The organism is Planomonospora sp. ID82291, from assembly GCF_015711645.1.
Taxonomy (GTDB): domain Bacteria; phylum Actinomycetota; class Actinomycetes; order Streptosporangiales; family Streptosporangiaceae; genus Planomonospora.
The window spans coordinates 682,677-796,945 of record NZ_JABTEX010000002.1; the positions used below are offsets into that span (position 1 = coordinate 682,677).

A 114,269-nucleotide genomic window follows, 5' to 3' on the forward strand; every position below is an offset into this window, starting at 1 on the left:
CTTGACAAGGCCGGTCGGCCGTAGGCGAGGTTGAGATGGTTTCCGCAACGGGTCTCCCGGAACGGCGCGGCGCGCTGCGCATCGTGATGGTCGCGCCGCCCTGGTACGAGGTGCCGCCCCGCGGTTACGGGGGGATCGAGTCGGTGCTGGCCGAGCTGATCGCCGGGCTGTCCCGGCGCGGGCACGAGGTCACGCTGGTGGCGGCGGGCAGGCCGGGGACGTCCGCGCGGTTCCTGCGCACCTACGCCTCGCCCCCCTCCGGGCGGATCGGCCAGGCGCTGCCCGAGGTGCTGCACGCGGCCCGGGCGCACGACCTGCTCTCCGGGATCGACGCCGACGTCGTCCACGACCACTCGCTGGCCGGGCCGCTGACCGCCGCCGCACGCACCGCCCCGACCGTGGTCACCTGCCACCACGAGGTGGACGGCGAGTTCGGCGAGTACTACCGGGCGCTCGGCGGTGAGGTCTCCATGGTCGGCATCTCCGCCGCCCAGCGACGGCTCGCCCCCGACCTGAACTGGGCGGGAGTGGTCCACAACGCCGTCGAGACCGGCTCGTTCCCCTTCCGCGAGCGGAAGGAGGACTGGGTGCTGTGGCTGGGCCGGTTCAACGAGGACAAGGGGGCGCACCTGGCCGTCGAGGCGGCCCGCGCGGCGGGGCGGCGGATCCTGCTCGCCGGGCGGATCACCGAGCCGGGGGAGCGGGAGTACTTCGACCGGGAGGTCGGCCCCCGGCTGGGACCCGACGCGGTGTACGTCGGCGAGGCCGACGCCGTCCGCAAGCGCGAGCTGCTGGCGGGCGCCCGCTGCCTGCTCTTCCCGATCCTCTGGGAGGAGCCGTTCGGGATGGTGATGATCGAGGCCATGGCCTGCGGCACCCCGGTGGTGGCCCTCGCCCGGGGGGCGGTACCGGAGGTGGTGGCCGACGGCCTCACCGGATTCGTCCGCGACCGCCCGGAGGAACTCGCCGAGGCGGTGGAGGCGGCCGGCGGGATCGACCCGCGGGCCTGCCGGTCCCGGGTCAGGCGCCGCTTCGACGTCGCGGTGATGGCCGAGGGCTACGAGAGGGTCTACCGGGCGGCGGCGGCCGGACCCGACGGTCCCCCCGGCGTCGCCGACGGGACGGGGGAGGCGGCGTTATCCACGCGCTGACGCCTCCCGTCCGCTCCCGCCGTACGCCGTCCGTTCCCGCCGTACGGCCTCCGCCCGCTCCCGCCGTACGGCCCCGCCGGATCGGGAGCGGGCGGGCGCGGCTCTATGGTGGGGGGCGACACGGTGGGACGACGGCGTTTCCATGGAGGGACGGCGATGGGTGAGTTCGTACGGGTCGAGTCCGCCGGCGGGGTCGCGACGATCAGGCTCGATCGGCCGAAGATGAACGCGCTCAACGGGCAGGTCCAGCGGGAGATCGCGGAGTGCGCCCGGCAGGTGGACGCCGACCCCGGCGTGCACGCGGTGGTCCTCTACGGCGGTGAGCGGGTCTTCGCGGCGGGAGCCGACGTCAAGGAGATGGCGGACATGCCGTACGCGGAGATGTCGGCGCACTCGTCGGTGCTCCAGGACTGCTTCACCGCGGTGGCGGAGATCGGCAAGCCCGTCATCGCGGCGATCACCGGGTACGCGCTCGGCGGCGGCTGCGAGCTCGCGCTGTGCGCGGACATCCGCATCGCCGGCGAGTCCGCCAAGCTGGGCCAGCCGGAGATCCTGCTGGGCATCATCCCGGGCGCGGGCGGCACCCAGCGCCTGCCCCGGCTGGTCGGCCCGGCCAAGGCCAAGGACCTCATCTTCACCGGCCGCCACGTGACCGCCGCCGAGGCGCTGGAGATCGGGCTGGTCGACCGGGTCGTCCCCGACGCCGACGTCCACGCCGAGGCCCTCGCCTACGCCGCCCGGTTCGCCGGCGGCCCGGCCGCGGCCCTGCGCGCCGCCAAGCGGGCGATCGACCACGGCCTGGAGACCGACCTCGGCACGGGCCTGGAGATCGAGCGGCTGGCGTTCTCCGGGCTGTTCGCCACCGACGACGCGCGGATCGGCATGCGCGCGTTCGCCGGGAAGACCCGGGCGGAGTTCACCGGACGCTGACCGCCGCGGGCTCCCGGGGAGCCGGTCCGCGTCCCGAGCCGGTCCGCGTCCGGGGGACGACGACCCGGGGGACGACGACCCGGGGGACGATCCGGCGGGATGAGACCAAGGTGATATCGGTTCATCCGGTTAGATCATTCTTTGCAGGTAATCTCCCGGACTATGGCGCGGTTGGTGAAACACGTTCTGATGCCCGCACGCCTGCGGCGGGTGGTCCGCGACTGGTTCGACTCCCGCTACATCTCGCGGGCCGACCACCGGCGGGACGTCAGGGACGCCCTGTGGGAGGTCCAGACCCTGGGACGGGAGGTCGCCGCGCTCCGGGCGGAGACCGACGGGCTCCGCAGGGAGGTCGGCCGTCTCCGGGAGCAGCCGGCCGGGACGAGGATCGACCCGGCACGGGCCGACCGGTGGGACGACGCCCACCGGCTGGCGCAGGAGACGGCGGCGGCGCTGGAGCGGGTGCTCCAGAACGAGGTCCTGCTCTGGCAGGCGGTGGACCGCGTCTCCGGAGGACGGGAGGCCGGGGAGGGCGCGCCGGCCGGGAGGACGGTGTGAGGGTCGCCTGGACGGCCGGGAACGCCGGGAACGCCGGAGACGCCGGGAACGCCGGGAGCACGGGAGGCGCGGTCCGGCACCTGGCCTTCCGGCTGGACGCCGAGGACGGCATCACCGGCCGGTGCACCGACGGCGAGCCCCTGAAGATGGCCACCAACTCCTGCCGGATCGAGCTGCCGTACGAGCCGGGGGAGGTCCACCCCGATCTGCTCGCGCTGGCCGCGTGGACGGTCGTCGCGCCGTGGACGCGGCGGCGGGTCGTCTTCGACCGGCCGGTCTCCCCGGAGTTCGCCGCGGCGATCGAGGAGGGCTGGGGGATCGCGGCCGGGCCGGTGGGCGGTTCCCCCCGGCCCGGCGGGCGCGGGCTGGCGATCTCCTACAGCGGCGGGGCGGACTCGGCGGCCGTCGCCGCGATGCTGCCCGACGTCCCGTTCGTGCACTTCCAGCGGGTCCCGCACCCCCGGGTGCCCAACCGCTGGACCCACTACCGGTCGGACACCCTGGCCCGGCTGGCCGCCGGGACCGGCCGCGAGTCGGTGACGGTCCGCTCCGACCTCGAGTTCGTCCTGGCCGAACCCCGTCCCGGCTATCCCGAGCACCACGCCGTGACCGCCGGGGCGCTGCTGCTGGCCGACGCGCTCGGCCTGGGCGGGATCGCCCTGGGCTACGAGATGGGCTCGCGCTGGCTGGGCGGGGGCCGCTATCTGCACCGGTACACCCCCGACAACCCGATGTGGGCCCCGCACGGCGCCTGGGGACGGGCGTTCGCCGCGGCGGGGGTGCGCCTCGTGCTCCCGGTCGGCGGGGTCAGCGAGGCGGTCACCATGCGGCTCGCCCTGGCCTCGCCCCTGCGCGAGCACGTCCGCTGGTGCCTGCGCGGGACCGGCGGACCCTGCGGGACGTGCGGCAAGTGCCTGTACAAGGAGCTCATCCAGGCCGCGATCGAGCGCCGCCCGCTGCGCACCTCGATCACCGCGGACCGCGGGGTCGCCCGCAAGTGGCAGCGGCCCCCGCCGTACGGCGGGCAGGAGATGATCGAGTACGGCTGCGCCCGGGTGCCCGGCATCGAGGACACGCCCTTCGCGAAGGCCGCGGCGTTCCTGGGCGCCACCGAGGAGTCGACCGCCTGGCTGGACCGCTGCTACCCGCCCGCGGTCGAGGAGGTCCCCGCGCCGTGGCGGGAGCGGATCCGCGCGTTCATGGCCGCCGAGGTCGGGTTCATGAGCCAGGATGAGGCGCGCCGGGTCGAGACGTGGGGGCTGTGAGGGGGCCGTGGTGAAGGTGTACGTGTCGGTGGACATGGAGGGCGTCACCGGGCTGACCGACCCGGAGGAGATGCGGGCGGGGGGACGGGGCTACGAGCGCGGCTGCGAGCTGATGACCGCCGACGCCAACGCGGTGGTGCAGGGCGCCTTCGACGCCGGGGCGCGGGCCGTACGGGTCAACGACGCCCACGGGTCGACCAAGAACCTCAGGATCGACCTGCTGGACCCGCGGGCCACGCTCGTGCGGGGACCGGGCAAGCCGCTGCGGATGGGCCAGGGGCTCGACGGGACCTACGCGGCGGCCTGCTTCGCGGGCTACCACGCGCGGGCCGGGGTGCGGCACGGCGTGCTCAACCACACCTGGATGGGCAAGGAGATCCAGAACGTCCGCCTCAACGGGGAGGTCTGCGGGGAGACGCGCCTGGTCGCGGCGTTCGCCGGCTCGCTCGGCGTGCCGGTGGCGCTGGTGACCGGGGACGAGGCCGCCTGCGAGGAGGCGCGCGAGCTGCTCGGCGACGTCGAGACGGTCGCGGTGAAGACGGGCGTCGACCGGTTCTCCGCCGAGCTCCTGCCGCCGGTCGTCGCCCAGGCCCGGATCCGGGGGGCCGCCGCCCGCGCGCTCGGCCGTCTGGGCGACTTCCGTCCGTACGCGGTCGAGCCGCCCTACACGCTGGGGGTGGAGTGGAACTCCACCGCGATCGCGGCCGGGTGCGCGCTCATCCCCGGGGTGCGGGCCACGGGACCCCGGGAGACCGAGTTCACCACCGGCGACTTCGGGCAGATCATGTCCCTGTTCGGCGTCTTCGCCATGGTCGGCGGCCAGATCGCCTGCGGCAGCGGGATCTATGGCTGAGCCGGACGGGCCCGCCGGGAGCGGGCCGCAGGGAGAGCCGTCCGGGGCGGGGCGCGCGGCGGCGTCCGGGCCGGTGCCCGAAGCGGCGTCCGGGTCGGGGTCCGGGGCGGGGCGCGCGGCGGCGTCCGGGCCGGGACCCGGGCCGGGGGTTCCCACGCCGGACGGCCGGTCCGGGGCGGGAGCGCCGGGCGCGCTGACGCGGCGGGCGCTGCTCGTCGGCGTCGGCGCGGCGGGCGGCGCGGGGGCGATGTTCGCCGCGATGGGCGCGCTCGGGCTGGCCCCCGACTCCCAGGACCGGGCGTTCGCCCCGCCGCAGCGCTCCGACTTCTCCCTCACCGGCAGGGGCGCGGCGAAGGTCGTGGTGCTCGGTGCCGGGGTGGCGGGGCTGACCTGCGCCTACGAGCTGGGCAAGGCCGGGTACGACTGCACGGTCCTGGAGGCCGCCGACCGGGTGGGCGGCAGGAACCTCACGGTCCGGGGCGGGGACCGGCTGACGGAGCTGGGCGGGGAGACGCAGACGGCGGAGTTCGGGCCGGACGTCTACTTCAACGCCGGTCCCGGCCGGATCGCGCAGTGGATGGTCACCATGGACTACTGCCGCGAACTGGGCGTGCCCCTGGAGGTCTTCGTCAACGGCAACGCCTCGGGCTACGTCCGCACCCACGCGATGGACGCCCCGGTCCGCGTCCGCACGGCCCGCGCGGACATGTACGGCTACATCGCCGAGCTGCTGGCCAAGGCCGCCGGCGCGGGCGCGCTGGACCGGAGGCTGACGAAGGAGGACCGCGAGCGGCTGACGGAGTTCCTGCGCCGCTTCGGCGACCTCGGCCCGGACCTGACCTACCGGGGCTCCGCGCGCCGGGGGTTCACCGTCCATCCGGGGACCGGGAGCGGCGAGCCCCTGCCCGGGCCGCCGTCGCTGAGCGAGGTGCTCGCCGCGGGGACCGGGCGGGCCCTCACCGCGGACTTCGGCTTCGAGCAGGCCATGCCGATGTTCCAGCCGGTCGGCGGGATGGACGCGATCGTGCGGGCCCTGGCGCGGGAGGTCGGCGAGGCGCGGATCCTGACCGGGGCCCCGGTCACCGGCGTGCGGAACCTGCCCGACGGCGTCGAGGTGACGTACTCCGGGGGTCCCGGCGGCTCCGGCGGCGCGGTCCGCGCCGACTACTGCGTGGCCACCCTCCCGCCCCACGTGCTCGCGCGCGTCCCGCACAACCTGGGCGCCGCGATCACCGCCGCGCTGCGGACCCCCACGCCGGTCGCCGCGGGCAAACTGGGGCTGGAGTACGGCAGGCGCTGGTGGGAGACCGACGACCGGATCTACGGCGGCATCACCGAGACCGACCTGGACATCACCCACATCTGGTACCCCTCGCACGGCTACCACGGCAGGACCGGCCTGCTCGTCGGCTACTACAACACCGGGGCGGAGGCCCAGCTGTACGGGAGCCTGACGCACCCCGAGAGGCAGGCCCGCGCGCTCACCCAGGGCAAGAAGATCCACGGCGAGAAGTACCGCGCCGAGCTGCGCTCCAGCGTCTCGGTCGCCTGGCACCGCCGTCCGCACGTCGAGGGCGGGTGGGCCGTGTGGCCGTCCTACGGCGGGGAGTTCACCGTCCTGCAGCAGCCCGCCGGCCGGGTCCACTTCGCCGGAGACTGGCTCACCCACCTGGTCGCCTGGCAGGCCGGCGCCATGGAGTCGGCGCGCAAGGCCGTGACCGCCCTGCACCAGCGGGTCCTGGCGACCTCCTAAGGGGCGTCGATTCTGATCATCATGATCTCCGGGCGGACTTTGGCGATGGCGGCGAAGTCCTGGTCAGCGTGGATCAGCGTGAGGCCGTTCGCCTGAGCGGTCAGGGCGATCATGATGTCCATCGGAGACGGACCCCGATGGTGGCCGATCTTGATGAGATCCCTCTGGACGGCGAGGACCTGCCGCCAGGGGGCGTCCACCGCCGGGCACCACCCGAAGACCCGGCTGAGCATGGCGAAGAAGGGTTCGTGGTCCCGGTCGGCGCGGACGCCCACCATGAGTTCCGCTTCGACCGGCGGGCACAGCGCCACCAGGCCTCGCGCGATGTTGTGCGGCCAGGGCTCGCCGATCTGCCTGCGCAGAATCCGCCAGACGGCCGACGTGTCGGCGAGGTACGTCACCGGTGCGGCCGCTCCTGCTCCGCGAGTGCGTCGAAGTCGATGAAGCACTCCGCGTTGTCCTGGAGCCAGGCCAGGCCGCGGCTGCGGTCGTCCGCACTGGTACCGGCCGCGACGGCGAGGGCGCGATTGATCGTCTCGCGCTTCGTCTTGGTCCCCAACTGCTGCTGGGCGAGGGTGAGCATTCCCTCATCCAGGTCGATCACGGTTCTCGCCATGAGCCCTCCTCGTCTTCTATGCATGCTTTGATATAAGGATATCACTATGTATATACGCGGAGGATCGTCGGAGGCGGTGCCGCCTGCCGCCTCGCCGCTGATCCCGCCGGGTCGGCCGGGCCTGCGCGCAGGGAGGGGTCCGCACCTGGCAAACTGACGCCGAAATGAGATTGCGCGTTACCTCCGCTTGGGAAACCGTTGAGGCGTGCCAGACGTTGTTCGAACGGGGAATGTGGCCTGATGGTTCATCTCGTAGGCGGGGTTTAAGCCGGTATGGTGCTTCATGCCATGAATCAGGACGATCGACTGGGCCCGTACCGGCTGCTGCGGCGGCTCGGCGAAGGCGGCATGGGCGTGGTGCACCTCGCCGTCGACCCCCAGGGGCGGCAGGTCGCGGTGAAGGTCCTGCGCTCGGAGGTGGCGGGCGACGACGTCGCGCGCCGCCGCCTCTCCCGCGAGGTGGAGACCATGCGGCGGGTGCGCAGCGAGTACATCGCGGAGGTGCTCGACGCCGACGTGACCGGCCGTCGCCCCTACATCGTCACCCGGTACGTCGCCGGCGACCCGCTGGACGAGGTCGTCAAGCAGGAGGGCCCGCTCGACCTGCCCGCGCTGCTCCAGGTCGGCCACGGCGTCGCCTCCGCGCTGGCCTCCGTGCACTCCGTCGGGGTGATCCACCGCGACCTCAAGCCCGGCAACGTGCTCATCCTGAACGGCCGGCCGGTCCTCATCGACTTCGGCATCGCCCAGGCCGTGGACGCCACCCGGCTCACCCAGACGGGCATGTTCATCGGCACGCCCGGCTACCTGGCCCCCGAGATCATCGAGGGGCACGAGGCGGGGCCGGAGGTGGACGTGCACGCCTGGGCGGGCACGCTCGTCTTCGCCGCCACCGGCCAGCCGCCCTTCGGCAAGGGCACGCTGGAAATGATCTTCTACAACATCACCGCGGGCCGGGCGAACGTGGACGGCGCGCCGCCGGAGCTGCAGCCCGTGCTGCGCGCCGCGCTCCAGCGCGACCCGGCCAAGCGGCCCCCGGCGGCGGAGCTGGCCGCCGAGACGGCGCGCCTGCTGGCCAGGACGGGCCGGGGTCGCCCCCGCGTCCCCGACGAGGTCACCACCGTCCCGAGCTTCGACGACCCGGTCCCGGGCGGGCGCGGAGGCGCCGGCGGGCACGCGGGCCCGGACGGAGGCGCCGGCGGGCGGGGCACCGGCGGCCCGGGGGCGCCGACCGGGGCCGCGGCCTTCGCCACGGGCTCGCTCCTGCCCGCCGATCCGGGGGACGTGCCGACGCCGGTGTCCTCCCGGCCGACGGGTTCCGCCCCGTCCACGCCCTGGCCCCCGGCTCCGGCGGCCGGGTCGGGCGAGTACTCCTCGCTGCTCGACGCCGACCGGCCCGACCCGTGGCCGACCCGCAGGGTCACGTCCGAGGAACTGCGCCAGGCGGTGCCCCCGGCGCCCCCGGGGGCACCGCCGTCTGGGTCGTCTGCGCCGTCTGCGCGGCCGCCGGCCCCGCGGCCCTCGCACGACCTGCCCACCGGGCTGCTCGGCCAGGAGGACGTCCCCACCAGCAGGGTCCCGGGCCGCGACCGGACGGGGCCTGCGGCCCAGCCGGGGCAGGACGGACCGGGACGGCCCGGCCCGGCGGGGCGGGGCGGGCCGGAGCACGGCGGACCGGGCCGGACGGGACCGCACGGGTCCGGCGCGGCCGGACTGCTCGGCCCCACGGCACCGGTGCCCGACGGGGACATCCCGACCCAGCGGGTCCGCCCCCAGGACCTGCCGGAGCACCTGCGCGGCCCCGGCTCGCCCCCGCAGTCGTACCGGCAGCCGCAGCAGCCGTCCTCGCGGTCCTACCAGCAGCCGCAGCCGTATCCGCCGCACGCCTCGTTCGAGCAGCCGCCCTCCTCGTTCGAGCGGACGCCGCACGTCCGCCCGTCCGCGTCGCCCCCGTACCCGTACCCCCCGGCGGACCGGCACCACGAGGCCGCCTCCGGCCCGTTCCACCCGGACGGACGGCGGTCCCGGAACCCGGAGCACCAGGGGCACCAGGGACACCAGGGACACCAGGGACACCAGGGACAGCAGGGGCAGGGCCGCGCGCCGCAGCACTCGGGGGCGCACGGCGTGGCGAGCGTGCTGCTGCTGGTCGTCATGACGGTCGCGGCGGCCATGCTGCCGGCCCTCGTCACGCTCGCCGCACTCCCGGTCGTCGTCCTGCTGCGCGCCGCCGACATCGCCCAGCCGCGGCTCAACGCGCGCCGTCCGGCCGGTGCGGCGGCGGCCGACGTGCTGCGGGTGCTCGCCCTGCCGGGCGCGCTGCTGAGGTCGGCCGGCGTCACGGTCGCGCTCGTGCCGTACGGACTCATCCTCGGCCTGCCGGTGACGCTGCTGCTCGCCGTGCTGGTCCCGGGGATGCCCGCGGCCAACGCGCTCGGCTGGGGGGCGGCGGTCGCCCTGGCGACGATCTGCGCCGGTCCCGGAGTCGAAGGCCCCGGCCGCCAGATGCGACGTACGCTGGCATCACTGGTGCCGTCGCGGAACGGGGCCGTGGCCGTGGCCGCCGCCCTGGGCGTGGTGGCCGCGTTCCTGGTCTACCTCGTGGGCGACACCGTGGGGACCGGTGCGAGGAAGGCGGAGTGGAGGCCCGCGGACGTCGGGGCGGTGGTGAAGGAACTGAACGGGCTACGAAAGAAGGCGCGATGACGGGGGACACGCAGGCGCCCGAACGGCTGGGGCCGTACCGGCTGCTGAGGAAGATCGGCGAGGGCGGCATGGGGGCCGTCCACCTGGGGCTCGACGAGGACGGGCGCGAGGTGGCCGTCAAGGTCCTGCACCCGCACGTGGCGGCCGACCTCAAGGCGCGCGACCGGCTGACCCGCGAGGTGGAGACCATGCGGCGGGTGCGCAGCCCGCACGTGGCGGAGGTGCTGGACGCCCGGCTGACCGGCGCGCAGCCGTACATCGTGACCCGTTTCGCGCCCGGCCGGACGCTGGAGGAGACGGTCCTGGCGGACGGCCCGCTCCCCGACGACCAGGTGATCCGGCTGGCGCGGGGCCTGTGCGCCGCGCTGGTGGCCATCCACGCCGCCGACGTGGTCCACCGCGACCTCAAGCCGGCCAACGTGATGCTCATCGACGGCGATCCGCTGGTCATCGACTTCGGCATCGCGCACCTGGTCAACGCGACCCGGCTGACCCAGACGGGCATGTTCGTCGGCACGCCCGGATACCTCGCTCCGGAGATCATCCGGGACTCCGAGATCACCCAGGCGGCCGACGTGCACGCGCTGGCCTCCACGGTCTTCTTCGCCGCGACCGGCAGGCCGCCGTTCGGCACGGGCAGCTTCGAGGTCGTCTGCTTCAACATCATGGAGGGCCGGGCCAGCCTCGACCTGGCCCCCGCCTGGCTGCGCGGCTGGCTCCGGCGGGCGCTGGACGTCGACGCCGCGGCCCGGCCGGGCGCCCAGGAGCTCTACCGGACGGCGCGCTCCCTCGACCCCGCGGTGGCGGCGTTCCACTCCGAGCCGCACACCGGCTCCCCCGCGGGGTCCCGCACCGCCGTGCTCGGCGGCACGCGGGTGCCGGCCGGAGAGTCCCCGCCGGACGGCACGAAGATCATTCCGCAGGCCCCGCCGGACGGGACCGAGGTGATCGACCGGGTCCCGCCGGACGGGACGAAGATCATCGATCCGGTCCCGCCGGACGGGACGAAGATCATCGATCCGGTGCCGGCCGCGCCCGCGAACGGCACCCGGGCCCTGGCGCAGGACGAGACGTTCTCCGACCTGCTCCCCCCGGTGGAGTACGCCAAGCCCGACCGGCGCGACCGCAGGGGCCGTGACGCCGGCGATCCCCGCGAGCCCCGCGACGGCCGGGGCCGTTCCGCCGCGGCGCCGCCGCCCTACGTCCCGGCCGGTCCGCCGCCGCCGTACGTCCCCGCGCCGCCCGCCGCGCGGCGGGGCGGGCTCGCCCCGCCGCCCTACCCCGACCAGCGGGTCGCCGGCTATCCGGCGCCACCGCCGACGGGGCCGGCGCAGCCGTACCCGGCCCCGGACACCCGGCCCCGGGGCCACACCCCGCCCGCGCCGCCGCGCCACACCCCGCCGGCTCCGGAGCGGCAGGCCCGCCCGCCGTACCGCACCGGTCAGCCGCTGGCCGCGCTGCTGCTGCTGGTGATCGCGGTGGCGCTGGCCTGCGTGCTGCCCGTCGCGGTGAGCGTGATCGCGCTGGTGGCGGTGCTCTGCCTGCGGGTCGGCGAGAACCTCTTCGGCGGCCTGGCCGAGCGTCGCTCGGTGCGGGGCAGCAGCGCCTCCGACCCGCTGATCGTGCTGGTCGGCACGCCGTGGGCGCTGCTGAAGGCCGCGACGGCGACGCTGCTCACCGGCCCGCTGGCCGCGATGTTCGGCATGTGCGTCTGGGGGGCGCTGGTCTACATCGGCCAGATGGGCACCGACCGGGCCGCCTCCTACGCGGCGGGCGCCTTCGTGGCCGGGCTGTTCGTGCTGCCCGGCGGGGGCAAGCCCCGCAAGGCGGTCTCCCGTGCGCTGACCGGGGTGATCCGCAGTCCGGGCGCCGCCATGGTGACCACGCTCGTCCTGGGCACGCTGGCCTTCTTCGCGGTGATGGCGGCGCTGGGGATGAGCCCGTCGTTCGAGCCGTGGCGGCCGCCGTCCGTGGTGGTCCGTGAGCTGACCGAGAGCTGGAAGGCCCAGGCGAACGAGACCGCGATGGGCACGCTGGACCTCATCGGGGGCCTGGTGGACGACCTGCTCAAGAGCGTCGGCCTCGGCTTCCTGTCCTTCTGGAACTGACCGCCCCTCCCCGGCGGGAGGGGGTCGTCGGCGCAGGCCGCCTCCGGGAGCGGCACTCCCGGAGGTCTCCGCGCCCGGCGGGCCCGATGACCGTCCCTTGTGCCGGGTGCGGCGGGCGGGTGCCGTTCGGCCCGGGTTCCATGTCCGGAGATGGGGGGTTTCTTGCCCGGGCCCCGTGCGATCCCGCGATCCCTGGGGGACGATGAGGGGGAAGCCGCCGGAGGGAGTCGCATGGGAGCGCCGGACGACGGGCACTGCGGGCCGTACCGACTGCTCTCGCCGCTGGGGGCGGGAGGCTTCGGAGCGGTCCACCTCGCGCTGGACCCCGAAGGGCGCACGGTGGCGGTCAAGGTCCTGCACCCGCACGTGGCGGCCGACGGCACGGCCCTGGCCCGGCTGGCCCGCGAGGTGGAGGCCATGCGCCGGGTGCGCAGCCCGCACGTCGCCGAACTCCTCGACGCCTCGCTGGACGGCGACCGCCCCTACCTGGCCACCCGCTACGTTCAGGGCCGCCCGCTCGGCGCGGTGGTCGCCGCCGACGGCCCGGTCGCCGGGGACGACCTCGTCCGGCTGGCGCGCGGCCTGGCCGAGGCGCTGGCCGCGATCCACGCCGCGGGGGTGGTCCACCGCGACCTGAAGCCCGCCAACGTCATCTGCGAGGGCGGCGAGCCGGTCGTGATCGACTTCGGCATCGCGTGCCTGCTCGACTCCGCGGCGGTCACCGCCTCCGGCGCGGTCCTCGGCACGCCGGGCTACCTCGCGCCGGAGGTCCTGGAGGGCGGCGGGGCGGGGCCGGAGGCCGACGTCTTCGCCTTCGCGGCCACGCTGGCCCACGCGGCGACCGGCCGCCACCCGTACGGCACCGGCCCGGCCTCGGCGGTCGGCTACCGGGTCGTGCACCACGATCCCGACCTCGACGACGTGCCGTCCTGGCTGGAGCCGCTGCTGCGGGAGTGCCTGGCCCGCGATCCGGCCGACCGGCCGACCGCGGCTCTGCTGCCGCTGCGGCTCGGCGCCCCGGAGCCGGGGGTCCGTGCGGTCCGTGCGGGTGGCGGTGTTCCGGAGGCGGAGGTCCGTGCGGTCCGTGCGGGTGGCGGTGTTCCGGAGCCGGGGGTCCGTGCGGTCCGTGCGGGCGGCGGCGCCCCCGAAGCGGCGGTCCATGAGGCCTCGGCCGCCGGTGTGCAGGGGCTGAGCACCCGGGAGTGGCGTCCGGGCCGCCGCGTCCGGCCCGCGACCTTCCCGTCGGAGGCCCGCGAGCGCCGCCGGGCCGTGCTCCACCGGCGCTGGGTCGTCGGGACCGGCCTGTTCACGGCGCTGGCGGCCGCGACGGCCAAGCATCCGCTGCCCGAGGTCTCGCTGCTGCTGCTGACCCTCTACGGCTCGGCGATGCTCGTCGACGGGGGCGTGGCCCTGTTCGCGCGGCGGAACCGCGGTCGCGCGATCCTCGACCTGTCCTGCGCCGCCGGCGTCGTCGCGCTCTGGGTCGCGCTGGCGGCGTTCTTCAGCCCGCTCACCCTGGGCCTGGCGCTGGGCACCGTCGTCCTCGTGCTGGTGGTCATCCTGCTGAGCAGTTGAGCCCCGCCCGCCCACCGGTTCCGGAATATAGTTCGGTATGGTGGAGGGGGTGATTCGCCGGGTAGGAGCCCACCGGGCGGTGGAAGCCGTGCGGGGCGGCGGTTTGCGCCTAAGCTACCGATGGGTAACATGAGGGCGGGGGACCAGGCTCGGGCGTGTCCCGGCCGGGCCACCCGCTGTCACAACGCCCTCGGGCACCTGGCAGTCTTGGCATCCGCGTGCACGTGCCCCGCGTGCGCGTACCGAGCATCCGGCGTCAGCCGCGGCGACGCGGCGGCGCACGCGAACACGGGAGGTCGGCCACCGGCCATGAACATCGTCGTCTGCGTGAAGCAGGTCCCCGACACGGCGACCGAGCGCAAGCTGAGGTCCGATGACAAGACGCTCGACCGCGATGCCGCCGACGGCGTCATCAACGAGCTGTGTGAGTACGCGGTCGAGGAGGCGCTGCTGCTGAAGGAGGCCCACGGCGGTGAGGTGACCGTCCTCACCATGGGTCCCGACAAGGCCAGCGACACCATCCGCAAGGCGCTGGCCATGGGCGCCGACAAGGCCGTCCACCTGGTCGACGACGCACTGCACGGCTCGGACGCGCTGGGCACCTCCCACGCCATGGCCCAGGCGCTGAAGAAGATCGGTTTCGACCTGGTCATCCTCGGCTCCGAGTCCACCGACGCCCGCACCGGCGTGCTCGCCGCCATGCTGGCCGAGCGCCTGGGCGTGCCGCAGCTCACCTTCGCCAAGAAGGTCGAGGTGGGCAAGGGGACGATCACCGTCCAGCGCGTCACCGACTACGGCTACGACAAGGTCGAGGCCTCGCTGCCGGCCGTCGTCTCCGTGGTCGAGAAGATCAACGAGCCGCGCTACCCGTCCTTCAAGGGCATCATGGCGGCCAAGAAGAAGCCGGTCGAGAAGCTCGGCGTCGCCGACGCCGGGATCGACGCCTCCCAGGTCGGCCTGGCCAACTCCTGGAGCGAGGTCGTCGACTTCGCCGCGGCCCCGCCGCGCGCGGCCGGCACGATCGTCAAGGACGAGGGCGACGGCGGCGCGAAGGCCGCCGAGTTCCTCGCGTCGAAGAAGTTCGTCTGAGGACGGGGGAATAGCTGACATGTCCGAAGTTCTCGTTCTCGTCGAGCACGTCGAAGGCCAGATCAAGAAGGTCACGCTGGAACTGCTGACGCTCGCCCGCAGGCTGGGCGCCCCGTCGGCCGTCTGGACCGGACCGGGCTACTCCGCCGAGGCCAGGGCCAAGCTGGCCGAGCACGGCGCCGAGAAGATCTACGTCGCCGACTCCGCCGACATCACCGACTACGTGGTCGCGCCCAAGGTGGACCTGCTGGCCCAGCTCGTCTCCTCGGCCTCCCCGGCCGCGGTGCTCGTCGCCGCCACGGCGGAGGCGAAGGAGATCGCCGGCCGGCTCGCCGTACGGACCGACTCCGGGGTGCTGACCGACGTCGTCGGGATCGAGGAGGGCCTGGTCGCCGACCAGTCCATCTTCGGCGGCGGCGTCAACGTCCGCGCGCGCGTCACCAAGGGCCTGCCGATCATCGCGGTCCGCCCGAACGCGAGCCCGGTCGAGGCCGCCGCGGGCGCGGGCGCCGAGGAGCAGGTCAGCGTGGCCGTCTCCGACGCGTCCAAGACCGCCAGGGTCGTGGAGCGGGTCAAGGAGGAGAAGGGCGCCCGTCCGGAGCTCACCGAGGCCGCCATCGTGGTCTCCGGCGGGCGGGGCGTGGGCTCGGCCGAGAACTTCTCGATCATCGAGAAGCTGGCCGACTCGCTCGGCGCGGCCGTCGGCGCCTCCCGCGCCGCCACCGACGCCGGCTGGTACCCGCACCAGTTCCAGGTCGGCCAGACCGGCAAGACCGTCTCGCCGCAGCTCTACATCGCGGCGGGCATCTCCGGGGCCATCCAGCACCGGGCCGGCATGCAGACCGCCAAGACGATCGTCGCCATCAACAAGGACCCCGAGGCGCCGATCTTCGAGCTCGCCGACTTCGGCGTCGTGGGCGACCTCAACCAGGTCGTCCCGCAGCTGACCGAGGAGATCGCCAAGCGCACGTAGGCCCACGCGGGCGGCGCGGAGGGGGCGGAGAGCACCTGCTCTCCGCCCCCTCCTCCGTTCCGCGCCGGCCCTCCGGGGCGGACCCGGAGAACCGCCGGCCTTCCCGCGTCCGGCCCTCCGCGGGGACGGGCCGGTGGGCCGTCAGCCGGCCAGGGTGAGCTCGGAGGACCGGGCCGGGGCGGCGGAGGCCGTACCCGCGCCGCTCCGGGGCAGCAGACGGGCGGTCACGGCGATCAGGACGCCGAGCGCGACGGCGCTGCCGAGCGCGGTCCGCAGCGACGACAGGTCCGACAGGAAGCCGATGACCACCGGGCCGAGCAGCAGGCCGGCGTAGCCCATCGCACCCGTCTGGGCGATGGCCGGGCCGGGGTTGCGGGTCGCCTCGCCGGCCATGGACAGGGCCACCGGGGAGACCGTCGCCACGGCCAGGCCCACGAGGAACATGGCCGCCAGGGCGACCGCCGCCGAGGGGACGGTGATGACCACGGCGAAGGTGGCGGCGGTGGCCAGTCCGGAGAAGGCGACCATGGTCCGGGGGCCGAACCTGGCCCGGACGCGGTCGCCGGCGAGGCGGGCCAGCAGCATGCCGACCTCGAAGACCGGGTAGCCGAGGGCGGCGACGGCCTCCGGGGCGCCCAGGGTGTCGCGCAGGTACAGGCCGTTCCAGTCGGCGATCGTGCCCTCGACCATGAACGCGCAGAACGCGATCACGCCGAGCAGGTAGACCACCGGGGGCATGCGGCGGCGCGTTCCGGTCCGGCCGGCCGGCTCCGGGGCGGGGTCGGGAAGGTAGGAGCGGCTGACGGCGACCAGCACGGGCAGGGCGGCCAGCGCGACGAGGACCAGGTGGACCGTGACGGACAGGCCCGCCGCGATGGCCGCGGTGCCGACCACGCCGGCGGTGATCGCGCCGACGCACCAGCCGGCGTGCATGCCGTTCATCAGCGGGCGGCCGTGGGCGCGCTCGACGGTCGAGCCCTGCGCGTTCATCGCGACGTCCACCGCGCCGAACGCCAGGCCGAACAGCGCGGCGGCGGCCAGCAGCAGCGGGAAGGTCGGCGCGAACGCCAGCAGGACCAGAGCCGCGGCGCACAGGGGGGCGCCGACCCGCAGGACGCTCCGGCTGCCGACGCGCGTCATCACGCCGCGCATCGACTGCATGGTCACCAGCGCGCCCAGGCCCCACACGAGCAGGGTGACGCCGATCGACGACTCGGACAGGCCGAGCTTGTCGGACAGCGCGGGCAGGCGCACGGTCATCGATCCACACAGCAGGCCGCCGAGGACGAAAGTGAGGATTGCCCCGTTACGGGCCCTCCTCAGGTCGCGGGTCATGAATCGATCCCTTCATCAGAGGTTTGCAGGTGATGGCTATCGGGCAGACACAAGCCGGTCGCTTCCGCCGCGCGCGGGAGCGACCACCAACGCGTCGCGTGCGGGCGGAGCCGTCCACGGCCGGAGCGGGCGGGCGCGATCCCGCCCGCCGGGCGGGGGCCGCGGACCGGTGAGGGCGGGTCGGCGGCGGGGCGGTCAGCCGCCGAGCAGGTCCAGCAGCCGCCGTTTCAGCTCGGCGTAGTGCCGCTCGTCGTAGAGCCCGGGGTCGTGGGTGGCCACGTCCCACACGCCCTCGCAGGCCAGCCGCACGATCTGCGCGGCCACCGGGTCGGGCTCGCTCTCCAGCCCCTCGCGGTGCCAGCGGGCCATCGCCTCGCGCAGCGGGGTGAGGAGATGGAGGGTGCCGGAGGCCCCGCTGACCACCGCCCAGCGGCGCAGCCTGCCGCTCTGGACGGCGGCGAACGTGGCGGCCAGGTAGTTCTCGGTGTAGGTGCCGTGGCCCTGGGCGGCGACGAGTTCGTCGAACTCCTCGATCAGCCGCTCGACCATGCCCTTGATCAGGGCCTCCTTGGTGGCGAAGTGATAGAGCAGGCCGCCCTTGCTGCAGCCGGCCCGCTCGGCGACGGCCGCCAGGGTGAGCGCCGAGGAGCCCTGGTCGGACAGCAGGCCCTCGGCCGCGTCCAGCAGCTCGTCGCGTCTCATGGCGAGCACTGTACCGTCCGGACGGTACAGCAGCAAGCGGGGGCGGCGCCCGTCACGGACGCGGATACGCTTGGAGGGCTGAGAAGAATCGCGGAGGGGGAGTGCGGCTGTGGAGTCCGCCTATCTCGACCATGCGGCGACCACGCCGATGCTTCCCGAGGCGATCGAGGCGATGACCGCCCACCTCGGCAGGGTGGGGAACGCCTCCTCCCTGCACACGGCGGGCCGCCGCGTCCGCCGGGTGGTGGAGGAGTCGCGCGAGTCCATCGCGGACGCGCTCGGCGCCCGGCCCAGCGAGGTCGTCTTCACCGCGGGGGGCACCGAGGCCGACAACCTGGCGATCAAGGGCCTCTACTGGTCGCGGCGGGCCGCCGGGGCGACCCGCATCCTGGTCAGCGCGGTCGAGCACCACGCCGCGCTCGACCCCGCGCACTGGCTGGCCGACCACCAGGGCGCCACCGTCGAGCCGCTCGACGTCGACGAGTTCGGCCGGGTGCACCCGCAGACGCTCCGCGAGGCCGTCGAGCGCGACCCGGACGGCGTCGCCCTGGTGAGCGTGATGTGGGCCAACAACGAGGTCGGCACCGTCCAGCCCGTCCGGGTGCTCGCCGCCATCGCCCGCGACCACGGCATCCCGTTCCACACCGACGCGGTCCAGGCCGTCGGCCAGCTCCCGGTGGTCTTCGCCGACTCCGGGGTGGACGCGCTGACGCTCTCGGGGCACAAGGTCGGCGGCCCGATGGGCGTCGGCGCGCTGCTGCTGGCCCGCGGCGTCGAGCCGGTGCCGGTGCTGCACGGCGGCGGCCAGGAGCGCGACGTGCGTTCGGGCACCCTCGACGCCCCGGCGATCGCCGGGCTCGCCGCGGCCGTCCGGACCGCGGTCGCCCGGCAGGCCGAGACCGCCGCCCGGCTGGCGGAGCTCCGCGACGACCTCGTCCGCCGCGTACGGCGGGCCGTCCCCGACGTGGTCCTCAACGGGGATCCGGTGAACCGCCTGCCCGGCAACGCGCACTTCTCCTTCCCCGGGTGCGAGGGCGACGCCCTGCTCATGCTGCTGGACGCCAAGGGCGTGGAGTGCTCCACCGGCTCGGCCTGCTCGGCCGGGGTCGCCCAGCCCTCCCACGTGCTGCTCGCCATGGGCGCGGACGGGGTCAGGGCCCGGGGCTCGCTGCGCTTCTCCCTCGGCCACACCTCCACCGGGGCCGACGTCGACCGCGTCGCCGACGTCATCGGCGCGGTCGTGGAGCGCGCCCGCCGCGCCGGCCTGACCTGACCGGTCCGGGAGCCGCCCGGTCCCGCCCGCCGCGGGCGGCCGGTGACCGCACCGGGCCGGGCCGGTTCACCCGTCGAGCCGGTACAGGCGCAGGAAGTCGTTGTCGACCGGCAGCACGGTGCAGCGCCGGAAACCGGCCTCGGCCGCGTACCCGCGCAGGACGCCGGAGCGCAGCACCGTGCCGGTGGCCGCCGACGGCCGCTCGACCAGCTGGGTGGGCAGGCAGTGCGTGACGCTCCAGCCGTACATCATCCGCTCGACCCGGTCGCCGGGCGCGGTGAACCGGTCGGCCACCCGCTCGTCGGCGACCAGCACCGCGCCGCCGGGGGCGAGGGCGGCGCGGACGGCCCGCAGCGCCTCCACCGGCCGGGCGAAGTCGTGCAGCGCCTCCAGGACGAGCACCAGGTCGTAGGGTCCGGAACCGGCCATCGAGGCCGCGTCGCCGCAGGTCAGACGGGTACGGTCGCCGAGGCCGGCCCGTTCCGCCTGGTCGCGCGCGTCGGCGATCGAGGCCTCGTCCAGGTCGACGCCCTCCACCAGGGCGTGCGGGAAGGCCCGGGCCAGTGCCAGGACCGCCCAGCCCTGCCCGCACCCCACGTCGGCGACGCGCGGTCGCCGGCCCGTCCCCGGGGCCGCCTCCAGGCGGGCGACCACGTCGGGCAGGGCGGCCAGCCAGGCGGTGGGCAGCTCGCGGGTGAAGGCCGGCCGGTTGATGCGCCCCTGGCCGTGCCGGAACGCCGCGCCGTACGCCTCGTAGGGCACGCCCTCGCCGGTGCGGTAGGCCGCGGCCACCTGCGGCAGGACGCCGCCGATCCCGGCGAGCAGGTGGGCGAACGGCGCGACGTGCGCGGGGTCGTCGGCGTGCAGCAGCACCCGGGCGTGCGCGGGGTCCAGCCGGTAGCGGCGCTCGTCGGCGGACTCCTCGCCGCCCGCCTCCAGCAGCCCGGCGACGGCCTGCTGCTCCAGCCACTCGCGGGCGTAGCGCGGCGCGATCCCGGCCCGCCCGGCCAGCCCGGCCGGGGTCAGCGGGCCGTGCCGTTCGAGGGCCCGGTAGAGGCCGAGCTCGGTGCCGAGGTAGACCGAGAAGAGCTCCAGGGCGCCGACGGCGCCGTCGGACAGCCGCTGGGCGAGCAGTTCCCCGCGGTCGGTCCCCGGCTGCGGGGAGAGGTCGGTGTCCGGCGCGGTCACGGCCGATCCTTCCTGGTGGACGACGGTGTCCCCCCAGGATTTCCGGGACGGGCGCGCGGCGGTATGCCGGAATGCGCACAACGCGGTACGGATGCGGCATGGATACGGCATGGATTCGGTCAGGCGGCGGACGCCCGGCACCGGAGCGGGGGCCACGCGGATCCGGTCCGGTCTGTCAGCGGTCCGTCCGCCGTCGGCCCGGCATGGTCCGCGTCGGCCTGATCCGCGCCGGCGTGTTCAGCTCAGGAAGGGGGAGACCGCGATCCAGCCGGGGTCGGTGACGACGTCCACCCGGGGCAGGCCCTCCTCCCAGCTCACCACGAGCTCCTTGGCGTGGATCGCCGCGTCCCCCGCCGGGTCGGCGTAGACGTGCAGCACCCGCTGGCCCTCGGCGCTGGTGTGCGCGGCGAGCACGGCGGCGCCGTGCAACCGGCTGATCCGCCCGGCCAGGCGCTCCTCGAAGTCGCGCAGCGCGTCCAGGGAGGGCCCGGCGGGCAGGCCGTCGGCGTCGCGGTGCAGGTAGGGCAGGGTGATCGCGATGTGCTGGTCGAGCAGCGGGTGGTCGACCGGGCGGAGCGGGTAGCGGGCGGTGGCGATCAGGCGGGCGCCGCCGGCGGTCTCGCCCTCCAGCAGCGCCCACTGCTCCTCCCGGAAGCCGGAGGCCAGGTCGGCCACCACCGCGGGCAGGTGCACGGCGGGCACGGCGTCGATCGGCGGGAACCGGGAGGCGGAGACGTCGCCGACCCAGCGGGCCACGTCGTCCTCGCCGAGCAGCCAGTCGAGGGCGAGCAGCGTCGCCTCGGTCCGGGTCTCCTCGTCGACGAGGTCGAAGATCGGGTGGTGGGCGACCACGTCGACGCGGGGGGCGCCGAGCGGGGCGCGCAGCCCCAGGACGAGCCCGTCCAGCCCGAATCCGTGGCCCGCCACGTCGAGGGTGAGGGTCATGGCCTCCGGGTTGGCCTGCCGGGACGGGTGGAACTCCCACCGGGCGTCGGCGGGCGGTGCGGCGGCGGCCCAGCGGTGCGCGACGGGACGCAGCTCGGGATCCCCGGCGGCGGTGACCACCAGGGCCTGGTCGGCGGCCAGGCCGGGGGCGATCTCCCACACCAGGGAGGGGTGGACCGCCTGCACGGCGGGCGCGATCCACTCGGCCAGCCGGTCGGCCTCCCCGGCGGCGACCATCGCGTCCAGCTCCGGTCGCGCGCCCGCCCACCACGACCAGAATCCGGCGATGCCGTCGGCGGGTTCTCCGGAGGGCTCGCTCTTGCGCCCGAACAGTCGCATGGTCCCGGATTCTCCCAGCACGGCGGGGCACCTGCCAACGCGGGTAGGCTCAGGGGGTTATGGCTCTCCGTGTGCTTGCCGCCATGTCGGGCGGCGTCGACTCAGCCGTGGCCGCCGCTCGCATCGCCGAGGCGGGCCACGACGTCACGGGCGTGCACCTGGCGCTCTCGGCCAACCCGCGGTCCTACCGGACCGGCGCCCGGGGATGCTGCACGATCGAGGACTCGCGCGACGCCCGCCGGGCCGCCGACGTGATCGGCATCCCCTTCTACATCTGGGACATGGCCGAGCGGTTCCACCGGGACGTGGTCGAGGACTTCGTCAGCGAGTACGCCGCCGGGCGCACGCCCAACCCGTGCCTGCGCTGCAACGAGAAGATCAAGTTCGAGGCGGTGCTCGACCGGGCCCTGGCCCTCGGCTTCGACGCCGTCGCCACCGGGCACCACGCCCGGATCGTCGACGGCGTGCTGCGCCGCAGCCCCGACGAGGGCAAGGACCAGTCTTACGTGCTCGGCGTGCTCACCCGCGAGCAGCTCGGCCGCGCGGTCTTCCCGCTCGGCGACTCGACCAAGGCCGAGGTCCGCGCGGAGGCCGCGCGCCGCGGGCTCATGGTGGCCGACAAGCCCGACAGCCACGACATCTGCTTCATCGCCGACGGCGACACCCGGGGCTTCCTGGCCGACCGCCTCGGCGCGGCCGAGGGCCCGATCGTGGACGAGGCGGGCGAGGTCGTGGGCAGCCACGGGGGCGCCTACGGGTTCACCGTGGGCCAGCGCAAGGGCCTGCGCATCGACCGCCCGGCCGCCGACGGCAGGCCGCGCTACGTGCTGTCCATCGAGCCGGTCTCCAACACGGTCACGGTCGGCCCGCGCTCGTCCCTGGAGGTCAGGGCCATCGAGGCCGTCCGCCCGGTCTGGAACGGCCCGGTGGACGCGCCCCGCGAGCCGCTGGACTGCGTCGTCCAGCTCCGCGCGCACGGCGAGGTGTACGGCTGCCGCGCCCGGGTCTCCGGCGACGGGGAGCGGGTCCACCTGGAGCTGGACTCCCCGGCGACGGGGGTGGCGGCGGGCCAGGCGGCGGTGTTCTACCTCGGGGACGCCGTGATCGGCTCGGCCACCATCGCGTCGGCGGCCTGACCGGCGGTCAGGTCACCACCGCGTCGGCGGCCTGACCGGCGCGGCTCCCGGCGGCGGTCCAGCCGCCCCGCCGTGCGGTGCGGAGGCCGGCGCCGCCTACGGCAGGGTGACCGACTCGCCGGGCTTGAGACGGCGCATGTCGGCCCGCTGCTTCTCCGACTCCAGCTCCAGCCACCGGTCGACGATGCCCAGGCCGATCTCGTTGAGCAGCCCGTCATGGGTGGAGAAGGCCCGCGCGGGGCGCACCTCGCGCAGGTAGGCGATCAGCTCCGCGCCCTTCAGCCACGGCGCGTTGGTCGGCGCCAGCAGCGTGGGCACCTCGACGCCCGGCAGGGTGAGCGCGTCGCCGGGGTAGAAGACCTCCTCGTCGATCAGGAAGCCGACGTTCTGCACGATCGGCTGGTCGGGGTGGTTCGGCGCGTGCCACTCGCCGACGGCCTTCACCTGGAACCCGGCCGTGCCGAACGCGTCGCCGTCCCGCACCACGTGGATCTCGGCCGGGACGCCGGCCAGCGCGGCGGCCACGCCCTCGCAGGTCCAGATCTCCAAAGACGGGTCGGCCTCGGCGGCCCGGCGCAGCCGCTCGGGCTCGACGTGGTCGACGTGCTCGTGGGTGATGAGCACGGCCCGGGCGCCGTCGAGCGCGGACTCCTCGCTGAAGGACCCCGGGTCGATCACCAGTGCCGAATCGCCTTTCTCCAGGCGCACGCACGCATGTCCGAACTTCGTGAGCTTCATGGTCGCACCCTACAGAGACGCGGCCCGGGGCCCGGGGAGCCCTCCCGGCGGGGTGGGAGCCGGAGCACGGCCGTCGCGGCGGGACCGGAGCGCTCCCGGCGGGACGGAGGACCGGGTCCCGGCCCGGCGGACGCCGGCGGATCCGGGGCGGGGATCACCGGGATCGTCCGGACGGTCAGTAGCCGACGTAGCCGGTGCCGTTCTTCGTGCCGACCACTCCGGGCACCGCCGAGACGGATCCGTAGCGTTCGATGGCGTACCGGACCCCGGCGATGATGTTGTCCACCGGCGCGTAGATGTCCTTGTGGCCGGGGAGCGACCAGCGGTCGAAGGTCGGGTCGATGGTCTGCATCAGCCCCTTGGACGGGATGCCCGCCGCCGCGTTGGAGTCCCAGTTGTTGATCGCGTGCGGGTTCCCGCCGGACTCGTGCTGGATGATCATCCAGATGTCGCTGGGGTTCATCTTCTCGGCGGGGTACCCCTGGGCCTTGAGGATCTCGATCGCCTGCTCGATCCACTGCTTGACCTGACCGGTCGGCGCGGGCCCGCCGCCGGGCGGGGGCGGCCCGCTCGACCCGTAGCCGCCGAAGCCGCCGCCGCCGTTCCCGCCGGTGCCGTCGCCGCCGGTGCCGTCGCCGCCGTTCCCGGATCCGCCCTGCGGCCGGTAGCCCGCGGTCCGCTCCCAGTCGACGGTACGGCCCGGCGCGGGCACGAACCGCTCGTCGCCCGGCGCCGCGATGCCCTCGAAGGTCGCGGGCCGCCCGGCCAGGTGCCCGGTGACCGCGTCCTTGGCCGCGGTCACGGCCTTGCCCGCGGTCTCGACGTGCGGACGGGCGTCCGAGACGGCCCGGCCGACCAGCGACCTGATGCCCGGCTCCAGGTCCTTGTCGGATTTCCCGGGGTTCCTGCCGCGGTGGGCGGCCACCTGGTCCAGGAGCGTGCCCATGAGGGAACCGATTCTGGCCTCGGCGCTCTCCAGGGCCCCGGCCGCCGTGTCGAGGGCGGTCGCGCAGTCGGTCAGCGCGTCGTGCAGGGCGTCGCCGGCGCGGCCGTACCGGCGCATGTAGACGGCGAAGGCGTCGGCGGAGCCGCCCTGCCAGGCCGCGTCCACGTCGGAGACCGCGCCGCCGAGGCCGCCGGTGTACTCGCTCACCCGGCCCGCCGCGCTCCGCCAGCGGGCGGCGACGGCGCGGACGGCGGCCGGGTCGCCGTCGACCTTGCCCGCGAGTTCGGACAGCTCGGCGCCGCCCGGCAGCCGGGCCACCTCGTCCCTGAGGCTCACGCCGCCCCCGCCCCGCCGGCCCGGTTCGCGCCGCGGACGTTGTCCTGCACGAGGTCCAGCGCGCGCTCGACGCCCTTCAGCCTGCTCGCGGCGTGTCCGAGCTCGCCGTCGACCGCGGTCTCGACCCGGTCGACGGCGGTGGCCAGCGCCGCGGAGTCGGCGAGTCTCCCGAAGACGGACGAGTCGGTGCCCTGGGCGGGGTATCCGGCGCCGAGGTCGGCGAACTTCCCCGCCAGGGTCCTGGCCGCGGTGCGGCAGCGTTCGAGTGCCTCGTAGTGGAGGTCGACACCCGCCATCCGGCTGTCTCCTTCCGGCCGCTACGGAGTCGGACCCGGTCGAGCATAGTAGATCCGGATCTTCCGGGAAGAGGCCGTCCTCCCCGCGCCGCCGGACGTCTCACCCGGCGGCGGGGAGCACGCCGACGCTACCCGGTCCCGGTCTCGGTGGCGGTCCCGGTCTCGGTGGCGGTTCCGGTCCCGGTCTCGGTGGCGGTTCCGGGCGGCGGCGGGGGGGCGAGGAAGGCCGTCTGCACCAGGCGCGCGCCGTGCCGGCGGTCGGTGTGGTAGCCCCGGCCGGGCGGGAGCGGGTGCGGGCGCACGTTGCCGAACAGGGTGCCCTCGTCCTTGTTGCCGGACAGGATGACGGCCGGGGAGGCCATGTCCTTGATCCGCTGGATGACCGGGTCGAACATCGCCCGGCCGACGCCGCCCATCGCCCGCGACACGACCAGGTGCAGTCCGATGTCGCGGGCCTGCGGGATCAGGTCGACCAGGGGCAGCAGCGGGTTGGACGAGGTCGCCACCAGGTCGTAGTCCTCGACCACGATGTACAGGTCCGATCCCTGCCACCAGCTCCTGGAGCGCAGCTCCTCGGCGGTGAGGTTCGCCGGGGGCAGCCGCTTGAGCAGGGCGGCGCGCGCGTCGTTGACCAGTTCGAGCGCGGCCGCTCCGGAGGCGGCGTAGCCGATGCGGTGCTCGGTGGCGGCCGAGTCCAGCAGCGACCGCCGGTAGTCGATCACGATCATCATGGCCTCCTGCGGCGTGCGCCGGGCGACCAGTCCCTCGGTGACGAGCCGGAGCAGGTTGGACTTGCCGCTCTCGGTGTCGCCCACCACGATGAAGTGCGGGTCGGCGTCGAAGTCCACCAGGACGGGGGAGAGGGACGCCTCGTCGATGCCGATGGGGATCCGGCTCCCGGTCTGCTCGGTTCCCGGCAGCGTCTCGGCGGGCAGCACCGCCGGCAGCAGCCGCACCCGCGGGGCCGCGGGGCCCTGCCAGGCGTCCCTGACCGCCTGGACGAGCGCGCGCACCCCGGCCGGCAGGTCCTCGGCGCTGCGGACGCCGTCGATCCGGGGGACCGCCGACAGGAAGTGCAGCCCCTCCTTGGTGAGGCCGCGGCCCGGCACGCCCTCGGGCACGGCGAGCGAGGCCTTGCGGTTGACCTCCGACTCGTAGGCGTCGCCGAGCTTGAGCTCGATCCGGGTGCCGAACAGGTCGCGGATGCCGGGGCGGAACTCCGACCACTTGTTGGTGGCGGCCACCACATGGATGCCGTACCCGAGGCCGCGCGCGGCCAGGTCGGTGATGACGGGTTCGAGCGTCTCGAACTCCTGCCGGACGGTCAGCCAGCCGTCGACCACCAGGAAGACGTCGCCCCAGCCGTCGCCCTGAATCGCGCCGTCGGCGAGCTGCCGCCGGTAGGCGGCGATCGACTCGATGCCCTGCGCGGCGAAGTCCCGCTCGCGCCGCTGCAGGAGGGCGGCGATCTCGGCCACCGTACGGCGCACGCGGTCGGCGTCCAGACGGGTGGCGATCCCGCCCACGTGCGGCAGGGCCTCCAGCGAGGCGAGCGAGCCGCCGCCGAAGTCCAGGCAGTAGAACTGGACCTCGCGCGGCGTGTGGGTGAGCGCCATGCCGGTGATGAGCGTGCGCAGCACCGTGCTCTTGCCGCTCTGCGTCCCGCCGGCGACGCCGACGTGGCCGGCCGCGCCCGACAGGTCGAGCCAGAACGGATCGCTGCGCTGCTCGAACGGCCGGTCGACGACGCCGGCGACGGCGTGCAGCCGGCCACGGCCGGCCCAGCCGGCCGTGGTGAGGCCGAGCTGCGGCGTGACGGACAGCGGCGGGAGCAGGTCGGCGAGGGTGGGGGGATCGCCCAGCGGGGGCAGCCAGATGCGGTGGGCGGGAGGGCCCTGGCCGCGCAGCCGGCCGACCACGACGTCGAGCAGGCTGGCGGCGTCCCTGCCGCCGTCCCCGCCGGTCCCGCCGTCCCCGCCGCCGGCCCGGTCCGGCGGCCCGTCCTGCGCCTCCGGCCGGCCGGCGGGCTCCTCGACGACGGGGAACGGGACGAACGCCGGGCCGTACGGCACGACCTGGCGGACGGGCCCGTGCGCGCCCGCCGCCCCCTGGTGCGGGTCCGCCTGGTAGGGGCCGGAGACGTAGGCGGCCTTGAACCGGGTCATCCCGGTGGTGTCGAACTTGAGGTAGCCGTTGCCGGGAGCGGGCGGCAGCTCGTAGGCGTCGGCGACGCCCAGCACGACCCGGCTCTCCATCGCCGAGAAGGTGCGCAGGCCGACCCGGTAGGACAGGTGGGTGTCCAGGCCGCGCAGCCGGCCCTCCTCCAGCCGCTGGGAGGCCAGCAGCAGGTGGACGCCGAGCGACCGGCCCAGCCGGCCGATCATCACGAACAGCTCGATGAACTCGGGCTTGGCCGCGAGCAGCTCGCTGAACTCGTCGATGACGACGAACAGGGTGGGCAGCGGCTGCAGCGGGACGCCCTGCTCGCGGGCGCGCTCGTAGTCGCGCAGCGAGGCGTAGTTGCCCGCGGCGCGCAGCAGCTCCTGGCGGCGGACCATCTCGCCGTGCAGCGCGTCGTGCATGCGGTCGACGAGGGGGAGCTCGTCCTCCAGGTTGGTGATGACCGCGGAGACGTGGGAGAGGGAGTCCAGGCCGAGGAAGGTGGCGCCGCCCTTGAAGTCGACCAGGACGAAGTTCAGGATCTCCGACGAGTGGGTCATGGCCAGGCCGAGGACCAGGGTCCGCAGCAGCTCGCTCTTGCCCGAGCCGGTGGCGCCGATGACCAGGCCGTGCGGGCCCATGCCGCCCTGCGCCGACTCCTTGATGTCGAGTTCGACCACCCGGCCGTCCCCGCCGAGGCCGATCGGCACCCGCAGCCGGTTGCGCCCGGCCCGGGGCCGCCAGACCACCGCCGGGTCGAGGAGGGCCGGGTCGCCCACCCCGAGCAGGTCGGTCAGCGAGGTGTTCGCCGTGAGCACGTCCTGCTCCTCGCCGCCCCGGGCGGTCGAGGCGCGCAGCGGGGCGAGCTGCCGGGCCAGGCCCTCGGCCCGCAGGAAGTCCAGCCGGTCGGGGTCGCCCAGCCGGGTCGAGCTCTCCTTGCCCGCGTGGTCGACCTTGATCATGAAGAAGCCGTCCGGCCGGACGTCCAGCCGGAGCGTGCTCTTCTCCTCCACGGCGCCGGCGGTCCCGGACAGGTCGATGACGGTCACGCCCTGGATGGCGTCGGCGCCGAGCTGGGAGTCGTGCGGGATGTGCCCGCCGTCGACGATCAGCACGTGGTACGGCAGGGCGTCGGCGGAGGCGCCGGGCCGGAAGCGGGCGCGCTCCTTCAGGTCCTCGCCGACCAGCCGGTCGAGGTCGGCCAGGGTGCCGGACATGAGCCGGGCCTGGCCCGCGGCGTCGGCCTCCTCGGGGTGCAGCGCGTGCGGCAGCCACTTGACCCAGTCCCACTGCGCCATCCACTCGTCGCCCGCGCAGATCATGATCCGCAGGTCGTCGGGGGAGTGGAACACGGCCATCTGGGCGACCATCGCCCGGACCAGCGCGCGGACGGCCACCGGGTCGCCGGTCAGCCGGATCCGGGCGAAGGAGTGCAGGGCCACGGCGACCGGGAGGTGCGGGACGGTCGAGTGCGTCCGGACGAACCTGCGCAGCGCGCCGGCCGAGAGGGCGTCGAGGTCCTCGACCGGCTTGGAGTCCGGGGGGATCAGCTGCACGGCGAGCTTCTGCACGCCGGTGCCGAGCCGTACGGTGCCGAAGTCGTCGTCGCGGGGCCGCCGCTCCCACAGGCGCGGTCCCATGGCGATCCACCACAGGGAGTCGGGGGCGGGGCTGCTCCATTCGAGCGCTTCCCGCTGCTGCACGGCGGCGCGCCGTACCCGCTTGCGGACCTGGGACAGGTAGCGGAAGTAGTCGCGGCGCAGGCCGTTGAGGCGGGACTTGCGCTCCCCGGACTGGCGGCCGAGCTGGCCGACGGTCATGCCGACCATGGACAGCGCGAACAGGCCGCTGGCGACGTACATGACCGGGTTGGCGTTGCCCCCGGCGGTGAACATCAGGCCCATGGCGGCGCCGCCCGCCAGCATGGGCAGGTAGGTCATCACCCCGGCGAAGCCCTGCGACTGGACCTCGGGGATCTCCGGAGGGGATTCGAGGAGGATCTCGCCCCGCGGCGGCTTGGGCGGGGGACGGCGCTCGGGACGCCGCACGACGACGATGCTCACCCTGGAAATGCCCTCCTGTGCCCGGACGTCTTTCCCGCCGCCGGCGGACGCGTCCACCGGCGCGGCCCGGCGGCGCCTGACGGCCGACCGCCGCGCGTGATCCACATTGTGCCGCTACCGTATCGGCCATATCCGAGATATCCCCTATGTCGGTGATATTCGTGATGCCCACGGGAGAGGGAAACGGCTGTGCTACCGCTGAGTCAACCACCCGTCCAGGGACCGGGACCGCAGGGGGTGGCGGTCCGGTCCGCCGCGCCGCTGCCGCCGCTGTGCCACGTCACGATCGTGGCCCCCCGCGTGAAGGCCGACCTGGCGCTGCCCGCGGACATCCCGCTGCCGCACATCCTGCCGGGCCTGCTGCAGGCGGTGGGCGAGACGGGCGGCGGCGCCGCCGCGGTCCCCGTCTGGGTGCTCCAGCGGATCGGGGGCGCCCCCCTCGACCTCGGACAGAGCCTGGGCGCCCTGGGGGTGCTCGACGGCGAGGTGCTCTACCTGCGCCCCCGCGACGCGGTGCTGCCCCCGGCGGTCTTCGACGACGTGGCCGACGTGGTCGCCACCAGCGTCAAGGAGGGGCCGAGCAACTGGGAGAAGCGGCACACCCGGCTGACCGGGCTGGGGGCCGCGATGGCGCTCCTGCTGACCGGGACGGTGGCGCTGGTGGCCGCCGGGCCTCCCTGGACGGTCCCCGCGGTGCTCGCCGGGGTGCTGGCGCTCCTGCTGGTCGGCGCCGGCGGCGCGGTCTCGCGGGCGCTGGGCGACTCCGCGGCGGGCGCGCTGATCGGCTACGCGGCCCTGCCGTACGGCTTCCTCGCCGGACTGCTGGCCCCGGCCGGCCTGGCGGACTCCCCGGGCGGGTTCGGCGCGCCGCACCTGCTGTCGGCGTTCGCCGTCACCGTCTTCACGGCCACCGCCGGCGGGATCGCGATCGCCGACGGCGTGCCGGGCTTCATGGGGACCGGCGTGGCCGCGGCGGCCGGGGCGGCGGCGGCCGGGATCGTGATGCTCTCGGACGCCTCCCCCGCCGGGGTGGCGGCGGTGACGGCCTCGATCCTGCTGGCGCTCGGCTCCGCGGTCCCGATGCTGGCGTTCCGGATCGCCCGGCTGCCGATGCCGGCGATGCCGACCAACGCCGAGGAACTGCGCGCCGACAACCAGCGGGTCGACGGCGAGGCCATCCGGGAGCGCACCGGCCGGGCGCAGCGCTACGCGACCGGGATGGTGGCCGGGATCGCGCTGGCGGCGCTGGTCACCCAGGCGTACCTGCTGCTGGACGGCCGCTGGATCGCGATCGCCACGGCGCTGGTGCTGGCGGCGGCGCTCGTCATGCGGGCCCGCGTCTTCCAGGGACTCGGCCAGCGGCTCTGGCTGACGCTCGCCGCGGTCGCCGGGCTCGCGGCGTTCGCGGTCGGGCAGGCGGTCACCGGCGGCGGCGGTGCGGCGATCGCCGTGGTGGTGGCGCTGCTGTGGGCCGCCGCGGTCCCCGCGGGCCTGGGGTTGTGGCTCCCGTCGGGCCGGCCGTCGCCGTTCTGGGGGCGGGCCGGCGACATCATCGAGGTCCTGCTCGTGGTCGCGCTGTTCCCGCTCGCCCTCGGCGTGCTGGACGTCTACGCCTGGGTGCGCGGCCTGGCGGGGTGAGGACGGCCCGCGCCCGCGGACGTGCCGCGGCGCGGGGAGGAGAATCCGGCGTGCCGCCGGACCGGGGCCCCGGCCCGCGGGACGCGGCGGCGTCCACGAGGAGGGATGAGCGATGACGGCCGAGTTCGGGGATTTCGCGAACATCGATGTCGACAAACTGCTGAACATGCGGTTCGACCAGGTGCAGGGCGTGCAGAAGGCCGTGGCCGAGCTGGTCGGGCGGGCCGAGGACGAGAGCGGCCTGGTCGCGGTGGAGTACGGCAGCCAGGGACTGAGCGAGCTGGAGCTCCACCCCAAGGCGATGCGGCTGAGCGCGGGCGAGCTGGCGGAGATGATCAAGGCGACGGTCCGCGCCGCCGCCGGGGACTTCAACACGCGGTTCGAGGACCTGATGGACGAGGCCTTCGGCGGGCCGGGCGGCCTGTCACGGGAGGCCCGCGACCCGGAGGCGCTGCAGGACCGGGTCAAGGAGATGGAGGCGGCCTACGACCGCACCATCAACGATGTTATGGGCGAACTTGACCGTATTCGTCACCGTTTGGGGCTGTAACGACAGCTAAGAGGAGAAGCTAACGCTATTGCACTGTTTTTACAGATATATGCCACAAGTGTGACATTTGCCGCAATAGACGGCAAAGTTATCTGTCCGTAATATGCATTCTTGTTATCCAGGGCCGGAGAGATCACTAGCATGCCTGGTGATGATGTTCGCGGAAGCAGTCCGTCGTGTCGGTGATGCGGCATCGGGTCACCCGACCGGCACGGAGGCTGGGCCGCGACCGGCAAGCAGGTCCTATGTCACGGAGGTGACCGGTGGCGGATTTCTTCGGTGCCAGTCCGGCACAGATCAAGCAGGCGTCGGAGCTCGTCGTCGACACCGCGCAGTACATCGAGGGTCTCCGCAAGGGCGTGCAGACCACTGCGCAGGAGCTGACCGCCACGGGGTGGCTGGGCACCGCGTCGGCCAGGTTCCTGCAGGCCATGACCAAGTGGGACGAGCAGATGATGATCGTCCGGCGTGACCTGGAGTCCATCGCGCAGAAGATGGGCGACAACTCCATCACCTACAGCGCGGCCGACCAGGACGTGCAGAGCGGCATGAACAGGGTGGACGCCCTCATCAACACCGGCGCCCGGTGACCTGAGGCCCGCTCACCCCCGCATTCCCCTCACGATCCCTCCACGGCAAGGACGGAGAGCACAGTGTCCGACTATACGAAGGTCAACTTCGTGCAGATGGAGCAGGCCCAGGTGGGACTCCTCCAGGTCGTCACCAACATGGACAAGGCCACCGACGACCTCATCACCAAGCTCAAGACGGTTCTGGGCGACAGCTGGGCCGGCGACGCCGCGGACTTCTTCGAGGAGCACCGCAAGATCTGGGACGCCGCCGAGCAGGAGATGGGGCGCCAGCTCAACGAGGCCGCCGTCGCCCTCGGCACCGCCAACGAGAACTACAAGGCGGCCGAGGCGCGCAACCGGGCGATCTGGTCCGACAGCTGACCCGGGCGGCGCACCGGCCGGGCTCCGCACGGCCGCCGCGGGACGCGGCGGTCGCGCCCGGCCGGTGCGTTCCGCGGGCCGCCACGGCGGGGGTCGGCCGAGGAGTCTTCGGAGTCTTCACGGAAGTCTTCAAGGAGAACGATGGGTAACGAGCTCTCCCCGGATCCGAACTGGCCCGGCGTGCACAACTACGTGACGGGGACCGAGTTCGACGTCGCGCGGATGCGGAAGGTCGCCGAGGACCTGGAGCGCTGCGCCGGCGAGATGAAGAGCGGGGCCGGGTCGGCGACCGGCCTCTGGCAGGACTCCGCCCTGACCGAGGTCCAGGTGGGGACCTGGCCGGCGGCCAGCGCGTTCGCCCGGAGCGTCGGCCGCAACCACTCCCCCGAGGGCGTCGCGGGCATGTACGTCGGACCGGTGTCGAACACGCTGGCCTACGTCTACGGGATGTTCGCCGTCCGGCTGGAGGACGCCGCCAAGGCGATCCGGGCCAACGCCGACGAGTACGACAGGGTCCGCCGCGCCAACGGTGGCTGACGGCGGGCGGAAGCGATCACAGGAGGGTCGTCGTGGGCAGTGAGAGCGGGAGCCTGGACGTCCGGTCCGCCAGCGCGGTCCCCAGCGCGGGCCAGGTGTCCGCGTCGAAGGAGGAGATCGAGCGGTGGCTGCGCGCCACGGCGCCGGAGAAGGTGACGGCCGCCGCGGCCTCCTACCAGGCCGGCGTGGCCGTCCTCGGCTCCGTCCGCGAGGCCCTGGCCCGCAACGCCAAGGAGCTCGCCGGGGCGTGGAGCGGGCCCGCGTCCGTCGAGGTCCAGCGGGCGCTGCAGATGCTGCACGCCACCGGCGCGGAGCTGGGCGAGAAGATGGGGCAGATGGCCTCCGTCCTGCAGACGTACGGCGGGACCGCCCTGCCCCAGGCGCTGGACGAACTGGAGCGGCTGAAGGTCGATCCCAACCCGCAGCCGCACCCCTCACCAGGGCCGGCGCCGTCGCCGTCGGCCACCGCCTCGCCGTCGCCGTCCGCCTCGGCCTCCCCCTCCACCGCGCCGTCCACGATCGGGCCGCTGAACGAACCCGCTCCGGGCCTGACGCCTTCGGCGCAGGCCGCCATGAACGGCGACCACGCGGCCCGGGAGGTGCTCCGCAAGCTGGACACGAGGATCGTCCAGCTCTACCAGAGCGTTCCGGCGAACGTGACGTACAACCTGCCGACCGTGACCATCCCGGAGGGGTCCGGCGGCTACACGCCCGTGGAGTACCCGCCGGGCGGCAGCCCCTACGAGGGCGGCTCGCCCCCCGGGGGGAACGGCGGATCGGTCCCGGCCTACTCCGGTGACCCCGGCGGCACCGGCGGCTCGGGCCGGCCGGGCGCGGGGGGCGGTCCCGGCTCCGGCGGCGGTCCCGGTTCGGGCGGCGGTCCCGGCGGGGCCGACCCCGTACCGGGCGGCCCGGGCTCCGGCCCCGGCGGCCCCGGCTCCGGAGGCGGGACCGATCCCGGTGGAACCGATCCCGGCGGGAACGGGCCAGGCAACGGGAACGGGCCCGGCGGCGGGAACGGCGGGAACGGCGGGAACGGCGCGTCCACGGGCGCGGGCGTCACGGATGACGGTACGGTCCCCCCCGTGCTCGGGCAGGAGGGGAACCCGGCCGGGAACCCCCGGACCACCGAGGTCGCGGCCTTCACCCCGAACGACCCGGCCACGTCCCTGGCGCCCGTGCAGAATCCGACGGCCACCGCCACGCAGCCCGGTGCGGGATTCGGCCCGGGGCCCGGTGCGGGGTCCGGTGCGGTGTTCCGGCCGAACCCGCTCGGGATCGGCGGGCCGACGACCAGTGTGCCCCCGGTCCTGGGCGGTCCCGGCGCCGGTGGCGGGACGTCCCTGCCCGCGCTGCGCGGCGCCGCGGCGGGCGGCATGCCGATGATGCCGTTCATGCCGATGTCCGGCGCAGCCGGCGGCGAGGACTCCCAGGGCCAGGAGCGGACGAGCTGGCTGACCGAGGAGCACGACGTCTGGAACACCGGCCACGAGGTGATCCCTCCGATCATCACCTGACCCCCGCCCGGCTCCTGGAAGGCACGGCATGGCGTTTCAACTGGATGCAGACTGGCCCGGCCTGACGGAGGCCGACCGCAAGCACGGCGCCGAGGTGGACCGCACGCAGGTGAAGCGGATCGCGGGCCTGCTGGAGGAGGAGCTGAAGACGCTGACCACGGGCGGCGCGGAGCCCGCGGCGGCGGGCGAGCACAAGCCCGGTGACGCGTTCTCGGCGCCTCCGCCCCCTCCGCCGGGCGCGGGGGCGCTGCCCGACCTGCAGCGCCACTGCGCGCTGAGCGAGACCCAGCTCGGCCAGTGGCAGACCGCGCAGCAGTTCTCCATGGGGATCGTCTCGGCCTACGCCGTCCTCGTCGGGGATCCGGGCAGTCCGGGCGGCGGCCTGTACGCCGCGCTGGTCCGGCAGTACGGGGAGTCCGTCAACGCGCTGCTGGAGTCGGCCAGGTCCTACGACGGCGCGGAACAGGCCTACGGTCAGCCGGGCGACCGGCGCTGAGTGCGGAGCGGACGGTCATGGCGGACGTGCAGAAGATCAGGGTCAAGCCCACGGACGGGCCGCTGGCCACCGAGGAGACGGAGATCTTCTACTTCGACTACCTGGAGAAGCGGATCCAGGAGTGGATCGACGGCGCCGACCCGGTCGCGGTGCGGCGGGCGGGCGACTACTACGCCGCCGGTCACGGGGCGCTGGAGGCCGGCGCGGCGGCGCTCAAGGCGCGGGCCGCGGAGCTGGCCGGGTTCCTGAAGGGTCCGGCGGGCGTCGAGGTGCAGAAGCAGCTGCAGTTCCTGCACGCGACCATGCGCGAGCTCGCCGAGAAGCTGAACGCCACCGGCACGGTGCTGCGGAAGTACGCCGACACGATCGCCTGGGCGCAGCGCGAGGTGGTCGTCCAGCAGGGCCGCGACTCGCGGACGGACCGGGACATCGACTGGGCCGACCTCACCCCGTTCTACGGGGTCTACCGGGTCCAGCGCCGGGCCAGGGACCACTTCTACGCGGTGAACGAGAAGATCCGCGAGCTCTACGCGGAGCTGCCCTCCGAGGTCCAGCAGGCGCTGCCCACCCCCACGGAGGTGGACCTGCCCGAGTTCACGCCGACCGACCTCCCCGGCGGACCGTCCCCGAAGCTCCCCTCCGGCCTCCTGGGCGGAGGGCCGTCCGGGGCCGGCGCCTCCGTGCCCGGTCTGGACGGTGATCCGTACGGGCTCGGAGGGCTCCCCGGAGACGGGGGGGCGGTGCCGGGCGGTCTGGACCCGTCGGGGCTGGTCCACCCGCTCCCGGAGGGGACGGCGGGGCCGCCGGGTCCTGCGGGGACGGGTGCGGGCGGGGCGGTGAACACGGGCGACGCCGCCGCGCGCCTCCCCGGGGCGCCGGACGCCGGCGTCCCGGCGCCGGGATCGTCCGCGACGACGCTCGCCGGCCTGCGTGACCCCTCGATGCCCGGATCGCCTTCCCTGCCGGGGACGGCCCAGTTCCCCGGCGGCCCCTCCGGAGCGGCCGGGCCCGGGGCCGGACCGGGAGGCGGGGCCTTCCCCGGCGGGGCCTTCGGCGCCGCGGGCGGACCCGGGGGAGCCGCAAGCGCCGGAAGCGCCGGGGGAGCCGGGAACAGGGTGAAGGCGGGCGGCGGCGCGCCGATGACGCCGTTCATGCCGATGGGCGCCGCCGCGAAGGGCGGCGCGGGGGGCGGCGAGGAGCGGGACCCGGAGAACGGCACCTGGCTGCTGGAGGACGACGACGTCTGGGGCGGCGGCGGCGACACGATCCCGCCGGTGATCGGCTGACGGCCGGGGGAGCGGCCGTCGGCCGGTCCTTCCTGCCGGTCCGCCCGGTCCGCCCGGCCGTCCGCCGGGGACGCCGGCGGACGGCCGCACCGGGGGCCGGTGCCGCGGGTCACTTCTTGGGCGGGTCCGCCTGGTACGGCTCCGGCAGCTCGCGCTTGGGGGCCACCCGCAGCGAGGGCGGCTCGGTGGAGATGACCGCCCGCTTGAAGTCGATCGCGACGCCGTCGGTCGGCTTGATGTTGAACATCTGGCCCAGGGACTGGGTGGCGGTGCCGAAGGTGGTCCCCGCCACGCCGAGGAAGGCGACGAGGATCTTCGTGTTCTGGGCGACGAGCCAGTTGGTGAGGGCGACCAGTTTCTGGAGCCACACCTCGGAGGCGAATCTCAGGTGCGGGAGGGCCTTCATGGCCTGGGCGGCCGTCACGTAGCCGAGGACGGTGGCCGCGAGGGCCGCCGCCTCCAGCCAGTAGTAGTTGAAGGCGTCACGGACCTGGTCGACCTGGCCCTCCAGGTTGTAGCAGAGACCGCTCAACTTCTGCAGGTCGCCGCCGAACACCGCCACCGCGTTCAGGAACGCCTCGCGGTCGTCGGCGATCCAGTCGGCCCGGGACAGGAAGACGGCGTTGCCGATCAGGTTCGGGTACTCCACCTCCAGGACCTTGGCCAGGGCGTTCCAGTTGGCCTTGGCGTCGCCCATGCCGGGGACGTTGGCGACGGCGGTGAGCAGGATGCCCACGGCCACCGCCAGGCCCGGAGCCCGGGGGACCGCTTTCTTGAACGCGTCCATGGCCTGGGTGGAGGCCGCTGCGGCGTTGCCGGCTGTCACACGCATGTTCCGGTGCTCCTCGGGGTTGTCACCTGTAGACGACGGTGCTGTTCTCCTCGGCCGCGCGCCAGTTCCGCTTGATGGTCTCCAGCGCGGCGACCCACGCCTCGACGGTGCTGACGGCCTCGTCGGTCATCTTCCGGACGTCCTCCTGCACGCCGTCGTACTTGCCGCCGAACACCATGCCGAGGAGACCGAACCCGGGGAGACCGACGCCGGTGCTGTCGATGTCCTTCCTGAGGTCGCGGAGCGCGGGCAGGACCTTGTCATCGAGATTCCGTTGAATGTTGGAGATGCAGGTGGAAGTGACGTATTTGTCCTGACTCATACGAAAATCTCCCTACGCTACAAATGTCCGCCTTTGACTGATGGCTTCTCAGTCTTAGGGAAGAATTCATCTGGCGGGATAGTATCTTGCGATACGTCCGATATGAGAGAGATCTGGGCGGTCAATGATCGCTCGGTGCCGGGAGGGTACGCGTGTCCGAACCCCGTTTCGATCCCTCCGGTTTCGATCCGGAGAACTTCGACCCCGATGACCTGGACCGCGTCATCCGGGATGCTGAGCAGGCGATGAGCCGTCTGGCGGACGTGCAGGAGGAGCTCGCCGGGATCCGGGGGCGGGGCACCGGGGCCGGGGACCTGATCGACGTGGTCACCGACGCGACCGGGCGGGTGGAGCGGATCGACCTCAACCCGCGGGTGATGCGGATGGACAGCCGTACCCTCGCCGAGGAGCTGATGAGCACGATCCGCTCGGCCCAGGAGGACGGCGAGCGCCGGGCGCGCGAGCTGCTCGCCGGAGCGGGCCTGTCGGTTCCCGGTTCCGGCTCCGACTTCGGCGAGGTGGAGAAGCGGATGACGCGGAACCACGAGTCGTTCGCCCGCGAGATGAACCGGCGCATGGCGGGAGGGCCGGGGCGGCCCGCCGACGGCTGAGAACCGGCCGGGACGGCCGCTCCGGGGGCGGGGGCCGGACGCCCTTCCCGGACGGGGCCGGCCGCCGTCCGTTCCACGGTGATCTGTACGGCGGTGCGCCGCGACAGTAGCCTGAACGGGTGACATGATCACGGACCTCGCGGGCCGGGACGGCCCGCGGAGGCTGCGGAGGGGGGGACGATGGGCGGATCATCCGGCGGCGGACAGACGCTCGGAGACTACGGGCTGAACGGGCCGGGGGTCTCCTTCAGCGACGAGAAGCTGAAGGCGCTCGGGAAGGACTACGACACCCACGCCGGAACGATCGAGAACGTCTCCGACCGGACGAAGACGATCGGCGTCCCGTTCCCCGGGTTCGGCGTGGTCGGTTTCGGGCTGCACACGGCGCACGACCAGGTCCGGGAGAACGCCGCCTCCTCCCTCGACGCGGCCAAGGAGGTGCTGGCGTCGTGGCGGACGGCTCTCGAATCGGCCAGCAGCACCTACAAGGCCGCCGAGGACTACAGCACGCTGCCGAAGCCGGACCTCCCCGGCGGTCTACCGGGCGGTCTGCCGGGCGGTCTGCCGGGCGGGGGCCTGCCGGGTGGCGGTCTGCCCGGTTCGGATCTACCGGGCGGTCTGCCGGGCGGGGGCCTGCCGGGCGGCGGTCTGCCGGGAGGCGGCGCGCCGGGTTCGGATCTGCCGGGTGGCGGTCTGCCCGGTTCGGATCTGCCGGGTGGCGGTCTGCCGGGCGGCGGCGCGCCGGGTTCGGATCTGCCGGGAGGGGGCCTGCCGGGTGGCGGTCTGCCGGGAACCGGCGGCCTCCCCGGAGGCGGAGGGCTCGACGGCCAGGTCCCCGGGCTGCCCGGCCAGACGGCGACCGGGCTGCCCGGGCAGGATCTCGGCGCGATCGACCCGCGCCGGACGGACCTGTCCGCTTATACGCCCGCCGGGCCGTCCGTGCCGCGGTTCACGGTTCCGGAGACCGTGACCTGGACGGGCGACCAGAGCGGGCCGGGCACGGCGGGCCGGGGAAGCGGGGCGTTCCCCGCGGGGACGGGAAGCGGCCTCCCGGGCGGGCCGGGCGGCCTGCAGGCGGGCGTGCGCGGGGCCGGTGCGAACGGCGGCATGCCGATGATGCCGATGATGCCGATGGGCGGCGCCGGGGCGGGCGAGCAGGAGCGCGACCGCGACCAGACCACCTGGCTCTCGGAGGACGAGGGGGTCTGGGGCGGAGACCAGGACGTCGCCCCCTCGGTGATCGGGCAGGAGCCGTGATCCGGGCGGGACACGGCGGGACGGGAGGCTGACGGCATGGCGTACGAGAACGACAAGCAGATGTACTACGCGGCGGTGGCGCTGGCGGTCATCGCGGCCGGAGTCCTCAGGCGCCCCTTGGCGTACTCCGTCGTCGCGACGCTCGGTCTGCTGGTCTCCGACCCGGGCGCCATGAGCACGGCGGCCAAGGAGTGGGACCAGGCCGATCTCGACGGGCTCAAGCGGGAGATCACCGCGCTGAAGGAGCGGCTGAAGAAGGACGGCAAGTGGGAGGGCGAGGCCTTCAAGGCGTTCGACGAGGCCGTCATGAAGTTCAACGAGGAACTGGGCAACGCGCAGAACCTCCGCAGGGGCATGAGCGACGCCCTGGAGCAGACCGCCCTCGTCTACCACGTGGGCGCGATCATCGCGATGTCCGTCGCGGTCATCCTGCAGTCGTTGGCGGCGCTCTCCATCGTCTTCCTCGCCAACCCCGGCGGGAAGGTGGCCTTCGAGATCGCGCTCAACGGCGTGCTCAACACGATCGACAAGGCGCTCAAGTCGATGGTCGGCAAGAAGCGGCTGACCGTCGGCAAGGTCGCGGCGATCCTCTACGGCGTGGCCGTCCTCCACGCCAACATGGGCAAGCTGTTCGTCGGGATGAAGGCCATGCCCGAGGGGACGCCGGACTTCAGCCAGGCCGGCCTGACCTACGACCCGGCCGCCGGGCTGAAGAAGTCCGAGCTGCCCAACATGAACCCGAATCCGGGAGGGCTCGTCTTCCCCGGCATGCCCTCCTGACCACCCGGGACCGCGGCGGCCGGGGCCCCGCCCGGGCCCCGGTCCCGGCCCGCTCCGGCTACGGCCCCGCTCCGGCTACGGCCGGGCCGGGGCCGCCGCCGGCTGCTCGACCCGCACCGGCACCCGAGCGGCGGCCGGGTCGAGCGCCGGTCCCTCCGGGATCAGGTGCACCAGGTGGGCCGGGAGCGGGGCGACGTCCCCGTCGGCGTAGCCGAGGCTCTGCAGCGCCTCCGGTGAGGGGATCGCGTGCCGCCGCCCCTGGTCGCCGATCAGGTAGAGCGAGCGCACCGCGTCCAGCCGGCCGTCCCCCGGCAGCAGTCCCACGAGCGCGCCGGAGCCGGGCGGGAGCACCACCTGGTCGACCGTGGCCTGGTCGAAGCGCTCGTTCGGGGGCGCGGGGATCCGTACCGTGCTCTCGACGGTCAGCGTCGCCTGCGCCGATCCGCGCGCCGTGCCGGAGTAGACGGCGCAGAGCGGGTCCGCCGGGTCCGGCTCGATGACCTTCGGCATGGTCTCGGGGAGCCCGGTGGCGTCCAGGCGGGTCTTGGAGACCCGCGTCGCGTTCGCGGTCGCGGCGTCCAGCGTGATCGCCCGGACCGGCGCGCGGCCGTACGCCTTCTTGGTGGCGGGGTTCTGCAGGAGCAGGTCCGCCTGGACGGGGGTGAGGCTCGCCAGCCCGTCGGGGAGCAGCACGTACCACTTGGCGGGGCCGCCGACGGCCGGCGGCACGGTGTACACCCGGCCCGCCGCGGCCGTGCGGCCGTCCGGCCCGCGCATCGCGCGGCCCAGCCCCGGGATCCACGGGCTGCGCAGGTCGGGCCCGGCGGGCAGCGCGTTGAGCCAGGCGGCCGGGACCTGCCGGCGCCCTCCCTCCGGCATCGCCCGCACGCTGTCGGACGCCACCCGCATCCGCCGGTTCGACCAGAGCATCCAGGTCTGTCCGCCCTCCTCGACCACCATGGCGGAGTCCTGCCCGATCGGGCGCCCCCCGACCTCGAAGCCGCCGATCAGGGACGTGTACGGCCTGCGCGCGCCGGCGGCGTCGGTGCCCTCCACCACGCAGGCCGACCACGGGGAGCGGACCAGGCGGCCGGGCGCGGGCAGCGACTCCGGCGCGCCCGGGATGCCCACCAGCGTGCCCCGGGTGAAGCGGGCGAGCGAGGCCGAGGTCACCGTCCGGACCTTCGCGTCCTGCGTGCCCAGGAGCAGCCGGGCGGAGGCCACGTTGGCGACGGGGATCATCCGCCGCTGCGGGGCGCTGTAGACGAACGTCGCGCCCGACTCCTCCTCGACGAGGACCGTGCCGGGTTCGGTGAGCGCGGTCGCGCCGCCCGGGCGCAGCAGTCCCAGCACGCCGAAGACGACCGCCACCAGGACGGCGGCCAGGACGGCGCAGAACATCGCCACGTTGTACCGGCGCATCGGCGACTCGGGTAGATCCGGCTCGCCCTGCAGCAGAGCCGTGCCCAGCCGCTGGGTCATCAGCCGGTAGGCCTGGTAGAGATCGCGACGGGTCTGCATTCCACCTCCGTCTCGCCGGACACGCGATAGCCGACAGCATAGAAGCGCGATCAAGGAGTTGCCCCGTCCGAGACGGAAAAGGGATCTTCTTCCCTTCCCGGGCCGGCGCCGGACCGGCGGAAGGGGGCCGCCGGGCCGCGGGGACGGGAGCGGTCGCAGGGCTCGGGGAAGCGGCCGGAAAGCCCGCGGACATCCGCAGGTCGCCGGGCGTTCACACGGGCCTCGTAGTCTCGGGGCCGTTGCCGGGCCGTTGCCGGGCCGTACGCGCCGCGATGCGCGGCCCGGCCGGTCCGGGGACGGCCAGACGGTGCGGAGACGATGTCGGAGGCGGGTCGATTGGCTCCTCAGCAGCCCGGATACGAGGTGGCCGCCGGGCACCTGGAGAAGTTCGCGGGAATCACGGGGGCGGCGGCCACCGAGGTGCAGGGCACGGTGGACGGCACCCCGCGCTTCGAGGGGTGGAACCTCGTCCCGCTCGCGGGCGTCCCCCTCGTCGGCCTGCTCTTCGTCAACCGGCTCAACGCCGTCGCCGACACCTGGGCGGACGGCGCGAAGATCCTGCGGGAGACCCTCGGCTCGGACGCCGAGCGGCTGATGCGGGTGGCCGCCACGTACGTGCAGGTGGAGCGGGCGAACGAGGCGAGAGGGAATCGGTGAGCGAGAGTCCGTTGCTCCCGGACAGGCCGAAGTCCGGAGGCACGCTGTACGTCACGAACAGCAGCGGCGCGGTCCAGCGGACCGTGCAGGTGGCGCCGGCCGCGCCGGTCGGGCAGGCCCGGACAGACCCGGGCTTCTTCCGCAAGCTGGTGGGATCGCTGAACGTGCTGCGGCAGCCGACCCGGACCGCCATGGTGATGTCGGGCGTGGGCGCCGCCGCCCTGGCCCTGGACGTCGCCGCGACCGCGAACATCGGCAACCCCTTCCTCTTCGCGAACCGCAGGGACACCTGGAAGGAGATCTCCCAGCGGCTGGAGGGCGGCCGGGCGGACCTGTGGCGGGGGTACTTCGACGAGGTCTCCCCGAACTGGCAGGGCGAGGCCAAGCAGGCGCTCCAGACGCACCTGCGCTTCAACACCAACGGCCTGTTCAGTGTGCTGAACAAGGTCTCCGGCGACATGAGCACCACCATGCAGGGCCAGTACAAGGAGGTCCTGGAGTACGACCTCTCGGTCTTCGCGATCTACGCGGCCTCCGCGCCGATCTTCAAGACGCTCACGGCGCTCAGCGGGACCAACCCGGTCGCCAGGGGAGCCCTCATGGCCTACGTGGCGACCTTCGCCGGCGGCCTGGGCAACCTGGTCAAGCAGTTCGCCGACGTCTACAACGGCTACGAGACCGAGCTCAACAAGCTCGAACTCAAGCTGAACGAGCTGCGGGCCGCCTTCTGGACCGGCGGGGACCCGGACAGGGGAGCGCGGGAGCTGGGGATCCCCTCCGGCGTGACCGACCCCGGCAACATCAACGACGACTACTGGAAGCGCGCCCCGCAGCACAGATGAGGGGCGCGTCCCGGACGAGCGGGGACGGGCGGGAGATGGAACGGACAGGGCAGATCGCTGCATTCGCCGCCGGTCGCGGGGATGACGTCGCGGGCCTCCTGCGGGAGGTCGGCGAGCAGGTCGACCGGCTGACCGGCGCGCTCCGCGAGCTGAGCGGGCGGGAGGTGGAGGCGGAGGCGGCCGGCGGCGGGATCCGGGTGAGGGTGTCGGGGGCGGGCCGGCTGCTCGCCGTCACCGTCGGAGCCCGGGCGATGCGCGACCTCGACCACGAGGAGCTGGGACGGGCCGTCGTGGAGGCGATCGGGCGGGCGCGCGAGGCCGCCGGGGCGGAACTGGCCGAGGCGCTCGCCGAGACGACCGGCACGCGGCCACCGGACCCGGCGGACCCGGACGGCGTGCGCGTCCCGGCGGACCCGCTGGCGCCGGCCCTCGACGCGCTGCTGAGGGGGGCGTGACCGTGGACGAGCGTGAACTGCTCGATCTCGTCGAGCGGCTCCCCGAGGCGCTCGCGGGCATGGAGGCGGCGGTGGAGGGGTGGAGCGCCGGGCGCTTCCGGGGGACCGCGGACGAAGGACGCGTCGTCGCCACGGTCGACGCGGTCGGCTCGCTCCTCGACCTGGAGATCCACGTGCTCAGCAAGCGCCGGCTCGACGGCGCCTCCCTCGGCGAGGCCGTCGTCGCGGCGGTCGCGGCCGCGGAGGAGGCCGCGGCGCGGGCGAAGGACGAGATGATGGACGGGCTGCGCCTGGGCGGCCTGCCCAGCCTGGGAGAGCTGCTCGGCGGCGCGCGCCGGGACTTCGAGAGGCGCAGCGGCTTTTCCGCCTAGCCGTACGCGGTGACGGGGTGGGGCGCTCTGTTCGGAGGGGCGTGCCGAGGGCGGAGGGCTCCGGTCAGAGGAGGGCGCGCCGCGGTCCGCCGGACGGAGCGGCGGGGCGCCGGCCGCCCGGCCGCCATCCGCGCCGCCGGCCCAGCGGGACGACCACCCCGGCCAGGACGGCCAGGACGGCCGCGGAGAGGGAGAACAGGGCCACCCGGCCCGCGATCGCCATCCCCTGGACGTCCTCGGCGGGCGCCGGCCGCACCGCGCCGGGCGGCAGCGGGGCGGGGTCCTGCGGCGCGATCGCGACCGTCTCCGGCAGGATGGCGGACACGGCCAGCAGCGGGTTGACCATCCCCGCGCCGGTGCCGGAACCGGAGGCGCCGTCGGCGGTCAGCTCGATGCGCCGCCGTACCCGCACCTGGTCCAGCCCGGGATGGCGGGCGCGCACCAGCGCGGCCACCCCCGCGACGTACGGCGCGGCGAAACTGGTCCCCTCCAGGTCCTCCCGGTAGGCGCGGCCCGGCCAGGGGGCGGTGACGGCGGTGCCGGGGGCGAGGACGGAGACGGGGGTCGACGCGTTGGACGAGCCCGCCCTGCCGCCCTCGGGGCCCGCCGAACCGACGGAGAGCACGCCCGGGTAGGCGGCCGGGTAGGCGGGCGCCGCCGAGCCGTCGGCCCGCTGGACGTTGCCCGCCGCGGCGACCACCACCACGTCCTGGGCCAGGGCGTAGTCGACCGCGGCCTTCAGGTCCGGTTGGTCGGCCGCCTGGATGGAGACGTTGATCACGTCCGCGCCGAGCTCGACGGCGCGCACGATCCCCTGGGCCAGCTTGCCCACGTCGCCGTTGCTCTCGTTGGTCTGCTTGATCGAGATCAGCTTGGCGCGGGGGGCGACGCCCGTGAACGGCACCCCCCGGATCTCGGTTCCCGCGATGATGCCCGCCACGGCCGTGCCGTGCCCGACGCAGTCGTAGTCGTGCGTGCCGGTGAGGTCGACCGACGAGGCCACCTTCAGCTGCGGGTGCCGGGTGTCCACGCCGCTGTCCACGATCGCCACCGTCACCCCCACGCCCTTGGTGAGCCGCCAGACCTCCGGCAGGTTCAGGCGCCGCTGCGCCCACGACTCGCCGATGCTCGTCGTCCCGCGCTGCGGAGTGCAGTCGGAGCGCGCGGCCCCGCCCGTCGCCCCGCCCGCCGTGCTCCCCGCGGCGGACGGGGCGACGACCGCGAGCGCCAGCGCACCCGCGGCGAGCCTTGTGATCACGGAATCCTCACCTCCGTGCGGACGGCCGCGGTACGGCCGCCCGCCGAACTCGATCGGGCGCCGTCCCCGCGGGTTCCGGAAGAGGGACCGCGGAAACGGCCGGAAGGCCCCTCCCGGAGGCGGGGGCCGTCCGGGAGGGGCGTCGCGGTCTCAGGCCCGGAGCGGGCCCTCAGGACGGGATCAGCCGCAGTTCCCCCAGTCCGAGGAGGTCTGGCCGCCGGGGCCGCCGCCGGAGAAGCGCACGCACTTGCCCCTGGCGGGCAGGACGACCGGTCCGGCGTGGCCCTCGGAGCCCCTGCCGCTCAGGGAACCGCCTCCCTGCACGTCGAGCGTGGCCCAGAGCGGGCCCGCCTTGCCCGCGTCGGCGCCCTTGACGGTGACGACGCAGGTGTTCCCGGTGGACGCGTTGTGCAGCTGGTGGACCGTCCCGCCGGTGAACGACAGGGAGCGCTGCGGGACGTACCCCGCTCCGCAGATCTCCTGCGGGCTACGGAACGTTATGAGCTGCGACGGGTCGAACCCCGTGGCGGTGGGCTTGGCCGTGCTGGGCGGGTTCCACGTGGGAATCGAGCCGTCCGCGGTGGGCTTGGCCGTGGGGACCGGGGCGGTCGGCTTGGCCGGCACCGTGGGCTTGGCCGTCGGCTTGGCCGTGGGGGCCAGGGCGGTCGGCTTGACCGTGGCCGTCGGCTTGGCCGTGGCCGTGGGCTTGGCCGTCGGCTTGGCCGTGACCGTCGGCTTGGCCGTGACCGTCGGCTTGGCCGGGGCGGTCGGCTTGGCCGTGGGCGTCACCGACGGGGTCACCGTGAGACCTGCCGAGGGCGCCACCGTGGGGAGCGCCGAGGGCGACACCGTGGGGAGCGCCGAGGGCGCCACCGAGGGCGACACCGTGGGGAGCGCCGACGGTGACACCGAGGGCGACACCGTGGGGCTCGCCGTGGGGCTCACCGAGGGCGACGGCACGGGCGAGTCCGTGGGCTGCGGGGACTCCGGAGCCGGTTGCGGCGTCACCGTGAGGGTCACCGTGGGCTGCGGCGTCGGCGGCTGCTGCGTCGTGGTGGCCGAGGCGGCCGGCGCGGCGGTGGGGGTCTGCTGCGTGCCGGACCGGTCCGTCGGCTGCGGCGCCGCGGTCGACGGGACGGGGACCGGCGGGGGGGTGAGCGAGCTCAGCGTCGGAACGGGTGCGCCGGTGGGGACGGCGGGGACGTCGGTGGGCAGCTGCAGCGGCCCGACGTCGCCCTCCCGCGGCTCCGGCGTCGTCCCCCAGGGCACCGTGACCCGGTTCACCGGGGCGTCCCCGGTGCCCTGCCCCGTACCCGATCCCTGGCCACCGTCCGTGCCCTGGTCCTCTCCCCGTCCGGCCAGTTCCAGCGGGATCCGGGGATCGGCCCCGTCGGCGGCCGTCCGCCCGGCGTTCTCCAGGGAGGTGTAATTGCCCGCGGCCCAGACGCCGAGCCCTGACAGCAGGGCGACCACGCCCACGCAGACCGCCAGCAGGAGGGAGAGCCCTCCGGTCTTCGGCCGCTCCTTGACGGGTGCGGTGAGCACCGTCACGTTCGCCGGCGGCGCCTGATCCCCCGGCAGGGGCGGCGCGCCCCAGATCTGGGGCGGGGCGGGCGGGGGCGCGCCGACACCGGGCTGCCCGGCGGCACCCGGCACGACCTCTCCCCGCAGGTCGTCGCCGGGGAGGACCGGACGGTGCTCCGGGGGGACGGGTACGGCGGACAGGACGCGGTCCTCGGGGCGTTCGCCGAGCAGCCGCAGCATGGCCGCTCCCGCGTCCGGCCGGGCCTCCGGGCGCTTGTCCAGGCAGGCCGCGATGAGCGGGCGGAGCGTCGCCGGGATGCCGTCCAGATGGGCGGGCCCCTCCAGCACCAGCTCGGGCCGGCCTCCGTAGGGCGGCCGCCCCGTGGCCGCGTAGGCGACCGTGGCGGCCCAGGCGAACAGGTCGGCGGGCTTCGCGGCCGCCACGGGGGCGGGAGCCGTGCCCGGAGCCGGGGCCGGGGACGCGCCGACGGCGCCGGGGACGCCTCCGGGCGGGAAGCCCGCCCGGAGGCGTTCGGGCGCGACGTAGTCCGGCTCGGAGCCCGCCGCGCCGAGGCCGATGTCGCAGACCCGGGGGCCGTCGGGACCCAGGAGCACCGTGTCGGGGGTGAGCCCGCCGTGGACGATTCCGGACATGTGGACGGCGGTGAGGGCGTTGAGCGTGCCCACGGCGAGCCGTTCCAGCGCGTCCCCGGTGAGCGGTCCGTCCTCGGCCACCGTCTCGCGGAGCGAACGCCCGTCGACGTGCTCGCGGACCACGTACGGCACGTCGTCGAACCAGCCCGCCTCGATCAGCCGGGCGGTGTGGGCTCCCGAGACCCGCCTGGCCGCGTTCAGACCGTTGGTGATCCGCTCCCGGGCCTGCGGATCGGCATCCGGGCAGGGGGCCAGCATGCGGATCACACGGGGTGTGTCGTCGTCCAGCAGATGACCCAGGTAGACGGCCTGCCCAGGATCGGGGGAGAACCGCCCCACCAGAACGTATATACCGATACGTTCCGGATCACTAGGCAGCAATGGGTGTAAATCGCCCATGAAATTCCTTCCAGCCCCGCTATCGATATAAGCGTCTATGGGTTGATCTAGTACCATCAAAGCAAATCTGTCTCGTCCCCATCACCCGCTTCGTCGGTATTTCATGTTTCGTTTCCTAACGAATCGGGAAGCCGGACGTTCCGGGTCGTGCCGGAGCATCGAGGGCCCCGGTCGCCGGGCGGGGTGATCGTCCCAGGTCGTCCGCCGGGCCTAAGCTGACCGTCGTGAACGTGTTTCCGTGGGACGAGGCGGCCGCGACCGGCGTCGGGTCGCATCCGGGTGAGGACCACGCCGAGGCGGTCAGGGTCGTCTTCGGCGAGCTGCCCGCTCTGCCGTACCTGCCGGAGCTCCCGGCGCGCGGCGTCGGCGCGGACATGGTCGGCAGGGCCGCGTCCCTGCTGGTGGAGCTGCCCGTGGAGGTGCGGCCCTCGGGCTGGCGCTTCACCGACAGGCCCGGCCGGGACGCCAAGCGGGCCCGTGACCACCTGTTGCGCGACCTCGACGGCCTGGAGGAGGCGTCCCAGGGGTACGCGGGCCCCTTCAAGATCCAGGTGTGCGGGCCGTGGACCCTGGCCGGAGCCGTCGAGCTGCGCCACGGCGACCGGACGCTCGCCGACCCCGGAGCCGTGCGCGACCTCGTGGCGTCCTACGCCGAAGGGCTCGCCCTGCACCTCGCCGAGGTCCGCAAGCGGGTGCCGGGCGCGACGGAGGTCGTCGTCCAGCTCGACGAGCCGGGCCTGCCCGGCGTGCTCGCCGGCACGGTGCCGACGGCGTCGGGTTTCGGCCGGCTGCGCGCCGTCGAGGCGCCGGTGGTCGCCGAGCGGCTCCGGTCGGTGCTCCCGGAGGGCGCCTTCCCGGTCGTGCACTGCTGCGCCCCCGGCGTGCCCTTCCGGGTCCTGCGCGAGGCGGGGGCGCGGGGCGTCTCGCTGGACGCCGCCCTGCTGCGGCGGCGCGACGAGGACGCGATCGGCGAGTCCGTCGAGGCCGGGGCGGCGTTCCTCCTCGGGGTCGTGCCCGGCGCCGACGCCCCGCTCCCCGACGTCGGGGAGGTCGCCCGGCCCGCGGTGGAGCTCTGGCGCCGCCTGGGCTTCCCCTCCGCGACGCTGGCCTCCCAGGTCGTGCTCACCCCCGCCTGCGGCCTGGCCGGCGCCTCGCCCGCCTACGCCAGGGCCGCGCTGGCGACGTGCCGGAAGGCGGCCCGGGTGCTCCGCGAGGACCCGGGCGAATAGGACGACGGTCCGGGCGCGGCCGGATGTCGGTGCCCGGCGATAGATTCTCCCTGGCCGGTCCGACGAGGGGAGAAGCAGGCGATGGGCGTAGAGGTCGAGGGCGTTCCGGTGACGGCGCTGGAGCGGCACGCGGAGCTGAGCGAGCTGGTCGAGGAGGCCAACTGGCGCTACTACGTGCTCGACGCGCCGACCGCCAGCGACGCGCAGTACGACACGTGGATGCGCGAGCTGCACGCCCTGGAGGAGGAGCACCCCGCGCTGCGCACCCCCGACTCGCCGACGCAGAAGGTCGGCGCGCCGATCTCGGGCGACTTCACGCCGGTCGAGCACCTGAGCCGGATGGAGAGCCTGGACAACGCGTTCGACGCCGACGACCTGGCCTCCTGGCAGGCGCGGATCGAACGGCTGGCCGAGCAGGACCCCGGGCCCTACCTGTGCGAGCTGAAGATCGACGGCCTGGCGATCTCCCTGGTCTACGAGAAGGGCAGGCTGGCCCGCGGGGTGGTCCGGGGCGACGGCCGGGTCGGCGACGACGTGACGGCCAACGTGCGCACCATCGCCGACATCCCGCACCGCCTGACCGGCGACGGCGTGCCCGACCTGGTCGAGGTCCGGGGCGAGGTCTACATCCCGGTCGAGGAGTTCGCCCGGCTGAACGAGCGGCTGGCCGAGGCGGGCAGGGCGCGGTTCGCCAACCCGCGCAACTCCGCGGCGGGCTCGCTGCGGCAGAAGGACCCGCGGATCACCGCCCGGCGCCCGCTGCGGATGATCGTCCACGGGGTCGGCGTGTGGCAGGGGAGCGAGCGGCCGCGCGCCCAGTCGGAGGTCTACGACCGGCTCCGGGAGTTCGGCCTGCCGGTGAGCGACCTCTACCGGGTCGTCGACGACCTCGACGGGGTCAACGCGTTCATCGAGTTCTACCGGGAGCACCGCCACGACCCGGCCTACGAGATCGACGGCGTCGTGGTGAAGGCCGACCGGGTCGAGATCCAGCGCAACCTCGGCTCCACCAGCCGGGCGCCGCGCTGGGCGATCGCCTACAAGTACCCCCCGGAGGAGGTCAACACCACGCTCCTCGACATCCAGGTGGGCGTCGGCCGCACCGGCAGGGTCACGCCGTTCGGGGTCATGGAGCCGGTGGTGGTGGCGGGCTCCACGGTCGAGCGGGCCACGCTCCACAACGGCTCGGAGGTCGCGCGCAAGGGCGTGCGGATCGGCGACACCGTGGTGCTGCGCAAGGCGGGTGACGTGATCCCGGAGATCGTCAAGCCGGTCGAGGAGCTGCGCGACGGCACCGAGCGCGCGTTCACCATGCCGACGCACTGCCCGGAGTGCGGCACCGAGCTGGCCTACGAGAAGGAGGGCGACGCCGACCTGCGCTGCCCCAACACCCGGGCCTGCCCGGCCCAGCTCCGCGAGCGCATCCACTTCGCCGCCGGGCGCAAGGCCCTCGACGTCGAGGGCCTGGGCTACGTGGCGGCGACCGCGCTGACCCAGCCGCTGCCCCCGCACGAGCCGCCGGTCCGTACCGAGGCCGACCTGTTCGACCTGACCATCGAGCGGCTGCTGCCGATCGAGTCGGTCGTCCGCGACATCGACACCGGCCTGCCCAAGACCGACCCGGAGACCGGTGCGGCCAAGGTCGTCACCTTCTTCGCCAACAAGAACGGCACGCCCAGCAAGAACGCCGAGAAGATGCTCCAGGAGCTGGAGAAGGCCAAGGACCGGCCGCTCTGGCGGGTCCTGGCGGCGCTCTCCATCCGGCACGTCGGCCCGCCCACCGCCCAGGCCGTCGCCGCCGAGTTCGGCTCGATGGACGCGATCATGGCGGCCTCCGAGGAGGAGCTCGCCGCGGTCGAGGGCGTCGGCCCGCGGGTGGCCGCGGCGATCCGCGACTGGTTCGCGGTCGACTGGCACCGGGAGATCGTCGACCGCTGGCGGGCCGCCGGGGTCCGGATGGAGGACGCGCCGCCGGCCGACCTGCCGCCGCAGACCCTGGCCGGGCTGACCTTCGTGGTGACCGGCACGCTGGCGGGCTACACCCGCGACGAGGCGGGGGCCGCCCTGGCGGGCCGGGGAGGGAAGGTCTCCGGCTCGGTGTCGAAGAAGACCTCCTTCGTGATCGCCGGAGAGAACGCCGGCTCCAAGTTCGACAAGGCGGTCAAACTCGGCGTGCCGATCCTCGACGAGAGCGGCCTGGAGGTCCTCCTCGCGCAGGGGCCGGAGGCCGCGGCGGCCAGAGCGGTCCAGCCGGAGGCGTGACGCGGGGAGCGGCCCGCAGGGGTGACGGAGTGTGACGGCGGGCGCCTCCGTGTGCACGTTCTCGGTATCCCGTCACAGAACGTGCCCAATCGGTTTCGCGAAGTGGCCCGAAGGCCGTACTCTCCCATAGTGAACTAATGGGGGTTTTATTACTCATGGCCGACCCAACAGATACACGCGACACCGGACCACGCGCGGGTTCACCCCTGTGGGCCTACCTCACGGCGGTCACCGTCACCGGGATCGCGGTCCTGGTCGTGGCGCTGTGGCGGATCAGCCCCGGCGCCCCGGCGGAGCTCGCGCGCTCCCCGCTGTTCTGGACGCTCATGGTCCTGACCGCGCTGGGAGACCTGCGACCGGTGCTGCTCTCGTCGTCGACGGCGGCGGGGGGCACCTACCCGTCGACGATGTTCACCTTCGCCGCGCTGCTCCACTACGGGCTGCCGGTCGCCGTGCTGATGCAGGCGGCGGGCATCCTGTTCAACGGGGCGGTCACCCGAAAGGCCTGGCACCGGGTCCTGTTCAACGTCGCCCAGGTGACGCTGGCCTGCACGGCGGCCGGGGTGGTGCTCGTGCTGTCCGGCCACCGGCCGGAGGCCGCCTGGGTCCCGGCCGGCACCGACCTGCTCGCCATCGGACTGGCCGGACTGGCCTACTTCGTGACGAGAGGGCTGCTGGTGTGCGGGGCGGTCGCGCTGCACGAGCGGCGCTCGGTCCACCGGGTGATCCGGACCACGATCGGCCACCAGAGCCTGGTCTACGCCGCGCTGCTCGGCCTGGCCCCGCTCGTCGTGGTGGTCATGAACCACTCCCCGGCGCTGGTGCCGCTGTTCGTCGCGCCGATGGCCGCCGTCTACTTCACCGCCACGATCTCGGTCCGCCGCGACCACCAGGCGATGCACGACGGGCTGACCGGGCTGCCGAACCGCAAGCTGCTCGTGCTGCGCACCGAGGAGGCGCTCGCCGAGGCGCGGGCGCGCCAGGGGGAGCGGGTCGGCCTGCTCCTGCTGGACCTCGACCGCTTCAAGGAGGTCAACGACACGCTCGGGCACCCGGTGGGCGACCGGCTGCTGCAGACGGTGGCGCACCGGCTGATCCACAGCGTGCGGCCGGGGGACGTGGTCGCCCGGCTCGGCGGTGACGAGTTCGCGGTGCTGCTCCCGTCGGTCAGGGACGCCGCCGCGGCGCGCGAGGTGGCCGCGCGGCTCCGGGTGGCGCTCACCGAGCCGGTCCGGCTGGAGGGCATGACCTTCGACATGGACGCCTCGATCGGCATCGCGCTCCACCCCGACCACGCGCCGGACTTCGAGCTGCTGCTGCAGCGCGCCGACGTGGCGATGTACCTCGCCAAGGAGGGCCGGACCGGCGTCGAGCTCTACGTCGCCGACAAGGACCGCAACAGCCCCGAACGGCTCGGCCTCCTGGGCGACCTGCGCCGGGCCATCGACCGCGCCGAACTGGTGCTGCACTACCAGCCGAAGATGGACCTGGCCGTGGGGCAGGTGCGGGGGGTGGAGGCGCTGCTGCGCTGGCGCCACCCGGTGCGGGGGACGGTCTACCCGGACGACTTCATCCCGCTCGCCGAGCAGTCCTATCTGATGCGCCAGCTCACCGAGTACGTCATCGACGCGGCGCTGGAGCAGGCCGCCGCCTGGTGGCGCGCCGGGGTGCACGAGCAGATCTCCGTCAACGTCTCGGCCCGCGACCTGCTGGACGCCGCCCTCGCCGAACGGCTGGAGGCCGGCCTGGCGGAACACCGGCTGCCGCCCAAGGCGATCCAGCTGGAGGTCACCGAGCGCATCCTGATGACGGACCAGGCCTACACCGCCGACGCCGTCCGGGCGCTGAACTCCCTGGGCGTGCCGCTGGCCCTGGACGACTTCGGCACCGGCTACTCGTCGCTGGTCCGCCTGCAGCGGCTCCCGGTCGCCGAGGTCAAGATCGACGCCTCGTTCGTGCGGCGGATCTGCGAGTCCCGGGACGACGAGCGGATCGTCCGCTCCATCGTCGACCTGGTCCGCTCCCTGGGGTTGCGCTCGGTCGCCGAGGGCGTCGAGTCGGCCGAGGTGGCCGCGCGCCTGGAGGAGATGGGCTGCGACCTGGCCCAGGGCCGGTGGTTCGCCGCGCCGATGTCCGCCGCCGACGCCACGGCCTGGCTGCGCGAGCACCGCGCCCCGGTCCGGCCCGCCTTCCGGGTGCCCGACCCCGCCGGGCTCCTCGACCCCCAGACGGCCTGAATGCATAGGAGTACGCTTCGTCGAAGTACAGTCCTATGTTTTCGGGGGTCAAGGTGCTTCCCAAGCCCGACAGGATCTTCGCCCGTGACTTCGAGTGGCGGCATTTAGCGGCCTTCGTGGAGAGAGGCGCCGATTCGGTGCAGTTCGGAGTGGTGAGCGGTCGGCGCCGTCAAGGCAAGACCTTTCTGCTCGAAGCCCTGACCAGGGAGGCCAACGGGTTCTACTTCGGGGCGACCCAGGCCACCGAGGCCGAATCCCTGAACCTCTTCGCGGCCGCGCTGAGCGGTTACTCCGGCACCGCCGCACCGATGAGGTTCGCGGACTGGGACGAGGCCGTCAGGCAGTTGTTCGCGGTCGCCGACGCCACCGGCAGGCCGATCGTGATCGACGAGTTCCCCTATCTCAGCAAGGCCTCTCCCGCGCTTCCCTCGATCGTGCAGCGGGAGGTGGACCGGGCGATCTCCGAAGGGGGGCGGCTGGCGCTTCTGCTCTGCGGTTCGGCGATGTCCGTCATGGGAGGCCTGCTGTCGGGGAGTGCCCCCCTGCGTGGCCGGGCGACCCTCGAACTGGTCGTCAAGCCCTTCGACTACCCGCTCGCCGCGAGGTACTGGAAGGTCAGTGATCCAACGCTGGCCGCGCGGCTGCACGCGGTGGTCGGAGGCACCCCGGCCTATCTGCGATTCCTCAACGGGGACGTGCCCGGGGCGCTGGACGACTTCGACGACTGGGTGCTGCGCACGGTGCTCGACCCCGGCACACCGCTGTTCCGGGAGGCCCGGTACCTCCTGGAGGAGGAGACGGACGTCCGCGATGCCGCGCTGTACCATTCGGTGCTGGCCGCGGTGGCGGCAGGCAACAACACCCGGGGCGGGATCGCCAGTTATATAGGCCGAAAGGCAGCTGATATCGGACATCATCTCAATGTGCTGGAGGACAGCCGTCTGCTCCGGCGGGAACCGGACGTCTTCCGCCCGGGACGGTCGGTCTACCGGGTGGCCGAGCCGCTGATCACCTTCTATCAGGTGATCATGCGTCCGCAGTGGGGGTTGTTGGAGAGCGGGCGGGCCGAGGCGGTCTGGGCGGACGCCGCGTCCCGATTCCGATCCCAGATCATGGGGCCGCACTTCGAGGAACTGTGCCGGCAGTTCGCTTCGGTCGAACCGGTCTTCGGCGGATTGCCGGGAGAGGTGGGGGCCGGAGCTCTCACCGACCATGCCCGGCGCACACAGATCCAGGTGGATGTCGCCGTGTTCGCCCCAGCGGTTCCGGGGCAGCCGAGGAAGGTGCTCTCGCTGGGGGAGGCGAAGTGGGGCGACGTCATGGGCGGACGGCATATCGAGCGGCTGCGCCGTGCGCGCGACCTGCTCGCCGAAAAGGGCTACGACACCCGGGAGACGGTGCTCGCCTGCTACAGCGGTGCGGGGTTCGAGCCCGCCCTGCGCTCGGAAGGCGACGTCCGCACGATCGGCCTGGCGGAGCTGTACGCCTGACCGCCCCTGTCGTGAGGTGACGGAGTGAACACTTTCGCCGCCGGTACCGTCGCAGCCATGAATGGAAACATGTCCGAATCATGGCAGGGGGAATCTGTCGGTTCCGGCTGATATCCATGATCACTCAGAGTTTCCGATCATCAGTGGAGCCGTGTCATGACGTCAGCGGGCAGTTGGGACCACACGGACCCGGCCACGAGGGCTGTCTACCAGCGGTTCGACGAACTCACCGAGCAGGGACTCGACCCCGGCCCCGGCGTCGACTGGCGGGTTTACGGCGCCTACGCGCAGATGAAGCTCTGGCTGGGGCCGGAAGGCGGCCACGACTACGACGAGCGGGTGCTGCGCGTGGTCCGGTCGGTGGCCGAGCGCGACATCGACTTCACCTACCGGGAAGCGCACCACCTCATGGGCCGGGCGGAGTACTGGGTGCGGCAGGGGCACACCCGCTACGAGGAGCTGTTCCGGATCCCGCTTGCGGCGGCCCGCCGGTTCGACTACCAGCTGCGCCGGGACCTGCTGCACTGGCTGGCGTCGGGACCATGGTTGAAGGACGCGCGGGCGCTCCTGGCCGAGCAGGTGACCGAGCTGCTCACCGAACCCGCCGAGCACGGCCCGGCCGGGGTGGTCCGGACCGAGATCGGAGACACCGACCACTTCGCCCGCATGCTGGCCGAGGAGTACGGCCTGCGCCTGGTCGAGGTGCTGCCGCTGTTCCGCCACTGGAACACCGCCCGCTCGACCAAGCCCAGCGCCCGGTGGCTCAGGAACGCCGCGCGGATGCTCACTCCCGGCGCGGTCGCCCTGGTCCGTGAGCTGCTCACGCGGCTGGTGGCCTACCGGGGCGGAGACTGGGTCGTCCGCTATGACGACGAGGAGTGGTGGGACAAGGTCTTCCTCAAGGAGCAGACCATCGTCGTGGTGCGCGGCATCCTGTGGACCTGCCAGGTCATCGACGAGCGCTGGGTGACCTCGCTCGTCACCGACGTCGCGATGACCTGCGGCACCGGCAGCAACGGGATGGGCTCCACGTGCCGCTGCGAACCCGTCACCAACGCCGCCGTCGGCGTCCTGGCCCGCAGGGGCGGCCTCGACGTGATCGTCCCGCTGTCCAGGATCCAGGCGAAGGTGCGCGCGAGGTCCGTACAGAGGAATCTGAGTTTCGCCCTCGACGCGGTGGCCGGTGAGAACGGGCTGACCCGCGAGCAGCTGCTCGACCGGACGGTCCCCACCTTCGGCCTGGACGCCGACGGCGTCCGCGAGGAGAAGATCGGCGACTACCGGGTCAGGCTCTGCGCTGACGTGCCCGCCCTGCGCTACGTGAACGCCGCCGGCAAGACCGTCAAGTCGCTGCCGAAGGATCTGCGCGCGGAGTTGTCCGATCTGCGAGCCATCCTGAAGGAGCTCAAACTGGCGCAGGCGGCCGAGCGGTCCCGCTTGGAACAGGCGCTCGTCCATGAACGGACGTGGCAGTGGCGCGAGGTGACCGAATACTTCCTCGACCATCCCGTCACCGGCCCCTACGCCCGCGCCCTGGTCTGGCAGATCGCCGGCGGTCCGGCGGCCCTGCCGGTCAAGACCGCCGACGGCTGGGAACTGGCCGGCCACCGTCCTGCACCCGACGCCGTGGCAGGCCTGTGGCACCCGATCCATGCGACCGCCGACGAGGTGGCGGCATGGCGCGACCGTCTTCTCGAGGGTGGTGTACGCCAGCCGTTCAAGCAGGTCTTCCGCGAGCTCTACCTGCTGACCCCCGCCGAGGAGCGGACCGGCACCTTCTCCCGCCGTTTCGCCGGCCACGTTCTGCGCTACGGCCAAGCCCGGACCCTGCTGGGCCAGCGAGGCTGGACCGGCCGGTCGATCGGCAACTGGGACTACGAGAACGGCGGCGACCAGGGCGAGGTGGTGCGCGACCTGGCGGGCTGGCAGGCCCGCTGGGCCATGCACATCGTCTCCGGCCCCGGGGCCGAGACCACCATGCTGTGCGCCACCGAGCGCATCACCTTCCACCGCGACGGGCAACCGGCGTCGATGGCCGATCTGCCACCGCTGGTGCTGTCGGAAATCCTCCGCGAGGCCGACCTCGCCGTGGGCGTGGCATCGGTCGCCCGCGACGACCAGGCGCTGATCGGCCATGAACGCTATTGGCGCTCCCACGGCTTCGGCGAGCTGACGGAGACGGCCAAGACCCGGCGCGAGGTGCTGGCGCGGCTGCTGCCGAAACTGAAGATCGCCCCCCGGGTGGAGCTGACCGACAGGTTCCTTCTGGTACGAGGTGATCTGAAGACGTACAAGATCCATCTGGGGTCGACGAACGTTCTGATGGAGCCCAACGACGCGTATCTGTGCATCGTCCCGGCGAGCGGGCGCGCGGCCGGATCGGTGTTCCTGCCGTTCGAGGACGACGGGGGGACGCTGTCGGTGATCCTTTCGAAGGCGTTCCTCCTGGCCGACGACACGGCTATCACGGACCCGACGATCACCCGGCAGCTCGGCTGAACGACCGCTCGGACATCGTCGTATCAGTTCCAGGCGCCCATCAGGTCGTCGGGGCCGTACGAGGCGGCCAGGCCCGAGCAGGAGACCCCGTTGCGGGAGACGGCGACGAGGGGGACGGGTTCATCGGTGAGGGCGGCGCGGTGCCTGGCCAGCGCGGCCAGGTCGTGGTCGTCGAAGGCGGCGTTCTCCAGCCACTTGATCGATCCGAGGAAGCGGAGCTCCCGCGCGACCGGTCCGCGGTCGGCTCCGACGATGTCGATCTCCACATCGTTGCTCCGGGTCCAGTAGGAGCCGACCGTCGGAGCCTCCGGGAGCCTGTCGTCGGGCAGCAGCCTGGCCAGCGACTCGCGCACGAGCGGCTCGATGGCGCGTCCCCGCCAGGTGCTCCACCGTGAGACGATCCGCCGGAGGGTGAGATCGCCCCGGCGGCGCTCGATCTCGGGCATGTGCGGGTGGAGGAAGGAGAGCCAGAAGCGCAGGTAGGGATCGGTGACCCGGTAGCGGCGCTCCTTCGATGGGCGCAGGGACACGGGAAGCTCACCGGCGACCGTCCCCTTGGTGATCAGCAGCTCGGCCGCGCGGGACAACGTGCTGTGGGAGATGCCGCCCGCCTCCCGGGCGATGTTGGTGAACGTGCGTTCGCCACTGCCGATCGCCTGCAGCACCTGCCGTGCCTGTGCCCCTACCGGGAACTCGGCCGCGAGCGAGCGTTCGGCGGACACCAGGAGCGCGGAGACCGGATTCGTCAGGGCGTCGTGCAGGTACTCCCAGAGCGGCGCTCCGCGCGGCCACTCGCCGCAGATGAGGGGGAGACCGCCCGTGACGACGGTGGCGTCGAACGCGTCGGCAGAGGAGAGCTGGAGCATGCGCTGGATCTCGCGGGGGTTGAGCGGTCCGACCACCATCTCGGTTCCCCGCTGGTGGAACGGGCGCTCATGGCTGTTCAGGGCCTCCATCGTCGACAGGTCGGAGCCGATGAGGACGAGCAGGACGGGTTTCCGGCTGAGGAACCGGTCCCAGGCGCGCTGCAGAAGACCTTCGAAGGCGTCGACGCGTTCCATGAGGTAGGGAACCTCGTCGAAGACGATGATGGAGGGGCCGTCTTCGGGCAGTGCGTCCGCCAGGAGTTGCAGTGCGCCGTTCCACGTGCTCGGAGCCGTCTCGGTGAAGACGTCCTTTCCCGGCAGCCCGGAAGCGGAGACGTCGTCCATGAGCTGTCGCAGCTCGGTACGGGCATCGGCGCGCGCCGCCGTGTAGAACAGCGACGGCAGCCCGCTCCGGTTGACGAACTCCTCAGCCAGCGCCGACTTCCCGATCCGCCGCCGTCCGCGCATCAGCACGCATCTGCCGGGACGCGCCGTGGAGATCTCCGCCCGTACCTGGTCGAGCAGGGAGTCGAGCGATGCCAGTTCGTGCTCCCGGCCGACGAATCCGCCCATGCCGCCCCTAGGACTTCTTCTGTGAATACTATCGGAGCAGATACTATCTCTGTCGATAGTATCTTCAGGAGAAGCAGGACTGCATTTCGACGAAGTGTGCTCCTCCACTTCCATCACCCCGATGATCAGGGGCAGAAGCGGTGACAGGAGGGAAGGCAGGGGCCGGAACGTCACGATCGGGTCATCCGGCGGTGCCCGGAGGGCTCCGCTCCCCGGCCGGTGGGGCCCGCCCGGGAGCATAGAAGTCGGGCACGCCGAGTGACGCACTCTAGGATGAGAGTGTCCGATTGCCATTCCACGAAACGGGTTCAACGACTCATGTCCGCCATAACCCGCGACGAGGTCGCTCACCTCGCCCGGCTGTCCAGGCTGGCGCTGTCCGACGAGGAGCTCGACCACTTCGCCGCCCAGCTCGATGTGATCATCGGTGCGGTCGCCCGCGTCGCCGAGGTGGCGGCCGACGACATCCCGCCGTCCTCGCACGCGCTCCCGCTCACCAACGTCTACCGTCCCGACGAGGTCCGGCCCGGCCTGACGCCCGAGGCGGCGCTGTCCGGCGCCCCGGCCGTCGAGGAGAACCGCTTCCGCGTCCCGCGCATCCTCGGGGAGGAGGCATGAGCCTGATCCACAAGACCGCCGCCGAGCTCGGCGCGCTGATCGCGAGCGGCGAGACCTCGGCCGTCGAGGTCGCCCAGGCGCATCTCGACCGGATCGCCGCCGTCGAACCGCAGGTCAACGCGTTCCTGCACGTCGACGCCGAGACGACCCTGGCGCAGGCCCGGAGGGTCGACGAGCGCCGGGCCGCGGGCGAGGAGCTCGGCCCGCTGGCCGGCGTGCCGATCGCGCACAAGGACGTCTTCACCACCACGGACATGCCCACCACGGCGGGGTCGAAGATCCTCGAAGGCTGGCGCCCGCCGTACGACGCGACCGTGACGCGGCGGCTGCGCGAGGCCGGGCTGGTGATCCTCGGCAAGACCAACCTGGACGAGTTCGCGATGGGCTCCTCCACCGAGAACTCCGCCTACGGCGTCACCCGCAACCCGTGGGACCTGTCCCGCATCCCGGGCGGCTCCTCCGGCGGCTCGTCCGCGGCGGTCGCCGCCTACGAGGCCCCGCTGTCCACCGGCACCGACACCGGCGGCTCCATCCGGCAGCCCGCCGCCGTCACCGGCATCGTCGGCATGAAGCCGACCTACGGCGGCTCCTCCCGCTACGGCCTGATCGCCTTCGCCAGCTCCCTGGACACCCCGGGCCCGTTCGCCCGCACCGTGCTGGACGCGGCGCTGCTGCACGAGGCGTTCTCCGGGCACGACGCGCTGGACTCCACCTCCATCGACGCCGCCGTGCCGCGGGTCGCCGAGGCGGCCCGCGAGGGCGACGTGGCAGGCCTGCGGATCGGCGTGGTCAAGGAGTTCGGCGGGGACGGCTACCAGCCGGGCGTGCTGGCCCGCTTCCGGGAGACCGTGGAGCTGCTGGAGTCCCTCGGCGCCAAGGTCGTCGAGGTCTCCTGCCCGTCGTTCACCACCGCGCTGCCCGCCTACTACCTCATCGCCCCCTCCGAGTGCTCGTCCAACCTGGCCCGCTTCGACGCGATGCGCTACGGCCTGCGCGTCGGCGACGACGGCACCCGCTCGGCCGAGGAGGTCATGGCGCTGACCCGGGCGCAGGGCTTCGGCCCCGAGGTCAAGCGGCGCATCATCCTGGGCACCTACGCGCTGTCCAGCGGCTACTACGACGCCTACTACGGCCAGGCGCAGAAGGTCCGCACGCTGATCGCGCGCGACTTCGAGGCGGCCTTCCACCAGGTGGACGTGCTCATCTCGCCGACCACGCCGACCACCGCGTTCCCGATCGGCGAGCGCGCCGACGACCCCATGGCGATGTACCTCGCCGACCTGTGCACGATCCCCACCAACCTGGCCGGCAACGCGGCCATCTCGGTGCCGTGCGGTCTGGCGGACGAGGACGGCCTCCCGGTCGGCCTGCAGATCATGGCGCCCGTGCTCGGCGACGACCGCTGCTACCGGGTCGGCGCCGCCGTGGAGCGGGCCCTGACGGACCGCTGGGGCGGCGGCCTGCTGGCCAAGGCGCCCGCGCTCTAGGCGCGGACAGGGCACCGGGGAGGAAACGGGGGCGTGATCACTCGCATCGAGATCGACGGGTTCAAGTCGTTCCTGGACTTCGCGATCGACGTGCCGCCGTTCCTCGCGCTGGTCGGTCCGAACGCCGGGGGCAAGTCCAACCTGTTCGACGCGCTGGAGTTCGTCGCCGACGAGGTCGGCGGTCCCGGCGGTCTCCTCGGCGCGCGCCGGGGCGCGCCGAACGAGCAGTTCCACCGGGTCGCCCAGGGCGCTCCGGTGGCGGCGTTCACCGTCGCGGTGGAGGCCCTGGTCTCCCCGGAGCCCGGGGCGCTGCTCCCGGTCCGCCTCGACACGGGCGCGGAGATGGTGCTGCGCATCCCGAGGTCCACCGGGACGGCCGTCAGCCACGTGGCCCGGCGGCTCCCGCCGGAGCTGCTGGAGCTCATGGTCGTGGACCCGGACCCGGCGGCCACGCCCCGCCGCACGGTCGCCGCGTGGCGCCGCCACGCCCCGGTCCCGCGCGCCATGCGCGGGCGGGGCGCGCCGGCCGACCGCGGGCCGCTGGCCGCCGACGGGGCGAACCTCGCCGCGGTGCTCGGCCGGATGGCGGGTACGGCGGCCCTCGCCGACCTGGTGGCCGACCTCGCCGCGCTGGTCCCCGGCGCGGCCGGGCTGGCGCCCCGGCTGGAGCGCGGGGAGTGGCTCTTCGACCTCGTCATGGAGGGCCAGGGCGCGGTCCCGGCGGCGCTGCTGTCGGACGGGGTCCTGCGGATCACCGGCCTGCTGGCGGCCTTGCACGACCCGGACCACCCGGCCACCCTCCTGGTGGAGGAGATCGAGGGCGGCGTGCACCCCGAGCGGCTGGGGGAGCTGCTCCGGCGGGTCCGGCGGCGGGTCCGCGAGCCCGGCGGCGCGGAGCCGTACCGGCAGGTGATCGTGACCAGCCACTCGCCGGTGGTGGTCGCCGAGCTCAGCCGGACGGCGCCGGAGTCGCTGGTCTTCCTGGACGCGGTGGTGCGCGTCGACCCGGAGGCCGAGCGGACCTCCCGGGTGAGCGTGGCCAAACCGGTCCTGCCGGACGGCGAGCCGGGCACGTTCGTCTCGCCCCGGCAGCTCCGCCGCTACCTCGGCGCGGCGGCATGAGCCGCCCCCTGGTCGCCGGCCTGGTCGCCGAGGGGGACGCGGACGGAGGCTTCCTGAGCGTGGTGATCCCCCGGCAGCTCCGCGAGCTCGTGCGGGACGCGCCGTACGCGGTGGACGTCGAGGCCACCCGGGTCGCCGTGTGCGACCGCGAGCACCTGGTGGCGGCGCTGGAGGAGCTGGCGGGCGACTGCCATCTGATCTTCGCCCGGTCCGGCGACCGCGAGCGCGGCCGGTCGGACGGGATCCGCTACCACTCGCACTACCTGGTGCCGGTGGTCGGCCTGGGCGACACCGAGGCCTGGCCGCTGGCCGATCCCGCCGTGTGGGCCGGGCTGCCGGGCAGCGACCCGTCCCGGCTGCCCGCCGGTCCCGCCGACGTCGAGCGGATCGCCTACCCGCGGGAGGTGCTGGCCGCGACCGCGCCCCGGCGGGGCAAGCCGGTCGGCGACTACTTCGAGTACATCGGACGCAACATCGACCTCGCCGTCCTGGCCCGGGTCCCCGGGTACGCCGGCTGGGTCGCCGAGACGCGCAACGCCCTGAAGGGACTCGGATACCTTTGACGTCCTCCACGGCCCGCGCCGGCGGCCCACGGCGGCGGCGTGCGACCACGGCGCGGCCACGGCACGGTCATCGCAGAACACTCCGGACACTCCGGCTCTCCCGGATCGGACTGAGGAAATGGTGAACAAATCATGAGTACAGGCACGCTCATGCCGTACGACGAGGCGCTGGAGCGCTTCGAGCCGGTGCTGGGCCTGGAGACGCACGTCGAGCTCGGCACGGCCTCGAAGATGTTCTGCGCCTGCCCGACGACGTTCGGCGCGCCGCCGAACACCCACGTCTGCCCGGTCTGCCTGGCGCTGCCGGGCGCACTGCCCACGGCCAACGCCACGGCGATCGAGTCGACGATCCGGATCGGCCTGGCGCTGAACTGCTCCATCGCCGAGTGGTGCCGCTTCGCCCGGAAGAACTACTTCTATCCGGACATGCCGAAGAACTACCAGATCAGCCAGTACGACGAGCCGCTCTGCTTCGACGGCTACCTCGACGTCGAGGTGGACGGCCGGACGGTGCGCATCGAGATCGAGCGCGTGCACCTGGAGGAGGACACCGGAAAGTCCACCCACATGGGCGGCGCGACCGGCCGCATCCACGGCGCCGACTACTCGATCGTCGACTACAACCGCGCGGGCATCCCGCTGGTGGAGATCGTCACCAAGCCGATCCCCGGCACCGACCGGCTCGCGCCGGAGGTCGCCCGCGCCTACGTCACCGAGCTGCGCGAGGTCATGCGCTCCCTCGGCGTCTCCGACGTGCGCATGGAGGAGGGCTCCATGCGGTGCGACGTCAACGTCTCCCTCATGCCGCGCGGCGCCTCCGAGTGGGGCACCCGGACCGAGACCAAGAACGTCAACTCGCTGCGCAGCGTCGAGCGGTCGGTCCGCAGCGAGATCGAGCGCCAGGCCGGGATCCTCGCCGCCGGCGGCCGGATCGTCCAGGAGACCCGCCACTTCCACGAGGACACCGGCACCACCACCTCGGGCCGGTCCAAGGAGGAGGCGCAGGACTACCGCTACTTCCCCGAGCCCGACCTGGTGCCGATCGCCCCGGACTTCGCCTGGGTGGCCGCGCTCAAGACGGCCCTGCCCGAGCTGCCGCGCCTGAAGCGCAAGCGGCTCCAGCAGGAGTGGGGCGTGTCCGGCCTGGACATGGAGGCCATGCACAACGCCGACGCGATCGACCTGGTCGAGGCGACGGTGTCGGCCGGAGCGCCGCCCGCGGACGCCCGCAAGTGGTGGATGGGCGAGCTGGCCCGCCGCGCCAACGAGGCCGGCGTGCCGCTGAGCGCGCTGCGGATCACCCCGGACGAGATCGCGCGGGTCTGCGCGATGGTCGCCGGGGGCGCGCTCAACGACAAGCTGGCCCGGCAGGTGCTGGAGGGCGTGCTGAACGGCGAGGGCTCGCCGGACGACGTGGTGGCCGCCCGCGGCCTGCAGATCGTCAACGACGAGGGCGAGCTGTCGGCGATCATCGACCAGGTGCTGGCGGACAACGCCGACGCGGCGGACAAGGTCCGCAGCGGCAAGATCGCCGCCGTCGGCGCGCTGGTCGGCGGCGTGATGAAGGCCAGCCGGGGCAAGGCCGACGCCGGCCGGGCGCGGGAGCTGATCCTCGACAAGCTCGGCGTCTCCGGGTAGCCCGCCCGTGGGGCGGCCGTCCCGGACCGGCCCCGGACCGCCTCCGGACCGGCCCCGGACCGGCCCCGATCCCGCCGGGGCCCCGGTCAGGGGACGGTGCCCCGGTCCCGCTCGGCGCTCCGGCCAGGGGACGGTTCCCCGGTCAGGGGACGGTGCCCTGGCCGGGGACGGTGCCCCGGTGCGGGGACGGCGGCCTGGTCCCGACCGCGTGGTCCGCGGGAGGAGGCGGCGACGGCTCGCGGGGCGGGGCGCCGTAGCGGGTGGCGATCGCGACGGCGCGGTCGCGCAGGGAGTCGCGCAGCCACTGCGGGGCCAGGGCCTCGGCGTCCGTGGCGAGCCGCCACAGCGCCCATTCGGCGTGCCGCGGATCCTGGAAGGTCACCTCCAGCCGCAGCCGGCCGTCCGGGTCGGACTCTTCGGAGAGGACGGCCAGCGCGGTGCCCAGCAGGTCCTCCCGCCGCGCCGGGTCCACCCGCGCCAGCACGGTGACCTGGTCGCCGCCGGTCCGGAACCGCGTGCCGCGTTCCCGCCAGGCCCGGTCCAGGTCGACCTGGACCGGTCGCCGCGCGGGCTCGGAGAGCGCCTCGGCGGCCAGGACCCGGGAGAGCCGGTAGGTGCGGTCCGCGCCGGACCGCGTGGCCAGCAGGTAGCCCCGGTCGCGCACGGTGACCAGGCCGACCGGGTCCACCGTGCGCCACCGCGGGGCCTGGTCCGCGGCCGCGTAGTGAATGCGCAGCCGGTGCCCGGCGAACACCGCGCGCAGCACCTCGGCCACCACGGCGTCGGGCGCCTCCTCGTCGGCCAGCCGGCGCGAGAGGAGGTCGGTCTCCGGGTCGATGAGCAGTCGCCCGGCCGCGCCGGCCACGGTGTCCCGATAGCTCTCGGGCAGCGCGTCGACCACCTTGAGCATCGCCGAGGCGAGCGCCGAACCGAGGCCGAACGCCTGCGCGCCGCGCCGCGACCCGGCGACCAGCAGGGCGAGGGCCTCGTCGTGGCTCAGCCCGGTGAGCTCGGTCCGGAAACCGGGCAGCAACGCGAAACCGCCGTGCCTGCCGCGCTCGGCGTAGACCGGGACGCCGGCCGCGGACAGCGCCTCGACGTCGCGCAGCACGGTGCGGGTGGACACCTCCAGCTCGCGGGCCAGCGCGGTCGCGGACAGTCGGCCGTGCTGGCGCAGCAGCAGCACCAGGGAGACCAGCCGGTCGGCGCGCATGGGAAAACTCTATCGAGATACACGACACAGGATGTCGTGATTTACCGGAAAGCTGATCGTCATCACCGGAGAGACGGTGGCCACCGCGCCGGCGGACGTACGGACGCCGGCGGATCGAATGGAGCTGACAGGACGATGGAGCGAACGGCGGTCAACCCGTGGACGTGGTCGGAGGCGCTGGGGTACAACCAGGGCGAGGTCGTCTCCGGGCACACCCGCACCCTGTACTGCGCCGGGCAGGCCGCGATGGGCGACGACGGCACGCCCCGGCACGCCGGTGACATGGCGGCGCAGCTGGCGCTGAGCCTGGACAACCTGGAGGCCGTGCTCGGCGAGGCCGGCATGTCCCTGGCGAACCTCGTCCGGCTCAACGTCTACACCACCGACGTCGACCGGCTCTTCGAGCACTACGGCGTGCTGGCGGCGCGGCTGGGCGCCGCCGGGGCGGCGCCGCCCACCACGATGCTCGGGGTGGCGCGGCTGGCGATCCCCGACCTGATGGTCGAGCTCGAGGGGACCGCCGTCGCGTGATGCGACCGCGCCGGCGCGGCGGGGCCCGCGGGCGGGCCGGCGCGGAACGACGCGGTACTCCCGGCCTCCGGGCCGGGGGGCGTCGACCATGGACCGGTCGATTTGTTATCCCTTCGGGGACGGCGGCTGACCATTGTGGTTTAGGGTTGCCAAGGGGAGAAAACGTGAAGGAGGGGACGGAGGCCGTGCGGAACGCCGGAAGGCCAACGGAACCACCCACGGATCCGTTCGCCGCGGTTCCCCTGCCCTCGCACCCCATCCGCCCGGGCGCCGCCGCCGGCTCGCGGGATCCGCGCCGGCCCGGCGCGGACCGGCCGAGGTCCGGGCCGGACGGCGCCCCCGGCGCCGTCCCCGATGGCGGCCCCCGCCTCCCCCCGGGCGTCTCGCCCGACATCTTCGGGCCCTCCGGCGATCCCGGCTTCGGCCGGACCGCCGGACCGGCCGCGGGGGGAACGGGCCTGCCGGCGGCCGCGTCCCCGCCCCAGCCCTGGCGGATGGCGGCCCCGCCGCCCGAGCAGCCGCTCCCGCCCCGTCCGCCGCAGGCCGGTCCCGGCGGGCCCCCGTCCGCCGGTCCCGCCGGCGAGGGGGAGCCGGCGCCGCGCGGCCGGAGCCGGAGGCTCCTCCTCGTCACCGTGCTCCTGCTGCTCCTGGCCGCGCTCGCCTACGCGGTCCCCGCGGTCGCCATGTCCGGCAAGATCCTGCCCGGCACCCGGGTCCAGGGCATCGACATCGGCGGGCTCACCGCGACCGAGGCGGCCGACCGGCTCAGAGAACGGCTGGCGGATCGGGCGGACGAGCCGATGCTGCTCACGGCCTTCGGCGAGCGCCATGACCTGGACCCCGAGAAGGCGGGCCTCGAACTCGACGTGGTCGCCACCATCGACCAGGCGCCCAGCGACTTCCCCACTCCGGCGGAGGTGTGGCGCGCGCTCACCGGCACCACCGAGCTGGCCCCCCGGCACTCGGTCGACTCCGAGCGGCTGGACGCCGCGGTGGCGGCGCTGGCCGAGGACATCGACCGGGAGGTCGTGGAGGGCGCGGTCCGCTTCAAGGGCGTCAAGCCGGTGACCGTGAAACCCCAGGACGGCCGCGAGCTGGAGAAGGGGGCCGCGGTCGCCGCGATCCGGAAGGCCTACCTCGGCCCGGCCGGCCCGGTCGAGCTCCCGATCACGGTGATCAAGCCGAAGGTCACCGCCGCCGTGGTCGCCGAGACCGCGGCCTCCGCGGGCAAGGCCCTGTCCGGCCCGATCACCCTGACGGCCGGAGCACGGCGGGCGGTCCTGCCGGTCGGGACCGTCGCCGCCCACCTGTCCTTCGCGCCCGACGACTCCGGCGGCATGCGGCCCGTCTTCGACGCCAGGAAGGCCGTCGCGACGGTCGAGAAGGACCTGGTCGACCAGGCGCAGGCACCCCGCGAACCCACCTTCCGGATCGTCGGCGGCAAGCCCGAGCTCGTCCCGGGCCGCAAGGGCAGGGGCGTGGACGACAAGAAGCTCGCCGCCGCGGTGGCGGATCTGGTCTCCGAGGGCGGCAGCCGGACGATCCCGGTCAGCCTCACGACGGTCCGGCCGCGCACCTCCGAGGCCGAACTGCGCAAGCTCGGCATCAAGGAGAAGATCAGCGAGTTCACCACGCCGTTCGAGTGCTGCCCTCCCCGGGTCACCAACATCCGCACGATCGCCAAGCTGCTCGACGGCCACCTGGTCAAGCCCGGCGAGACCTTCTCCCTCAACGGCGTCGTCGGCGAGCGCGACACGGCGCGCGGCTTCGTCGAGGCCCCGATGATCGCCGGCGGCCGGCTGGTCCCCTCCGTCGGCGGAGGCATCTCCCAGTTCGTCACGACGATGTACAACGCGGTGTTCTTCGGCGGCCTCCAGGACGTCCAGCACATGGCGCACGAGTTCTACATCTCCCGCTACCCGGCCGGGCGCGAGTCCACGGTCTCCTGGCCGGCGCCGGACTTCCGCTGGAAGAACGACTCGCCGTACGGCGTGCTGGTGAAGACCTCGACCACGAGCACCTCGGTCACCGTCGCCTTCTGGAGCACCAAGCGCTACGAGATCGAGTCCGTCTCCTCGGAGCGCTACGACATCACCCCGTTCGAGCGGAAGACCGACAGCGGCCCGGACTGCATTCCGATGGTCGGCCAGCAGGGATTCACCATCGACGTGACCCGCGTCTTCAAGAAGGACGGCAAGGAGGTCAAGCGGGAGACGGAGAAGACCGTCTACAGGCCCGAGACCGACCTCACGTGCGTCGCCGCCCCCGCCCAGGCCCCCGCCGAGGGCGACTAGCCCCCGGAGGGAGCCCGGTGCTCACCGGTCGCGGCCGGGGAGGGGCGTGCGCAGGTCCGGCATCGCCGGCAGCGGCTCCTCGGGCTGCCAGTCCTCGCCGTCCAGGACCGAGCCGGCCGCCGGCGCCTTGATCGTGATCTTGGTCCCCCAGGCCCTGAAGACGCTGGTGGCGGTGACCTCGGTGCGCCAGCTGCCCTGCAGGCTCTGCGTCGACTCGGTGTAGGAGCTGACCAGCTTGCGGGTGCGCTGCCTGCCGTCCTGCCACAGCTTCCAGTCGATGACGAGGTCGCCGGTCGCCCCCTGCGGCTTCTCGACGAGCAGCCGTCGCAGGGAGGGCGAGGCCGCATAGAGTTTGCGGACCGTGATGGACCCCGTGCGGAGGGTCGTGGAGACGCCGTCGATCTTTCCGCCGCGGCGCTGCTTCTCCGTGGTGGCCAGCAGGCCCTTGAGCGTGGAGGGCTCCAGGACGTTGACCACCGGGGAGGGGAGGCCGTCCGCGTCCGGCCAGCGCAGCCAGGTCTTGCCCGCGGGCAGCGTGCCTTCGTAGACGTCGCCGGAGGTGTAGGACGCGTTGCGCGTCGTGATGGCCCGCATCCCGAGATCGCCGTAGGTGAAGTCGGAGGCCGCCACACCGGAGGCGCCGAACATGTACGCGCCCGCCGCCCGGAGCGGGAAAGTGAACGTGTTCCCGCCGTCGGTATGCCGGGTGGTGATCGTCTCCGTGGCCTTGACGCCGCGACCGGCGACGAACTGACGCTTGAGCGCGGCCACCGCCTCCGTGGCCGAGGCCCGCGCGTACCGGCGCTTGAGCACGGCACGGGCTTCCTTGGGAAGGGCCCGCGCCTGCTCGCGCTCGGACGCGATCACCGGTCGCTTGGGAGCGGCCTGCGCGTGCGCGGGCGCGACCAGGGCCGGTGCGGTCGTTGCGGCGGCGACCGCGACGGTGACTGTGGCGATCCATCGCCTCATGGATGTACTCCCTGTAGATCCCCTCTTCCATGAGGGGATGGAAATCGTCCGGACGCGGGACTCCTCGCGTCCGTGAACGTGTGCCTACAGAGGGTAAACGATCCCTTTGTGTCGAATGTACGGGTAAATGAGTTTTCGGGGCATTTCACCCGTGATTCCGGCTTCAGCGCCCGGCCTCTCCGGTCCGCCACCGGATAGGCCTCGCCGTAGGCGTCCCTGAGGTAGAGGGGCCGTCGGCCGCCCGGTCCCCGTGCCGCCCCCGCTCTTCGCGGCCGGTCGGGCGGCCGGTCGGCCGATCGGGCGGTCGGCCGGTCGGTCGGGCGCCGGCCCGCACCGCGCCCGTGCCGGGGTCAGGGGACGAGCGTGAAGAGGCGGTCGTCGCCGGAGGCGGGCGAGCCGCGGCCGTCCTTGTTGCTGGTGCCGAACCACAGGGAGCCGCCGGGCGCGGCGGCGACCGCGCGGAGCCTGCCGTACCGGCCGGTGAAGAGCGGGGCGGGCGCGCCGGCCGCGCCGTCCGCGGAGAGCGGGATCCGCCAGAGCCGGGCGCCGCGCAGGGCGGCCATCCACAGGGAGCCGCCGGCGTAGGCCAGGCCGGAGGGGGAGGCCTCGTCGGTGCTCCAGGTGGCGATCGGGTCGATGAAGCGGGAGTCGCCGCCGGTGCCCTCGACCTCGGGCCAGCCGTAGTTGCCGCCCTTGGTGATCAGGTTGAGCTCGTCGAAGGAGTTCTGCCCGAACTCGCTGGCGTACATCCGCCCCGCCGGGTCCCAGGCCAGGCCCTGGACGTTGCGGTGGCCGTAGCTCCAGACCACGCTGGAGAACGGGTTGCCGGGGGCGGGCCTGCCGTCCGGGGTCATCCGGAGGATCTTGCCGGCGAGGGAGCCCCGGTCCTGGGCGAGGGAGCGGTCGCCGACCTCCCCCGTGGAGGCGTACAGGTGGCCGTCGGGACCGAACGCCAGACGGCCGCCGTTGTGGATGGCGCCCTTGGGGATGCCGTCGAGGACGACCGCGGCGCCGGTCAGGGTGCGGTCGTAGCGGTAGCGCACGATCCGGTTGTCGGAGGCGGCGGTGTAGTAGAGGAAGACGTGCCGGTCCTCCTCGAACGAGGGGGAGACCGCGACCCCCATCAGGCCGCCCTCGCCGTCCGGCCGGACACCGTCGACCTTCGCGACCTCGGTGACCTTTCCGGCCGCCGTCACCCGGAGCAGCCGGGCGGTGTCCCGCTCGGTGACCAGCGCGTCGCCGCCGGGCAGGAACGCGATCCCCCACGGCACCGCGAGGTTCCCCGCCAGGACGCGGGGCGCGGCGGCCGGTCCGGGCTCCTGGGCCGGAGAGGCCGCCGGCGGTGACTCCGCCGGCGCCTGCGGCGGTGACCCCGGCGGGGAGGACCGGGCCGGCTGGGAGACCGCGGGGGCCGGGGTCTCCGAGCACCCGCCCGCCAGCGCGGCGGACGCCGCGACCACGAGGGCCGCCCAGCGTGTGCGGCCCGTGCCGTATGAGGTCGTGCCGGTCATGGGCCTCTCCCGTCGCGTCCGTCCCGCTGCCCCTCCATCCCTACATGATCGGTGCCGCGGACGGGCCCGGGGCGCGCAGGGTGATAATTCGTGCCATGAAGATCTGGGTGCCCTCCGAGGCCGCCGCCGGCGTCCTGAGCGATCTGCCCGACGCGGAGTGCGTCGTCTACGACGGTTCCGGGCCGGCGCCCGCGGGGGCGCAGGAGGTCGAGGTCTGGATCCCGCCGCTGGTCGCGGTGGAGGGGATCGCGGAGCTGCTGGGCCGGATGCCCCGCCTGCGGCTGCTGCAGACCGTCACCGCCGGCGTGGAGCCGTACCGGCCGCACCTGCCGGAGGGGGTGACGCTGTGCAACGCGCGGGGCGTGCACGACGCGGGCACCGCCGAGTGGGCGGTCGGCGCGATGATCGCGGCCCTGCGGGGGTTCCCCGGCTTCGTCCGGGCCCAGGAGCGGGGCGAGTGGACCTACCGCCACACGGGCGTGCTGGCCGACTCGACCGTGCTGATCGTCGGGTACGGCTCGATCGGCGCGGCCCTGGAGCGGCGGCTGGCCGGGTTCGAGGTGGAGGTGGTCCGGGTGGCCAGGACCGCGCGCGAGGGCGTGCACGGGCAGGACGAGCTGCCCGCGCTGCTGCCCCGGGCGGACGTGGTGGTGCTGCTGGTCCCGGCCACGCCCGACACCGCCGGGCTGGTCGACGCGGCGTTCCTGGGGGCGATGAAGGACGGCGCGCTGCTGGTGAACGCGGCCCGGGGAGGGGTGGTGGACACCGGCGCGCTGGTGGCCGAGCTGGAGAGGGGCCGGATCCTGGCCGCGCTCGACGTGACCGACCCCGAGCCGCTGCCGCCCGGCCACCCGCTGTGGACGGCCCCCGGGGCCTTCCTCACCCCGCACGTCGCGGGCAGCACCCCCGCCTCGGCCCGGCGCACGCTGCGCCTGCTCCGTTCGCAGCTGCTGCGCTACCTCGCAGGTGAGCCGCTCAAGAACGTCATTACCGGATCTTACTGACACAGCAAGGCAGGCGAGAAAAGGAATCCGGACCGTGGCTGCTCCGTGACCTTCGGTGGATATCGTGGTCTCCGGCGACCCTGATCGCCCGCATGGTTATCAGAACGGTGACGACTGCGGTGTTGTCACCTCCCGCGCTCAACGGAGAGCCCACACTGGCCCTGTGCTCTTTCGAGGATCTCGCAGGACTTGTCGGGTTCCGGAGGACTTCGGAGGACACGGAGACACAGGACGACGTGCCCGAGGGGCACCGCGAGCGCGACGGACAGAGGAACGCCGCGCGAGCGGGACGAATCGACACTGGATGGGCAGACGACATTGATCCGCTGGCGTGATCCCCGCATACCGCTGACGGCCGCCGCCGCGGCCGGCGTGACGGGGTTCGGTGCCGCTCTCGTCGGCGGCGTGCAGGCCGCGGGCGCGGTGGCGGGCGCCGTGGCGGCCGGGATCGCCGCGGTGTCGCTGCTGGCCGCGGCCTCCCGGGCGGCGGGCCGCCGCCGGGCGCTCTCCTGGCGCTGGCTCGCGGCGGGGTCGATCACCTGGCTGGCCGGGACCGCCGTCCGGCCGTTCGCCGACGGCGCGCCGTTCGCGGTGAACTTCGCCGACCTGGTGCTGCTGACCGGTGCGGCGATGCTGGCGGTGGGCACGGGCCTTTCAGCGGCCCGGCCCGCGTACGGCCGGGCGTTCCTGCGGGACCTGTCCGACGCCTACGTCTGCGCGGCCTCCCTCCTGGTGACCGCCTGGGTGCTCGTGCTGGGCCCGGTCTACCGGGAGGCGGCCGGGGCGGGGGACTTCGCGGTCGACTTCGCCCCGCCGCTGCTCTGCCTGCTGCTGACCTGCGTCGTCGGCCCGGCGGTGGTGCCGATCCGCAGGTCGGCCTGGCCGGTGGGGCTGGCGGCGCTGGCCGTGCTCGCGGCGATCACCGTCGCGGAGACGGCCACCGCGGTGGCCCGGCTCACCGGGGAGACCCCGCCGGCGGTCTGGGCGTGGCCCGCCGTGGCGGCGTTCCTGCTGCTCGCCGCGGTCCCCTGGAACGACCGCGCGCCGGCGGGCGAGGGGGGGCGGCCGGTGCCGCCGCCCGACCCGCCGCTGATCACGGCGCTGCCGCTGCTGCTGGTCGCCGCGGCCACCGCGGTCGTGCTCTTCCGGGTGCTCAGGGGCGGCGCGCAGGGACCGGTGCAGGTCCTGGCCGTCGTCTCGGCGTCGGTCGTGGTCGTGCTGCTGGTCCGGCTGTCCACCGCGCTGGCGGAGATCGGCCGCGCGCGGGTCCTGGTCGACCTCGGCGAGCGGCAGCTGCGCGACCTGGCGGAGAGCACCGGCGACGTGGTCCTGCTGTGCGACCACGGCGGCGTGATGCACGAGGTCGGCGCCGGCGTGGAGATCCTGTACGGCTACCGCCCCGACGAGCTGACCGGCCGGTCGATCTTCGACTACGTCCACCCCGAGGACCTGCCCGGGATCCAGGAGGCGCTGCGCGCGATGAGCCTGGAGGAGGAGCCGGTCAGGGGCCCGGAGGCCTTCATGGTCGCCTGCCGGGTCCGGGCGGCCGACGGCACCTGGCGGCCGACCGAGTCGGTGGCCACCCGGCACGTGCGCGGACAGGACCTGCTGCTGATCACCACCCGCGACGTCAGCGACGAGGAGGCCCTGCGCAACCAGGTCACCCACCTCACCTTCCACGACGGCGTCACCGGCCTGCCCAACCGGGCCTACTTCGAGGAGCGCACCCGGGAGGTGCTGGCCCGCCCCGGCGAGAGCCGCGCCGTCGTGGTCTTCCTCGACCTGGACGGCTTCACCTCGGTCAACGACTCGGTCGGCCACGCCAGCGGCGACTACCTGCTCGGCCAGGCCGCGCGCCGGCTGCGCGCCGCCGTACGGGCCGACGACACCCTGGCGCGCTGGGGCGGCGACGAGTTCGCGGTGCTGCTGGAGACGGGGGCGGACGCCCAGACGGCGGTGGACCTGGCCGAACTGCTGGTCCACACGGTCTCCTCCGAGCCGTTCCGGGTGGCCGACCGCGACATCGCGCTGACCGCGAGCGTCGGGGTGGCCTTCGCCGACGACGAGGTGCCCTCGGCCGACCTGATCCGCAACGCCGACGTGGCGATGGCCCGCGCCAAGGAGCTGGGCGGGCGCCGGGTCGAGGTGTTCGCCGCGCACATGCACGCCGACGTGGTCCGGCGCCTGGAGCTGGCCGCGGACCTGCAGCGGGCGCTGCTGGAGAACCAGTTCGCGATCGAGTACCAGCCGGTGGTGGACCTGGCGACCTCGCGCGTCACCGCGGTGGAGGCGCTGGTGCGCTGGTGGCGGGGGAGCGCGTTCGTGCCGCCGGAGCAGTTCCTGGGCCCGGCCGAGGACACCGGCCTGATCGTGCCGCTGAGCGAGTGGATCCTGCGCCAGGCGTGCCAGGAGGTGGCCGCGTGGCGGGCGTCGTCGTGGGACATCGGGCTCTCGGTCAACCTGTCGGCCCGGCAGATCATCGCGCCGCGCTTCGTGGAGACCGTGGAGTCGGCGCTGGCCGAGAGCGGCCTGCCGCCCAGCGCACTCACCCTCGAAGTCATCGAGGAGATGCTGGTCGAGGACGCCGAAGAGATCATCGACCGCCTCTCGGCGCTGCGGAACCTGGGCGTACGGCTGGCGATCGACGACTTCGGCACCGGTTACGCCTCGCTGGCGTTCCTGCGGCAGCTCCCCGTGGACATGATCAAGATCGATCCGTCCTTCGTGTCGGGGCTGGGCTCGGACGAGACGCTGACGCTGCTGACCCGCACGATCGTGCGGCTCGGGCACGACCTCGGGCTCACCGTGGTCGCGGAGGGCATCGAGCGCGCCGAGCAGCTGGAGCTGCTGCGCGAGATGGGCTGCACGCACGGCCAGGGATACCTGGTGGCGCGGCCGATGACCGCCCGGGGCGTCGACTCGCTGATGCCGGCCGGCGCCTCCAGCCTGCAGGGCAGTGTCTGACATCTCGTATCCTGAGACATGCGTTCCATGGATTTGACGCCGGAACGCTCCGTCGGTCATGGTGGAGCCATGCATCACCGTGGGATTCGCGTAGTACTTCGCCGGCGCGCAGGCCGTTAAGCGAAGCACTCCGACCTGCGCGCCGCCCCGGCTCCGCCTCTCGTAGGCGGACGGGGCATTTTTTATGCCAGCAGAAAGCTCAGCCACGCATCAGCCACGCATCAGCCAGGCAAGGAACGAGCCGATGACCGAACAGATGACAGGAGCCCAGGCCCTCGTGAGGGCGCTGGAGCACGTCGGGGTCGACACCGTGTTCGGGATTCCGGGTGGGGCGATCCTCCCCGCCTACGATCCCCTCTACGATTCGACCAAGGTCCGGCACGTGCTTGTACGGCACGAGCAGGGCGCCGGGCACGCGGCCCAGGGCTACGCGCAGGCCACCGGCAGGGTCGGGGTGTGCATGGCCACCAGCGGTCCGGGCGCGACCAACCTGGTCACCCCGATCGCCGACGCCTACATGGACTCGGTCCCGATGGTCGCGATCACCGGCCAGGTGGCGAGTCACGCGATCGGCACCGACGCGTTCCAGGAAGCCGACATCTCCGGCATCACCATGCCGATCACCAAGCACAACTTCCTGATCACCGATCCCGCCGACATCGCGCGGACGATTCTGGAGGCCTTCCACATCGCCTCCACCGGCCGCCCCGGTCCGGTCCTGGTCGACATCTCCAAGGACGCCCTCCAGGCGACGACGACCTTCCCGAGCTGGCCGCCGGCGATGCAGCTGCCCGGCTACCGGCCGGTGACCCGGCCGCACTCCAAGCAGATCCGCGAGGCGGCCAAGCTGATCGCCGAGGCGAAGCGGCCGGTGCTGTACGTCGGCGGCGGCGTGCACAAGGCGGGCGCCTCGGCGGAGCTGCGCGAGTTCGCCGAGCTGACCGGCATCCCGGTGGTCACCACCCTGATGGCGCGCGGCACCTTCCCCGACAGCCACCCGCAGCACATGGGCATGCCCGGCATGCACGGCTCGGTGTCGGCGGTCGGTGCGCTGCAGAAGTCGGACCTGATCATCGGGCTGGGCGTGCGCTTCGACGACCGGGTCACCGGCGAGCTGTCCAGCTTCGCGCCGTACGCCAAGGTGGTGCACGCCGACATCGACCCGGCCGAGATCTCCAAGAACCGGCACGCGGACGTCCCGATCGTGGGCGACTGCAAGGAGGTCCTCACCGAGCTGATCGCCGCGGTGCGCGCGGACGACCGCAAGGGCGACTACACCGACTGGTGGACGGCGCTGAACACCTACAAGACGACCTACCCCCTGGGCTACGCCGAGTTCGAGGACGGCTCCCTGGCCCCGCAGTACGTCATGGAGCGGCTGAGCGCGATCGTCGGCCCGGACGCGATCTACACCGCGGGCGTCGGCCAGCACCAGATGTGGGCCGCGCAGTTCATCGGCTACGAGAGGCCGGGCACGTTCATCAACTCCGGCGGAGCCGGCACGATGGGCTTCTCGCTCCCGGCCGCGATGGGCGCCAAGATGGGCCGCCCCGACGCCACGGTCTGGGCGATCGACGGCGACGGCTGCTTCCAGATGACGAACCAGGAGCTGGCCACCTGCACCATCGAGGGCGTGCCGATCAAGGTCGCGATCATCAACAACGGCAACCTCGGCATGGTCCGCCAGTGGCAGACGCTCTTCTACAACGAGCGCTACTCCAACACCGACCTGCAGACGGTCCGCCGGATCCCCGACTTCGTCAAGCTCGCGGAAGCGTACGGTTGTGTGGGCCTGCGCTGCGAGCGTCCCGAGGACGTGGACGCCACCATCGAGAAGGCGATGGAGATCAACGACGTGCCGGTGGTGATCGACTTCGTCGTCCACCAGGACGCGATGGTCTGGCCGATGGTCGCCGCCGGGACCAGCAACGACGACATCAAGTTCGCGCGCGACATGGCGCCGGTCTGGGACAGCGAGGAGTAGGACGTGAGCGAGCGCAGCGAGCGAATCAAGAGACACAGCGGGCTTGCGAATGCGTCGACGAGCCGCCAGGCGAGGAGGAACGCATGAGCAGGCACACGCTCTCCGTCCTGGTGGAGAACAAGCCCGGCGTGCTCGCGCGCGTCGCGGCGCTGTTCAGCCGTCGCGGGTTCAACATTGACTCGCTGGCGGTCGGGCCGACCGAGCACGCGGACATCTCGCGGATGACCATCGTGGTCAACGTCGAGGAACTGCCGTTGGAGCAGGTCACCAAGCAGCTCAACAAGCTGGTCAACGTGCTGAAGATCGTGGAGCTCGACCCGGGCCAGGCGGTCCAGCGCGAGCTCATGCTGATCAAGGTGCGGGCCGACGCCGACACCCGGTCGAACGTGCTGGAACTGGTCAACCTGTTCCGCGCGCGCTGCGTCGACGTCGCCTCCGACGCGGTGACCATCGAGGTCACCGGGACGCCGGACAAGCTGGAGGCCTTCATCAAGGTCCTGGAGCCGTTCGGCATCAAGGAACTCGTCCAGTCGGGCATGGTGGCCATCGGCCGCGGCGCCCGTTCCATCACCGACCGCTCCCTCCGGGCCCTGGACCGGACCGCGTAGAGGGCGGATCGCCGAGCGCGCGGGGCGGCCGACCGGAGCGGATCCGGACGGCCGCGCCGCACGCGCGGAGAGGGGCCCGACCGTGAGCAGAGCCGTACAAAACCCTGAAAGGTTCAAGTAAGTGACTGAGATCTTCTACGACGACCAGGCCGACCTGTCGATCATCCAGGGCCGCGTCGTGGCCGTCATCGGGTACGGCAGCCAGGGCCACGCCCACGCGCTCTCCCTGCGGGACTCCGGCGTGGACGTCCGCGTCGGCCTGCCCGAGGGCTCCAAGAGCCGGGAGAAGGCCGAGGCCGACGGCCTGCGCGTGCTGACCCCGGCGGAGGCGGCCGCCGAGGCCGACCTGATCATGATCCTCGCGCCGGACCACATCCAGCGCCACCTGTACGCGCAGGACATCCAGCCGAACCTGCAGCCGGGCGACGCGCTCTTCTTCGGTCACGGCCTGAACATCCGCTACGGCCTCATCGAGGCGCCCGAGGGCGTCGACGTCGCGATGGTCGCCCCCAAGGGCCCCGGCCACCTCGTCCGCCGCCAGTACGCCGCGGGCCGCGGCGTGCCGTGCCTGGTCGCCGTCGAGAAGGACGCCACCGGAGGCGCCTGGCCGCTGGTCCTGTCGTACGCCAAGGGCATCGGCGGCACTCGGGCGGGCGCGCTGAAGACCACCTTCACCGAGGAGACCGAGACCGACCTGTTCGGCGAGCAGGCCGTGCTGTGCGGCGGCGTCTCGGAGCTGATCAAGGCCGGGTTCGAGACCCTGATCGAGGCCGGCTACCAGCCCGAGGTCGCCTACTTCGAGTGCCTGCACGAGATGAAGCTGATCGTCGACCTCATGTACGAGGGCGGCATCCACAAGATGTACTGGTCGGTCTCCGACACCGCCGAGTACGGCGGCTACTCCCGCGGCCCGCGCGTCGTGACGCCGGAGACGAAGAAGGAGATGCAGCGCATCCTGGCGGAGATCCAGTCCGGCGAGTTCGCCAAGGAGCTCGTCGACGAGTTCGACGGCGGCCAGAAGCGCTTCACCGCCTACCGCGAGGAGCTGGCCGAGCACCCGATCGAGAAGACCGGCGCCACGCTCCGCCCGATGATGAGCTGGCTCAAGGACAAGTAGGCCCTTTCCCGGGCACGGTTCCGCACGGCCGTACGGAGGTCCTCCCCGTACGGCGACGCCCCCGCGACGGATGACCGTCGTGGGGGCGTCGTCTTCTCCCGGTGGGGGGTCGGCCGGGAGCGCCCCGCGGATCCTCCCGCCCGCCGCGACCGCCCGGACGGCGGCGGCGGCGGAGGACGGAAGGGCCCGCAGGAGCGGGGGAGCGGCGAGGAGGCCCCTCGGCCGTCCGCGGGTCCTACTTGGTGGCGAAGTTCTGGGTCCAGTAGATCTGGCCCTGCGCGTTCTTGGCCGCGCCGACGCCGATGAGGTTGTAGCCGCAGTTCATGATGTTGTCCTTGTGGCCGGGGCTCTTCATCCAGCCGTCGACCACGGCGGCCGGGTTCGGGTAGCCCCAGGCGATGTTCTCGGCGAAGGCCCTGCCCCCGGTGAAGCCGGCCCCGCGGATGCGGTCCATGAAGGAGCGGCCGTCCTGGGAGGTGTGGTCGAAGTAGCCCTTGGCCGCCATGTCGGCGGAGTGGCCGTAGGCGGACTGGCGCAGCTGCGGGTCGTGCTTGAGGGGGGCGCAGCCGCCCTTGGCCCGCTCGACGTTGGTCAGCCGCACGACCTCGTTCTCCTCGGCCGTGCCCACGCCGCCGGGCGTGCCGGGCGAGTTGCTCGGCGGGGCCGGGGTGGTGGGCTTGCTCGTCGGCGGGGCCGGGGTGGTGGGCTTGCTGCTCGGCGGGGCCGGGGTGGTGGGCTTGCTCGTCGGCGGAGCGGGGGTGGTGGGCGTGGCCGTGGGCTTGGCGGTGGGCTTGGCGGTGGGGGTGCCGCTCGGCGGGGCCGGGGTGGTGGGCTTGCCGCTCGGCACCGCGGTGGCCGTGGGGGACGGGAAGCCCGGCAGCGAGCAGGACAGCCGGACCGGCAGGGAGCGGGCCCGGTTGCCCCGGTAGTCGACGACCTCGGTGTAGTACGTGCCGATGGTCTTGCTGCACTCCAGGCTGAGGTCCAACCGGCCGTTGACGATCCCTCGCTGGGATCCGCTCTTGACGGTGCGGTCGGGACCGGGCTGGACGCGCTTGATGCGGAGCCGGACCAGAGAGGTGTTCTCGCAGCCGGCGCGGGCCGCGGACGCCTCGATCTTCCCGGCAGGCGTGACATAGGGGGCGCTCACCGACACGCCGCACATGTCCCCCGGGCCCGCCTCGGCGTGGGCCGCGGCGGCGGGGGCGCTCAGGGCCGCCAGACTTCCGAGGCACACGAGTGCTCCGAACGGTCTGCGCATGTGGGTTCCTCCAGATGGGTGGACGCTGGATGGGTCCGCATTCTGGTCCCCACAGACCTGTCTTGTCACGAAATTTCGGACAAAAATCTGAGGCGCCGGTAAACCGAAGGGGCTACTGGAGCGTCGCGAAACGCCGTTGGACCGATTCCGACCAGGCATATTCCGGTGCGAGATATGTCCGGAAAGATCGGAAAGTGTCCGAAAAAATCTTGTGCGGGGAGGACCGGGCCGAGACGGACGGCCCCGTGCCGGATCACCGCCGCGGGGCCGCGCGTCCCCGTCCGGGACGCGCGGGGAGGAGTCCTCCCCGCGGCCCGCGGGCGGTCACTGCTTGGCGGCGAAGTTCTGCGTCCAGTACGGCCTCCCGCTGCTGTTCTTGGCCAGGCCCACCCCGATGTCGGCGTAGCCGCAGTTCATGATGTTGGCCCGGTGCCCGGGGCTGTTCATCCAGGCCGTGACCACCGCGGACGGGGTCTGCTGGCCCCAGGCGATGTTCTCCGCCCAGCGCCGGGCCCCGGTGTAGCCGGCCGCCCTGATGCGGTCGCCGACGGTCCGGCCGTCCTTGGAGGTGTGGCTGAAGTAGTTCTGGGTGGCCATGTCGAGCGAGTGGCGGTAGGCGGCCGTGCGGAGGTACGGGTTGTTGGCGAGAGCGCGGCAGCCGCCCTTCTGGCGCTGGAGGTTCGTCAGCCGCACCACCTCGTCCTCCTCGGGGGTCGCCGCCACGCCGCTCGTCGCGGTGGGGGCGGCGGTCGGCTCGACCGCGGGGGCGGCGACGGCCGGGCTGCTCAGGGCCGTCGCGGCGCCGAGGCACACGAGTGCTCCTAGCGGTCTGCGCATGTCGGTTCCTCCATCCTGCAGATGGTCTGACCTGGATGAATTCCGCGATCCGCGGCCAACGAACGCCTCTTTAGCGAAATTTCGGACAAAACGGCATGAAAATGGCAGTCGTGTGTCTATGGGGATATTTCAGGCCGTGAGTGGCGGGAGGGCGCCGCCGATGGAACGGTCCCGAGGGAAGAGCGCCGGATGGGCCTACCAAGCGAGCACTTGGTGCGATTCAATGTGATGATGATCACGCCGACGTCCGGAGTCCCCGTCCCCGCCGTCCCCGCCGTCCTGCGCGGCGTGCGCCTCGGCTACGGCGTCGGCTCGGTCTGCACGGCCACCTTCGGCACCGTCCCGGGCCTGCTGCTGCTGTTCTACATGACCGACGTGCTGGCCGTACCCGCCTGGATCGCGGGCCTGGTGGCCTTCCTCCCCAAGGTCTGGGACGTCGTCGTCAACCCCTGGGTCGGCCAGCGCTCCGACCGGACGGTCTCCCGGTTCGGCGCCCGCCGCCCCTGGATGCTGCTGGGCGCGCTCACCCTGCCGCCGGCGTTCGCCGCGATGTTCGCGGGTCCGCCGCTCACCGGTCCGCCCGCCGCGGCGTACGTCGCGGTCTGCTACCTGCTCACCGCCACGGCCTACGCCTGCTACGAGGTCCCCTACAAGGCGATGCCGGCCGAGATGACCGGCGACTACCACGAGCGCTCGGCGATCCTGCAGTGGAAGATGGTCTTCATCGGCCTGGCGATCCTGCTGTCCGGTTCCGTCGCGCCCGCGATCGCGGGCACCGAGGTGTCCGGCTACCGGCGCATGGGCCTGGTCGTCGCCGCGGTGCTGCTCGTGTCGATGCTGGCCTCCTTCTTCGGTACGGCCCGCGCCCCGGTGACCGTCCGGGCCGAGGCCGAGCCGTCGCTGCGGGCGCAGTTCGCCGCGGCCCGCACGAACCGGCCGTTCCTGCTGCTGCTCGCGCTGAGCTGCGCCCAGATGTTCGCCGCCGGGACGCTGCTCGCGGGCGCGCCGTACTTCGCGACCTACACGCTGGGCGATCCCGGGGCGACCAGCACCCTCCTGCTGTGCATCGTGGGACCGCTGCTGGTGACGATGCCGGGCTGGGTCGCCCTGTCGCGGCGCTACGACAAGCGCGGGGCGATGCTCGCGGCCTCGGCGCTGTTCGCCGCCGGCGCGGCCGCGATGGCGCTGACCGAGGAGCTCGGGCCGGTCTACGCGCACGCGTGCGTGCTGGTCGTCGGCGTCGGCTACGCCGGGCTGCAGCTGCTGCAGTACTCGATGCTCTCCGACGTGATCGTCCACGACGCGGCGGTCACCGGCAGGAACCGCGCCGGGGTGTTCACCGGCCTGTGGACGGCGGCCGAGACGGTGGTCTTCGCCTTCGGCGCGCTGGTGCTCGGCTGGCTGCTGGGCGTGGCGGGCTTCGTGGAGTCCGGCTCGGGCGCGGCGGTCGAGCAGCCCGCGTCGGCGGTCCGGGCCGTGCTGTACGGCGGCACGCTGGTGCCCGCCCTCTTCGCCGGGATCGCCGTGCTGCTGACGACGCGCTATCTCCTCACGGAGGAGGAGATCAGGTCGGCTGGGGCGTGACCACCACGAACGCGCAGTCGCCGAAGGAGATCACGTCGCCCGGCCGGACCCGCGCCGGGCCGACCAGCCGCCAGTCGTTCAGCCGGGTGCCGTTGAGCGAGCCGAGGTCGACGAGGATCCAGTCGTCGTCGTCCCGGCGGAGCTCGGCGTGGATCCGGGAGACGGTCAGGTCGGCCAGGACCAGGTCGCAGGCCGAGCCCCGGCCCACCACGTAGCGGCTGCGGGCGTCGCCGGGCAGGGCCAGCTTGGGCAGCCGCGGCCGGCGCCAGGCGGACTCCACCCGCGTGGTGAAGTCGGAGATCGACGAGACGACCTCCGTCACCATGCGGCGCAGCCGGCCGCGCTGCGGCAGGTCGGCGACCAGGTGCTCCAGCTCGCCCTGGCTGCGGGCGCGCAGGGCCATGTCGACGCGTCCGAGGAACGTGTCGTGCGACAGCCGTCCCTCGACGGCGCGGTCCCGGAGCTCGTTGATCGCACGATCGCGGTCCCCGTCGGATGCGCGGGCCGGGGGATGCGTCGAGCTCATCCCCCGAGTATCGGTGCCAACCACGATTCCTGTCCAGAATATGCGGATCCCCGCCCCCAGGTTGCCGTGACCATACTGAGTATGCATACTCAGTATCCATGGCGATCCGACATGGGCTGCTCGCCCTGCTGAGCCAGGGACCCCGCTACGGCTACCAGCTGCGCTCCGAGTTCGAGGCGTCGACGGGGGCGATCTGGCCGCTCAACATCGGCCAGGTCTACACGACGCTCTCGCGCCTGGAACGCGACGGCCTGGTGGCCCCCGGCGAGCAGGACGCCCAGGGCCGGGTCGTCTACACGATCACCGAGGCCGGCCGGGCCGAGATGGAGCGATGGCTCAGCACCCCCGTCGCCCGGTCCGACCGGCCCCGGGACGAACTGGTCGTCAAGCTCGCCATGGCGGTCGCGGCCGGCGCCGACCCGCGCCCGGTGATCCGGGCCCAGCGCACCGCGACCATGCGCGCGCTGCAGGAGCTCACCCGCGCCATGGCGGGCGCCGAGGGCCCGGCGCAGCGGCTGGTGCTCGACTCGATGGTCTTCCAGGCCGAGGCGGAGCAGCGCTGGCTCGACCACTGCGAGGCCGTGCTCGCGGCCTCCCCCCGCACGCAGGAGACACCGCAGGCCCCCCGCTTCCCGGAGCCGGGATCCGGGCCCTTCCCCGATGAGGAGTTCTGAGATGAGCGTCGATCCGGTCGTACGGCTGGCGGACGTGACCCGCGTCCACGGCGACGGCCCGCAGGCCGTACCCGCGCTGCGCGGGGTGAGCCTGGACGTCGCGGCCGGAGAGCTGGTCGCGGTGATGGGACCGTCGGGGTCCGGCAAGTCGACCCTGCTGAACCTGGCCGGCGGGCTGGACGCGCCCACCTCGGGCGAGGTGACCGTCGAGGGCACGCCGCTGTCCGGGCTGTCCGCCAAGGAGCTCGCGGCGCTGCGCCGCAGGCGCGTCGGCTACGTCTTCCAGGACCTCAACCTGATCCCGTCGCTGACCGCCGCCGAGAACGTGATGCTCCCGCGCGAGCTGGACGGCGTGCGGGCGCGGCAGGCCCGGAGCGAGGCGGTGGAGATCCTCGCCGAGATCGGGATCACCGAGCCCGGCCGCTTCCCCGACGAGCTCTCCGGCGGCCAGCGGCAGCGGGTCGCCATCGCCCGGGCCCTCGTCGGCGGGCGGCGGCTGATCCTGGCCGACGAGCCCACCGGCGCGCTGGACACCCCCACCGGCGATGACGTCCTGCGCCTGCTGCGCGCCCGCTGCGACGCCGGCGCGGCCGTGCTGCTGGTCACCCACGAGCCGCGCTACGCCGCCTGGGCCGACCGGGTGGTCTTCCTGTGCGACGGCGAGGTCGCCGACTCCACCGCCGCGCCCCTGGAGAGTGCCCGATGAGCGCCGGCCGGACGGGGAGGACCACCCGCTCCCCGCTGGCGGCCCTGCTCGCCGCCCTGCGGATCTCCCGCCGCGACGCCCTGCGGTCCAAGGGGCGCAGCGCCCTGATCATTGCCATGATCGGTCTGCCCGTGCTCGTCGTCACCGCCTTCCTGACCCTCGCGGAGACCGCCGACATCGACCCGCGCGAGGGCCTGACCGCCGCCCTCGGCACGGCCGACGCCCACATCAGGACGGCCCCCGCACGGGCGCCGCTCCGGCAGGACCTCGTCGGCAGGGCCTGGAGTTCCCCGGGCGGGGACTTCGAGGCGCCGCCTCCTCCGCCGTGGACGGAGACCGAGGTGGCCGGTCTCCTGGAGACCGGGACCCGGCTGCTGCCGGCGAACGAGGGCACCGTCGAGTTCCGCGGACCGGACGGCTACGACCAGGCGGACGCCCTGGAGACGGACCTGCGCGACCCGCTGACCGCGGGCATGTTCCGCCTGCTGGAGGGGCGGTTCCCCGCCTCCTCGCAAGAGGTCGTGGTGACCGCCGCGCTGCGCGGGCAGGGCCTCCGACGGGGCGCGGCGCTGGCGGTGACCCGGCAGGACCGGCCGGTGCGGATCGTCGGTGTGGTCGAGCATCCGCACCGGATCGACTGGCCGCAGATCGTGGGATTCCCCGGGGTCCTGCTCCTGGACCGGCGCGACGGGTCCGGGACCGGCTGGCTGGCGGACACCCCCGGTCCGGTGGTCTGGGAGACCGTGCGGAAGCTGAACGCGGCCGGGCTGCTCGTGCACTCCCGTGCCGCGGTGCAGAACCCGCCCGCCCCCGAGCAGCTGGGTCTGCCGTCAGGCCGCCGCCTGGAGTCGGTCGTGGCGATCGGGCTCACCGGGACCATGATCGTGCTGGAGGTGGTGCTGCTCGCCGGTCCCGCCTTCGCGGTGGGGCTGCGCCGCCGCCGCCGGGAGCTCGCGCTGCTCGCCGCGCAGGGCGGCTCCCCGGGGCAGCTGCGCACGGTCGTGCTCGCCGACGGCCTGGTCCTGGGCGGTACGGCGGCGCTGCTCGGGCTCGTCCTGGGCGTGGGCGGGGCGTCCCTGGCGGCGCTGCTGGAGGCGGGGCGGCTGATCGGTCGGGCGGGTCCGCTGGACGTCCCGTGGGGATGGGTCGTGGGCATCGCGGTGCTGGGTACGGTCAGCGGGTTGGCCGCCGCCGTGGCGCCCGCCGTACAGGCGGCCCGGCAGGACCCGGCGGCGGTGCTGGGCGGGCGCAGGAACCGGGCGCGCGAGCGGGCGGGCCGGCCCGTGCTCGGCACGGTCCTGCTCGTCGCGGGGATCGCCGCGGCGGTGTTCGCGGTCCGGTTCGACGCGATCTGGGTCCTCGCCGCCGCGCTGCTCTCCCAGCTCGGGCTGATCGCGCTGACGCCCCGGCTGGTCAGGGCCGCCGCGGGGCTGGCGGGCCGCCTCCCGCTCCCGTTCCGCCTGGCCGCCCGGGACGCCTCCCGGCACCGGATCCGCACGGCCTCCGCCGTCGCGGCGGTCATGACCGCGACCGCCGCGTTCACGGCGGCAGGCGTCGCGGTGAGCAGCGACTTCGCCGAGAACCGGGACTCCTTCCAGGCGTTCGTCCCGGCGGGGACCCTGGTGGTCGAGGGCAGGGATCTGGACGACGCCGCCTGGGCGAAGGTCAGGGAGGCCGTCCGGGAGAGGCTGCCGGACGCGCCGCTGATCGAGGCCGCCGAGGTGCGGGACGAGGCGGGGCGGGGCATGGGGATAGAGGTCGTGCCGCCCTCCGACTCCAGGCGGGTCTTCCGGGGGGCGGAGCTGCCGGTCGGGGACGGCCGGCTGCTCCACCTCGTCCAGGGCCGGCCGGACCCGGTGGCGGGGGCGGCGTTCGCCGCGGGCGCTGCCGTGGTCTTCGACCCGGGCCTGCTGCGCGACGGGCGGCTGACGCTGGAGCTCTGGCCGCACGGTGAAGGCGAGTCGCGCCGGGTGACGGTCCCCGCGGTCGCCGCGCGGGCCGTGAACCCCGAGCACGCCGTCGTGGTGCTGCCCGTCTCCGCTCTCCGCGCCGCCGGGCTGCAGACCGCCCCGCGCCGGCTGTACGTCCCTCCGGACGGCCACCGGCTCGGCACCGAGGAGGAGATCCGGTTCAGGCGGGACCTCGCGGCGGTGTCGGCGGGCAAGGCCGGAAGCTACCTGGAACTGGGCTTCGACGGCGGCTACCTCGCTCCGCAGCTGTGGATCCTGCTGGGGGCGGCGCTCGTCCTGGTGCTGGGCGGCACGTTCGTCGCCACCGGGCTCGCCGCGGCCGACCTGCGGCCGGACCTCGCGACCATGGCCGCCGTGGGGGCGCCGCCCGGCATCCGCAGACTGGTCATCGCCGGACAGGCGGGGTTCATCGCCGGGCTCGGCGTGCTGGTCGGCGCCCTGGCCGGAGTGGTCACGGGCATCGGGGTCGCCTGGCCGATGACGACGCGGACACACGATCTCGCCTATCTGATGGAGACGCACGGGGGGATGCGGCCGTTCCCGCAGGGGCCGCCGACGGTCGAGCTGCCCTGGCTCTTCCTCGCGGCGGTGGTGGTCGGCCTGCCGGTGCTCGCCGCGGCGGTCGCGGCCCTGTTCGCCCGCACGAAGGTGACGCTCACCCGCCGAATCGCCTGACCCCGGCCCGGTCCTCCTGCGCCGAAGCACCGGGGGAGGACCGGGCGGTGCGGCGCACGGTGTCGCACGGCACCGGGCAGCACCGGACGGCACCGGGCGGCACCGGGGGTACGGCCTACGGCAGGGTGATGCGGATCTTGGACTGCTTGTGCGGGAGCTCCTCCCAGTCGTCCATGAACTTGGCCGTCAGGCCGTGCCGGGCGGCCAGGTTCACCAGCGTCTCGGTCCGGTAGTAGAAGTCCTCGCGCAGCACCTGGTGCTCGCGGCCCTCGGTCCGGTCGAAGGTGAAGTCGAACCAGCCGCCGGGCCGCATGACGCGGCCCACGTGGGCGAAGCACTCCTCGATCACGTGCAGCGGGGAGTGGGAGAAGACGCTGTGCGCGTGGACCACGTCGAAGTGCGCGTCGGGCAGGAACTCCAGCCTCAGGTCCCGGACCGGGGTCAGGTGCGGGAGCTTGTCGCGCAGGCCGTACTCGACGAGGGTCTTCTGGGCGGCGACGAGGATGTCGGGGGAGATGTCGAGGCCGTAGTAGCCGCCGGCGTCGAGGTAGTCGATGAACAGGCGGCCGGCGCGCAGGTTGCCGCAGCCGATCTCCAGCATCCGGTGCTCCGGGCGCAGGCCGTGCCCGACCAGGTAGTCGAACTGCATCCGGCCGAGGGCCAGCCAGCGCTCGTGCGACTTGCTGCCCACCGCCGCCTCGGGGTTGCGCGCCGTGTCCGACCTCATCACGGCCCGGTAGTAGCTGACGTGGTCGCTGGTGCGCAGCCGGAACCAGGTGTCCCGGGCCAGCCGCCGCACGTGCGGGACGATGCGGTCCGGATGCCGTACGGCATAGCGCAGCTGATGGATCGGGTTGGAACGGGTCATCTCCGCTGAACCTCCGCGAGCCGGTGCGTGCAGGTCGTCGGCGCCGCGGTGAAGCTGACCACCGCGGGGACGGCGGCCTGGCCGGCCGGGGCGCGCAGCGCCCGCGAGGCCGCTGGACGGCCAGACCCGCAAGGGCATGGGTACCAGAACCGCGCAGGCCGCGGCCGTCAGCGGCGGTCCGGGAGCGTCCGGGACGTACGCCGCGAAGTACGGCGCGGCGACCCGATCCCGCGGGGGCGCCGGACCGCGGATTCCCCGGTCCGCGACGCTCCGCGGCGTCCCGCGACACCGCGGAGAACCCGCGGAGAGCCCGCGGAGAGCCCATGGAGAACCCGCGGCTGTTCCGCGGCGGTCCCGTGTCGGCCCGCGGTCAGTCCCGCACGTCGGCGCAGACCACGTGGGCGCCGACCTCGATCATGCGCTGCTCGCTGCGCGCGTCGGCGACCCGCGCCATGAGGATCGGCGCGTCGCTCGCCGCCAGCTGGGGCAGCCGGGCCCGCACCATGCGGTGCAGGTCCCGCACCACGTCCTCGGCCGCGGACATGTGCACCTTGACGTGGAGCATGATCCCGGGAGCGCCCGAGGCGGTCCGGGCCTCGGAGATCCACACGTGGTGGATCAGCGGGAAGTCGGCGAGCAGCTGGGCGATCGCCACGCGCAGCGCGGGCAGGATCGGGTGGGCGCACCGCTTGTAGCCCGGATCGACCATCTGCATCGGCCCCGACAGGTGGGGGCGCGGCGCGGGGATCCACGGCTGGGCGGAGGCCGCCGGCACGGGGGTGGTCATCGGCCGGGCCGGTGGGAGCGGCCGGCTCGGCGGGGCGGGAGGGCCCGCGGCGACCGGGGGCGCGGGCGAGGCCAGCGGGCCCATCGATCCGGCCGGGGCCAGCGGACCCATCGATCCGGTGGGGGCCAGCGGGGGAGCCGAGGCCACCGGGTCGGCCGCCCGCACCGCCGAGGCGCGGCGGACCGTCGCCATCGCCCCCGTCGCGTAGGCGGTCGGGGCGGTGCCCGACAGGCCCGACAGCGCCGGCGTGGGGCCGGTGCGGGTGGAGCGCAGGTACCGCAGGAGGTCCTCGATCGGCACGGCCGCGGCCGTGGGCCCGGCGGCGTCGATCACGATCTCGCGCACGCCGGTGACGCGCTGGATGTCGAGGATGGTGTCGGCGTCGCAGTCCGACAGGGAGTGGCTGCCGCCGTGCCGCGCGTAGGTGCTCGCGGAGGTGTAGCCGAGCAGCACCCGGTCACCGGTCTGCGTCGTCCCGAGGACCACGGAGCGGTCCGGCCGGACCGCGACGAGGAGCCCCCCTTCGGCAAGCGCGGCCAGCAGCCGGTGCGGGCCGCCGTGTTGCGCGAGCACATCGCCGAGAGCGGGGTTGCCGATGCTCATATGACGAACGATAGGTAGAGGACCACGGCTTATGAGGGTAATCGTGAAGATTTATCGCAGCAATACCAAGTTGAAGGTTCCGTGCATGAGATTCGCGGGGATTGGGTACCCGTCCCGGCCCGCAGGCCGCAGGTGATCTCCGTCTCGGATCGCGGGACACTCGTGAACACGTTCACAAGCGTCGATAGACTGCGTGAGATCCGGTGCAGCCCTCCCCGTCTCGTAAGGAACCATCAGTGAACAAGCCCGTCGTCCTGGTCGCAGAGGAACTCTCCGAGGCCGGTCTCGCGGTCCTTGGCGCGGACTTCGAGGTCCGTCACACCGACGGCGCCGACCGCGCCCAGTTCCTGCCCGCCCTCGCCGACGTGGACGCGCTCATCGTGCGCAGCGCCACCCAGGTGGACGCCGAAGCCATCGCGAACGCGCCCCGGCTCCGCGTCGTCGCCCGCGCGGGCGTCGGCCTGGACAACGTGGACGTGGAGGCGGCGACCAAGGCCGGCGTCATGGTCGTCAACGCGCCGACCTCCAACATCACCAGCGCCGCCGAGCACACCGTCGCGCTGATCCTCGCCTCCGCCCGCAACGTCGCCCAGGCGCACGCCGCGCTCAAGGGCGGCGAGTGGAAGCGCTCGAAGTACACCGGAGTGGAGCTCGACGAGAAGGTCGTCGCGATCCTCGGCCTCGGCAAGATCGGCCAGCTGGTCGCCCAGCGGCTGCAGCCGTTCGGCGTCCAGCTGATCGCCTACGACCCCTACCTGCAGCCGGCCCGCGCCGCGCAGATGGGCGTGCGCCTGGTCTCGCTGGAGGAGGCGCTGCGCGAGGCCGACTTCATCACCGTGCACCTGCCGAAGTCCAAGGAGACCATCGGGCTCATCGGCGACAAGGAGCTGCACCTGGTCAAGCCGTCGGCCCGGCTGATCAACGTGGCCCGCGGCGGCATCATCGACGAGGGCGCCCTGTACTCCGCGATCAAGGAGGGCCGGGTCGCCGGCGCCGGCATCGACGTGTTCCCCAAGGAGCCCGTCACCGACAGCCCGCTGTTCGAGCTGGACCAGGTCGTCGTCACCCCGCACCTGGGCGCCTCCACCCACGAGGCCCAGGAGAAGGCCGGCACCCAGGTCGCGCGGAGCGTGAAGCTCGCCCTGGCCGGCGAGTTCGTGCCGGACGCGGTCAACGTCCAGGGCGGCGCCGTCGCCGAGGACGTCAAGCCGGGCCTGCCGCTGGCCGAGAAGCTCGGCCGGGTGTTCACCGCCCTGGCCGGCGAGGTCGCCACCGGGCTCGACGTCGAGGTCCGCGGCGAGATCGCCTCCCAGGACGTGCGGGTGCTGGAGCTGGCCGCCCTCAAGGGCGTCTTCACCGACGTGGTCGAGGACGCCGTCACCTACGTCAACGCCCCGCTCCTGGCCAAGGACCGCGGTGTGACGGTGGAGCTGGTCACCAGCTCCGAGAGCCCCGACTGGCGCAACGTGGTGACCGTCCGCGGCGTCCTGGCCGACGGCCGCACGGTCTCGGTCTCGGGCACCCTGTCCGGCCCGCGGCAGATCACGAAGATCGTCGAGGTCAACGGCTACCAGATCGAGATCGAGCCGACCGACCACCTGTCGTTCTTCACCTACTCCGACCGTCCCGGCGTCGTCGGCGTCGTCGGCCGCATCCTGGGCGACCACGGCATCAACATCGCCTCCATGCAGGTGGCCCGGCACGCCAAGGGCGGCAAGGCGCTCATCGCGCTGACCGTCGACACCGCCATCCCGGCCGAGGTCGTCGAGCAGATCGTCACCGAGATCGGCGCCGAGGAAGGCCGCTCGGTCACCCTGGCCGACTAGCGGCCCGCACCCGCGGCGATCGGCGGGCCCCGCCCGCTCGCTCGCGGACGGCCCGCACCCGCGGCGACGCTCTCCGAGACGGCCGCCGTCCCTCACCGGGACGGCGGCCGTCTCAGCATCCGGGAAGTTCGTACACCGGGCGAGACGGCACCGCGATGACCAGGTAATCTGAGATGAAATGCGCCAGGTTCTCGTCATCCTCACCTGCCGCGGCGGGGTCTGACGGGCAGGCCGGCGACCCGTCGCGGTGCGGTGGCGATCGCCGGCCGGAAGCCCCCTCGTCGCCGGTCCGCGATCCGGACCCGCGACCCCAGGCCCGGTCCGGAGCCGCGATCGGACCTCCGGACCTCCTCCCCCCTGGTTCCGTGCCGTTTCCCGTACGATCGAGATGAGAGTCGCCATGTACGACATGTATCCCTGGAACCGTCCCGAGGACGCCAAGGAGGAGGCCGCCGAGGCCCTCCAGGCGGCGCTGGACCGCCGCGACAACGGCGGTGCGCCGAACCGCTAGCCGTACGGCCCGCGCGGGCGGTGCGGCCGGGCGCCGCACGGCATCCGGCAGTACCGCCCTGCTCAGCCGGTATGTCCCGGATATGCGAAGTGTCCGATCGGTGAGATGGGTGTCCGACCACCGGGACGGACCGGTAAGGTTCCAGCATGGATTCGCGTAACATCCGCCTGGCGGTCATCCCGGGTGACGGGATCGGGACCGAAGTCGTCACCGAGGGCCTGAAGGTCCTCGAAGCGGTCGGGGCGAAGGTGGAGACCACCACCTACGACCTCGGCGCCAAGCGCTACCACGAGACCGGCGAGACCCTCCCGGACGCGGTCCTGGACGAGCTGCGCGGCTACGACGCGATCCTCCTCGGCGCGATCGGCGACCCCAGCGTGCCCCCGGGCGTCCTGGAGCGCGACCTGCTGCTGCGGCTCCGCTTCGAGTTGGACCACTACGTCAACCTCCGCCCGGTCAGGCTCTTCCCCGGCGTGGAGACCCCGCTCGGCGGGGCCCGTCCCGAGGACATCGACATGGTCGTCGTGCGCGAGGGCACCGAGGGGCTGTACGCCGGGGCCGGCGGCGTGCTGCGCCGCGGCACCCCGCACGAGATCGCCACCCAGGAGTCGGTGAACACCGCCCACGGCGTCGAGCGCGTCGTCCGCTACGCCTTCGACAAGGCGCTCGCCCGCCCCCGCAGGAAGCTGACGCTGGTCCACAAGACCAACGTGCTGACCTACGCGGGCGACCTGTGGGCCCGCACCGTCGACCGCGTCAGCCTGGAGTACCCCGACGTCGAGACCGACTACTGCCACATCGACGCGGCCTCGATGTTCTTCGTCAACCAGCCGCAGCGGTTCGACGTGATCGTCACCGACAACCTCTTCGGCGACATCATCACCGACATCGGCGCGGCGATCGCCGGCGGCATCGGCCTGGCGGCCAGCGGAAACGTCAACCCCGACCGCACCGCGCCGAGCATGTTCGAGCCGGTCCACGGCAGCGCCCCCGACATCGCCGGCCAGGGCAAGGCCGACCCCACCGCCACGATCCTGTCGGTCGCCATGCTCCTGGACCACCTGGGCCTGGCCGAGGAGGCCGCCCGGGTCGAGCAGGCCGTCGCCGACGACCTGGTCGAGCGGCAGACCGGCTGGAGCGGCCGGACCACCCAGGAGATCGGCGACGACGTCACCGCCCGAGTAGCCGGCTGAGGAAGCCGCCCACCTCGATCCCAGACGCGCCCGGCGGCTCCCAGTGAGCCACCGGGCGCGTCTTCGCGTATCCGGACCCCTCCGCGGGTCCCGCCGCCTGCCGATCACCGGCCGGAATGCAGTAGTTTCCCGTTACCCGGTCCGTCGCAGAATGGACTTAAAGGGTAGACCCGTCACAAAGAGAAGGATCTCCGTCATGACGACCGCTCAGAAGCTCAGCTTCGATGTGCAGCTCTCCGACCACGCGCGCACCGCGGCAGAGCGCGAGCGGGTAATGGAGAGCCCCGGGTTCGGGCAGGTCTTCACCGACCACATGATCTCGATCGACTACACCGAGGGCGAGGGCTGGCACGACGCCCGGCTCACGCCGTACGGCCCGCTGACGCTGGACCCGGCGACCTCGGTCTTCCACTACGCCCAGGAGCTCTTCGAGGGTCTGAAGGCCTACCGGCAGCCGAGCAGCGGGGCGATCGTCTCCTTCCGGCCGTACGCCAACGCGGCCCGCTTCAACGCCTCCGCGGTGCGCATGGCCATGCCCGAGCTGCCCGAGGAGACGTTCGTCGAGTCGCTGGAGCTGCTCGTCCAGACCGACCGCGAGTGGGTGCCGACGACCGAGGGGCACAGCCTCTACCTGCGGCCCTTCATGATCGCCACACAGCCCGCGCTCGGCGTGAACTACCCGTCGAGGACCTACCGGTACATGGCGATCGCCTCTCCGGCCGCCGCCTACTTCGGCGCCAGCAAGGCGGTCTCGGTCTGGCTCTCCACCGAGTACACCCGGGCGGCCCCCGGCGGCACCGGCTTCGCCAAGTGCGGCGGCAACTACGCGGCGGCCTTCGTGGCCCAGCGCCAGGCCGTCGAGCAGGGCTGCGACCAGGTGGTCTGGCTGGACGCCAACGAGCACCGCCACGTCGAGGAGATGGGCGGGATGAACCTGTTCTTCGTCTACGGCGACCGCCTGCTCACCCCGGCGCTCACCGGCACGCTGCTGCCGGGCATCACCCGCGACTCGATCCTCACCCTGGCCGGCGGCCTCGGCCTCACCGCCGAGGAGGGCCGCATCTCGATCGAGGAGTGGCAGGCGGGCTGCGAGTCGGGCGAGCTCACCGAGGTCTTCGCCTGCGGCACCGCGGCGGTCGTCACCCCGGTCGGCTCGGTCAAGGGCGCCGACCGCGCCTGGACGGTCGGCGACGGCACCCCGGGCCCGGTCACCCGGCGCATCCGCGAGGAGCTCACCGGCATCCAGTACGGCACCCGCCCCGACGTGCACGGCTGGATCCACAAGATCTGCTGATCGGCGCGTCCCTCCGCCCGCGCCCGTCCGGGAGTCCGAGGGTCCGGGCCGTCCGGGACCCGCTTTCGGCCCGGTCCCGGACGAGGCCGGCCGGTCCGGAGGGGCGCGGCCCTCCCTCAGCGCTTCCGGATCATGGTCAGGCCGTCGGCCATGGGGAGCATGATCGAGGTGGTCCGGGGGTCGGCCATGACCATGTCGTTGAACTCGCGCATCACCTGGGTGGTCTCGTCGCGCTCCTTGGGGCGGGCGACCTTGCCCTCCCACAGGGTGTTGTCGACGAGGATCACCCCGCCCGGTGCCAGGACGGACATCAGGATCTCGTAGTAGACCGGGTAGCCGGGCTTGTCGGCGTCGATGAAGGCCAGGTCGACGGGAGGGCCGCCGACCAGCTCGCGCAGCCGTACCGCGGCCGGGCCGAGCCGGAGCTCGACGCGGTCGGCGACCCCGGCCTCCTCCCAGTAGCGCCGGGCCACCGCGGTCCACTCCTCGTCGGCGTCGAAGCAGGTCAGCCGGCCGCCGGGAGCCAGGCCGCGGGCCAGGCAGACGGAGGAGTACCCGGTGAAGGTGCCGACCTCCACGGCGTTCCGGGCGCCGGAGATCTGCGCGATCATGGTGAGGAAGCGGCCCTGGTCGGGGGCGATCTGCATGTTCGCCCGCTCGCCCATGAGCTCGCGCGTCTCCACGGCCAGGGCGTCCAGCAGCTCGTCGGGCCGGGCGGTGTGCGCGAGCAGGTACTGCCCGACGGCCGGTTCGAGGTAAGTCGCCTTCATCCGGCCATTCTCGCCGGTCCGAGTCGATCTCCCGGGAGGGGCCCCCTCCCGCCGGGCCGGGCCGTACGTCTCGGATCCCGAGATCAATGTGTCAGCTGGTGGCCGCGTATGGCAGACTCGGCATCATGTTCTACGGTCTGCTCATTATCGGCAGGCGCGCCGGCTGAAAAGGGACACCGCCGGCGCGCAGACCTCTCACGTCCGTGAGGGGTCTTTTTGCTTCCCGGGGCCGGACGGGTGCTTCCCGGGGCCGGACGGGCGCGCGGCGATCACCGCACCGCGAAGGAGATCCTCGATGACCGACGACCGCTTCCACGTCTACGACACCACGCTCCGGGACGGGGCGCAGCAGGAGGGCCTCAACCTGACGGTGGCCGACAAACTGGTCGTCGCGCGCCACCTGGACGGCCTGGGCGTCGGGTTCATCGAGGGCGGCTGGCCCGGCGCGAACCCCAAGGACACCGAGTTCTTCCGGCGGGCTCGGACCGAGCTCGACCTGAAGCACGCGCAGCTCGCCGCGTTCGGCGCGACCCGCCGGGCGGGCGTGAAGGCGGCCGACGACCCGCTGGTCGCCGCGCTGCGCGAGTCCGGCGCGCCGGTCGTGACCCTCGTCGCCAAGAGCCACGACCGGCACGTCGAGCTGGCCCTGCGCACGACCTTGGAGGAGAATCTCGCGATGATCCGCGACACGGTCTCCCACCTCCGGGCGGAGGGCCGGCGGGTCTTCGTCGACGCCGAGCACTTCTTCGACGGCTACGCCTCCAACCCGGCCTACGCCCTGGAGGTCCTGCGGACCGCCGCGGAGGCGGGCGCCTCGGTGGTCGCGCTCTGCGACACCAACGGCGGCATGCTCCCCGACGAGCTCGCCGAGGTCGTCCACGAGGCGGTCGGCACCGGTGCCCGCGTCGGCATCCACTGCCACGACGACACCGGCTGCGCGGTGGCCAACACGCTGGCCGCGGTCAAGGCCGGCGCCACCCACGTGCAGGGCTGCGCCAACGGGTACGGCGAGCGCTCCGGCAACGCCAACCTGTTCACCGTGGTGGCCAACCTCCAGCTCAAGCGGGGCTACGACCTGGTGCCGCGGGAGGCGCTGGCCGACATGACCCGCATCGCGCACGCGATCACCGAGGTGACCAACGTCACCCCGAACTCCCACGCCCCCTATGTCGGGGTCTCCGCCTTCGCGCACAAGGCCGGGCTGCACGCCAGCGCGATCAAGGTCGACCCCAACCTCTACCAGCACATCGACCCGGCCCAGGTCGGCAACGACATGCGGATGCTCGTTTCCGACATGGCCGGACGCGCCTCGGTCGAGCTCAAGGGGCGCGAGCTGGGCTACGAGCTGTCGCCCGAGACCTCGCGCGACCTGGTGGACCGGGTCAAGGACCTGGAGGCGCGGGGCTACACGTTCGAGGCGGCCGACGCCTCCTTCGAGCTGCTGCTCCGCGACACCGTGGCGGGCGAGCGCAGGCGGCACTTCGCGGTCGAGTCCTGGCGGGTCATCGTCGAGCGCACGCGCGGCGGCGAGCTGGTCAGCGAGGCCACCGTCAAGCTGCACGCCAAGGGCGAGCGCATCGTGGCCACCGGCGAGGGCAACGGCCCGGTCAACGCGCTGGACCGGGCGGTGCGGGCCGGGCTGGAGCGGCTCTACCCGGAACTGGCCGGGGTCGAGCTGATCGACTTCAAGGTGCGGATCCTGGAGGGCACCCACGGCACCGACGCGGTCACCCGCGTGCTGATCACCTCCAGCGACGCGACCGCCGAATGGGCGACCGTGGGCGTCGACGAGAACATCATCGAGGCCTCCTGGCAGGCCCTGGAGCAGGCCGTCACCTACGGCCTGCTGCGCGCGGGGCACGAGGCGGACTGAGCACCGGGGCACGAGGCGGGCCGGGCACCGGGGCGCGAGGCGGGCTGGGCACCGGGGCACGAGGCGGGCTGGGCACCGGGGCACGAGGCGGGCCGGGCACCGGGGCGCGAGGCGGGCCGGGCACCGGGGCGCGAGGCGGGCTGGGCACCGGGGCGCGAGGCGGGCTGGGCACCGGGGCGCGAGGCGGGCTGAGCACCGGGGCGCGAGGCGGGCTGAGCACCGGGCCGGTCCGGCGGGGTACGGGCCGGCCGCGGGCCGCCCGTATCCCGCCGGACCGGCCGCGCCTCAGGAGAGGTCCGCGCGACCGGCCTTGAAGGAGACCGAGCCCTTGGCGGTCTCCAGCTTCACCCGGCCGCCGGAGCAGGAGACCGAGGGCTGGTCGGTGCCGGGCACCACCACGGTCAGCAGCCCGCCCGCGACCGCGGGGGAGACGACGGCCGGGGCGGCCTCCTTCTTCAGGTAGGCGTTGGAGACCCAGCCCTGGTAGGGGCTGCTCGCGCCGCGGACGACCTTCTGGCCGCCGACCGGTGTGCAGGCCGGCATCGCGAGCTGGACCAGCGTCGCCTTCCAGCCCGCCTTGTCCTTGACGACGACCCGGCCGCCCTCGGCGGAGACCACCGACAGCCCCGCGGCGAAGTGCCACAGGTTGCCGACCTTCGCGCCCGCGGGCACCGTGTCGAGCACGGCCATCACGTCCTCGCCGTGGTTGACCAGGACCGAGCGGGTGCGCGGCACGCCGTACGCCTTGTCGGTGAGGCGGAAGCTCTGCCGGTCCCCGCCGATCGACGACCGGGTCAGCGCGGTCGCGGTCCGGGGCCGGAAGCGGGCGCCGGCCACGACCGGCACGTTGTGCGCCTCGGGGGACATCGTCCAGCGGCGGTAGCCGTTGTCCTCGTAGGAGTGGAAGCCCGCGTCGACCAGGACGTCGCGGCCCTGGGCGTAGTAGGTGACGCCCAGGTGGTCCTCGTGGCCGTGGTACCTGGTGCCCGGACCGAACCGGATGGAGTAGAACGCCGACTCCGGCTTGTCCCAGGCGGTCCGGCCGTAGACGTAGCCGTTGCCGAACACCTTCACGGTCTTCTTCGGGCTGTCGTAGCCGACCGGGCGCACGTCGGCGCCGCCGTCGCCGATCGGCACCATGAAGCCGTTGGGCTGGGTGGAGTGGGCGACGAAGCCCTTGAGCGACTCCCAGCGCTTCTCGATCGAGGACGGCACCTTCCGGCCGCACTCCTCGATGTCGTCCATGGCCACCTTGAGCCGGTCGTGGACGTAGGTCGCGTAGCGGGGGGCCTGCTCGCGCAGCGCGCCCTGGGAGTCGACGTCGAGATCGACGGTCTCGGTCAGCCGGCGGATCGCCAGCGAGGACCACTCGTCGCGCTTGTAGCGGCAGCCGATGCCCAGCAGCGCGATGTCCTGGTCGATGCCGTGGTTGTGGCCCTTCTCGTACAGTTTCGGGTTCGACAGCATCGCGGCGTGCTCGGCCAGGCTCCGGGTCAGCCAGGATTCGCCGACGTGCTTGCTCAGGCAGACCAGCGCGGGGGCGCGCAGCGCGATCGGGTGCTCCTGCCAGGCGTACGGGCTGCCCCCGCCGCGGCGGGGGTTGTCCGCCACCCAGTCCCGGGCGATCTCGGCGGCGCGGGCCAGGTACGCCTTGTCCCCGGTGGTCTCGTAGTCGGCCACCAGGCGGCCCATCCAGCGCAGGGAGTGGAAGACCATGCTCCAGGAGCGGTTGCGGTAGGGGTCGGTCCGCCAGTCGACGTCCTTGCCCACCTTGACCGGGGGCAGGGCGAGGAACTCCACCTCCCCGGCCATGATGTCCGACGAGGTCGGGGTGGCGGGCAGCCAGTCGCCCTGGCACTCGGCCGTGCGTTTGACCGCGGTGGCGTGCGCGCCGGCGGTCTGGGCGGTGCCGACCATCGCGCCGCAGGTCAGCAGGAGGGCGGTGGGGAGTACGAGTGCTCGTGTGCGGCGGCGCACGCCAGTTCCTTCCAGGCCGAGTGAAGAGGGCGGATCATGCTGACCGAATCCCACCAAACCGGTCAAGTCGGAAGGCCCTCTTCCCGCACATCGTTAGCAACCAGATGCACGGGGACGGTTTACGCCGGGGAGGAGCCGCGGGTGCTCGCCCAGATGCCGGTCAGGGGCAGCGGCTCGCCCGCCTCCACCGCGGCGGCCCACTCGGCGGTGGTGGCCACCGAGGCGAAGTTGGAGTCCATCACCACCAGCACGTGCTCGTGCACCTGCCGGGCGGTCAGGGTCCCCGCCCGGTTCGACAGCGCGACCGTGCCGGTGGCGTCCGCGAGGAACTCCACGGCGAGGCCCCGGTGGAAGGCGTCGCGGGCGGTGGACTCGTCGCAGTTCTGGGTCATGTACCCGGCGACGGTCAGCGTGTCGACCCCGCGCGCCTCCAGCCACGCCCCGAGGTCCGTTTCGGCGAAGGCGGAGGCCCTCGTCTTGTCCATCAACCGGTCGTACGGCCTGCCCGCCACCTCCTCGCGCAGCTCCCATCCGGGTCCGCCGGAGGCGAAGATCGGCGACGAGGCCGGGGCGGTGTGCCGGACCACGACCACCGGGACGCCGTGCTCGCGGGCGCCGTCCATCGCGGTCAGGACGTTGGCCAGGCTCTCCTTGCGCGGCGGGTGGGCGATCGGCAGGGCGCCGGTGAAGTACTCGTTCTGGACGTCGATGACGACGAGGGCTCGTTTCATGCCTCCAGCCTCGCGGTGCGGCCGGGCCCGGCGTGAGCGCCCGCTCAGCCGACCACCGCGGGATTCACGCCATCCGCGCCACGGATGCGCACCGGGCCGCCCGCCGTGTCCGCCGTGTCCGCCGGGCCGAAGGCCTCCCGGTAGGCGGTGGGGGGCACCCCCACCTGGCGGCGGAAGTGGGGCCGCAGCGCCACCGCGGAGGCGAAGCCCGACCGGCGGGCCACCCGCTCGACCGGTTCGGCGGTCGTCTCCAGCAGCCGCTGGGCGTGCAGGACGCGGTGGTGGAGCAGCCACTGGGCGGGCGTGGTCCCGGTGGCCTGCCGGAAGCGCCGGTCGAAGGTGCGGCGGCTCATCAGCGCCCGGGCGGCGAGCGCGTCGACGCCCAGCTCCCGGTCCAGGTGGCGCAGGGCCCAGTCGAGGGCGTCGCCGAACGGGTCGCCGGTCGCCGGAGCCGGGACGGGGTGGTCGATGTACTGGGCCTGACCGCCGGCCCGGTGCGGCGGCGTGACGAGGCTTCTGGCGATGGTGTTGGCGACCTGCGTGCCGTACGCGCGGCGGACCAGGTGCAGGCAGAGGTCGATGCCGCCGGTGCTGCCCGCCGAGGTGAGGATGTCCCCCTCGTCCACGTAGAGCACGTCGGGCCGGACCTCGACGCGCGGGTACGCCGAGGCCAGGAGTCCCGCGTAGCGCCAGTGCGTCGTGGCCGGACGCCCGTCCAGCAGCCCGGTGGCCGCCAGCACGAACGTGCCCAGGCACAGGGAGACGACCGTCGCGCCCCGGCCGTGGGCCCGGCGCAGCGAGTCCAGCGCCTCCGGCGACGGCGGGCGGCCCGCGGACGGGTTCCGCCAGGTCGGCACGATCACCAGGTCGGCGTCGTCGACGGCGTCCAGGTCGTACGGCGCGGCGAGGGTCATGCCGGCGTCCGTGCGCACCGGGCCGCCCTCGGCGGCCACCGCCCGGACGTCGAGCTCCGGCATGCCCTCCCGCCGCTCGCCGAAGACCGCGATCGGCACCGACGCCTCGAAGAGGGGGATCTCGTCGAAGAGCAGCACCGCGACCGTCGAGAAGCCCGTCGGGGGGAGCGTCGGGGAGGGGCCTGCCGAGGAGGGGCCCGCCGGGGGGAGGCCGGTCACGGGCGGGCCCGCATCGGACGCGTCCCCGGGAGGAGCGGCGCTGCCGGAGGATTCATGGCCGGATCCTATCGACGGATGTCCTCCCGGCCACTCGTCCGGTCCCGCACCGGCCGACATGCTGGTCGGCATGAGATTCGCCGACATCACGGTCCCCGACACCGCCGTCTGCCGCGCAGCCCTGGAGACGGCCGCGGCCTACTGCTCGCCCTCCCTGCTGAACCACTCGGTGCGGGCCTACCTGTGGGCGGCGGCCTACGCGCAGGCCCGCGAGATCGCCTTCGACGCCGAACTGCTGTACGTCGCGGCGATGTTCCACGACATCGGGCTGGTGCCGGAGTTCGACAGCCACACGGTCCCGTTCGAGGAGGCCGGGGGGCACGTCGCGTGGGTCTTCGCCGCGGGCGCGGGCTGGCCGGTCGAGCGCCGCAGGCGCGCCTCGGAGGTGATCGTGCGGCACATGTGGGCCGAGGTGGACCTCGCCGCCGATCCCGAGGGGCACCTGCTGGAGCTCTCCACCGGCCTGGACATCTCCGGCCGGCGGCCGGAGGACTGGCCCGCCGGCCTGCGGGCCGAGGTGCTGGAGCGCCACCCCCGGCTGGAGATCGGCAAGGAGTTCGCCGCCTGCATCACGGCGCAGGGCGAGCGCAAGCCGGAGAGCCTGGCCGGGGGATTCGTCCGCAACGGCGTCGTCGGTCGCATCGAGGCCAACCCGCTGGACCGCTGACCGTCCGGCTCCGGGCTCACCCCTGGGGGCCGGTGCGCCGGCCGTCCGGCTCCGGGCTCACCCCTGAGGACCGGTGCTCTGCACGACCTCGAACGACCAGAGCTCGGCCCCGGAGGCGGCGGGGCCGCCCTGTCCGTGACCGTGTCCGTGGCCCTGTCCGTGTCCGTGTCCCTGCTCCTGGCCCTGCTCCTGACCATGGCCGTGGCCCTGCGCGCCGGCCTCGGCCGCGGCCTGGGCGTGGCCCCGCTGGAACGCCTGGCTCTCGGTCCAGCGCGTGAAGTCCTCCTCGGACCGCCAGCGCGTGTAGACCAGGTAGCGATCGGTGCCGTCGACCGGGCGGAGCAGCTCGAACCACTCGAACCCGTCGGCCGACTCCACGATCCCGGCCCGGTTCGAGAACCGGCGCTCCAGTTCCTCGCGCATCTCCGCGGACACCGTGAGCACGTTCATCTTCACAACCGACATGAGGGCTCCCTTCAGGACGTCTTCTCCGATCACCCTACGATCCCCGTCCCGAGGGCCGGGGGACCGTTCCGGCGGGCGCGTCGGGGGGCGTCGGGGGGGCGTCGGGGGCGTCGGGGGCACCGTATCCGGCGGGGCGGTCCGGCGGGACCGCGGGCACGACTAGCCTTGTGGGGTGCGTATAGCGAGGTTCTCCACAGGTGACGGTGTCGGATTCGGGGTGGTCGAGGGCGGCCCCGGCGAGGAGTTCGTCTCCGGGATCTCCGGGCACCCGTTCGGCCCGATCCGGTTCACCGGGGAGCGGCACGCGCTCTCGCAGGTCAGGCTGCTCGCGCCCATGCTGCCCAGCAAGGTCGTCGCCATCGGCAAGAACTACGCCGAGCACGCCCGCGAGATGGGCGGGGAGGTCCCCGACGAGCCGCTGGTGTTCCTGAAGCCGTCCACCTCGGTGATCGGCCCGTCGGAGGCCGTCGCCTACCCCGTCGGCCTCTCCCGGCGGGTCGACTTCGAGGGCGAGCTGGCGGTGGTCATCGGCAGGCTCTGCCGGGAGGTGCCCGTCGAGCGGGCCCACGAGGTGGTCTTCGGCTACACCTGCGCCAACGACGTCACCGCCCGCGACCTGCAGAAGAAGGACGTGCAGTTCACCCGGGCCAAGGGCTTCGACACCTTCTGCCCGCTCGGCCCGTGGATCCAGACCGAGCTCGACCCGGCCGACCTGGGCATCACCACGAAGGTGAACGGCGAGGTCCGGCAGAGCTCGCGCACCTCCAAGCTCATGTACGACATCCCCGCGCTGATCGCGCACGTGAGCGCGGTCATGACCCTGATCCCCGGCGACGTCATCCTGACCGGGACGCCCGAAGGGGTCGGGCCGCTCGAGATCGGCGACGAGGTCAGCGTCAGCATCGAAGGTATCGGCACTCTCAGCAACCGGGTGGTCTCGCGATGATCAGGGTTCGTTTCGCTCCTTCGCCGACCGGCATGTTCCATGTCGGCGGCGCCCGCTCGGCGCTGTTCAACTGGGCCCTGGCCGAGCGGTCCGGCGGGCGGTTCGTGCTGCGCATCGAGGACACCGACGCGGCGCGCAACCGGCCCGAGTGGACCGAGGGCATCCTGTCCGCGCTGGCCTGGATCGGCATCAGCGGCGACAACCCGGTCTTCGAGGGCCCGCACTTCCAGTCGGAGAACGAGCCGCAGCACCGCGAGGCCGTCGCCAAGCTGCTCGCCGACGGCAGGGCCTACCACTGCGACTGCACCCGCGAGCTGCTCCAGGAGCGCACCGGCTCCGAGCACAAGGGCTACGACGGCTTCTGCCGCGACCGGGGTCTGTCCGCGGGCGCGGTCCGCTTCCGCACCCCCGACGAGGGCGTCACGGTCGTGGACGACGTGATCCGCGGCCGGGTGGAGTTCCCGAACGACGCGCAGGAGGACTTCGTCGTCGCGCGCAGCGACGGCTCCCCGCTGTACGTCCTGGCCAACGCCGTCGACGACATCACCCAGGGGATCACCCACGTGGTCCGAGGCGAGGAGCATCTGGCCAACGCCCAGCGCCAGCAGCTGCTCTGGCCCGCGCTCGGCGCGAACCCGCCGGTCTGGGCGCACCTGCCGGTGATCGTCAACGAGCAGCGCAAGAAGCTCTCCAAGCGCCGGGACAAGGTGGCCCTGGAGTCCTACCGCGACGAGGGCTACCTGGCCGAGGCGATGGTCAACTACCTGATGCTGCTCGGCTGGGGCCCCGGCGAGGACCGGGAGATCATGCCCTGGTCGGAGATGGTGCCGCTGTTCCGGCTGGAGGACGTCAACTCCGCCAACGCGTTCTTCGACGAGAAGAAGCTGCGCGCCTTCAACGGCGAGTACATCCGGGCCCTGCCGCCGGAGGAGTTCGCCGCCCGCTGCGAGCCCTGGCTCGACCCGAGCTGGGACCGGGGGCTGTTCGCGAAGGTCGCACCGCTGGCGCAGACCCGCATCGCGGTCCTGTCGGAGATCACCGCCAACGTGGACTTCCTCTTCCTGGACGAGCCGGTCTTCGACCAGGCCTCGTGGGACAAGGCGATGAAGAACTCCCCGGAGGAGATCCTCGGCGGCTACCTCGCCCGGCTGGAGACGGCGGAGATGGACCCCGAGTCGCTGAAGGCCGCGCTGGAGGCGGTCGGCGCCGAGCACGGCCTCAAGCTCGGCAAGGCCCAGGCCCCGGTCCGGGTGGCGGTCACCGGCCGGACGGTCGGCCTGCCGCTGTTCGAGTCGATCGAGGCCCTCGGCCGGGAGCGCTCGATCGAGCGCCTGCGCGCCGCCCTGGCGCGCCTGCGCGGCTGAGCGCGGTCCCGGCCGCCATCGACACGGCCGGACGAACGAGGCCGAGCGCGGTCCCGGCCGCCATCGACGCGGCTGAGCGCGGTCCCGGCCGCCATCGACGCGGCCGGACGGAGGAGGCCGGGGAGGCGGGAGCCGCCTCCCCGGGCTCAGCGCCCCCAGGGGTCCGGGGCGGCTCTCCGCCCCGGGCTCAGGCCAGCAGGCCCCGCCGCTCCAGCAGGGGCTCGATGCGCGGGTCGCGCCCGCGGAAGTCGCGGAAGGCGTCCATCGCGTCCTTGGACCCGCCGACCGACAGCAGCGTGGTGCGGAAGTGGTCGCCGTTCTCCCGCCGCAGGCCGCCGTTCTCGGTGAACCACTCGACGCTGTCGGCGTCGAGGACCTCGCTCCAGATGTAGGAGTAGTAACCGGCGCTGTAGCCGCCCACGCCGGACGAGAAGCTGTGCGCGAAGTAGTTCGTCCGGTAGCGGGGGCGGACCAGCTCCAGGGCGATCCCGGCGCGTTCCAGGGCCGCGGCCTCGAACGCCTCGGGGTCCTCGACGGTCTCGCCCGGGACGAGCCGGTGCCAGGCCCAGTCCAGCAGCGCCGCGGCGAGGTACTCCACGGTCGCGAAGCCCTGGTTGAACCTCTCCGCGGCCCGCATCTTCTCCAGCAGCTCCGCCGGGACGGGCTCGCCCGTCTCGTGGTGCCGGGCGAAGCCCTCCAGGACGGACGGCCAGGTCGCCCACATCTCGTTGACCTGCGAGGGGTACTCCACGAAGTCGCGGGGGACCGCGGTGCCGGAGACGCGCGGGAAGCGCACGTCGGAGAAGAGGCCGTGCAGGGCGTGGCCGAACTCGTGGAAGGCGGTGTTGACCTCGTCGAAGGTCAGCAGCGTCGGCCCCTGCGCGGGCTTGGTGATGTTGAGGTTGTTCATCACCACGGGCGGCTCGCCGAACAGGCGGGACTGGTCCACCAGGTTGTTCATCCACGCGCCGCCCCGCTTGGTGGGCCGTGCGTAGGGGTCGAGGACGAACAGGCCGAGCGGTGACCCGTCGGCGTCCGCGACCTCGTAGACCCGCACGTCGGGGTGGTAGCCGTCCAGATCGGGGCGCTCGGTGAAGGCGACGCCGTACAGCGCGCCGGCGGCGCGGAAGACGCCGTCCCGCAGCACCCGGTCCAGCTCGAAGTAGGGGCGCAGCTCGGCGCCGTCGAAGTCGTAGCGGGCCTTGCGCACCTTCTCCGCGTAGAACGACCAGTCCCACGGCTCGATGGCGAACCCGGCCTGCTCGCTCAGCGCCTCGGCCTCCCGCCGGGCGTTGGCCACCGCCGGGCCCACCAGCCTGCCGAGCAGCTCCTCGACGGCGTCGGTGGTCTTGGCGGTCTGGTCGGCCACGGAGTAGGCCGCGTGGCTCGGGAAGCCGAGCAGGGCCGCCCGCTCGGCGCGGAGCGCCGCCATCCTGGCCGCCAGTCCGAAGTTCTCCGGCGCCCGGTTCACCGAGAGCTCGTACAGCCGGCGGCGGGTCTCCCGGTCGGTCAGCTCGGCGAGGGCCGGCTGGTTGGTGAAGTTGAGCAGCGGCAGGACGTACCGGCCGTCCTTCTCGGCCGCCCTGATGGCGCTCTCGGCGAGCCCGTCCAGTTCCTTGGCGTCCTCGACGACCAGCGCCGAGGCGGTGGAGGCCGTCAGCAGGTTCTGGGAGAAGGCCGTGGCGAGCGTGGAGAGCTCCTCGTTGAGGGCCCTCAGCCGCTCCTGCTCGGTCTCCGACAGCTCGGCCCCGGCCCGGACGAAGTCCTCGCGGTACCTCTCCAGCAGCCAGGCCTCCTCGGGGTCGTCGGTGGAGACCCGCGTGATCCGGGCGTAGAGCGCGCGGTCGAGGCGGATGGCGTCGGAGTGCTTGGTCAGCCGGGGGGCGATCTCCTTCTCGATCGCCCGGATGCCGTCGGTGGCGTCGGAGGCGGCGAGACTGAAGAAGACGGTCGCGGTCCGTTTCAGGATCCGCCCGGAGCGTTCGAGGGCCTCGACGGTGTTGGCGAAGGTGGGCGGCTCGGTGCTGCCCGCGATCGCCGCCACCTCCTGCAACTGCTCGGCCATGCCGCGCTCGAACGCGGGCAGGTAGTGCTCCTCGCGGATCTCGGCGAAGGGCGGCAGGCGGTAGGGCAGTGGGCTGACGGTGAAGAAGGGGTTCGGCGGGTTCTCGGCCAAGGCGTGCACTCCTCGCGTGCGGACGGATCTCCTGAGCAGCGTTACACAGACCGGCCCGGCCGGACACTCCGGCGTCACGGGCGGCGGGCCCCGGGCGGGCCGGCGGCAATCGTTTTGGTCCTTGCACTCAAGGTGGGCTATTCTTTCGGAGTCGCCAGGGCGCTCCGCAGGGAGAGCCCGAAGCGGTGGGGTATGGTGTAATTGGCAGCACGACTGATTCTGGTTCAGTTAGTCTAGGTTCGAGTCCTGGTACCCCAGCTGCGGTCTCCTCGCGGAGGCCGCTGCGGATCCGGTCCCCTCCGGATCCGATGACAGTGTGTAGGGTCCCGTCGTCTAGTGGCCCAGGACGCCGCCCTCTCAAGGCGGTAGCGCCGGTTCGAATCCGGTCGGGACTACCACTGTCATGCGTGCAAGGCTCCGTCGTCTAGTGGCCTAGGACGCCGCCCTCTCAAGGCGGTAGCGCCGGTTCGAATCCGGTCGGGGCTACATCGCAGGACCCCTGGAAGCAGTCGCTTCCAGGGGTTTTTCGCGTTTCCGGACCGAGCTCCGGGCGTTTCCGGACCGATCTCTTGATTGGATAGCCATGCTGTCCGATAATTGGATACCAAAGCTATCTGATGGAGGTCGATGATGATCACCCTGCTGGCGGACGGGCGCGAGGAGATGATCGACGGTCTGGTCGTGCCGTACGGGGTGCCGGTGCTCGGCTGGGAGCGCAAGCCGCACGGCTGGTGCCGGGGCGAGGCGTGCATCCCGTCGTTCCGGGCCGCGGCGGCCGAGACCGCCGAGGGCGTGGACCTGGTCGCCTTCGCCGGACTGCTCGGCCGGCAGGCGGTGGCCGACCCGGACGAGGGCGTGGTCGCGATCGGGGAACCCGTCGAGCCCGTGCTGGACCGGGCGCCGGAGTTCGGGCCGCTGCCCGGCCTGCGCGGCACCAAGGTCGCGCTGGTCTTCTGGGCCTCCTGGTGCGGCTGCCGCTACGACCTGCCGGCCTGGGAGGAGCTCCACCGCGAGCTGGGCGGGTACGGCTTCAGCGTGGTCAGCGTCTCCCTCGACCGCGATCCCGGCCATGCCGCGGAGTGGCTGAAGGGCCTGACCCACCCGGCGGTGGTCGACGCCGACGGCCGGATCGCCGAGCTGTACAACGTGGTCAACGTGCCGACCGTGGTCTGGATCGCCCCCGACGGCCGCATCGCCCGCCCCCAGGACACCATGACGGCGACCGACACCTTCCGGTCGATGAACGGCCTGTCCTCCGAGCGGGCCGCCGCCGCCCTGCGCCGGTGGGTGGTCGAGGACGAGACGGGGACGGACCTGCGCGAGCTGCGCGCCCCCACCGCCGACGAGCGCCTGGCCCGGCTGCACGGCCGGGTGGCGGCGTGGCTGCTGCGCGCCGGCCGCACCGCCGCGGCCGGGCGGCACCGGGAGGCGGCCGCCGCGCTCGCCCCGCACGACCTGGCCGTCCGGCGCGGTCTCCTGCCGCTGGCCGGGGTGGACCCGTTCGGCGAGGAGTACTTCAGGATCCGGGAGGAGCTGGAGGCCGCGGGCGTCCCGATCTACCGGCCGCTCCCCGACTGGCAGGAGGCCGCCGGGTGAGGGACCGGAACGGGACCGGGGAAGACCCGGGCGCGGCGGACCCGGCGGACCACGCGCGCCGTCCGGCGCGCTAGTTGCTGCCCGAGCGGGCCTTGAACAGGGCCCGCTTGGCGGCCTTGCCCACCTGCCGGTCCGGGTGGGACTCGGCGATGGTCTCCAGCAGCTCCTCCAGGTGCGGGTGGGGGATCTTCCAGATGACGTCCAGCAGGTCGACCAGCATCGCGGTCGGGCCGATGTCGTCCAGACTGCCGACGAACTCGGAACGGCCGAGCCCGGCGGAGATGGTCAGCATGTCGAGGATCAGCCAGTGGGTGTCGGCCTGGGTCGGCGCGGGAACGTCCTCGACGCCCAGCTGGGCCAGGTGCGTGGCGGCGTAGGGGTGCAGGGAGGGCTCGTCCAGGGCCCGGCGCCAGGCCGGCACGGCCACCTCGCCCAGCGAACCGACCACGCTGGCGGCCTGGACGCGTACCAGCGCGTCCGCGTCGTCCTCCGCCGCGGCCGCCAGCAGCTCCTCGGCGGCCCTGGCGGGCTCGCGCAGCTCCATCCACGCGGCGAACTCCGCGTCGGCCTCCTCCTCGGGCAGCTCCGCGCTGAAGGAGAGCAGGTCCAGGGCCGTCATCGCGTCGATGGCGGGCCGGGCGTCCAGCTCGATGTCGGCCTCGTCCACCAGGTGGACGAGACCCTCCATGCCCAGCGGCGTCAGCCGCACCTGGTCGTGCTCGACCTCGACCATGCCGTACCCCGACAGCCAGTCCAGCACCGGGTTGAGCGGGTCGCCGTACTGCGCGGCGGCGGCGTCCCAGGCCTCGGCGCCGAGGTCGTCGTACTCGGCGGCGGCCTCGGCCAGCTCGGTGCGGAGTTCGTCGACGGGCTTGGAGCCGGTGGCCAGCAGGACCCGGACCAGCAGTGCCCGGGTCAGCCCGGACAGGGCGATCGTGGCGTCCTCGTCGTCCAGCTCGGGGTCGCCGTAGTCGATCGACTGCAGCCCGGCCAGCCAGGCGTCCAGGACGTCGTCGTCCTCCTCGAAGGGCCAGTCGGCGGCGTCGGGGTCGGCGCTGACGGTGTCCTCGCCCTCGGGCTGGAGGAAGTCCAGGTCGATCGCGAGGTTCCAGACGTTCCACAGCGCGGGCACGGCCTCGGCCAGCCGGCCGTCCACCGCCTCCGGCGCCGGGAACCCCAGAACGGCCAGCGCCTCGGCGATCTCGGCGTCGGTGAGCAGGTCCTCCTCGCCCACCCGGCGCTCGGTGCCGACCCAGACGGCCAGGTCCCGGGCCTTGGCGAGCAGGACGGACCTGCGCGCCGCCCCGGCCAGCTCGGCGTCGGGGCGGAGCCGGATCGTCGGCAGCGCGGCGAGCCGGTCGGCGAACGGCTCGAAGTCGCCCAGCCCCTCGAACTCCTCGTCGTCGTACGCCTCGTCGTCCTCGTCGTCCTCGGCGAGCACGTCCTCCATCGCGTCGGCGACGTCGTCCTCGATCTCGTCGAGCTCGGCCAGCATCTCCTTCAGCGGGGAGGAGCCCGCCGCCAGGCGGGCGGTGTCCGACAGATAGGCCAGGTAGGCACGGACGGCGGGCACCAGTCCCTCCACGGCGGCCTCGGGGTCCTCCACCACCTTCGGCATCCGCTCCAGGAGCACCGTGCGCAGATCGGAGGTCCTCCAGCGGCCGACGTCGTCGGAGGCGACCAAGCGGTGCCACAGGGCGACGGAGCCCACCAGGTTCGAGTCGCTGCCGGGCGCGTTCTCGCGGGCCCAGAGGATGAATTCTTGGAGCAGGGGGCGCAGTTCAGCGGCGGCTGCCTCGATGCGATCTGTCACCCGCCCAGCCTAGGGGGCCGCGGGGGTGCTCGCCTCCTCATATCGGGGGGAGACGGCCGGGGCGCACGGTGTCCCCGCACGGTGTCCCCGCACGGTGTCCCGCGGGCGGCGCCGTACGGCTCAGCCGTTCCGGCGCATCGCTTCGGTGATGCGCTCGGCGGCGGCGACCACGGGGGCGGCGTGCATCCGGCCGGGGGTGCGGGTGAGGCGCTCGATCGGCCCGGACACCGAGATCGCGGCGATCACCTTGCCGCCGGTGCCCCGTATCGGAGCCGAGACGCTGGCCACCCCCTGCTCGCGCTCGCCGACGCTGTGCGCCCAGCCCCGGCGGCGGACGCTCGACAGGGTGGCGGCGGTGAACTTGGCCCCGCGCAGGCCGCGGTGGAGGCGGTCGGGCTCCTCCCAGGCCAGCAGGATCTGCGCGGCCGAGCCGGCGAACATCGGCAGGGCCGAACCGACGGGCACGGTGTCGCGCAGCCCGCTGGAGCGCTCGGCGGCGGCCACGCAGACCCGCTCATCACCTTGGCGGCGGTAAAGTTGTGCACTTTCTCCAGTCATGTCCCGCAACTGGGTGAGGACCGGTGAGGCGACGGCCAGCAGCCGGTCCTCCCCGGCGGCCGTGGACAGCTCCGAGAGCCGCGATCCCAGGACGAACCGGCCCTGCGTGTCGCGGGAGACGATGCGGTGGTGCTCCAGCGCGACCGCCAGCCGGTGGGCGGTGGGGCGGGCCAGGCCGGTCGCCTGGACGAGCTGCGCGAGGGATGCCGGGCCGGCCTCGAGGGCGTTGAGCACCAGAACGGCCTTGTCGAGTACGCCGACTCCGCTAGAGTTGTCCATACACCGATACTGCAGTCTCGACATATGAGAAGGCAAGTCGGGCGACGACGCACAGCGTCGCAACGAAAGGGAGGCGACAATGGGCCGCACGCTGGCGGAGAAGGTCTGGGAGCAGCACGTCGTGCGACGTGCCGAGGGAGAGCCCGACCTGCTCTACATCGACCTGCACCTCATCCACGAGGTGACCAGCCCGCAGGCGTTCGACGGCCTGCGCATGGCGGGGCGGACCGTGCGGCGGCCGGACCTCACCATCGCCACCGAGGACCACAACGTCCCGACCCTGCTCGGCCCGATCACCGACCCGGTCTCCAAGACCCAGGTCGAGACGCTGCGCAAGAACTGCGCCGAGTTCGGCGTCCGCCTGCACCCGATGGGCGACGCGGGCCAGGGCGTCGTGCACATCATCGGCCCGCAGTTCGGCCTGACCCAGCCCGGCATGACCATCGTGTGCGGCGACTCCCACACCTCGACGCACGGCGCCTTCGGCGGCATCGCGTTCGGCATCGGCACCTCCGAGGTGGAGCACGTGCTGGCCACCCAGACGCTGCCCGCCTACCGCCCCAAGACGATGGCCATCGAGGTCTCCGGCGAACTGCCGGTCGGCGTCACGGCCAAGGACCTGATCCTGGCGATCATCGCGAAGATCGGCACCGGCGGCGGTCAGGGTCACATCGTCGAGTACCGCGGCGAGGCCATCCGCAGGCTCTCCATGGAGGGCCGGATGACCATCTGCAACATGTCCATCGAGGCCGGCGCCCGCGCGGGCATGATCGCCCCCGACGAGACCACGTTCGCGTACCTGAAGGGACGGCCGCACGCCCCGGCCGGCGCGCAGTGGGACGCCGCCGTCGCGTACTGGAAGTCCCTGGTCACCGACGACGACGCCGTCTTCGACACCGTCGTGGAGATCGACGCCTCGACCCTGACCCCGTTCGTCACCTGGGGGACCAACCCCGGCCAGGGCGCTCCGCTGGGCGCGGCCGTGCCGGTGCCGGAGGAGACCGACGACCCGGCCGCGGCCCGCCGCGCGCTGGAGTACATGGGGCTCGCCCCGGGCACCCCGCTCCGCGAGGTCGAGGTGGACACCGTCTTCGTGGGGTCCTGCACCAACGGCCGGCTGGAGGACCTGCGCGCCGCGGCCGAGGTGCTGCGCGGTCGCCGGGTCGTGACCCGGACGCTGATCGTCCCCGGTTCGATGCTGGTCAAACTCCAGGCCGAGCAGGAGGGCCTGCACGAGGTGTTCAAGGCCGCCGGCGCCGAGTGGCGCGAGGCGGGCTGCTCGATGTGCCTGGGCATGAACCCCGACACCCTCGCCCCCGGCGAGCGCAGCGCCTCGACCTCCAACCGCAACTTCGAGGGGCGTCAGGGCAAGGGCGGCCGCACCCACCTGGTCTCGCCGGCCGTCGCCGCCGCCACCGCCGTCACCGGCAAGCTGACCGCCCCCGCCGACCTGGCCTAGGAGACACGATCATGGATTCCTTCACCGCGCACACCGGTCGGGCCGTGCCGCTGCGCCGCAGCAACGTCGACACCGACCAGATCATCCCGGCCGTCTGGCTCAAGCAGGTCAGCCGGACCGGCTTCGAGAAGGGCCTGTTCTCCGCCTGGCGCGAGGACCCCGACTTCGTCCTGAACCAGCCCGCCTACCAGGGCGCCTCGATCCTCGTGTCCGGGCCGGACTTCGGCACCGGCTCCTCGCGCGAGCACGCGGTCTGGGCCCTGCAGCAGTACGGCTTCCGCGTCGTGATCGCGGCCCGGTTCGGTGACATCTTCCGCAACAACTCCACCAAGATGGGACTGCTGCCGGTCGTGCTGCCGGCCGCGACCGTCGAGGCGCTGCAGTCGGCCGTGGAGGCCGACCCCGCCCTGGAGGTCACCGTCGACCTCGGGGAGCGCCGGGTGCGCTGGGGCGCCGAGTCCGCCGGTTTCGAGATCGACGACTACACCCGCTGGCGGCTGATGGAGGGCCTGGACGACATCGGCCTGACCCTGCGCAACGCCGACGCCGTGGCGGCGTACGAGAATGGTCGGCAGCCATGGCTGCCGACGACGGTCTGACCCGTTCAGAACGAGAGCTGGCGCGGCTGCTGCGCGAGGCGCACAGCCGCGTCCGCGTGCTGCCCGTGCCCCCGGAGGCGCGGCGGCGCCTCGTCAAACGCCTGCTGGCCATCTGCGGAGCGGCCAAGCACGACCTGGACCGTGCGGCCACACGCCTGGAATCGTTCCTGATTGACCTCGATGACCTGGTTTCAGACACACGGAGTGCTGGAAATATTGCGGAAGGTGATTGAGTCACACGCTTCCGTCCCCTAATTTCAAGCGGGTAAGGGGTCTCGCGCTCCACCTGAGACCCCGCTCGGCGACAAATCGGGTGAGACGGGCTTCCTGTCTTGAGACCCACTCCCGGACATCGGCAACAAGGGACAATCTTCATGAACAAGAAAGAACTCGTCGACGCCATCGCGGATCGGGTGGGCGACAAGAAGACGGCCACCGAGGCCGTGAACGCCGTGCTCGACACCATCCAGAAGGCCGTCGCCAGCGGCGACAAGGTCTCCATCACGGGGTTCGGCGCCTTCGAGATGGCGCACAAGCCGGCCCGCACGGCCCGCAACCCCTCCACGGGCGCCGAGATCAAGGTGGCCGAGAGCTGGGCGCCGAAGTTCCGCGCCGGCTCCGACTTCAAGGACCTCGTCAACGAGGGCGGCAAGAAGGCCGCCAAGAAGTAGCACCCGCGAACAGACGGCATCCGCCGAGCGGCGGACTCGCACATCGGGCGCCCGGATCCCCGCGTGGGACCGGGCGCTCGGCGTGCGCGGCGCCGGGGCCGGAGGGCTCAGCCCGGCAGCGGGAAGGTCGAGAGCGTCACGTAGGTCACCAGGCCGCCGTCCACGGAGATGTTCACCCGCTGGCCGGGCCGGAGCAGCCGGAGCGGCCCGGCGTCGAACGCCTCGGCGCCGAAGGGGACCTCGGTCCCGTCGTCCAGGAACACCGACCCGGACCGGGTCGCGGGGTCGAAGGTCCTCACCGTCGCCTGCACGCCCACCACCCTAACGCGGTCCGGATTCATCGGAAGGACTCCGCGTCCGGAGGCTCCGCCCCGATGAGCCCGGCCACCACGCGGGTGCGCGGGCCGGTGCCCAGGGCGAGGGCGGCGCGCAGGTCGTCGGGGGTGTCCACGTCCCGGCGCACCGAGTCGACCTGCGCCAGGCAGAGCTCCTTGGCGCCGCGCCGCAGATGGCGGTCGCGGGAGGCGCCGCCGAACCCGGGAGCGAACGGGACGCCGGGCCGCGTGCCGTAGAAGGTCGTGCCGACCTCGGCGGCGTCCGGCAGGAAGGCCTGGTCGAACTCGGCCGCGGCGGCCAGCACGAGCGCCAGTTCCGCGGGGCGCAGGGCCGGCAGGTCGGCCTGGAGCGCGCCGACCGCGTCGCCGGGCGCCAGCCGTACGGCCTCGCCCGCGCCGTGGCGCAGCGCCGCGTTGAGCCCCGCCTCCGGGTCGCCGACCACGTGGGCGCCCACGGCGGACAGCGCCCCGGCCGCCACCGGATCGCCCGTGACCACCACGACGCGCGCGACGGGGCCGCAGCCCAGCGCGGCCTCGACGGTGTCGCAGGCGATCGCCACGGCCAGCGCGGCGCGGTGCGGGCCCGCGGCCTCGGACAGCCGGGTCTTGGCTGCCACCAGGGTCTTGACCGGGACGACGAGGGTCCAGTCGGGGCTCTCGGGAGGAGGCATACCCTTAAGCATCCCGTCTCGACGGCCTCCGGAGCCAACCGGAGGGCCCGAGGAGCACCCCCCGCAGTGCATGGAGGAGCGGATGAGACGCCCCGGATGGCCGACCAGGTTCTGGGTCGCGGTGGCCGTCGCGATCGTCAAGCCGGTCTCGTGGCTCCTGGTGAAGAAGGAGTGGCGGCACGCCGAGCGGCTGCCGCGCCAGGGCGCGATCATCATGGTGACCAACCACCTGTCGTGGGTGGACCCCTTCCTGGTCGCGCACTTCCTGTACGACCACGGGCGCTGGCCGGTGGTCCTGGCCAAGTCCGGGCTCTTCACCGTGCCGGTGATCGGCCGCATGGTGCGGGCGATGCGGGCGATCCCCGTCCACCGGGGCAGCGCCGACGCGGCCCGTTCGCTGGAGGCGTCCCGGGAGCGGCTCGACGAGGGGGCGTGCGTGATGTTCTACCCCGAGGGCACCTGCACCCGCGATCCGGACTTCTGGCCCATGGAGGGGAAGACGGGCGCGGCGCGGCTGGCCCTGGAGACCGGCGTGCCGGTG

Annotated in this window: 97 protein-coding genes and 3 tRNA genes (1 of these 100 only partly in view); 66 read left to right on the forward strand and 34 right to left on the reverse strand. The window is 73.4% G+C overall.

Annotated features, from left to right (window positions below; all coding sequences use genetic code 11):
* Positions 1-35: 35 nt before the first annotated feature.
* The 6 genes from HS045_RS14065 (at position 36) to HS045_RS14090 (ending at position 6,510) form a co-directional block, all read left to right on the forward strand.
* Positions 36-1,151, forward strand: coding sequence for a glycosyltransferase family 4 protein (locus HS045_RS14065; protein ID WP_196451806.1), 1,116 nt, complete (start codon positions 36-38; stop codon positions 1,149-1,151).
* A 156-nt stretch (positions 1,152-1,307) separates the two neighbouring features.
* The gene (locus HS045_RS14070; protein WP_196451807.1) at positions 1,308-2,081 is read left to right on the forward strand and encodes an enoyl-CoA hydratase/isomerase family protein; all 774 of its coding nucleotides are present in this window, start codon (positions 1,308-1,310) and stop codon (positions 2,079-2,081) included.
* 174 nt (positions 2,082-2,255) lie between these two features.
* Positions 2,256-2,639 carry a hypothetical protein gene (locus tag HS045_RS14075; protein ID WP_307827518.1) on the forward strand — a complete coding sequence of 128 codons (384 nt, stop codon included), beginning with the start codon at positions 2,256-2,258 and terminating at the stop codon, positions 2,637-2,639.
* Complete coding sequence (locus tag HS045_RS14080) at positions 2,636-3,904, forward strand: DUF6395 domain-containing protein (RefSeq protein WP_307827519.1); 1,269 nt, start codon at positions 2,636-2,638, stop codon at positions 3,902-3,904. The genes HS045_RS14075 and HS045_RS14080 overlap by 4 nt, the downstream gene beginning before the upstream one ends.
* Before the next feature lie 10 nt (positions 3,905-3,914).
* Positions 3,915-4,757: a M55 family metallopeptidase gene (locus HS045_RS14085; RefSeq protein ID WP_196451808.1), complete on the forward strand. Its 843-nt coding sequence runs from the start codon at positions 3,915-3,917 to the stop codon at positions 4,755-4,757.
* Positions 4,750-6,510 carry an FAD-dependent oxidoreductase gene (locus HS045_RS14090; protein ID WP_230884034.1) on the forward strand — a complete coding sequence of 587 codons (1,761 nt, stop codon included), beginning with the start codon at positions 4,750-4,752 and terminating at the stop codon, positions 6,508-6,510. The genes HS045_RS14085 and HS045_RS14090 overlap by 8 nt, the downstream gene beginning before the upstream one ends.
* Here HS045_RS14090 and HS045_RS14095 read toward each other — a convergent pair.
* Both HS045_RS14095 and HS045_RS14100 read right to left on the reverse strand, forming a co-directional pair.
* Positions 6,507-6,911 (reverse strand): PIN domain-containing protein, encoded by a 405-nt coding sequence (locus tag HS045_RS14095; protein ID WP_196451809.1) that lies wholly within the window; start codon positions 6,909-6,911, stop codon positions 6,507-6,509. The two genes, HS045_RS14090 and HS045_RS14095, sit on opposite strands and share 4 nt — an antisense overlap.
* Entirely contained in the window at positions 6,908-7,126 is a 219-nt protein-coding gene (locus HS045_RS14100; protein ID WP_196451810.1) for a type II toxin-antitoxin system VapB family antitoxin, read from the reverse strand. Before HS045_RS14100 ends, HS045_RS14095 begins: the two co-directional genes overlap by 4 nt.
* 288 nt (positions 7,127-7,414) lie before the next feature.
* On the opposite strand from HS045_RS14100, the gene HS045_RS14105 reads away from it, so the two are divergent.
* From HS045_RS14105 to HS045_RS14125, 5 genes are all read left to right on the forward strand, one after another.
* Positions 7,415-9,832, forward strand: a complete 2,418-nt coding sequence (locus HS045_RS14105; protein ID WP_196451811.1) for a serine/threonine-protein kinase — start codon at positions 7,415-7,417, stop codon at positions 9,830-9,832.
* On the forward strand, positions 9,829-11,940 hold the full coding sequence (locus HS045_RS14110; RefSeq protein WP_196451812.1) for a serine/threonine-protein kinase: 2,112 nt from the start codon (positions 9,829-9,831) through the stop codon (positions 11,938-11,940). The genes HS045_RS14105 and HS045_RS14110 overlap by 4 nt, the downstream gene beginning before the upstream one ends.
* Before the next feature lie 231 nt (positions 11,941-12,171).
* Positions 12,172-13,515: a serine/threonine-protein kinase gene (locus HS045_RS14115; RefSeq protein ID WP_196451813.1), complete on the forward strand. Its 1,344-nt coding sequence runs from the start codon at positions 12,172-12,174 to the stop codon at positions 13,513-13,515.
* A 309-nt stretch (positions 13,516-13,824) separates the two neighbouring features.
* A complete protein-coding gene (locus HS045_RS14120; protein WP_196451814.1) occupies positions 13,825-14,604 on the forward strand; it encodes an electron transfer flavoprotein subunit beta/FixA family protein in 780 nt (259 codons plus the stop codon).
* A 19-nt stretch (positions 14,605-14,623) separates the two neighbouring features.
* A complete protein-coding gene (locus HS045_RS14125) occupies positions 14,624-15,577 on the forward strand; it encodes an electron transfer flavoprotein subunit alpha/FixB family protein (protein ID WP_196451815.1) in 954 nt (317 codons plus the stop codon).
* Between the two features lie 141 nt (positions 15,578-15,718).
* Here HS045_RS14125 and HS045_RS14130 read toward each other — a convergent pair whose 3' ends face one another.
* Together HS045_RS14130 and HS045_RS14135 are read right to left on the reverse strand one after the other, a co-directional pair.
* The gene (locus HS045_RS14130; protein ID WP_196451816.1) at positions 15,719-16,912 is read right to left on the reverse strand and encodes an MFS transporter; all 1,194 of its coding nucleotides are present in this window, start codon (positions 16,910-16,912) and stop codon (positions 15,719-15,721) included.
* 195 nt (positions 16,913-17,107) lie between these two features.
* Entirely contained in the window at positions 17,108-17,614 is a 507-nt protein-coding gene (locus HS045_RS14135; RefSeq protein ID WP_196451817.1) for a TetR/AcrR family transcriptional regulator, read from the reverse strand.
* Positions 17,615-17,723: 109 nt separating this feature from the next.
* On the opposite strand from HS045_RS14135, the gene HS045_RS14140 reads away from it, so the two are divergent.
* On the forward strand, positions 17,724-18,887 hold the full coding sequence (locus HS045_RS14140) for a cysteine desulfurase family protein (RefSeq protein ID WP_196451818.1): 1,164 nt from the start codon (positions 17,724-17,726) through the stop codon (positions 18,885-18,887).
* Between the two features lie 66 nt (positions 18,888-18,953).
* Here the strand turns inward: HS045_RS14140 and HS045_RS14145 are convergent, their stop codons facing one another.
* Positions 18,954-20,075 carry a methyltransferase domain-containing protein gene (locus tag HS045_RS14145; RefSeq protein WP_307827520.1) on the reverse strand — a complete coding sequence of 374 codons (1,122 nt, stop codon included), beginning with the start codon at positions 20,073-20,075 and terminating at the stop codon, positions 18,954-18,956.
* A gap of 237 nt (positions 20,076-20,312) precedes the next feature.
* Complete coding sequence (locus HS045_RS14150; RefSeq protein ID WP_196451820.1) at positions 20,313-21,359, reverse strand: DUF695 domain-containing protein; 1,047 nt, start codon at positions 21,357-21,359, stop codon at positions 20,313-20,315.
* 59 nt (positions 21,360-21,418) lie between these two features.
* Here HS045_RS14150 and mnmA point away from each other — a divergent pair, with 59 nt between their 5' ends.
* Positions 21,419-22,495, forward strand: coding sequence for a tRNA 2-thiouridine(34) synthase MnmA (gene mnmA, locus HS045_RS14155; RefSeq protein ID WP_196451821.1), 1,077 nt, complete (start codon positions 21,419-21,421; stop codon positions 22,493-22,495).
* Positions 22,496-22,591: 96 nt separating this feature from the next.
* On the opposite strand, the gene HS045_RS14160 is transcribed toward mnmA, so the two are convergent.
* From HS045_RS14160 to eccCa, 4 genes are all read right to left on the reverse strand, one after another.
* The gene (locus tag HS045_RS14160; protein WP_196451822.1) at positions 22,592-23,233 is read right to left on the reverse strand and encodes an MBL fold metallo-hydrolase; all 642 of its coding nucleotides are present in this window, start codon (positions 23,231-23,233) and stop codon (positions 22,592-22,594) included.
* A gap of 175 nt (positions 23,234-23,408) precedes the next feature.
* Positions 23,409-24,515 (reverse strand): WXG100 family type VII secretion target, encoded by a 1,107-nt coding sequence (locus HS045_RS35445; protein ID WP_196451823.1) that lies wholly within the window; start codon positions 24,513-24,515, stop codon positions 23,409-23,411.
* Entirely contained in the window at positions 24,512-24,811 is a 300-nt protein-coding gene (locus HS045_RS14170; RefSeq protein WP_196451824.1) for a hypothetical protein, read from the reverse strand. The genes HS045_RS35445 and HS045_RS14170 overlap by 4 nt, the downstream gene beginning before the upstream one ends.
* A 128-nt stretch (positions 24,812-24,939) precedes the next feature.
* Positions 24,940-29,034: a type VII secretion protein EccCa gene (eccCa, locus tag HS045_RS35850; protein ID WP_196451825.1), complete on the reverse strand. Its 4,095-nt coding sequence runs from the start codon at positions 29,032-29,034 to the stop codon at positions 24,940-24,942.
* 237 nt (positions 29,035-29,271) lie between these two features.
* On the opposite strand from eccCa, the gene eccD reads away from it, so the two are divergent.
* The 8 genes from eccD to HS045_RS14215 all read left to right on the forward strand — a co-directional run bounded on the left by eccD (position 29,272) and on the right by HS045_RS14215 (position 36,011).
* Positions 29,272-30,672, forward strand: a complete 1,401-nt coding sequence (gene eccD, locus HS045_RS14180; RefSeq protein ID WP_307827521.1) for a type VII secretion integral membrane protein EccD — start codon at positions 29,272-29,274, stop codon at positions 30,670-30,672.
* Positions 30,673-30,784: 112 nt separating this feature from the next.
* Positions 30,785-31,222 (forward strand): YbaB/EbfC family DNA-binding protein, encoded by a 438-nt coding sequence (locus HS045_RS14185; protein WP_196451827.1) that lies wholly within the window; start codon positions 30,785-30,787, stop codon positions 31,220-31,222.
* 263 nt (positions 31,223-31,485) lie between these two features.
* Positions 31,486-31,812, forward strand: a complete 327-nt coding sequence (locus tag HS045_RS14190; protein WP_196451828.1) for a WXG100 family type VII secretion target — start codon at positions 31,486-31,488, stop codon at positions 31,810-31,812.
* 63 nt (positions 31,813-31,875) lie between these two features.
* Entirely contained in the window at positions 31,876-32,175 is a 300-nt protein-coding gene (locus HS045_RS14195) for a WXG100 family type VII secretion target (RefSeq protein WP_196451829.1), read from the forward strand.
* Positions 32,176-32,316: 141 nt separating this feature from the next.
* Positions 32,317-32,712, forward strand: a complete 396-nt coding sequence (locus HS045_RS14200) for a hypothetical protein (RefSeq protein ID WP_196451830.1) — start codon at positions 32,317-32,319, stop codon at positions 32,710-32,712.
* Positions 32,713-32,744: 32 nt separating this feature from the next.
* Positions 32,745-34,229, forward strand: coding sequence for a WXG100 family type VII secretion target (locus tag HS045_RS14205; protein WP_196451831.1), 1,485 nt, complete (start codon positions 32,745-32,747; stop codon positions 34,227-34,229).
* Between the two features lie 28 nt (positions 34,230-34,257).
* Positions 34,258-34,725 carry a hypothetical protein gene (locus tag HS045_RS14210; RefSeq protein ID WP_196451832.1) on the forward strand — a complete coding sequence of 156 codons (468 nt, stop codon included), beginning with the start codon at positions 34,258-34,260 and terminating at the stop codon, positions 34,723-34,725.
* 17 nt (positions 34,726-34,742) lie between these two features.
* Entirely contained in the window at positions 34,743-36,011 is a 1,269-nt protein-coding gene (locus HS045_RS14215; RefSeq protein ID WP_196451833.1) for a hypothetical protein, read from the forward strand.
* A 109-nt stretch (positions 36,012-36,120) separates the two neighbouring features.
* Here the strand turns inward: HS045_RS14215 and HS045_RS14220 are convergent, their stop codons facing one another.
* Positions 36,121-36,843: a hypothetical protein gene (locus tag HS045_RS14220; protein ID WP_196451834.1), complete on the reverse strand. Its 723-nt coding sequence runs from the start codon at positions 36,841-36,843 to the stop codon at positions 36,121-36,123.
* A gap of 22 nt (positions 36,844-36,865) precedes the next feature.
* Positions 36,866-37,165, reverse strand: coding sequence for a hypothetical protein (locus HS045_RS14225; RefSeq protein ID WP_196451835.1), 300 nt, complete (start codon positions 37,163-37,165; stop codon positions 36,866-36,868).
* Positions 37,166-37,317: 152 nt separating this feature from the next.
* On the opposite strand from HS045_RS14225, the gene HS045_RS14230 reads away from it, so the two are divergent.
* The 3 genes from HS045_RS14230 (at position 37,318) to HS045_RS14240 (ending at position 39,813) form a co-directional block, all read left to right on the forward strand.
* Complete coding sequence (locus HS045_RS14230; RefSeq protein ID WP_196451836.1) at positions 37,318-37,776, forward strand: YbaB/EbfC family nucleoid-associated protein; 459 nt, start codon at positions 37,318-37,320, stop codon at positions 37,774-37,776.
* A gap of 180 nt (positions 37,777-37,956) precedes the next feature.
* Positions 37,957-39,033, forward strand: coding sequence for a hypothetical protein (locus HS045_RS35855; protein WP_196451837.1), 1,077 nt, complete (start codon positions 37,957-37,959; stop codon positions 39,031-39,033).
* A gap of 36 nt (positions 39,034-39,069) precedes the next feature.
* A complete protein-coding gene (locus HS045_RS14240) occupies positions 39,070-39,813 on the forward strand; it encodes a WXG100 family type VII secretion target (protein ID WP_196451838.1) in 744 nt (247 codons plus the stop codon).
* 75 nt (positions 39,814-39,888) lie between these two features.
* Here HS045_RS14240 and eccB read toward each other — a convergent pair whose 3' ends face one another.
* Positions 39,889-41,334, reverse strand: a complete 1,446-nt coding sequence (eccB, locus tag HS045_RS14245) for a type VII secretion protein EccB (RefSeq protein WP_196451839.1) — start codon at positions 41,332-41,334, stop codon at positions 39,889-39,891.
* A 336-nt stretch (positions 41,335-41,670) separates the two neighbouring features.
* Between eccB and HS045_RS14250 the strand changes: the two genes are divergently transcribed.
* From HS045_RS14250 to HS045_RS14265, 4 genes are read left to right on the forward strand one after another with little or no spacing between them, the layout of a single operon-like run.
* A complete protein-coding gene (locus HS045_RS14250; protein ID WP_196451840.1) occupies positions 41,671-41,991 on the forward strand; it encodes a hypothetical protein in 321 nt (106 codons plus the stop codon).
* A complete protein-coding gene (locus tag HS045_RS14255) occupies positions 41,988-42,833 on the forward strand; it encodes a hypothetical protein (RefSeq protein WP_196451841.1) in 846 nt (281 codons plus the stop codon). Before HS045_RS14250 ends, HS045_RS14255 begins: the two co-directional genes overlap by 4 nt.
* A 35-nt stretch (positions 42,834-42,868) precedes the next feature.
* Positions 42,869-43,288: a YbaB/EbfC family nucleoid-associated protein gene (locus tag HS045_RS14260; RefSeq protein WP_196451842.1), complete on the forward strand. Its 420-nt coding sequence runs from the start codon at positions 42,869-42,871 to the stop codon at positions 43,286-43,288.
* Positions 43,289-43,290: 2 nt separating this feature from the next.
* Positions 43,291-43,659: a YbaB/EbfC family nucleoid-associated protein gene (locus tag HS045_RS14265; protein ID WP_196451843.1), complete on the forward strand. Its 369-nt coding sequence runs from the start codon at positions 43,291-43,293 to the stop codon at positions 43,657-43,659.
* A 64-nt stretch (positions 43,660-43,723) separates the two neighbouring features.
* Here the strand turns inward: HS045_RS14265 and HS045_RS14270 are convergent, their stop codons facing one another.
* Entirely contained in the window at positions 43,724-44,917 is a 1,194-nt protein-coding gene (locus HS045_RS14270; protein WP_196451844.1) for a S8 family serine peptidase, read from the reverse strand.
* Positions 44,918-45,097: 180 nt separating this feature from the next.
* Entirely contained in the window at positions 45,098-47,434 is a 2,337-nt protein-coding gene (locus tag HS045_RS14275) for a serine/threonine protein kinase (protein ID WP_307827522.1), read from the reverse strand.
* 284 nt (positions 47,435-47,718) lie between these two features.
* Here HS045_RS14275 and HS045_RS14280 point away from each other — a divergent pair, with 284 nt between their 5' ends.
* The 5 genes from HS045_RS14280 to HS045_RS14300 all read left to right on the forward strand — a co-directional run bounded on the left by HS045_RS14280 (position 47,719) and on the right by HS045_RS14300 (position 57,211).
* Positions 47,719-48,723 carry a methionine synthase gene (locus HS045_RS14280; protein WP_307827523.1) on the forward strand — a complete coding sequence of 335 codons (1,005 nt, stop codon included), beginning with the start codon at positions 47,719-47,721 and terminating at the stop codon, positions 48,721-48,723.
* 81 nt (positions 48,724-48,804) lie between these two features.
* On the forward strand, positions 48,805-50,985 hold the full coding sequence (gene ligA / locus HS045_RS14285; RefSeq protein ID WP_196451846.1) for an NAD-dependent DNA ligase LigA: 2,181 nt from the start codon (positions 48,805-48,807) through the stop codon (positions 50,983-50,985).
* A 155-nt stretch (positions 50,986-51,140) separates the two neighbouring features.
* Positions 51,141-53,222 (forward strand): bifunctional diguanylate cyclase/phosphodiesterase, encoded by a 2,082-nt coding sequence (locus HS045_RS14290; RefSeq protein WP_196451847.1) that lies wholly within the window; start codon positions 51,141-51,143, stop codon positions 53,220-53,222.
* A gap of 53 nt (positions 53,223-53,275) precedes the next feature.
* On the forward strand, positions 53,276-54,712 hold the full coding sequence (locus HS045_RS14295) for an ATP-binding protein (RefSeq protein ID WP_307827524.1): 1,437 nt from the start codon (positions 53,276-53,278) through the stop codon (positions 54,710-54,712).
* A gap of 156 nt (positions 54,713-54,868) precedes the next feature.
* Positions 54,869-57,211, forward strand: coding sequence for a DUF4132 domain-containing protein (locus HS045_RS14300; protein ID WP_196451848.1), 2,343 nt, complete (start codon positions 54,869-54,871; stop codon positions 57,209-57,211).
* A 23-nt stretch (positions 57,212-57,234) separates the two neighbouring features.
* On the opposite strand, the gene HS045_RS14305 is transcribed toward HS045_RS14300, so the two are convergent.
* Entirely contained in the window at positions 57,235-58,650 is a 1,416-nt protein-coding gene (locus HS045_RS14305) for a DUF234 domain-containing protein (RefSeq protein WP_196451849.1), read from the reverse strand.
* A gap of 318 nt (positions 58,651-58,968) precedes the next feature.
* On the opposite strand from HS045_RS14305, the gene gatC reads away from it, so the two are divergent.
* The 5 genes from gatC (at position 58,969) to gatB (ending at position 64,078) form a co-directional block, all read left to right on the forward strand.
* Positions 58,969-59,268, forward strand: a complete 300-nt coding sequence (gene gatC, locus HS045_RS14310) for an Asp-tRNA(Asn)/Glu-tRNA(Gln) amidotransferase subunit GatC (RefSeq protein WP_191893521.1) — start codon at positions 58,969-58,971, stop codon at positions 59,266-59,268.
* Positions 59,265-60,755, forward strand: coding sequence for an Asp-tRNA(Asn)/Glu-tRNA(Gln) amidotransferase subunit GatA (gene gatA / locus HS045_RS14315; RefSeq protein ID WP_196451850.1), 1,491 nt, complete (start codon positions 59,265-59,267; stop codon positions 60,753-60,755). The genes gatC and gatA overlap by 4 nt, the downstream gene beginning before the upstream one ends.
* Positions 60,756-60,788: 33 nt before the next feature.
* Positions 60,789-61,877 (forward strand): AAA family ATPase, encoded by a 1,089-nt coding sequence (locus HS045_RS14320; RefSeq protein WP_196451851.1) that lies wholly within the window; start codon positions 60,789-60,791, stop codon positions 61,875-61,877.
* Positions 61,874-62,440: a hypothetical protein gene (locus HS045_RS14325; protein WP_196451852.1), complete on the forward strand. Its 567-nt coding sequence runs from the start codon at positions 61,874-61,876 to the stop codon at positions 62,438-62,440. Before HS045_RS14320 ends, HS045_RS14325 begins: the two co-directional genes overlap by 4 nt.
* A gap of 132 nt (positions 62,441-62,572) precedes the next feature.
* On the forward strand, positions 62,573-64,078 hold the full coding sequence (gene gatB / locus HS045_RS14330) for an Asp-tRNA(Asn)/Glu-tRNA(Gln) amidotransferase subunit GatB (protein WP_196451853.1): 1,506 nt from the start codon (positions 62,573-62,575) through the stop codon (positions 64,076-64,078).
* Positions 64,079-64,220: 142 nt separating this feature from the next.
* On the opposite strand, the gene HS045_RS14335 is transcribed toward gatB, so the two are convergent.
* Positions 64,221-65,291: a YafY family protein gene (locus tag HS045_RS14335; RefSeq protein ID WP_196451854.1), complete on the reverse strand. Its 1,071-nt coding sequence runs from the start codon at positions 65,289-65,291 to the stop codon at positions 64,221-64,223.
* Between the two features lie 135 nt (positions 65,292-65,426).
* On the opposite strand from HS045_RS14335, the gene HS045_RS14340 reads away from it, so the two are divergent.
* Both HS045_RS14340 and HS045_RS14345 read left to right on the forward strand, forming a co-directional pair.
* Entirely contained in the window at positions 65,427-65,822 is a 396-nt protein-coding gene (locus tag HS045_RS14340; protein WP_196451855.1) for a RidA family protein, read from the forward strand.
* A 494-nt stretch (positions 65,823-66,316) separates the two neighbouring features.
* On the forward strand, positions 66,317-68,116 hold the full coding sequence (locus HS045_RS14345; protein WP_196451856.1) for a VanW family protein: 1,800 nt from the start codon (positions 66,317-66,319) through the stop codon (positions 68,114-68,116).
* A 21-nt stretch (positions 68,117-68,137) separates the two neighbouring features.
* Here HS045_RS14345 and HS045_RS14350 read toward each other — a convergent pair whose 3' ends face one another.
* Both HS045_RS14350 and HS045_RS14355 read right to left on the reverse strand, forming a co-directional pair.
* On the reverse strand, positions 68,138-69,085 hold the full coding sequence (locus tag HS045_RS14350) for a hypothetical protein (protein WP_196451857.1): 948 nt from the start codon (positions 69,083-69,085) through the stop codon (positions 68,138-68,140).
* Between the two features lie 350 nt (positions 69,086-69,435).
* Positions 69,436-70,596 (reverse strand): sorbosone dehydrogenase family protein, encoded by a 1,161-nt coding sequence (locus tag HS045_RS14355; protein WP_230884035.1) that lies wholly within the window; start codon positions 70,594-70,596, stop codon positions 69,436-69,438.
* A gap of 95 nt (positions 70,597-70,691) precedes the next feature.
* On the opposite strand from HS045_RS14355, the gene HS045_RS14360 reads away from it, so the two are divergent.
* The 5 genes from HS045_RS14360 to ilvC all read left to right on the forward strand — a co-directional run bounded on the left by HS045_RS14360 (position 70,692) and on the right by ilvC (position 78,273).
* A complete protein-coding gene (locus HS045_RS14360; RefSeq protein WP_196451858.1) occupies positions 70,692-71,600 on the forward strand; it encodes a 2-hydroxyacid dehydrogenase in 909 nt (302 codons plus the stop codon).
* 318 nt (positions 71,601-71,918) lie between these two features.
* The gene (locus HS045_RS35860; protein WP_304609605.1) at positions 71,919-74,564 is read left to right on the forward strand and encodes a bifunctional diguanylate cyclase/phosphodiesterase; all 2,646 of its coding nucleotides are present in this window, start codon (positions 71,919-71,921) and stop codon (positions 74,562-74,564) included.
* A gap of 184 nt (positions 74,565-74,748) precedes the next feature.
* The gene (locus tag HS045_RS14370) at positions 74,749-76,548 is read left to right on the forward strand and encodes an acetolactate synthase large subunit (protein ID WP_196451859.1); all 1,800 of its coding nucleotides are present in this window, start codon (positions 74,749-74,751) and stop codon (positions 76,546-76,548) included.
* Between the two features lie 83 nt (positions 76,549-76,631).
* Complete coding sequence (ilvN, locus tag HS045_RS14375; protein ID WP_196451860.1) at positions 76,632-77,156, forward strand: acetolactate synthase small subunit; 525 nt, start codon at positions 76,632-76,634, stop codon at positions 77,154-77,156.
* A 130-nt stretch (positions 77,157-77,286) separates the two neighbouring features.
* Complete coding sequence (gene ilvC, locus HS045_RS14380; RefSeq protein WP_307827600.1) at positions 77,287-78,273, forward strand: ketol-acid reductoisomerase; 987 nt, start codon at positions 77,287-77,289, stop codon at positions 78,271-78,273.
* 235 nt (positions 78,274-78,508) lie between these two features.
* Here ilvC and HS045_RS14385 read toward each other — a convergent pair whose 3' ends face one another.
* Positions 78,509-79,534: a CAP domain-containing protein gene (locus tag HS045_RS14385; protein WP_196451862.1), complete on the reverse strand. Its 1,026-nt coding sequence runs from the start codon at positions 79,532-79,534 to the stop codon at positions 78,509-78,511.
* 324 nt (positions 79,535-79,858) lie between these two features.
* A complete protein-coding gene (locus HS045_RS14390) occupies positions 79,859-80,371 on the reverse strand; it encodes a CAP domain-containing protein (RefSeq protein WP_196451863.1) in 513 nt (170 codons plus the stop codon).
* 231 nt (positions 80,372-80,602) lie between these two features.
* Here HS045_RS14390 and HS045_RS14395 point away from each other — a divergent pair, with 231 nt between their 5' ends.
* Positions 80,603-81,955, forward strand: a complete 1,353-nt coding sequence (locus tag HS045_RS14395) for an MFS transporter (protein WP_230884037.1) — start codon at positions 80,603-80,605, stop codon at positions 81,953-81,955.
* On the opposite strand, the gene HS045_RS14400 is transcribed toward HS045_RS14395, so the two are convergent.
* Entirely contained in the window at positions 81,936-82,481 is a 546-nt protein-coding gene (locus HS045_RS14400; RefSeq protein ID WP_196451865.1) for a DUF1707 and FHA domain-containing protein, read from the reverse strand. The two genes, HS045_RS14395 and HS045_RS14400, sit on opposite strands and share 20 nt — an antisense overlap.
* A 98-nt stretch (positions 82,482-82,579) precedes the next feature.
* Between HS045_RS14400 and HS045_RS14405 the strand changes: the two genes are divergently transcribed.
* The 3 genes from HS045_RS14405 to HS045_RS14415 are packed head-to-tail and all read left to right on the forward strand — an operon-like array spanning position 82,580 to position 86,506.
* Positions 82,580-83,155: a PadR family transcriptional regulator gene (locus HS045_RS14405; protein WP_196451866.1), complete on the forward strand. Its 576-nt coding sequence runs from the start codon at positions 82,580-82,582 to the stop codon at positions 83,153-83,155.
* A gap of 1 nt (position 83,156) precedes the next feature.
* Entirely contained in the window at positions 83,157-83,861 is a 705-nt protein-coding gene (locus HS045_RS14410; RefSeq protein WP_196451867.1) for an ABC transporter ATP-binding protein, read from the forward strand.
* The gene (locus HS045_RS14415) at positions 83,858-86,506 is read left to right on the forward strand and encodes an FtsX-like permease family protein (protein WP_196451868.1); all 2,649 of its coding nucleotides are present in this window, start codon (positions 83,858-83,860) and stop codon (positions 86,504-86,506) included. The genes HS045_RS14410 and HS045_RS14415 overlap by 4 nt, the downstream gene beginning before the upstream one ends.
* A 115-nt stretch (positions 86,507-86,621) precedes the next feature.
* Here HS045_RS14415 and HS045_RS14420 read toward each other — a convergent pair whose 3' ends face one another.
* On the reverse strand, positions 86,622-87,374 hold the full coding sequence (locus HS045_RS14420) for a class I SAM-dependent methyltransferase (RefSeq protein ID WP_196451869.1): 753 nt from the start codon (positions 87,372-87,374) through the stop codon (positions 86,622-86,624).
* 370 nt (positions 87,375-87,744) lie between these two features.
* The gene (locus tag HS045_RS35865; RefSeq protein WP_196451870.1) at positions 87,745-88,764 is read right to left on the reverse strand and encodes a hypothetical protein; all 1,020 of its coding nucleotides are present in this window, start codon (positions 88,762-88,764) and stop codon (positions 87,745-87,747) included.
* 236 nt (positions 88,765-89,000) lie between these two features.
* Here HS045_RS35865 and serA point away from each other — a divergent pair, with 236 nt between their 5' ends.
* The 4 genes from serA to HS045_RS14440 all read left to right on the forward strand — a co-directional run bounded on the left by serA (position 89,001) and on the right by HS045_RS14440 (position 93,588).
* Positions 89,001-90,590 carry a phosphoglycerate dehydrogenase gene (serA, locus tag HS045_RS14430; RefSeq protein WP_196451871.1) on the forward strand — a complete coding sequence of 530 codons (1,590 nt, stop codon included), beginning with the start codon at positions 89,001-89,003 and terminating at the stop codon, positions 90,588-90,590.
* Between the two features lie 388 nt (positions 90,591-90,978).
* Positions 90,979-91,101: a hypothetical protein gene (locus HS045_RS35460; protein WP_255531813.1), complete on the forward strand. Its 123-nt coding sequence runs from the start codon at positions 90,979-90,981 to the stop codon at positions 91,099-91,101.
* Between the two features lie 146 nt (positions 91,102-91,247).
* Positions 91,248-92,294 (forward strand): 3-isopropylmalate dehydrogenase, encoded by a 1,047-nt coding sequence (locus HS045_RS14435; RefSeq protein ID WP_196451872.1) that lies wholly within the window; start codon positions 91,248-91,250, stop codon positions 92,292-92,294.
* Positions 92,295-92,490: 196 nt separating this feature from the next.
* On the forward strand, positions 92,491-93,588 hold the full coding sequence (locus HS045_RS14440; RefSeq protein WP_196451873.1) for a branched-chain amino acid aminotransferase: 1,098 nt from the start codon (positions 92,491-92,493) through the stop codon (positions 93,586-93,588).
* Positions 93,589-93,704: 116 nt separating this feature from the next.
* Here the strand turns inward: HS045_RS14440 and HS045_RS14445 are convergent, their stop codons facing one another.
* On the reverse strand, positions 93,705-94,358 hold the full coding sequence (locus HS045_RS14445; protein ID WP_196451874.1) for an O-methyltransferase: 654 nt from the start codon (positions 94,356-94,358) through the stop codon (positions 93,705-93,707).
* Between the two features lie 295 nt (positions 94,359-94,653).
* Here HS045_RS14445 and cimA point away from each other — a divergent pair, with 295 nt between their 5' ends.
* Positions 94,654-96,231, forward strand: coding sequence for a citramalate synthase (gene cimA, locus HS045_RS14450; protein ID WP_196451875.1), 1,578 nt, complete (start codon positions 94,654-94,656; stop codon positions 96,229-96,231).
* Between the two features lie 285 nt (positions 96,232-96,516).
* Here cimA and HS045_RS14455 read toward each other — a convergent pair whose 3' ends face one another.
* The 3 genes from HS045_RS14455 to HS045_RS14465 all read right to left on the reverse strand — a co-directional run bounded on the left by HS045_RS14455 (position 96,517) and on the right by HS045_RS14465 (position 100,072).
* Complete coding sequence (locus HS045_RS14455; RefSeq protein WP_196451876.1) at positions 96,517-98,208, reverse strand: heparinase II/III family protein; 1,692 nt, start codon at positions 98,206-98,208, stop codon at positions 96,517-96,519.
* Between the two features lie 119 nt (positions 98,209-98,327).
* Positions 98,328-98,939: a cysteine hydrolase family protein gene (locus HS045_RS14460; RefSeq protein WP_196451877.1), complete on the reverse strand. Its 612-nt coding sequence runs from the start codon at positions 98,937-98,939 to the stop codon at positions 98,328-98,330.
* A 44-nt stretch (positions 98,940-98,983) separates the two neighbouring features.
* Entirely contained in the window at positions 98,984-100,072 is a 1,089-nt protein-coding gene (locus HS045_RS14465; protein WP_307827525.1) for a helix-turn-helix domain-containing protein, read from the reverse strand.
* A gap of 127 nt (positions 100,073-100,199) precedes the next feature.
* Here HS045_RS14465 and HS045_RS14470 point away from each other — a divergent pair, with 127 nt between their 5' ends.
* A complete protein-coding gene (locus HS045_RS14470; RefSeq protein ID WP_196451878.1) occupies positions 100,200-100,796 on the forward strand; it encodes an HD domain-containing protein in 597 nt (198 codons plus the stop codon).
* A 57-nt stretch (positions 100,797-100,853) separates the two neighbouring features.
* Here the strand turns inward: HS045_RS14470 and HS045_RS14475 are convergent, their stop codons facing one another.
* The gene (locus HS045_RS14475; protein ID WP_196451879.1) at positions 100,854-101,261 is read right to left on the reverse strand and encodes an antibiotic biosynthesis monooxygenase; all 408 of its coding nucleotides are present in this window, start codon (positions 101,259-101,261) and stop codon (positions 100,854-100,856) included.
* Between the two features lie 172 nt (positions 101,262-101,433).
* Between HS045_RS14475 and HS045_RS14480 the strand changes: the two genes are divergently transcribed.
* Positions 101,434-102,207, forward strand: coding sequence for a fumarylacetoacetate hydrolase family protein (locus HS045_RS14480; protein WP_196451880.1), 774 nt, complete (start codon positions 101,434-101,436; stop codon positions 102,205-102,207).
* Positions 102,204-103,571: a glutamate--tRNA ligase gene (gene gltX, locus HS045_RS14485; protein WP_196451881.1), complete on the forward strand. Its 1,368-nt coding sequence runs from the start codon at positions 102,204-102,206 to the stop codon at positions 103,569-103,571. The genes HS045_RS14480 and gltX overlap by 4 nt, the downstream gene beginning before the upstream one ends.
* A 187-nt stretch (positions 103,572-103,758) precedes the next feature.
* Here gltX and HS045_RS14490 read toward each other — a convergent pair whose 3' ends face one another.
* Complete coding sequence (locus HS045_RS14490; protein ID WP_196451882.1) at positions 103,759-105,747, reverse strand: M3 family metallopeptidase; 1,989 nt, start codon at positions 105,745-105,747, stop codon at positions 103,759-103,761.
* Positions 105,748-105,933: 186 nt separating this feature from the next.
* Between HS045_RS14490 and HS045_RS14495 the strand changes: the two genes are divergently transcribed.
* The 4 genes from HS045_RS14495 to HS045_RS14510 all read left to right on the forward strand — a co-directional run bounded on the left by HS045_RS14495 (position 105,934) and on the right by HS045_RS14510 (position 107,343).
* Positions 105,934-106,005 (forward strand) — tRNA-Gln (locus HS045_RS14495).
* 64 nt (positions 106,006-106,069) lie between these two features.
* Positions 106,070-106,145, forward strand: a tRNA-Glu gene (locus HS045_RS14500).
* 15 nt (positions 106,146-106,160) lie between these two features.
* Positions 106,161-106,233 (forward strand) — tRNA-Glu (locus HS045_RS14505).
* A 141-nt stretch (positions 106,234-106,374) separates the two neighbouring features.
* Complete coding sequence (locus HS045_RS14510; protein WP_230884040.1) at positions 106,375-107,343, forward strand: TlpA disulfide reductase family protein; 969 nt, start codon at positions 106,375-106,377, stop codon at positions 107,341-107,343.
* Positions 107,344-107,413: 70 nt separating this feature from the next.
* Here the strand turns inward: HS045_RS14510 and HS045_RS14515 are convergent, their stop codons facing one another.
* Both HS045_RS14515 and HS045_RS14520 read right to left on the reverse strand, forming a co-directional pair.
* Entirely contained in the window at positions 107,414-109,156 is a 1,743-nt protein-coding gene (locus HS045_RS14515) for a hypothetical protein (RefSeq protein WP_196451883.1), read from the reverse strand.
* 120 nt (positions 109,157-109,276) lie between these two features.
* Entirely contained in the window at positions 109,277-109,993 is a 717-nt protein-coding gene (locus tag HS045_RS14520) for an IclR family transcriptional regulator (RefSeq protein WP_196451884.1), read from the reverse strand.
* Between the two features lie 79 nt (positions 109,994-110,072).
* Between HS045_RS14520 and leuC the strand changes: the two genes are divergently transcribed.
* The 4 genes from leuC to HS045_RS14540 all read left to right on the forward strand — a co-directional run bounded on the left by leuC (position 110,073) and on the right by HS045_RS14540 (position 112,722).
* Positions 110,073-111,452 (forward strand): 3-isopropylmalate dehydratase large subunit, encoded by a 1,380-nt coding sequence (gene leuC, locus HS045_RS14525; RefSeq protein WP_196451885.1) that lies wholly within the window; start codon positions 110,073-110,075, stop codon positions 111,450-111,452.
* A gap of 11 nt (positions 111,453-111,463) precedes the next feature.
* A complete protein-coding gene (gene leuD / locus HS045_RS14530; protein ID WP_196451886.1) occupies positions 111,464-112,051 on the forward strand; it encodes a 3-isopropylmalate dehydratase small subunit in 588 nt (195 codons plus the stop codon).
* On the forward strand, positions 112,030-112,284 hold the full coding sequence (locus tag HS045_RS14535) for a hypothetical protein (protein ID WP_196451887.1): 255 nt from the start codon (positions 112,030-112,032) through the stop codon (positions 112,282-112,284). Before leuD ends, HS045_RS14535 begins: the two co-directional genes overlap by 22 nt.
* Positions 112,285-112,425: 141 nt before the next feature.
* Positions 112,426-112,722, forward strand: coding sequence for an HU family DNA-binding protein (locus HS045_RS14540; RefSeq protein WP_068897587.1), 297 nt, complete (start codon positions 112,426-112,428; stop codon positions 112,720-112,722).
* Positions 112,723-112,829: 107 nt separating this feature from the next.
* On the opposite strand, the gene HS045_RS14545 is transcribed toward HS045_RS14540, so the two are convergent.
* Positions 112,830-113,033, reverse strand: coding sequence for a hypothetical protein (locus tag HS045_RS14545; protein ID WP_196451888.1), 204 nt, complete (start codon positions 113,031-113,033; stop codon positions 112,830-112,832).
* Positions 113,034-113,059: 26 nt separating this feature from the next.
* Positions 113,060-113,740, reverse strand: coding sequence for a 2-phospho-L-lactate guanylyltransferase (cofC, locus tag HS045_RS14550; protein WP_196451889.1), 681 nt, complete (start codon positions 113,738-113,740; stop codon positions 113,060-113,062).
* A gap of 70 nt (positions 113,741-113,810) precedes the next feature.
* Here cofC and HS045_RS14555 point away from each other — a divergent pair, with 70 nt between their 5' ends.
* Positions 113,811-114,269, forward strand: the 5' portion of a protein-coding gene (locus HS045_RS14555; RefSeq protein ID WP_196451890.1) for a 1-acyl-sn-glycerol-3-phosphate acyltransferase. It continues 267 nt past the right edge of the window; 459 of the gene's 726 nt are visible here — the first part of the coding sequence; its start codon is at positions 113,811-113,813; its stop codon lies beyond the right edge, outside the window.

What these genes read in the sequence shown, in the direction of transcription:
- mnmA (WP_196451821.1), top strand. Translation starts at nt 21,419, where the DNA reads ATGGCTCTCCGTGTGCTTGCCGCCATGTCGGGCGGCGTCGACTCAGCC.
- HS045_RS14090 (WP_230884034.1), top strand. Translation starts at nt 4,750, where the DNA reads ATGGCTGAGCCGGACGGGCCCGCCGGGAGCGGGCCGCAGGGAGAGCCG.
- HS045_RS14070 (WP_196451807.1), top strand. Translation starts at nt 1,308, where the DNA reads ATGGGTGAGTTCGTACGGGTCGAGTCCGCCGGCGGGGTCGCGACGATC.
- HS045_RS35460 (WP_255531813.1), top strand. Translation starts at nt 90,979, where the DNA reads ATGAGAGTCGCCATGTACGACATGTATCCCTGGAACCGTCCCGAGGAC.
- HS045_RS14210 (WP_196451832.1), top strand. Translation starts at nt 34,258, where the DNA reads ATGGCGTTTCAACTGGATGCAGACTGGCCCGGCCTGACGGAGGCCGAC.
- HS045_RS14385 (WP_196451862.1), bottom strand. Translation starts at nt 79,534, where the DNA reads ATGCGCAGACCGTTCGGAGCACTCGTGTGCCTCGGAAGTCTGGCGGCC.
- HS045_RS14405 (WP_196451866.1), top strand. Translation starts at nt 82,580, where the DNA reads ATGGCGATCCGACATGGGCTGCTCGCCCTGCTGAGCCAGGGACCCCGC.
- HS045_RS14220 (WP_196451834.1), bottom strand. Translation starts at nt 36,843, where the DNA reads ATGCGTGTGACAGCCGGCAACGCCGCAGCGGCCTCCACCCAGGCCATG.
- HS045_RS14200 (WP_196451830.1), top strand. Translation starts at nt 32,317, where the DNA reads ATGGGTAACGAGCTCTCCCCGGATCCGAACTGGCCCGGCGTGCACAAC.
- HS045_RS14475 (WP_196451879.1), bottom strand. Translation starts at nt 101,261, where the DNA reads ATGTCGGTTGTGAAGATGAACGTGCTCACGGTGTCCGCGGAGATGCGC.
- HS045_RS14410 (WP_196451867.1), top strand. Translation starts at nt 83,157, where the DNA reads ATGAGCGTCGATCCGGTCGTACGGCTGGCGGACGTGACCCGCGTCCAC.
- HS045_RS14360 (WP_196451858.1), top strand. Translation starts at nt 70,692, where the DNA reads ATGAAGATCTGGGTGCCCTCCGAGGCCGCCGCCGGCGTCCTGAGCGAT.
- HS045_RS14100 (WP_196451810.1), bottom strand. Translation starts at nt 7,126, where the DNA reads ATGGCGAGAACCGTGATCGACCTGGATGAGGGAATGCTCACCCTCGCC.
- HS045_RS14355 (WP_230884035.1), bottom strand. Translation starts at nt 70,596, where the DNA reads ATGACCGGCACGACCTCATACGGCACGGGCCGCACACGCTGGGCGGCC.
- HS045_RS14290 (WP_196451847.1), top strand. Translation starts at nt 51,141, where the DNA reads ATGGCCGACCCAACAGATACACGCGACACCGGACCACGCGCGGGTTCA.
- HS045_RS14065 (WP_196451806.1), top strand. Translation starts at nt 36, where the DNA reads ATGGTTTCCGCAACGGGTCTCCCGGAACGGCGCGGCGCGCTGCGCATC.
- HS045_RS14325 (WP_196451852.1), top strand. Translation starts at nt 61,874, where the DNA reads ATGAGCCGCCCCCTGGTCGCCGGCCTGGTCGCCGAGGGGGACGCGGAC.
- HS045_RS14170 (WP_196451824.1), bottom strand. Translation starts at nt 24,811, where the DNA reads ATGGCGGGTGTCGACCTCCACTACGAGGCACTCGAACGCTGCCGCACC.
- gltX (WP_196451881.1), top strand. Translation starts at nt 102,204, where the DNA reads ATGATCAGGGTTCGTTTCGCTCCTTCGCCGACCGGCATGTTCCATGTC.
- HS045_RS14335 (WP_196451854.1), bottom strand. Translation starts at nt 65,291, where the DNA reads ATGCGCGCCGACCGGCTGGTCTCCCTGGTGCTGCTGCTGCGCCAGCAC.
- HS045_RS14260 (WP_196451842.1), top strand. Translation starts at nt 42,869, where the DNA reads ATGGAACGGACAGGGCAGATCGCTGCATTCGCCGCCGGTCGCGGGGAT.
- HS045_RS14470 (WP_196451878.1), top strand. Translation starts at nt 100,200, where the DNA reads ATGAGATTCGCCGACATCACGGTCCCCGACACCGCCGTCTGCCGCGCA.
- HS045_RS35865 (WP_196451870.1), bottom strand. Translation starts at nt 88,764, where the DNA reads ATGAGCATCGGCAACCCCGCTCTCGGCGATGTGCTCGCGCAACACGGC.
- HS045_RS14340 (WP_196451855.1), top strand. Translation starts at nt 65,427, where the DNA reads ATGGAGCGAACGGCGGTCAACCCGTGGACGTGGTCGGAGGCGCTGGGG.
- HS045_RS14445 (WP_196451874.1), bottom strand. Translation starts at nt 94,358, where the DNA reads ATGAAGGCGACTTACCTCGAACCGGCCGTCGGGCAGTACCTGCTCGCG.
- leuC (WP_196451885.1), top strand. Translation starts at nt 110,073, where the DNA reads ATGGGCCGCACGCTGGCGGAGAAGGTCTGGGAGCAGCACGTCGTGCGA.
- HS045_RS14225 (WP_196451835.1), bottom strand. Translation starts at nt 37,165, where the DNA reads ATGAGTCAGGACAAATACGTCACTTCCACCTGCATCTCCAACATTCAA.
- HS045_RS14130 (WP_196451816.1), bottom strand. Translation starts at nt 16,912, where the DNA reads ATGACCCGCGACCTGAGGAGGGCCCGTAACGGGGCAATCCTCACTTTC.
- HS045_RS35855 (WP_196451837.1), top strand. Translation starts at nt 37,957, where the DNA reads ATGGGCGGATCATCCGGCGGCGGACAGACGCTCGGAGACTACGGGCTG.
- cofC (WP_196451889.1), bottom strand. Translation starts at nt 113,740, where the DNA reads ATGCTTAAGGGTATGCCTCCTCCCGAGAGCCCCGACTGGACCCTCGTC.
- HS045_RS14520 (WP_196451884.1), bottom strand. Translation starts at nt 109,993, where the DNA reads ATGGACAACTCTAGCGGAGTCGGCGTACTCGACAAGGCCGTTCTGGTG.
- HS045_RS14135 (WP_196451817.1), bottom strand. Translation starts at nt 17,614, where the DNA reads ATGAGACGCGACGAGCTGCTGGACGCGGCCGAGGGCCTGCTGTCCGAC.
- cimA (WP_196451875.1), top strand. Translation starts at nt 94,654, where the DNA reads ATGACCGACGACCGCTTCCACGTCTACGACACCACGCTCCGGGACGGG.
- HS045_RS14535 (WP_196451887.1), top strand. Translation starts at nt 112,030, where the DNA reads ATGGCTGCCGACGACGGTCTGACCCGTTCAGAACGAGAGCTGGCGCGG.
- gatB (WP_196451853.1), top strand. Translation starts at nt 62,573, where the DNA reads ATGAGTACAGGCACGCTCATGCCGTACGACGAGGCGCTGGAGCGCTTC.
- eccB (WP_196451839.1), bottom strand. Translation starts at nt 41,334, where the DNA reads ATGCAGACCCGTCGCGATCTCTACCAGGCCTACCGGCTGATGACCCAG.
- HS045_RS14125 (WP_196451815.1), top strand. Translation starts at nt 14,624, where the DNA reads ATGTCCGAAGTTCTCGTTCTCGTCGAGCACGTCGAAGGCCAGATCAAG.
- HS045_RS14240 (WP_196451838.1), top strand. Translation starts at nt 39,070, where the DNA reads ATGGCGTACGAGAACGACAAGCAGATGTACTACGCGGCGGTGGCGCTG.
- HS045_RS14160 (WP_196451822.1), bottom strand. Translation starts at nt 23,233, where the DNA reads ATGAAGCTCACGAAGTTCGGACATGCGTGCGTGCGCCTGGAGAAAGGC.
- HS045_RS14345 (WP_196451856.1), top strand. Translation starts at nt 66,317, where the DNA reads ATGGCGGCCCCGCCGCCCGAGCAGCCGCTCCCGCCCCGTCCGCCGCAG.
- HS045_RS14390 (WP_196451863.1), bottom strand. Translation starts at nt 80,371, where the DNA reads ATGCGCAGACCGCTAGGAGCACTCGTGTGCCTCGGCGCCGCGACGGCC.
- HS045_RS14395 (WP_230884037.1), top strand. Translation starts at nt 80,603, where the DNA reads ATGATCACGCCGACGTCCGGAGTCCCCGTCCCCGCCGTCCCCGCCGTC.
- HS045_RS14540 (WP_068897587.1), top strand. Translation starts at nt 112,426, where the DNA reads ATGAACAAGAAAGAACTCGTCGACGCCATCGCGGATCGGGTGGGCGAC.
- HS045_RS14370 (WP_196451859.1), top strand. Translation starts at nt 74,749, where the DNA reads ATGCCAGCAGAAAGCTCAGCCACGCATCAGCCACGCATCAGCCAGGCA.
- HS045_RS14150 (WP_196451820.1), bottom strand. Translation starts at nt 21,359, where the DNA reads ATGCGACTGTTCGGGCGCAAGAGCGAGCCCTCCGGAGAACCCGCCGAC.
- HS045_RS14415 (WP_196451868.1), top strand. Translation starts at nt 83,858, where the DNA reads ATGAGCGCCGGCCGGACGGGGAGGACCACCCGCTCCCCGCTGGCGGCC.
- HS045_RS14350 (WP_196451857.1), bottom strand. Translation starts at nt 69,085, where the DNA reads ATGAGGCGATGGATCGCCACAGTCACCGTCGCGGTCGCCGCCGCAACG.
- HS045_RS14305 (WP_196451849.1), bottom strand. Translation starts at nt 58,650, where the DNA reads ATGGGCGGATTCGTCGGCCGGGAGCACGAACTGGCATCGCTCGACTCC.
- gatC (WP_191893521.1), top strand. Translation starts at nt 58,969, where the DNA reads ATGTCCGCCATAACCCGCGACGAGGTCGCTCACCTCGCCCGGCTGTCC.
- ligA (WP_196451846.1), top strand. Translation starts at nt 48,805, where the DNA reads ATGGGCGTAGAGGTCGAGGGCGTTCCGGTGACGGCGCTGGAGCGGCAC.
- HS045_RS14440 (WP_196451873.1), top strand. Translation starts at nt 92,491, where the DNA reads ATGACGACCGCTCAGAAGCTCAGCTTCGATGTGCAGCTCTCCGACCAC.
- HS045_RS14435 (WP_196451872.1), top strand. Translation starts at nt 91,248, where the DNA reads ATGGATTCGCGTAACATCCGCCTGGCGGTCATCCCGGGTGACGGGATC.
- HS045_RS14460 (WP_196451877.1), bottom strand. Translation starts at nt 98,939, where the DNA reads ATGAAACGAGCCCTCGTCGTCATCGACGTCCAGAACGAGTACTTCACC.
- HS045_RS14300 (WP_196451848.1), top strand. Translation starts at nt 54,869, where the DNA reads ATGACGTCAGCGGGCAGTTGGGACCACACGGACCCGGCCACGAGGGCT.
- HS045_RS14510 (WP_230884040.1), top strand. Translation starts at nt 106,375, where the DNA reads ATGATGATCACCCTGCTGGCGGACGGGCGCGAGGAGATGATCGACGGT.
- HS045_RS14110 (WP_196451812.1), top strand. Translation starts at nt 9,829, where the DNA reads ATGACGGGGGACACGCAGGCGCCCGAACGGCTGGGGCCGTACCGGCTG.
- HS045_RS14105 (WP_196451811.1), top strand. Translation starts at nt 7,415, where the DNA reads ATGAATCAGGACGATCGACTGGGCCCGTACCGGCTGCTGCGGCGGCTC.
- HS045_RS14215 (WP_196451833.1), top strand. Translation starts at nt 34,743, where the DNA reads ATGGCGGACGTGCAGAAGATCAGGGTCAAGCCCACGGACGGGCCGCTG.
- leuD (WP_196451886.1), top strand. Translation starts at nt 111,464, where the DNA reads ATGGATTCCTTCACCGCGCACACCGGTCGGGCCGTGCCGCTGCGCCGC.
- HS045_RS14420 (WP_196451869.1), bottom strand. Translation starts at nt 87,374, where the DNA reads ATGACCCGTTCCAACCCGATCCATCAGCTGCGCTATGCCGTACGGCAT.
- HS045_RS14185 (WP_196451827.1), top strand. Translation starts at nt 30,785, where the DNA reads ATGACGGCCGAGTTCGGGGATTTCGCGAACATCGATGTCGACAAACTG.
- HS045_RS14120 (WP_196451814.1), top strand. Translation starts at nt 13,825, where the DNA reads ATGAACATCGTCGTCTGCGTGAAGCAGGTCCCCGACACGGCGACCGAG.
- ilvN (WP_196451860.1), top strand. Translation starts at nt 76,632, where the DNA reads ATGAGCAGGCACACGCTCTCCGTCCTGGTGGAGAACAAGCCCGGCGTG.
- HS045_RS14400 (WP_196451865.1), bottom strand. Translation starts at nt 82,481, where the DNA reads ATGAGCTCGACGCATCCCCCGGCCCGCGCATCCGACGGGGACCGCGAT.
- gatA (WP_196451850.1), top strand. Translation starts at nt 59,265, where the DNA reads ATGAGCCTGATCCACAAGACCGCCGCCGAGCTCGGCGCGCTGATCGCG.
- HS045_RS14115 (WP_196451813.1), top strand. Translation starts at nt 12,172, where the DNA reads ATGGGAGCGCCGGACGACGGGCACTGCGGGCCGTACCGACTGCTCTCG.